This window comes from Microbulbifer maximicatervae (SeqCode) (genome assembly GCF_052467385.1).
Genome location: NZ_CP174311.1, coordinates 610,335 through 725,677 on the forward strand (window position 1 = coordinate 610,335; position 115,343 = coordinate 725,677).

97 protein-coding genes and 1 other RNA gene (1 of these 98 only partly in view) are annotated in these 115,343 nt (G+C 46.9%); 25 read left to right on the forward strand and 73 right to left on the reverse strand.

Annotated features, from left to right (window positions below):
- A protein-coding gene (locus ACJJIR_RS02655; RefSeq protein WP_444907240.1) for a PQQ-dependent sugar dehydrogenase crosses the window boundary here: on the reverse strand, window positions 1–367 show its 5' end (the start). 1,109 nt of this gene lie to the left of the window's left edge; only the first 367 of its 1,476 coding nucleotides appear in the window; it begins with the start codon at window positions 365–367; its stop codon lies off the left edge, out of view.
- A gap of 797 nt (window positions 368–1,164) precedes the next feature.
- Here ACJJIR_RS02655 and ACJJIR_RS02660 point away from each other — a divergent pair.
- The gene (locus ACJJIR_RS02660; protein WP_282931208.1) at window positions 1,165–1,734 is read left to right on the forward strand and encodes an HNH endonuclease; all 570 of its coding nucleotides are present in this window, start codon (window positions 1,165–1,167) and stop codon (window positions 1,732–1,734) included.
- Window positions 1,735–1,787: 53 nt separating this feature from the next.
- Here ACJJIR_RS02660 and ACJJIR_RS02665 read toward each other — a convergent pair whose 3' ends face one another.
- From ACJJIR_RS02665 to ACJJIR_RS02690, 6 genes are all read right to left on the reverse strand, one after another.
- The gene (locus ACJJIR_RS02665) at window positions 1,788–2,798 is read right to left on the reverse strand and encodes a D-alanine--D-alanine ligase (RefSeq protein ID WP_413663360.1); all 1,011 of its coding nucleotides are present in this window, start codon (window positions 2,796–2,798) and stop codon (window positions 1,788–1,790) included.
- 4 nt (window positions 2,799–2,802) lie between these two features.
- On the reverse strand, window positions 2,803–3,744 hold the full coding sequence (gene mepA, locus ACJJIR_RS02670; RefSeq protein WP_444907241.1) for a penicillin-insensitive murein endopeptidase: 942 nt from the start codon (window positions 3,742–3,744) through the stop codon (window positions 2,803–2,805).
- 76 nt (window positions 3,745–3,820) lie between these two features.
- Entirely contained in the window at window positions 3,821–4,894 is a 1,074-nt protein-coding gene (gene hisC / locus ACJJIR_RS02675) for a histidinol-phosphate transaminase (RefSeq protein WP_444896064.1), read from the reverse strand.
- Window positions 4,891–5,931: an FHA domain-containing protein gene (locus tag ACJJIR_RS02680; RefSeq protein WP_444907242.1), complete on the reverse strand. Its 1,041-nt coding sequence runs from the start codon at window positions 5,929–5,931 to the stop codon at window positions 4,891–4,893. Before ACJJIR_RS02680 ends, hisC begins: the two co-directional genes overlap by 4 nt.
- Window positions 5,922–7,220, reverse strand: a complete 1,299-nt coding sequence (locus ACJJIR_RS02685; protein WP_444907243.1) for a S1C family serine protease — start codon at window positions 7,218–7,220, stop codon at window positions 5,922–5,924. The genes ACJJIR_RS02680 and ACJJIR_RS02685 overlap by 10 nt, the downstream gene beginning before the upstream one ends.
- A gap of 110 nt (window positions 7,221–7,330) precedes the next feature.
- Window positions 7,331–9,112, reverse strand: coding sequence for a trans-sulfuration enzyme family protein (locus ACJJIR_RS02690; RefSeq protein ID WP_444907244.1), 1,782 nt, complete (start codon window positions 9,110–9,112; stop codon window positions 7,331–7,333).
- 1,222 nt (window positions 9,113–10,334) lie between these two features.
- On the opposite strand from ACJJIR_RS02690, the gene ACJJIR_RS02695 reads away from it, so the two are divergent.
- Complete coding sequence (locus tag ACJJIR_RS02695) at window positions 10,335–10,847, forward strand: hypothetical protein (RefSeq protein ID WP_444907245.1); 513 nt, start codon at window positions 10,335–10,337, stop codon at window positions 10,845–10,847.
- Here the strand turns inward: ACJJIR_RS02695 and ACJJIR_RS02700 are convergent, their stop codons facing one another.
- The 3 genes from ACJJIR_RS02700 to ACJJIR_RS02710 all read right to left on the reverse strand — a co-directional run bounded on the left by ACJJIR_RS02700 (window position 10,848) and on the right by ACJJIR_RS02710 (window position 17,233).
- Window positions 10,848–13,442: a protein kinase domain-containing protein gene (locus ACJJIR_RS02700; RefSeq protein ID WP_444907246.1), complete on the reverse strand. Its 2,595-nt coding sequence runs from the start codon at window positions 13,440–13,442 to the stop codon at window positions 10,848–10,850.
- A gap of 126 nt (window positions 13,443–13,568) precedes the next feature.
- Complete coding sequence (locus tag ACJJIR_RS02705; protein ID WP_444907247.1) at window positions 13,569–16,151, reverse strand: protein kinase domain-containing protein; 2,583 nt, start codon at window positions 16,149–16,151, stop codon at window positions 13,569–13,571.
- Between the two features lie 107 nt (window positions 16,152–16,258).
- Window positions 16,259–17,233 (reverse strand): FHA domain-containing protein, encoded by a 975-nt coding sequence (locus ACJJIR_RS02710; RefSeq protein WP_444907248.1) that lies wholly within the window; start codon window positions 17,231–17,233, stop codon window positions 16,259–16,261.
- 715 nt (window positions 17,234–17,948) lie between these two features.
- Between ACJJIR_RS02710 and ACJJIR_RS02715 the strand changes: the two genes are divergently transcribed.
- Window positions 17,949–19,343 carry a cytosine permease gene (locus ACJJIR_RS02715; protein ID WP_444907249.1) on the forward strand — a complete coding sequence of 465 codons (1,395 nt, stop codon included), beginning with the start codon at window positions 17,949–17,951 and terminating at the stop codon, window positions 19,341–19,343.
- A gap of 49 nt (window positions 19,344–19,392) precedes the next feature.
- Here the strand turns inward: ACJJIR_RS02715 and ACJJIR_RS02720 are convergent, their stop codons facing one another.
- The 3 genes from ACJJIR_RS02720 to ACJJIR_RS02730 all read right to left on the reverse strand — a co-directional run bounded on the left by ACJJIR_RS02720 (window position 19,393) and on the right by ACJJIR_RS02730 (window position 21,377).
- Complete coding sequence (locus ACJJIR_RS02720) at window positions 19,393–19,956, reverse strand: YceI family protein (RefSeq protein ID WP_108734532.1); 564 nt, start codon at window positions 19,954–19,956, stop codon at window positions 19,393–19,395.
- A 12-nt stretch (window positions 19,957–19,968) separates the two neighbouring features.
- On the reverse strand, window positions 19,969–20,574 hold the full coding sequence (locus tag ACJJIR_RS02725) for a cytochrome b (RefSeq protein WP_444907250.1): 606 nt from the start codon (window positions 20,572–20,574) through the stop codon (window positions 19,969–19,971).
- Window positions 20,575–20,708: 134 nt separating this feature from the next.
- Window positions 20,709–21,377 carry a hypothetical protein gene (locus tag ACJJIR_RS02730; protein ID WP_444907251.1) on the reverse strand — a complete coding sequence of 223 codons (669 nt, stop codon included), beginning with the start codon at window positions 21,375–21,377 and terminating at the stop codon, window positions 20,709–20,711.
- 570 nt (window positions 21,378–21,947) lie between these two features.
- On the opposite strand from ACJJIR_RS02730, the gene yihG reads away from it, so the two are divergent.
- Window positions 21,948–22,850, forward strand: a complete 903-nt coding sequence (gene yihG / locus ACJJIR_RS02735; protein ID WP_444896075.1) for a 1-acylglycerol-3-phosphate O-acyltransferase, YihG family — start codon at window positions 21,948–21,950, stop codon at window positions 22,848–22,850.
- Window positions 22,851–22,902: 52 nt separating this feature from the next.
- Here yihG and ACJJIR_RS02740 read toward each other — a convergent pair whose 3' ends face one another.
- Window positions 22,903–23,340, reverse strand: a complete 438-nt coding sequence (locus tag ACJJIR_RS02740; protein WP_413663346.1) for a host attachment protein — start codon at window positions 23,338–23,340, stop codon at window positions 22,903–22,905.
- Between the two features lie 315 nt (window positions 23,341–23,655).
- Here ACJJIR_RS02740 and ACJJIR_RS02745 point away from each other — a divergent pair, with 315 nt between their 5' ends.
- The 3 genes from ACJJIR_RS02745 (at window position 23,656) to ACJJIR_RS02755 (ending at window position 25,423) form a co-directional block, all read left to right on the forward strand.
- Window positions 23,656–24,084 carry an Hsp20/alpha crystallin family protein gene (locus ACJJIR_RS02745; protein WP_282931225.1) on the forward strand — a complete coding sequence of 143 codons (429 nt, stop codon included), beginning with the start codon at window positions 23,656–23,658 and terminating at the stop codon, window positions 24,082–24,084.
- Between the two features lie 74 nt (window positions 24,085–24,158).
- On the forward strand, window positions 24,159–24,575 hold the full coding sequence (locus ACJJIR_RS02750) for a CBS domain-containing protein (RefSeq protein WP_108734525.1): 417 nt from the start codon (window positions 24,159–24,161) through the stop codon (window positions 24,573–24,575).
- A 272-nt stretch (window positions 24,576–24,847) separates the two neighbouring features.
- On the forward strand, window positions 24,848–25,423 hold the full coding sequence (locus tag ACJJIR_RS02755; RefSeq protein ID WP_282931227.1) for a PhnA domain-containing protein: 576 nt from the start codon (window positions 24,848–24,850) through the stop codon (window positions 25,421–25,423).
- A 145-nt stretch (window positions 25,424–25,568) separates the two neighbouring features.
- Here ACJJIR_RS02755 and ACJJIR_RS02760 read toward each other — a convergent pair whose 3' ends face one another.
- Window positions 25,569–25,811 (reverse strand): DUF6868 family protein, encoded by a 243-nt coding sequence (locus ACJJIR_RS02760; protein WP_444907252.1) that lies wholly within the window; start codon window positions 25,809–25,811, stop codon window positions 25,569–25,571.
- Window positions 25,812–26,044: 233 nt separating this feature from the next.
- Between ACJJIR_RS02760 and ACJJIR_RS02765 the strand changes: the two genes are divergently transcribed.
- The 3 genes from ACJJIR_RS02765 to fghA all read left to right on the forward strand — a co-directional run bounded on the left by ACJJIR_RS02765 (window position 26,045) and on the right by fghA (window position 29,238).
- Window positions 26,045–27,058 carry an AraC family transcriptional regulator gene (locus ACJJIR_RS02765; RefSeq protein ID WP_413663343.1) on the forward strand — a complete coding sequence of 338 codons (1,014 nt, stop codon included), beginning with the start codon at window positions 26,045–26,047 and terminating at the stop codon, window positions 27,056–27,058.
- Window positions 27,059–27,232: 174 nt separating this feature from the next.
- A complete protein-coding gene (locus ACJJIR_RS02770; RefSeq protein ID WP_413663342.1) occupies window positions 27,233–28,366 on the forward strand; it encodes an S-(hydroxymethyl)glutathione dehydrogenase/class III alcohol dehydrogenase in 1,134 nt (377 codons plus the stop codon).
- Between the two features lie 14 nt (window positions 28,367–28,380).
- Complete coding sequence (fghA, locus tag ACJJIR_RS02775) at window positions 28,381–29,238, forward strand: S-formylglutathione hydrolase (RefSeq protein WP_413663341.1); 858 nt, start codon at window positions 28,381–28,383, stop codon at window positions 29,236–29,238.
- 128 nt (window positions 29,239–29,366) lie between these two features.
- Here the strand turns inward: fghA and ACJJIR_RS02780 are convergent, their stop codons facing one another.
- Complete coding sequence (locus ACJJIR_RS02780; RefSeq protein WP_444907253.1) at window positions 29,367–29,819, reverse strand: hypothetical protein; 453 nt, start codon at window positions 29,817–29,819, stop codon at window positions 29,367–29,369.
- A gap of 412 nt (window positions 29,820–30,231) precedes the next feature.
- On the opposite strand from ACJJIR_RS02780, the gene ACJJIR_RS02785 reads away from it, so the two are divergent.
- Complete coding sequence (locus ACJJIR_RS02785) at window positions 30,232–32,439, forward strand: S9 family peptidase (protein WP_444907254.1); 2,208 nt, start codon at window positions 30,232–30,234, stop codon at window positions 32,437–32,439.
- Between the two features lie 71 nt (window positions 32,440–32,510).
- Here ACJJIR_RS02785 and katG read toward each other — a convergent pair whose 3' ends face one another.
- From katG to ACJJIR_RS02840, 11 genes are all read right to left on the reverse strand, one after another.
- Window positions 32,511–34,784 carry a catalase/peroxidase HPI gene (gene katG / locus ACJJIR_RS02790; protein WP_444907255.1) on the reverse strand — a complete coding sequence of 758 codons (2,274 nt, stop codon included), beginning with the start codon at window positions 34,782–34,784 and terminating at the stop codon, window positions 32,511–32,513.
- Between the two features lie 375 nt (window positions 34,785–35,159).
- Window positions 35,160–37,508, reverse strand: coding sequence for a DNRLRE domain-containing protein (locus tag ACJJIR_RS02795; protein ID WP_444907256.1), 2,349 nt, complete (start codon window positions 37,506–37,508; stop codon window positions 35,160–35,162).
- Window positions 37,509–37,595: 87 nt separating this feature from the next.
- Entirely contained in the window at window positions 37,596–38,237 is a 642-nt protein-coding gene (locus ACJJIR_RS02800) for an Lcl C-terminal domain-containing protein (protein ID WP_444907257.1), read from the reverse strand.
- Window positions 38,237–39,820 (reverse strand): ethylbenzene dehydrogenase-related protein, encoded by a 1,584-nt coding sequence (locus ACJJIR_RS02805; protein ID WP_444907258.1) that lies wholly within the window; start codon window positions 39,818–39,820, stop codon window positions 38,237–38,239. The genes ACJJIR_RS02800 and ACJJIR_RS02805 overlap by 1 nt, the downstream gene beginning before the upstream one ends.
- Window positions 39,821–40,112: 292 nt before the next feature.
- Window positions 40,113–40,715, reverse strand: coding sequence for a glutathione S-transferase N-terminal domain-containing protein (locus ACJJIR_RS02810; RefSeq protein ID WP_444907259.1), 603 nt, complete (start codon window positions 40,713–40,715; stop codon window positions 40,113–40,115).
- Between the two features lie 83 nt (window positions 40,716–40,798).
- The gene (locus ACJJIR_RS02815) at window positions 40,799–41,050 is read right to left on the reverse strand and encodes an HP1242/YdcH family protein (protein ID WP_282931240.1); all 252 of its coding nucleotides are present in this window, start codon (window positions 41,048–41,050) and stop codon (window positions 40,799–40,801) included.
- A 314-nt stretch (window positions 41,051–41,364) separates the two neighbouring features.
- Entirely contained in the window at window positions 41,365–42,117 is a 753-nt protein-coding gene (locus ACJJIR_RS02820) for a TetR/AcrR family transcriptional regulator (protein WP_444896086.1), read from the reverse strand.
- A gap of 145 nt (window positions 42,118–42,262) precedes the next feature.
- Window positions 42,263–43,282, reverse strand: a complete 1,020-nt coding sequence (gene cydB, locus ACJJIR_RS02825; RefSeq protein WP_444907260.1) for a cytochrome d ubiquinol oxidase subunit II — start codon at window positions 43,280–43,282, stop codon at window positions 42,263–42,265.
- Entirely contained in the window at window positions 43,279–44,667 is a 1,389-nt protein-coding gene (locus ACJJIR_RS02830; protein WP_444907261.1) for a cytochrome ubiquinol oxidase subunit I, read from the reverse strand. The genes cydB and ACJJIR_RS02830 overlap by 4 nt, the downstream gene beginning before the upstream one ends.
- A 317-nt stretch (window positions 44,668–44,984) precedes the next feature.
- On the reverse strand, window positions 44,985–45,542 hold the full coding sequence (locus ACJJIR_RS02835; protein ID WP_282931244.1) for a GbsR/MarR family transcriptional regulator: 558 nt from the start codon (window positions 45,540–45,542) through the stop codon (window positions 44,985–44,987).
- Window positions 45,543–45,667: 125 nt separating this feature from the next.
- A complete protein-coding gene (locus ACJJIR_RS02840) occupies window positions 45,668–46,621 on the reverse strand; it encodes a DUF1853 family protein (RefSeq protein ID WP_444907262.1) in 954 nt (317 codons plus the stop codon).
- Between the two features lie 263 nt (window positions 46,622–46,884).
- Between ACJJIR_RS02840 and ACJJIR_RS02845 the strand changes: the two genes are divergently transcribed.
- Entirely contained in the window at window positions 46,885–47,787 is a 903-nt protein-coding gene (locus ACJJIR_RS02845; protein ID WP_444907263.1) for a bile acid:sodium symporter family protein, read from the forward strand.
- Between the two features lie 211 nt (window positions 47,788–47,998).
- Complete coding sequence (locus ACJJIR_RS02850; protein WP_444907264.1) at window positions 47,999–48,916, forward strand: glycosyltransferase family A protein; 918 nt, start codon at window positions 47,999–48,001, stop codon at window positions 48,914–48,916.
- 80 nt (window positions 48,917–48,996) lie between these two features.
- On the opposite strand, the gene ACJJIR_RS02855 is transcribed toward ACJJIR_RS02850, so the two are convergent.
- From ACJJIR_RS02855 to ACJJIR_RS02865, 3 genes are all read right to left on the reverse strand, one after another.
- Window positions 48,997–51,357, reverse strand: coding sequence for an autotransporter family protein (locus tag ACJJIR_RS02855; RefSeq protein ID WP_444907265.1), 2,361 nt, complete (start codon window positions 51,355–51,357; stop codon window positions 48,997–48,999).
- Between the two features lie 152 nt (window positions 51,358–51,509).
- Complete coding sequence (locus tag ACJJIR_RS02860) at window positions 51,510–52,274, reverse strand: OmpW/AlkL family protein (RefSeq protein WP_444907266.1); 765 nt, start codon at window positions 52,272–52,274, stop codon at window positions 51,510–51,512.
- 323 nt (window positions 52,275–52,597) lie between these two features.
- The gene (locus ACJJIR_RS02865) at window positions 52,598–53,527 is read right to left on the reverse strand and encodes a LysR family transcriptional regulator (protein WP_444896093.1); all 930 of its coding nucleotides are present in this window, start codon (window positions 53,525–53,527) and stop codon (window positions 52,598–52,600) included.
- 113 nt (window positions 53,528–53,640) lie between these two features.
- Between ACJJIR_RS02865 and ACJJIR_RS02870 the strand changes: the two genes are divergently transcribed.
- Genes ACJJIR_RS02870 through ACJJIR_RS02885 form a run of 4 tightly spaced genes read left to right on the forward strand, consistent with a single transcriptional unit; the run spans window position 53,641 to window position 56,402 of the window.
- Window positions 53,641–53,859 carry a hypothetical protein gene (locus tag ACJJIR_RS02870; protein ID WP_282931251.1) on the forward strand — a complete coding sequence of 73 codons (219 nt, stop codon included), beginning with the start codon at window positions 53,641–53,643 and terminating at the stop codon, window positions 53,857–53,859.
- A 2-nt stretch (window positions 53,860–53,861) separates the two neighbouring features.
- On the forward strand, window positions 53,862–54,791 hold the full coding sequence (locus tag ACJJIR_RS02875) for a sodium-dependent bicarbonate transport family permease (RefSeq protein ID WP_444907267.1): 930 nt from the start codon (window positions 53,862–53,864) through the stop codon (window positions 54,789–54,791).
- A 6-nt stretch (window positions 54,792–54,797) separates the two neighbouring features.
- Entirely contained in the window at window positions 54,798–55,289 is a 492-nt protein-coding gene (gene purE / locus ACJJIR_RS02880; protein ID WP_282931253.1) for a 5-(carboxyamino)imidazole ribonucleotide mutase, read from the forward strand.
- 12 nt (window positions 55,290–55,301) lie between these two features.
- Entirely contained in the window at window positions 55,302–56,402 is a 1,101-nt protein-coding gene (locus tag ACJJIR_RS02885; RefSeq protein ID WP_444896095.1) for a 5-(carboxyamino)imidazole ribonucleotide synthase, read from the forward strand.
- Between the two features lie 3 nt (window positions 56,403–56,405).
- Here the strand turns inward: ACJJIR_RS02885 and mnhG are convergent, their stop codons facing one another.
- The 12 genes from mnhG to ACJJIR_RS02945 all read right to left on the reverse strand — a co-directional run bounded on the left by mnhG (window position 56,406) and on the right by ACJJIR_RS02945 (window position 66,530).
- A complete protein-coding gene (gene mnhG, locus ACJJIR_RS02890) occupies window positions 56,406–56,753 on the reverse strand; it encodes a monovalent cation/H(+) antiporter subunit G (RefSeq protein WP_444896096.1) in 348 nt (115 codons plus the stop codon).
- Window positions 56,740–57,075: a cation:proton antiporter gene (locus tag ACJJIR_RS02895; RefSeq protein WP_413663318.1), complete on the reverse strand. Its 336-nt coding sequence runs from the start codon at window positions 57,073–57,075 to the stop codon at window positions 56,740–56,742. Before ACJJIR_RS02895 ends, mnhG begins: the two co-directional genes overlap by 14 nt.
- Window positions 57,075–57,548, reverse strand: coding sequence for a Na+/H+ antiporter subunit E (locus tag ACJJIR_RS02900; protein WP_413663317.1), 474 nt, complete (start codon window positions 57,546–57,548; stop codon window positions 57,075–57,077). The genes ACJJIR_RS02895 and ACJJIR_RS02900 overlap by 1 nt, the downstream gene beginning before the upstream one ends.
- 21 nt (window positions 57,549–57,569) lie before the next feature.
- The gene (locus ACJJIR_RS02905; RefSeq protein WP_444907268.1) at window positions 57,570–59,075 is read right to left on the reverse strand and encodes a Na+/H+ antiporter subunit D; all 1,506 of its coding nucleotides are present in this window, start codon (window positions 59,073–59,075) and stop codon (window positions 57,570–57,572) included.
- Window positions 59,072–59,446, reverse strand: a complete 375-nt coding sequence (locus ACJJIR_RS02910; RefSeq protein WP_444907269.1) for a Na+/H+ antiporter subunit C — start codon at window positions 59,444–59,446, stop codon at window positions 59,072–59,074. The genes ACJJIR_RS02905 and ACJJIR_RS02910 overlap by 4 nt, the downstream gene beginning before the upstream one ends.
- Window position 59,447: 1 nt before the next feature.
- On the reverse strand, window positions 59,448–59,867 hold the full coding sequence (locus ACJJIR_RS02915) for a Na+/H+ antiporter subunit B (protein ID WP_413663314.1): 420 nt from the start codon (window positions 59,865–59,867) through the stop codon (window positions 59,448–59,450).
- A complete protein-coding gene (gene mbhE / locus ACJJIR_RS02920; protein ID WP_444907270.1) occupies window positions 59,864–62,149 on the reverse strand; it encodes a hydrogen gas-evolving membrane-bound hydrogenase subunit E in 2,286 nt (761 codons plus the stop codon). The genes ACJJIR_RS02915 and mbhE overlap by 4 nt, the downstream gene beginning before the upstream one ends.
- A gap of 219 nt (window positions 62,150–62,368) precedes the next feature.
- A complete protein-coding gene (locus ACJJIR_RS02925; protein WP_444907271.1) occupies window positions 62,369–63,061 on the reverse strand; it encodes a pirin family protein in 693 nt (230 codons plus the stop codon).
- Window positions 63,062–63,170: 109 nt separating this feature from the next.
- On the reverse strand, window positions 63,171–64,073 hold the full coding sequence (locus ACJJIR_RS02930; RefSeq protein WP_444907272.1) for a LysR family transcriptional regulator: 903 nt from the start codon (window positions 64,071–64,073) through the stop codon (window positions 63,171–63,173).
- A 101-nt stretch (window positions 64,074–64,174) separates the two neighbouring features.
- On the reverse strand, window positions 64,175–65,146 hold the full coding sequence (locus ACJJIR_RS02935; protein WP_444907273.1) for a glutathione S-transferase family protein: 972 nt from the start codon (window positions 65,144–65,146) through the stop codon (window positions 64,175–64,177).
- A gap of 39 nt (window positions 65,147–65,185) precedes the next feature.
- Complete coding sequence (locus tag ACJJIR_RS02940; RefSeq protein WP_444907274.1) at window positions 65,186–65,620, reverse strand: DoxX family protein; 435 nt, start codon at window positions 65,618–65,620, stop codon at window positions 65,186–65,188.
- Between the two features lie 172 nt (window positions 65,621–65,792).
- On the reverse strand, window positions 65,793–66,530 hold the full coding sequence (locus ACJJIR_RS02945; RefSeq protein ID WP_444907275.1) for an OmpW/AlkL family protein: 738 nt from the start codon (window positions 66,528–66,530) through the stop codon (window positions 65,793–65,795).
- A 373-nt stretch (window positions 66,531–66,903) separates the two neighbouring features.
- Here ACJJIR_RS02945 and ACJJIR_RS02950 point away from each other — a divergent pair, with 373 nt between their 5' ends.
- Window positions 66,904–67,773 carry an alpha/beta fold hydrolase gene (locus ACJJIR_RS02950; protein ID WP_444907276.1) on the forward strand — a complete coding sequence of 290 codons (870 nt, stop codon included), beginning with the start codon at window positions 66,904–66,906 and terminating at the stop codon, window positions 67,771–67,773.
- A gap of 204 nt (window positions 67,774–67,977) precedes the next feature.
- On the opposite strand, the gene ACJJIR_RS02955 is transcribed toward ACJJIR_RS02950, so the two are convergent.
- From ACJJIR_RS02955 to ACJJIR_RS02975, 5 genes are all read right to left on the reverse strand, one after another.
- Entirely contained in the window at window positions 67,978–71,178 is a 3,201-nt protein-coding gene (locus ACJJIR_RS02955; protein WP_444907277.1) for a DEAD/DEAH box helicase, read from the reverse strand.
- 145 nt (window positions 71,179–71,323) lie between these two features.
- Window positions 71,324–74,341, reverse strand: a complete 3,018-nt coding sequence (locus ACJJIR_RS02960; RefSeq protein WP_444907278.1) for a DUF2339 domain-containing protein — start codon at window positions 74,339–74,341, stop codon at window positions 71,324–71,326.
- Window positions 74,342–74,448: 107 nt separating this feature from the next.
- Complete coding sequence (locus ACJJIR_RS02965; protein ID WP_444907279.1) at window positions 74,449–75,009, reverse strand: DUF4166 domain-containing protein; 561 nt, start codon at window positions 75,007–75,009, stop codon at window positions 74,449–74,451.
- Window positions 75,010–75,035: 26 nt separating this feature from the next.
- Complete coding sequence (locus ACJJIR_RS02970) at window positions 75,036–75,416, reverse strand: DUF5329 family protein (RefSeq protein WP_444907280.1); 381 nt, start codon at window positions 75,414–75,416, stop codon at window positions 75,036–75,038.
- 116 nt (window positions 75,417–75,532) lie between these two features.
- The gene (locus ACJJIR_RS02975; RefSeq protein WP_444907281.1) at window positions 75,533–75,880 is read right to left on the reverse strand and encodes a hypothetical protein; all 348 of its coding nucleotides are present in this window, start codon (window positions 75,878–75,880) and stop codon (window positions 75,533–75,535) included.
- A 408-nt stretch (window positions 75,881–76,288) separates the two neighbouring features.
- On the opposite strand from ACJJIR_RS02975, the gene ACJJIR_RS02980 reads away from it, so the two are divergent.
- A complete protein-coding gene (locus tag ACJJIR_RS02980) occupies window positions 76,289–77,281 on the forward strand; it encodes a hypothetical protein (protein WP_444907282.1) in 993 nt (330 codons plus the stop codon).
- A gap of 386 nt (window positions 77,282–77,667) precedes the next feature.
- Here the strand turns inward: ACJJIR_RS02980 and ACJJIR_RS02985 are convergent, their stop codons facing one another.
- Window positions 77,668–78,792 (reverse strand): alkene reductase, encoded by a 1,125-nt coding sequence (locus ACJJIR_RS02985; RefSeq protein WP_444907283.1) that lies wholly within the window; start codon window positions 78,790–78,792, stop codon window positions 77,668–77,670.
- Window positions 78,793–78,970: 178 nt separating this feature from the next.
- On the opposite strand from ACJJIR_RS02985, the gene ACJJIR_RS02990 reads away from it, so the two are divergent.
- Complete coding sequence (locus ACJJIR_RS02990; RefSeq protein WP_444908399.1) at window positions 78,971–79,873, forward strand: LysR family transcriptional regulator; 903 nt, start codon at window positions 78,971–78,973, stop codon at window positions 79,871–79,873.
- 167 nt (window positions 79,874–80,040) lie between these two features.
- Here the strand turns inward: ACJJIR_RS02990 and ACJJIR_RS02995 are convergent, their stop codons facing one another.
- Entirely contained in the window at window positions 80,041–80,859 is an 819-nt protein-coding gene (locus ACJJIR_RS02995) for a hypothetical protein (protein ID WP_444907284.1), read from the reverse strand.
- A 293-nt stretch (window positions 80,860–81,152) separates the two neighbouring features.
- Window positions 81,153–83,318: a winged helix-turn-helix domain-containing protein gene (locus tag ACJJIR_RS03000; protein WP_444907285.1), complete on the reverse strand. Its 2,166-nt coding sequence runs from the start codon at window positions 83,316–83,318 to the stop codon at window positions 81,153–81,155.
- Between the two features lie 220 nt (window positions 83,319–83,538).
- Here ACJJIR_RS03000 and ACJJIR_RS03005 point away from each other — a divergent pair, with 220 nt between their 5' ends.
- Window positions 83,539–84,390, forward strand: a complete 852-nt coding sequence (locus ACJJIR_RS03005; protein ID WP_444907286.1) for an alpha/beta hydrolase — start codon at window positions 83,539–83,541, stop codon at window positions 84,388–84,390.
- A 57-nt stretch (window positions 84,391–84,447) separates the two neighbouring features.
- A complete protein-coding gene (locus ACJJIR_RS03010) occupies window positions 84,448–85,650 on the forward strand; it encodes a serine hydrolase domain-containing protein (RefSeq protein WP_444907287.1) in 1,203 nt (400 codons plus the stop codon).
- A gap of 167 nt (window positions 85,651–85,817) precedes the next feature.
- On the opposite strand, the gene csrA is transcribed toward ACJJIR_RS03010, so the two are convergent.
- Window positions 85,818–86,027, reverse strand: coding sequence for a carbon storage regulator CsrA (gene csrA, locus ACJJIR_RS03015; protein WP_282931298.1), 210 nt, complete (start codon window positions 86,025–86,027; stop codon window positions 85,818–85,820).
- Window positions 86,028–86,679: 652 nt separating this feature from the next.
- Between csrA and ACJJIR_RS03020 the strand changes: the two genes are divergently transcribed.
- Window positions 86,680–87,144: a hypothetical protein gene (locus ACJJIR_RS03020; protein ID WP_444907288.1), complete on the forward strand. Its 465-nt coding sequence runs from the start codon at window positions 86,680–86,682 to the stop codon at window positions 87,142–87,144.
- A gap of 69 nt (window positions 87,145–87,213) precedes the next feature.
- Here the strand turns inward: ACJJIR_RS03020 and ACJJIR_RS03025 are convergent, their stop codons facing one another.
- The 17 genes from ACJJIR_RS03025 to ACJJIR_RS03105 form a co-directional block, all read right to left on the reverse strand.
- A complete protein-coding gene (locus ACJJIR_RS03025; RefSeq protein WP_444907289.1) occupies window positions 87,214–87,534 on the reverse strand; it encodes a hypothetical protein in 321 nt (106 codons plus the stop codon).
- A 181-nt stretch (window positions 87,535–87,715) separates the two neighbouring features.
- Window positions 87,716–88,009 (reverse strand): hypothetical protein, encoded by a 294-nt coding sequence (locus ACJJIR_RS03030; RefSeq protein WP_444907290.1) that lies wholly within the window; start codon window positions 88,007–88,009, stop codon window positions 87,716–87,718.
- An 18-nt stretch (window positions 88,010–88,027) separates the two neighbouring features.
- The gene (locus ACJJIR_RS03035; protein ID WP_444907291.1) at window positions 88,028–89,017 is read right to left on the reverse strand and encodes a restriction endonuclease; all 990 of its coding nucleotides are present in this window, start codon (window positions 89,015–89,017) and stop codon (window positions 88,028–88,030) included.
- On the reverse strand, window positions 89,007–89,738 hold the full coding sequence (locus tag ACJJIR_RS03040) for a hypothetical protein (protein WP_444907292.1): 732 nt from the start codon (window positions 89,736–89,738) through the stop codon (window positions 89,007–89,009). The genes ACJJIR_RS03035 and ACJJIR_RS03040 overlap by 11 nt, the downstream gene beginning before the upstream one ends.
- A 28-nt stretch (window positions 89,739–89,766) precedes the next feature.
- Window positions 89,767–90,573 (reverse strand): HNH endonuclease family protein, encoded by an 807-nt coding sequence (locus tag ACJJIR_RS03045; protein WP_444907293.1) that lies wholly within the window; start codon window positions 90,571–90,573, stop codon window positions 89,767–89,769.
- On the reverse strand, window positions 90,570–92,003 hold the full coding sequence (locus tag ACJJIR_RS03050; RefSeq protein ID WP_444907294.1) for an AAA family ATPase: 1,434 nt from the start codon (window positions 92,001–92,003) through the stop codon (window positions 90,570–90,572). Before ACJJIR_RS03050 ends, ACJJIR_RS03045 begins: the two co-directional genes overlap by 4 nt.
- Window position 92,004: 1 nt before the next feature.
- Complete coding sequence (locus ACJJIR_RS03055; RefSeq protein WP_444907295.1) at window positions 92,005–93,741, reverse strand: restriction endonuclease subunit S; 1,737 nt, start codon at window positions 93,739–93,741, stop codon at window positions 92,005–92,007.
- Window positions 93,742–93,746: 5 nt separating this feature from the next.
- Window positions 93,747–95,234: an N-6 DNA methylase gene (locus tag ACJJIR_RS03060; protein WP_444907296.1), complete on the reverse strand. Its 1,488-nt coding sequence runs from the start codon at window positions 95,232–95,234 to the stop codon at window positions 93,747–93,749.
- 82 nt (window positions 95,235–95,316) lie between these two features.
- Window positions 95,317–97,755 carry an EcoAI/FtnUII family type I restriction enzme subunit R gene (gene hsdR / locus ACJJIR_RS03065; RefSeq protein WP_444907297.1) on the reverse strand — a complete coding sequence of 813 codons (2,439 nt, stop codon included), beginning with the start codon at window positions 97,753–97,755 and terminating at the stop codon, window positions 95,317–95,319.
- 481 nt (window positions 97,756–98,236) lie between these two features.
- Window positions 98,237–98,542 carry a hypothetical protein gene (locus tag ACJJIR_RS03070; protein WP_444907298.1) on the reverse strand — a complete coding sequence of 102 codons (306 nt, stop codon included), beginning with the start codon at window positions 98,540–98,542 and terminating at the stop codon, window positions 98,237–98,239.
- Window positions 98,539–99,015, reverse strand: coding sequence for a hypothetical protein (locus ACJJIR_RS03075; protein WP_444907299.1), 477 nt, complete (start codon window positions 99,013–99,015; stop codon window positions 98,539–98,541). The genes ACJJIR_RS03070 and ACJJIR_RS03075 overlap by 4 nt, the downstream gene beginning before the upstream one ends.
- A gap of 311 nt (window positions 99,016–99,326) precedes the next feature.
- Entirely contained in the window at window positions 99,327–99,533 is a 207-nt protein-coding gene (locus tag ACJJIR_RS03080; RefSeq protein WP_444907300.1) for a hypothetical protein, read from the reverse strand.
- 26 nt (window positions 99,534–99,559) lie between these two features.
- Window positions 99,560–99,739, reverse strand: coding sequence for a hypothetical protein (locus ACJJIR_RS03085; RefSeq protein ID WP_444907301.1), 180 nt, complete (start codon window positions 99,737–99,739; stop codon window positions 99,560–99,562).
- A gap of 386 nt (window positions 99,740–100,125) precedes the next feature.
- Window positions 100,126–100,971 (reverse strand): pirin family protein, encoded by an 846-nt coding sequence (locus tag ACJJIR_RS03090; protein WP_444907302.1) that lies wholly within the window; start codon window positions 100,969–100,971, stop codon window positions 100,126–100,128.
- A 711-nt stretch (window positions 100,972–101,682) separates the two neighbouring features.
- The gene (locus tag ACJJIR_RS03095) at window positions 101,683–102,906 is read right to left on the reverse strand and encodes an MFS transporter (RefSeq protein ID WP_444907303.1); all 1,224 of its coding nucleotides are present in this window, start codon (window positions 102,904–102,906) and stop codon (window positions 101,683–101,685) included.
- A gap of 56 nt (window positions 102,907–102,962) precedes the next feature.
- Window positions 102,963–104,795: an amidohydrolase gene (locus tag ACJJIR_RS03100; RefSeq protein WP_444907304.1), complete on the reverse strand. Its 1,833-nt coding sequence runs from the start codon at window positions 104,793–104,795 to the stop codon at window positions 102,963–102,965.
- 82 nt (window positions 104,796–104,877) lie between these two features.
- Window positions 104,878–105,852 carry an MBL fold metallo-hydrolase gene (locus ACJJIR_RS03105; protein ID WP_444907305.1) on the reverse strand — a complete coding sequence of 325 codons (975 nt, stop codon included), beginning with the start codon at window positions 105,850–105,852 and terminating at the stop codon, window positions 104,878–104,880.
- A 110-nt stretch (window positions 105,853–105,962) separates the two neighbouring features.
- On the opposite strand from ACJJIR_RS03105, the gene ACJJIR_RS03110 reads away from it, so the two are divergent.
- The gene (locus ACJJIR_RS03110) at window positions 105,963–106,850 is read left to right on the forward strand and encodes a LysR family transcriptional regulator (RefSeq protein WP_444907306.1); all 888 of its coding nucleotides are present in this window, start codon (window positions 105,963–105,965) and stop codon (window positions 106,848–106,850) included.
- Between the two features lie 478 nt (window positions 106,851–107,328).
- On the opposite strand, the gene ACJJIR_RS03115 is transcribed toward ACJJIR_RS03110, so the two are convergent.
- Together ACJJIR_RS03115 and ACJJIR_RS03120 are read right to left on the reverse strand one after the other, a co-directional pair.
- Entirely contained in the window at window positions 107,329–109,665 is a 2,337-nt protein-coding gene (locus ACJJIR_RS03115) for a hypothetical protein (RefSeq protein ID WP_444907307.1), read from the reverse strand.
- A 684-nt stretch (window positions 109,666–110,349) separates the two neighbouring features.
- Window positions 110,350–110,715 (reverse strand): MerR family transcriptional regulator, encoded by a 366-nt coding sequence (locus ACJJIR_RS03120; RefSeq protein WP_444907308.1) that lies wholly within the window; start codon window positions 110,713–110,715, stop codon window positions 110,350–110,352.
- Between the two features lie 79 nt (window positions 110,716–110,794).
- Here ACJJIR_RS03120 and ACJJIR_RS03125 point away from each other — a divergent pair, with 79 nt between their 5' ends.
- The gene (locus tag ACJJIR_RS03125; RefSeq protein ID WP_444907309.1) at window positions 110,795–111,478 is read left to right on the forward strand and encodes an RBBP9/YdeN family alpha/beta hydrolase; all 684 of its coding nucleotides are present in this window, start codon (window positions 110,795–110,797) and stop codon (window positions 111,476–111,478) included.
- 762 nt (window positions 111,479–112,240) lie between these two features.
- Here ACJJIR_RS03125 and ACJJIR_RS03130 read toward each other — a convergent pair.
- The 3 genes from ACJJIR_RS03130 to ACJJIR_RS03140 all read right to left on the reverse strand — a co-directional run bounded on the left by ACJJIR_RS03130 (window position 112,241) and on the right by ACJJIR_RS03140 (window position 115,338).
- Window positions 112,241–112,834 carry a hypothetical protein gene (locus ACJJIR_RS03130; RefSeq protein ID WP_444907310.1) on the reverse strand — a complete coding sequence of 198 codons (594 nt, stop codon included), beginning with the start codon at window positions 112,832–112,834 and terminating at the stop codon, window positions 112,241–112,243.
- Window positions 112,835–113,428: 594 nt separating this feature from the next.
- Window positions 113,429–113,818: a transfer-messenger RNA gene (gene ssrA, locus ACJJIR_RS03135) on the reverse strand.
- Window positions 113,819–113,991: 173 nt separating this feature from the next.
- A complete protein-coding gene (locus ACJJIR_RS03140) occupies window positions 113,992–115,338 on the reverse strand; it encodes a sodium-dependent transporter (RefSeq protein ID WP_444907311.1) in 1,347 nt (448 codons plus the stop codon).
- Window positions 115,339–115,343 lie beyond the last annotated feature (5 nt).

A 115,343-nucleotide genomic window follows, 5' to 3' on the forward strand; every position in this document is an offset into this window, starting at 1 on the left:
ACCAGCCGTCGTGTAGCAATAATCCGTGGGGCCGTTGAAGATTATCAATTAGGGTCTTCTGCCCGTCACTGCGGCCGTCGCCGTCTTTATCTTGTAATAAAAGTGAAACTTTGCCATGTTTGGGCTGAGAGACGATGATGTCTCCATTGCGGGTCACTGTGAGCCAGCGTGCGCCGGGAACATCCCCTGCGAATAACTGGACCGAGTATCCATCTGCTGCGGTCAGCCGGCCTGTCACTTCTTTTTCTGTTGTTTTGACACCACCGACCAGTTGGCGCCAAGGCACACTGACGCTGGATTTAAAGGTGGCTAAGGCGGTAGAAAGCACCGCGCCGAGGGCGATAAAAAATATTAGCGTATATTTCAACGTTTTCTTCATGGTATCGATTGAACTTGAAATAAAGATGTTTATAGTTGCCGCGCTTATCTATTTACCCCTATAGTTAACACGGGATTAATTTCCTGTCTTCCCTCCCTTTTGTAACAGGTAACTCAGTTTGTGAGATATCTCTTACACAAAATTCAGCAGATTTCCCCTACTTTTTTCTCCCTTGATGTCCATAATTAACTTGCAAGGACGCGAAAGGGACTGCACTACTGCGGCAATGGATAAATGGATTGCGCCGCTCGCCCTAGGGATATGGGCACCATCCTGTGAGACGCACCGCCCGGGCCGGATTGCCTGGGCGGTGTTTTACATTCTGCTTTAACCTGCCTGCAACGCTTCCACAATTTACACCTTTCTTCTGTAATTTGCTGTTATTCCATCAGCGGTATGTCGCTGTCTGGAATTTGTAATAGTTATCCGCTTTAATGTTGATAGGCCGGCCAAATTACCCATGGGCCGGCGGAGGGTGGCGCATTCAGTAATCTACCAGCAGAAGTGCCCGTATTACCCAAGGCAAAACTACGCCTGTGGGCATCTGTATTTTCGTTGGTAAAAAAGCTTTCAGACTCCTCCATCTTGTCTGGGAGCAAGCTTTTACTTTCGAAGGTGGCAGTTTTTTCTAATGCTGCGAATTGCGCCAGCCTCTGTCATCGTCATCCAGTCCCTTCGATCTGTCACTCCAAAACTTCTTTTTTCTTCTTTATAAAAACCATTGTGATTACACGGAAACAGTTCCGGGGCTGCCTTGTTCTATTCGACTGTGGGGAGGCGAGGTTATGCACGCGAGAATATTGCGTTTAAATCTGGCGGGACAACCGCTGGAGTGGCTGAGTTGGCAAGAGGCATCCTGTCTGTACGTGCGGGAGCTGGTTACATGGTCGCTGGGAGGTGTTGTCCAGCGGGTGAGAGGAGGCTTTAATCGCAATGGCGATCGTTCCAGCCTCGATCTGGCCGCTATTATCGCCTGTGGCGGTGCACGTATGGCCCGTCCGCGCCGGCGCCCACCTCTAACAAATCGAGCACTGTTTTTTCGCGATTCCCATACTTGTCTTTATTGCGGTAATTTCTTTAAAAGTGTGGATTTGACACGGGACCATGTTATTCCTGTTTCCAAAGGCGGAGTTGATTCCTGGGAAAATGTGGTCGCGGCCTGCAGGCGCTGTAACCAGCATAAGGGCAATCAACTATTGGAAAATATCGACATGGAGCTGTTGGCCTTGCCCTTCTGTCCCAATGCAGCCGAATACCTAGCCTTGATTAACAGTGAGCGGATTCGAGGCGATCAGATGGAGTTTCTGCGCGGTCAGTTTTCACGGCGGCGTCAACAGGGGTGGTTGTTGCACTAGACCGTAGGATCGAAATGAGCAAAAAAGAAAAGGGGCCAACAGGCCCCTTTTAATTATGTCTTGTCGTTAGGTGAAGATACCGCAGAGCGGATCAGGCCGGCCAGGTATTCGGTGAAATTGTGTCCGTGGTTTTCCATCATTTTGGGGAACATGGAGTTAGGTGTCATACCGGGAAAAGTATTGACCTCATTGAGGTAGAGTTCGCCGGTCTCTGTCAGGAAAAAGTCTATGCGGGACAAATCCTTCAGCTTTAGGGCTTTAAAAGTGCGCAGGGATACTTCGGCTATCCATTGAAGCTGTTCTTCGTGAAGATCAGCAGCTTCGATAAAGGTGACCGCGCGGCTGCCCTCGGCATACTTTTCTTTATAAGTGTAAAAAGTATCTGTTGGGGCGCGTACTTCTCCCGGGCGGGTTGCGATGACATCATCGTTGTAGTGGTAAACCGCAACTTCCAGCTCTCTGGCTTTCAATGCTTTTTCTATCAGCACATAAGGGGAGAGCTTAAAGGCGTCCTCGATCGCGGCCTCTAACTCCTCTTTGTCACGGACCTTAAAGCAACCTACGGAAGATCCCTGATTGGAGGCTTTTACAAATACCTCACCCCAGTTCTCCAGGGCATCGTGAGCTTTTTGTAATTCCTCGACTTCAGTGCTGTGCAAAAACTCGTAAGGTGTGTTTTCAATACCCAGGGCACTGAGCCACATCTTGGTTTTAATTTTGTTAAAGCAGATTTTGCTGGGTTCAGGTGCAGAGCCAAAATAGGGGATGCCGAACATATCCAGTTGCGACTGCAAATCGCCGGTTTCTCCCGGGTAGCCGTGAATTGCAGGAATTACGTAGTCCACATCCCAGGAGTTACCTTCTTCATCGCGAATTTTCCGATCGTAAAAGATATGGTAAACCCGGCCCTGGCTGTCGGTAAGGCAGCCACTGCTATCCATTTCCACCCGCAATAGGGCGATGTCCTCTGCCGCTGACAACTTGTCCTCGATAAAATCAGCAGTTCTGAGGGATACGTCGTGCTCGCTGCCGCCACCGCCGCAGATAAGCAAGGTGTTAATCATAAAATTATTCCGTCGTAGTGCCTGCCGAAGGTGCGGTTAATACCTGTTCGCACTGTTGGGGCAAGGTCTTTGGTTTCGGCTTTTTCTGTTTCGGCTGGGGTTTAGTGCCATTGAGAATTGCATAGAAGTCATCGCTAAACCACCAATCCAGGTCACTGCCACAGGCTGCAGTGGTCACTGGTGCCTGGGGCTTACAGTTGGTGCTTCCCTCTGGGCACGCCAGGCGCACATGAAAATGGTAATTGTGCCCCCACCAGGGGCGCACTTTGCGCAGCCACTCGTTATCTTCGCCGGATATTTCGCACAGATGGCGCTTGATGGTCGGGTGTACAAAAATTCGTTCGACCCGCTGGTCCTCTGCGGCCAAGCGCAGGATTTTGGGAACCCGGTTGTCCCAATTTTCAGGGATTAGCCGGTGTTTGCGCTCATCAGCCAAGGCAACAGCAGAGATATTATCACGCTCCCACGGGGTGAGGGGACGCTCTGCGGCCCGCCGATCCTGGGAATACCAGATGTCTACGTCCAGGCCGGTTTGGTGGCTGTTGTGCCCACCACTGCCGAAAGGGCCCCCTCGAGCCATAGACATGTCACCGATCTGGATTCTGCCCAGATCTTTCTGCGCCACGCTCTGGGAAAACTGCTTCAGGAAGTTAATGGTCTGGGGGTGGGCAAAATGTCGATCGCGGCCAGTCCTCACCAACTGATAGCCCTCTCCCCTCAATGGCAGGGTCTCCCCGCCACTCAGGCAGCCATTGGTGTAGGTGCCAATACTCGATGGTGTCTGTGCACTGGGCCCTTCGACCTTACCCCAGTCGTTGGCACTTGCGGCGCCGCTCGCCAGGGCCGAGGCGAGAATCAGGGTGTGGGTTATTTGCCGTAAAAATCCCGCTTTAAAGGGGCTAACGGCCTCGGTAGTGGATACTGAATTTTGAGCTTTCGGGTGCATAGGTCCCTGGATACCAATAAGTCACAGTTGTCGGGCCACCTCAAGTGGCGCCCGACGAGTATAGACAGACAGAGTGCTAGCTCTGTGACGCAAGTATCTCTTTGCAGTTCCGTATCAGCTGCTCCATTTCCTCATCGGTGCCAATAGAGATACGCAAGTACTCACTGATCCGGGGCTTGTTGAAGTAGCGTACGAGAATATTACGCTCCCGCAGTGCCAAGTACAGGGCTTCTGCGCCGGGTTCCGGTGGTTTGGCCAGAAGGAAATTGGCTTGGGAGGGAATCACTTCGAACCCCAGGTCTGTAAGCGCCCGCTCACAGCGCTCGCGGGTGGCGATGACCTTGCCGCAATTGTCGCTGTGCCAAGCGGTATCGCGGATCGCTGCGGTGGCCACACGCTGGGCAATGGCATCAATGGGGTAGGAGTTAAAGGAGTTCTTGGCCCTTAGCAGTCCTTCAATCAGGTGCTTCTGCCCCATGGCAAAGCCGAGGCGAAGCCCTGCGAGGGCATAGGACTTTGACAGTGTGTGTATCACCAACAGGTTGGGGTAGCGATCGATGAGTGTTGCTGCGCTCTGGCCGCCAAAATCGATATAGGCCTCATCAATAACCACCACTCTCTCAGGCTGTGAGCGCAATAGCTGCTCAATCTGCTCTAGCGGCAGGTACCGTCCCGTGGGTGCATTGGGGTTGGGAATAATTACACCGGCTGCAGGAGCGGCATAGTCCTCAAGCTGGATAGAGAAATCACTGTGCAGGGGAACAGTGCGGCTTTTGATATTGAAGAGCTGGCAATAAACCGGGTAGAAACTGTAGGTGATATCCGGAAATAGCAGGGGCTCGCTGCGGCGGAAAAAACTGTAAAAACTCAGAGCCAGCACTTCATCGGAGCCATTGCCCACAAATACTTGCTCAGCAGAGAGATTGTGCTTATCGGCAATAGCGCGGCGCAATTCACAGGACTCCGGGTCGGGATAGCGGCGCAATGCATCGGCAAAGTCGTGTTGCTCCAAGAGCTTTAAAGCTTCGGGAGAGGCAGGGTAGGGGTTCTCATTGGTATTGAGCTTTATCAGGGTTTCACTCTTGGGCTGCTCCCCGGGGGTATAGGGTTCCAGCTGGTCGAGCCCTGGGCTCCAATAAATCTTGCTCATGATTCTACCTCTGCGGTACTACTTTGATTGTCGCTGGAGGAGCCTTCAGCGCCTTCTTTAGTTTCTTTTTTCTTAATGGGGATATCAAACAGGTCGGCCGAATTTCCAATAAATTCCTGCATGGGAACAGGGTTGCGGAACAGCATATTATCGTATTTCAACTCTGTGGATATCGGCGGAACCTCGCTGAATTCGTCCATATTGTTAACGCTTTCAGCTAAGCCCAGGCCGAGGAATGCCAGTGGCAGTGTCAGTGCCACTGTCCAGCGCCAGCCCCTGGCGAGGTTGGTGGCCAGATAGCAGGCGGACCAGAGCATTGCCGGTAATATGATGGCGAGAACCAGGAAGTCCAGGACCTGAATAGTGGTGCCGATGGCAAAATTGAAATTGATCAGCCCCCTCAGCCATTCCCAAAAGGTGTAAGTAAGTGCACCTATGGCGGCGATGGATAGATGGGTGAAAAAGTGCGTTTCATGCCTGACTACTCTGCCGATAAATGCCCAGACTCCGGCGTAAATCACCATGCCAATAATGGCCGTGGCAAGAATGTTGACGGCAATAGTCCATTGATAGTTTCGGGCGTAACCGAGGTAGCTCATCAGTACGCTGGCGAAGCCAAAACACAACAGCAGCAGTATTGCTCCCAGGGGGTGGGACAAGCTGGAAAACAGATTTTCCAGTGAATGGAGAGGGGTAGCTTCAGGTACCGGGTCATCCGTATGGAAAACCCGGAAGCGTGACTTCCCACACTGCAGCAAGTCACCGGAGGAAATCCTGTGTTGAGCGATGGTATCGGGTTTAACGGATTTGTCTTTCAGGTTTCCCAAAAGCTGGCAGCCGTTGATCGAATTGAGGTCGTGTAAGACGTACTGGCCGTCCTCTCCCCGCTTGATTTCGGCATGGTGGGCATCGGAGTGGATGTCCTCCAGAATTGCATCGTTGTCGTAAGCGCGGCCCAGGGTAAATTTATCCCCGTCCATTCGGTAGCGCAGCTGCACCCGGTGGGCGCGATTGAGTTCTTCAATAATCAGGGCCATTGGATCTCGCTCGTAAACTTCTGGGTAAAGGCGTCGGCGGACTCCTGGGTAAAGCCGGACAAGGTAAAGTGGCTGACCAGTGCGCGATTTTTCTGATCCACACTTAGGCTCAGGAAGAAAATATCGTAGAGGTCAGGAAAGTCCTTGTAGCGCCTGACACAGTAGCTGGTGCGCGCGATCAGGGGGTCGCGATTGCGATCCGGCTTCGACACCGAGGTTTCATTGCCGCGCTCCTGAGAGGTAAATCCTTGCTGGCAGCGAAAATTGGTTACATCTTCTTCTCCAGCGCTATTGCCTGGGTAAAAGGAGTCCATCTGCCCTTCGTACTCGGCATAAAAGCGCGCGGGCAGAAGATCCTCGGCCTGCAGCCAGAAAAATTCGTACTCTACCCGCCCGGTGTTGAAGTCGTCGGACAGGAAAATAACATCTTGTCCTGTGCAGCCTTTATCAATTCGCTTGATCGGGTTAGTTTCGCTCTCTTGGGTGTTTCCCCAGCATTTAATGGCTGGAATTATTTCACCGACAACCTGTGCCTCACCGAGGGCGCGACGCTGCCAGTCGGCCCTCAGTATTGAGTCGATAATTTTTTGCTGGTTATCCAAAAGCTGTTGATAAGTTACTTGCTTCAGGTTGAGAGTGCCGCCTTCAGAGCGGTAGTGTTTTAAAAGTGACGACAGCTTATCCACTGGCACGAGGAAGCTAACCTGGTTGCCTGCAGTCGCCACATTAATGCCCACTACCTGCCCTTGGGTATTGATCGCTGGCCCGCCGCTCATTCCCGGATTAATAGATCCGGCAAAGTGAATACGATCGTAGAAGCTACCGCCGGCAATACCGTTATAGGTCCCGGGAATCAAGGTCATGCCCAGGTCCAATGGGTTGCCCAGGGAGACAATGGTTTCCCCTTTTTTGGGAGTGTCTGTCGCCAATTCCAGGTATTCGTCTCCCGGTTTCTCCTGGCGCAGCAGCGCCAGGTCATTGACTACATCAATATCCAGTAGTGTTAATTTTCCCCGGGTGCCATTAACTGCAAGATATTCCAGGGAATATTCGTCCGGCTCGCTAACCGCTTGAGCCACTACGTGGTAATTGGTGGCGATCAATCCATCGGGAGAGATTTGAAAGCCTGACCCCAGGCCGGCTTTTGAATTGGAGGATTTTTCGATAAGTCGAATTTGATAGAGGCTGCCGCGATAATCACTGTAGAGCTTTTCATAGCCTTGCGCCATTGCAACAGTGGATAAGCAGCACAGAATCCAGGCGAAGAGCCACGTGGAAAGTTTCGGCATTTTGAATTGATTAAATTGTGGACAGGAAGCGTGATACTACGGGATATAGGATAGTGCAACAAGCGCCCATCACCGGCGCTATCTACCAGTGATGGGTTTGTTTTGGATGGTTAGAGATAGTCTACAATTTTTGGCTGTGTCTCTATCACTTTCTGGTGCGACTCGAGATAAAAGCGACTGAAGAGTTTGTCGGCTTCTTCCGGGGCGATAAAGCCCTCACTAAAACCAGGGCTAACTGGATCGAGATGCAGGCGCGCGCAGTTGATCACATGGGCGGCCATCTGCGCCATATTTTCATCCCCAACAGAAATTCGGATGGTGGTTGGGAATATACCCGCCGCTTCCATCGCTTCAGGTGATAGCTCTGAGTGAGATGTCAGGGCAGGGCAGAGCACCATGGTATTTGTCTGGCCCAAGCTCACCATCTGCCCGAAAGCGGGCTCCAGCGCGTCAAAGAAACTTTTAAAGGCTTCGGTGGGAATTTGCGCAGCTTCCATGTCGATGCTGAATAATGGTGTGGGGAACTGGTAGCGCATCAGCGATTCTCGCAGCCCGGAATTGGGGTGGGTTTCCACTGCATGGCTGTTGACACGAATCTTGCTATGACTGGCGAAAAAATGGCTGAGGCTCAAAGTATTAATACACTTGGTGAGCATACGCATTTCCAGGGTGCGCATACCGCAATGCACTTCCCAGGCCTTGTCTGCATCCAGGAAAGCCCCCTTGATGTAATAAACATCCCAGAACATGCACTGATCCCAATTAAGGCCTTTTGCGCTGTCGCCTTTAGGGATAAACATGCGGTGGTTTTCGCCGATAACCACACCGGCAGTGGCGGCACCGGTGCCGCCGATATCCTTGGTGTAGGAGTGAACAACAAAATCCGGTCTCTCTTCCCTATCTTTGCGGCGCAGTGGCTGATATAGGAAGGGGGTTGCCAGAGTGGCATCCAGGCTTACCAGGATATTTTCCCGGTGAGCGGTTTTACAAATAGCCGGTACATCCAGCATGATCCCGTGAGGATTGCATGGAGACTCAATATAGACGTGTATTTTTGCTCCGGCACTGATTGCGTCTGCGTATGCTTGCTGGGTATCGGCCAGTAGCTTTTCGAACTCCTCACCGGTAGTGCCATCAAACCAGGCCAGATTGATAGACAGTTTATCTTTGCGGGCGTAGAAATCCTGTAACAGCTGGTGAGTGCCGCCATAGATATTCCTGGAAACAATTAAAATATCCCCGTGGCGCAATTGATTTGACAGGAGTGCATCGATTGCAGCCATACCGGAATTAAAATTCCAGGCCATATACTCACTGGCTTCAGGTCCGCATTCCAAATCCACAATAGCATTGGCCAGGGAAATGGAAGTGGGGTTGAGTAAACGTGAATAAATATCGTGGCTCGGTTCGCGCCCACGGAAAGCATCGTCCACCCACTCGGTGCAGGCATAAATGTAAGTTGCCGTGCGGGCAATTACCGGGGTTGCAGAAAAAATAGCAGGAATATTATCGAACAGGGGGTAACCACCCCGTGTGGTGATATTAAAGTCGTCCCCCTGTAGGCTTTGAAAGCTGGCTCGCAATGGGTTTTGTAAGGTGTCCAATAATTTCGCCAGCTGGAAACTCATAAATCGCTTGGCATTGAAATAGGCAATCTTGTCAGACTTGTCCAAGCGCTGGAGTGTGTCCGTTACCTGGCTCCACAGCTGGCTCAGATTTCCCTGTGCCTGGTAGAGCAGGGTTGCGGTCTGTTCTAACAGTTTTCCATGTTCTGATTCACTATCAATGCAAAAGTGCTGCAATTGCTCTTTTGCCAGCTCATCAATATTTTTTGCCTCGGTGCTGTTGCGGCGGGGAGAGAGAATTTTTACATCTTCTAGGTTCGCTTCCATTGTGTCCTCACTACGTGATGCTTTTTGTTATATGGCGACTCTAACAGTCCTGTGCGGCGCATAAAACACTTGGCGGGCAATTAGTATGTAATTTGCTGTGTTTTGGCGTGATCGATCTGTAATTTGGAAATCTGTACAGTAGCTTCCAGTTGAGGGGGTAGGTGGCTGTGGTAATGGTTGCCGGCCATGGAAAGGCAGCCCCCACAACATTTAAACAGGATTTAATTTCCTCGCAGCCTTAGGTGGTGCGATGAAATAAAGGGATTCAGCGCAAGCTGAACGGTCAAGCTGGAATCGACAGGTGTAGAGTCTTAGTCGATTCTCTTGGATGAGCTTGTCCGGGCATGGATGCCAAATTTTGCTCTTGATAGTGTTGTTGTAACCGTCGATGGTTGGGACCATCATTTCGGGCCGGCAGTTTTGCGACTGCCGGCTTTTTTTTAATTTGGGCTCCATTTTGAGAGCTATTACCCATACAATATTTTCCAGTCTTCAAGCCTGCCGTGTAGACCCCAATAAATTTCCGTGACGCAATTCAAATTGGATTGAATTGGCGAAAGGGATCATCGATTGATTTCAACAAGCTCCAAGAATAGTTTTATATTTATTTTAAAAAATATGGCCTTATTTTGGTCTCGGTGTCGCCATAGTGGAAAAGGAATAATCCTTCCACTCTTGGTTCTGCTTAAATTAAGCGTTTATCAAATGTTATTTTTGGCGTACGGCGACTCCGTGTGTCTATTTTAATTATTTGGTGTGTGATTGCCTGTAATGAGGTGTGATCGACCTGTAGTCCTTAAGTCTGTACATTGAGGTCCAGTTGAGGGAGTACAGGTGACTGTGCGAACAGCTACCTCGTTATGGAAGGGCAGTTCCCACAATAAAATTTCGGATGAATTTAATTCCCCTATCGACCCAGTGTGCGTTAGGGGCTAAAGGGATTCAGCGCGAGCTGAGTGGTCAAGCTGGAATCGGCAGGTGCAGAGCCTTGGTCGATTCAACTGGATATGCTTATCCGGGCACGGATGCCGAATTTTGCTCTTGATAGTGTTGTTGTAACCGTTGATGGTTGGGATCATCAATTCGGGCCGGCAATTTCAGTACCGCCGGCTTTTTTTGGGGGCTGAGCGGGTTATGATGACGCAGTCACGGACGTATTTTACATTAAATAAAACGTTCTTAGATGACGCCAAATAACATATTTTTATAGGGGAATGAAAAGATGGTCAATTGCGCTGATTTACCAAAGCTTGAGTGTGAAGTGCCCAAAGAGGGGCTGACACTCGATTTGGTTTTACGGCCCAAAGAGCAGGTGGGTGGGCAAACTCAGTACTGGCCGTTGTTTAATGCTGATAATCCTGAAGAGCACTTCGGAAACATGCACTTTAAGTTAGATAAAGGTGCGGTTCTTACCTTGAAGGTCTCCCTGGATTTGTCCGATGTGAAGGGTCGGGAGCTGGAATTTGTTCGCTACAGCCAGAATCATAAGTTGGATGGACTTATTGCCCTGAGCCCGGATTTCCGCCACCAATTCCGTGCACGTGCAAAAGAAGTGGACGGCGAATTCACCAAATTGGTGATTAAGATCAAGGACAAGGCCGAGATTCCTGATCGGTTCAACTTCTTGTGGATGTGTGTCGATCAGGAAACCGGTATGCATTTTGTTTCTGGTGACCCGGAAGCAGTTATTGATCCAGGTCAGGGAAGTGGCTCGGGCAGTGGTGGTGGAAAATAATTAAGAGCTGGTGAGTTCTTTAGGACTAGTTCTCCGATTGCATAGTTTTTCTAGTACCACTTGAGAAACCTGGGGCTGATTGCATATTTGCTGAAAGGCGGGCAAGGCAAACCATTCGATGCTCATCTTTTGCTCTAGCAGCTGCTCCAGGTAATAGCTGGCAGATTGCCACTCGCCCGCAAGGGCATAAACTTGGGTAGCAGTATGCTTAACATAGGTATCATCAGGAGATTTCCGCAAAAGCTCCATGATAAGTGCTATCGAATCTGAAGTTTTACCTAAATAGGCAAAAGCTCCAGCTCTGTAGCGCTTCGGTCTAAGTTCAGAACTATCATTTGTAAGGCGGATTATTTGGGTGAAGATCTCTCTTGCTTTGCTTCTATCAGATAGCATCAGATAGGTTTCTGCTATCTGGTTTAGTATTAATAGGTTTTCAGGAGACGTCTCAAGTTCTTTTAGATAAATATCCAGGGACTTACTATATTTACCTTGTAGAAAAAAAATTGTTCCTAGGTTCACTTGTGAGCCCCAGGTTCGCGATTCTTCTGGAATAGATGAAATGGCGATTTCTGCAGCTGAAAGATTTCCTGTCTCTAGTTCAATCACACCGAGTAAAGCATAGGCGACCCAATAACCAGGTGATAACTCAACAATCTTCTTTAAGGTATCTCTAGCATCTACATAGTTTCCAGCTGCCACTTGATTCATAGCAAGAACATAATGAGAGTGGGCTGAAGAAGGATTTAGATCTATTGCTTGTTGCCCATAGATTGCCCCTTGTGTGTAATCGCCCTGAATATATAGAAACCTAGAAAATTGCGTATATAGATTTGCAGAGGGGTATCCTATTGATTGGAGTTCATGGATAGTTTTTTTGAACCCCTCTATATCATTCCCTACTGACTTTATGACAAGTCTAGCCTCTAATATCGCTGTTTTATCTAAACCATTCTCTTCTGCATTTGCAAGAACTCCCAATGCGTAGGTTAGAAATTTTTTATTATTGGTTCCTACCCATCTTGCCAAGGCTACATCAGCATATGAGCGATACAGGTTCGCGTTTTGAGGGTATTTACTAATTAATTCTTCAAGTAAGTCCAGGTCACTGTCGTCAGTGCTCACTTGTATTTCAGGGGTTGCAAGTTTTGAGATAGTGCTGAGATACATAGCATAATCAGCGGGGGCCATTTTAATATCTGAAAACTCTCCCTCTTTGTAGTTGCTTGGAAACAAGTCTATGGCTGAAGTACCAATAGAATACTGGGCTTCTTGTGGCCTGTTGGTAAGGAAAGTGAAGCTTGTTTGGCCTGTTATCCGGCTGTCTTGGGGGTTGATTCTTTGAAGTTCAATATTGCAGCGCTGCTCGATACAGTCAAGTCGAGCAAATAGGACATCGGTGGTTCCTAGAATTTGTAACTCTTTTAGTTGCTTATCGAAATTATCGTTTTCTTCATGGTCAAAGCTAATCAAGGCAGATGATTTAAGCTTTGCTGGTGTACTGACAAGGGCTTGACGCACCAAAGCTTTTATCAGCGCTTTATTATTTTCCCCACCAGGAATATTGCCGTTAATCTCAATTGGGAGAACAGCAATATACTGAGGCGGAAGTTGCATAAGGGTATGCCAAGCCCAGTAAGCCGATAGGCTAAGCGCGGCAAACCCTCCTAAGATTAAGCTTAGGCGCCCACGTTTTTTTCGCGGTTTAATCAGAAGTTGCGTAACAGTTTCAGAATACTGCAGGGTACTATCATCGATACCATGTTTGCGTACCAATTCCAGCGCCTCGAATACTTGCTGGGCATTATCAGGGCGCTGTTCTGGGTGCTTTCCGAGCAGACGATCTAACAGTGCGGATAGCGGTTTAGGGATTTCCGGCCAGGCCTGGTGCGCAGGAATGTGGGGTTTGCTGGTAATATGGTGGGCGAATGCCAGCGCATTCATGTCATCACGTTTGAATGGTTTGGCTCCACACAGTATCTCATAGGCGATACTGCCTAAACTGAACAAGTCACTGCGGGCATCGAGTTTAGTTCCTTGCAATTGCTCTGGAGACATCGCCTGAACACTGCCAGCGATATGATCTTCGCGAGTGAGTTGTTCATCACAATCGAGAGCTTTGGCGATGCCGAAATCTGTGATCTTGGCCACGCCATCAATGGTAACAAGGATATTTTCCGGCTTTAGGTCGCGATGAATTATGCCCAAGCAATGGGCCTTGCCCAGACCCTGGCAAATTTGCATCAAAAGATCTAACTTCTCAACAAGGGTTGGGGAGTTTTCCCGCATCCACTCTTTAAGTGTTACCCCTTCAACCAGTTCCATCACAAGGGCAATACTGTGCTTTTCTTCGAGTACATCGTATAAACGGACAATGTTGGGGTGGTTGAGCCTGGCCAGAAGCTGGGCCTCACTGCGAAAGCGCGCTTCAGCGGAGTTGCCGGTTAAATCAGACCGGAGCTGCTTAATTGCAACTTTACGCCCCAGCTTGATATCTTCAGCGAGGTAAACGACCCCCATGCCGCCGGCACCCAGGGTGCGTTCAACCCTGTAACGGCCTTGATATTCCTCGGTTTTTTCCAACGCAACTACGTCCATTGTATTGAATTCTTCTCGGATGGATGGGGGATTTTACCTGATAGTACAATTTCGTGAAGGCATCTGTCGCCTCTTAAAGGGAAATGGTTCACGTTATTCCATTCTGTTCGACTTGCTTATGACTGTTTAGCTGTCAATCCTGTCAGAACATAGTGTTGGATAATTGGTGCGTAAATCATCAAAATTTGCCAAAGTGCAAATAGGCTGAAAGCCAATGGTTGTGAACCACACTGGAGCCATGCCTAACTCCAAAGTTTTTCGTATATAGGCTTTGGCGGAAAGCATATCGCCGCTGGCCATGTAAACCTGGGCGCGGCTGTAATTGACAAATAGGCCGTCTGGAGCGGTGTTATCCATCTTTAATAGTGTCTCAATAGCTTGCTCACCCTGGCCCAGTTCAGAGTAGGCCCTTGCTCGCAGTAGCAATCCGAGCCAGTCCTCCTGCTCTTGTGCCAAGGTCAGAGCGCGCTGGGCAAACTCTTGTGATTGCAGCTGTCTATTTTCCAGGCGGGCAAGCTCTGCCAACAGCAGATATACATGGGGATCGTTAGGGGCTCGTTCAGCAACATGACTCAGGCAGGTTCTCGTATCCTGCAGCTGCTGTTCGATGTAATAGGACAAGCAAAGGTTGAAGGTATCCCGGTCCCCTAAATGCTTTAAGCCCACCTCACTAAGGAGCCGGATAGACTCTTTGGGGCGGCCTGAATCCAATTCATTGGCTGCAAGCAAGGAGATAGCATCAATATATTGATTGTTGAGACGGATAGCCTGTAAAAGGTAAGGCCTCGCTTTTTCCATTTGCCCCATCAGGGTCAAGGTCAGAGCCTTTTGGCGAAGATAAAGAGGGCTGGTACGAATGTTGAGTGCTTGGTTAATGACTTCCAGCGCACGGTTGTAATTCCCCCCTCGCTGGTGGGCTTTCGCGCGCAGGAAGTAGTAGAGAGCCTGATCAGGTAGTTGCAGCTTTAGTTTTGCAAGTAAGGACTCTGTAAGCTCTGTATCTGCCAGGAAGATGGCAATACGCAACTTAGTGATCAACACCGTTGGGTGGTTGGAAATCTTTGTTGGTATGTTGTTGAGAAGCCCTGTGAGTCGGCCGCGTATTTTGGTATCCCGCGAGTGATATAGGTGGGTGGCTAATAGATCCGCTAACAGTTCATAGTAGGAGGGGAAGTAGGGATTCCTTTTTAGCAGAGCCTCAACTTTGGTAATTGCCCCGGCAACATTAGCTTCATTATTGCGCTGTTCAAATATTTCGAGGTACTGCTGGTAATCTTCAGGGCTAAGGTTGAACTGAGCTCCTAGGCTTCCTGTAGGGTAGTTGGGGAGTAGATAGTGCAGCTGTTGCAAGACGCGTGCGCGGCTCTCCAGCGGTGCATCCAGGTTCAGCATGGCACTACGGTTGGCGACTTCAGCAAACCCCTCGGTTTCTATAAGGGCAAATGAAGCTTCACAGGCGGTGGCTTCACAGTTTAGGGCAAATTGGAGCAGCAGCTGTGCGTTGAGCGCTTGTGCCTGCTCCCGCAAAGGCTTGCCTTTTAGTTGCTGGGATTCCGAATAGGGCACCAGTAGTAGCGCTGGTTGATCGGAAAGCCCCTGTTTGATGGAGCTGAGAAGGTTATTGGCCAGTAGCTTTTCCTCTCGGCTGCGCAGGTTTGATAAGTCTGGCTCAATAATCGCAATGTACTTTGCCGAGGGTTCTTTACTTCCCCATAGAGAAAGTTCAGGAAAAACAGCGGCGGTTAAGCCTAGTAACATCGCACCGGATGCCAGGAGTATGTCGGCTAGAAGTTTGTGTCCTTTGTTTGTACGTCGATGTTGTACATGAAAGTCTTCCGTGGTGATCGTGATGTCATGGTCATCGGCGGTTTCATGATCCGATGTTAATTGGCTCAGTATCACATCCAAATCGGTGGCTACAACGGCAGCACTGACGGGGCGTTTGTCCGGGTTTTTGGCCAGCAGCTTATCTAGTAACTTGCACAGCTCCGTAGGAAGTCCGGGGTTTATGGCCCCTGCGGCTGGGTGCGGGTTGTTGATGATCCGATCGATAATAACGTATGGGCTTCCATGCTTGCCGAAGGGAGGCTGATCACACAGTAGGTGATAGGCGAGCATCCCCAGGGCAAATAAGTCACAGCGGTTATCCAGTTTCTCGCCGAGGGCCTGCTCGGGAGACATTGCGCACCAGCTGCCAGCGATATGCTGCTCGCGGGTAATTTCTTTCGTATCCTGCCAGCTCCGCGCAATTCCAAAATCAGCGATTTTTGCGATGTTATTGCTGTCAATAAGGATGTTGTCAGCTTTCAAGTCGCGGTGAATAATTCCAGCCGCATGGGCACGCGCAAGACCGGTAGTGATTTGCTTGAGTAGCTGGATTTTCTGGCAGAGGCTGGGGTTAAACTCCCGTGCCCAATAGGTTAGTGGGCGGCCATCAACATACTCCATAACCAGGGCTACATCGTTCTGCTCCTCCACAACATCATAAATTTGTACAATATGGTTGTGGTTTAGTTGTGCGAGCAGTAATGCTTCCTGGCGAATTCGCTGTGAGGCAGATTCGTCTTCAGGGTTGTTGAGCAATCGCTTTATAGCGACCTCTCGGTTCAGTCGCTCATCTTTGGCGAGGTACACAACTCCCATTCCCCCGGCACCAAGCTGCCTGATGATCTTGTACCGGCCGATATAAGAGGGTGGTTGCGCTGACATTGTAATTCTTGCCGAGGGATAAGAGATTCAGCTCCGCCACCCTGGCAAGTAATTACTGAATAGGTAATGAAGGGGCTTAGCCTTAAGCCCCCTTTCTGGAGATGAAGCTATACCGCTTCCGGCTCTGTTTTTGCCTCGAGTTGGTTGCCTTTATAAATTTCGAATTGTGGACAACCAATACGGATTTCCCAGGATCGACGCTCTACCAGGCTCGAAGTATCCACTGCATCAGGTAGGGATTCAGAGATTTGTTTGCGGGCGCGGAAAATTTGGGTGTTCAAGTGGTTAACAGTGATACCCAGCTCGTGAGTGGCTACCTGAATAGAAACCCAGCCCTGGGAGTCAGTGTCCATGCCGCTCTGCATATCTTTGTGGCGGGCACGAGCAAGGTACAACAAGAGATAGTTGTGGATTCTTGCTGGTAAGGATTGCTTCATGCCTTCCCGCTGAAGTTGTAACTGCACATGCTCTTCGTGGGAGCTCACAGAGAACTTCAGCTCAAAGTCGACAATAGACAGCTGCTGCAGTGACAACTCTTTCGTTGCCCCTTGGTTGTCCGCCAGGAATAGCTGCCAGCTATGCAGGCCGCAATCGATACGATCGCCATGATTTACCAGGATCTTATCGCCGTCTTCAGCGGATGGGCCTGTGAACTCGTACAACCACTGCCCTGTTAGGGGGCTGTATTGAAGGCTGGCGAGAGGCTCATTTTCGTCGGGCAGCAGGTGGTATTGTTCCAGTGGTTGTGCCTCGCCGGAGTGAATATCGATCAGCAAGTTCTCGGGAGCGTCGAGGTTTTCGACGATCCAGGCTGGGTTATTAGCCCGCCCAAAAGCGATCTTATCACCGGTCTGGAGTGGGTAGCTCTTAGCAGGCACCAGCTGCTGGCCATTTAGCCAAGTGCCATTGCGACTTAGGTCGCGGATATTCCAATGAGTACCGGTCCACTGCACTGCGGCATGGATGCCCGATATCTCAGCACTTGTGATTCTTGTGTCTACTGCACCCTGCCGGCGCCCAATGGTGTGGTGTGCCATTAAGTAAACTGGTTGTTCCCTATCTGGATGCTGTAAGCAAGCCATATTCCTACCCTTCTGCCGTGGCCAACTCAATCTGTGGCCTGATTGCGACAAAGTTCATTCATACTGGTGGATGCCCGCTGTGCTTGTCCTGCGAATACCTCAGCAGTACTGAGTCTTGGCTTACCATCTGCGGCGATTATTTCCCTTGAGCTGAGACACTACGTGTTGTGATGGGCGCTGTTCTGCGCCGCTATCCCACTGCTAGTCTCGGAGAGGACTGCCCCAGTTCTGAATGATTTAGTCACTACGATTTTTGGAAATTGTTCTATTTTTGCGCTCCCTTGATAACTGTCTCTAGAGGGAGTGCAATAATTGTCAGTAATTGCTTCCATTTTCGCTGAAAAGTTGTGCCGCCGTCAAAAATCTTAAAGACCTTTTCGTACTTTTACTTGTGACTTGGTTAATGTTCTCCAAATACACGGCTGCACACTAGTTTAATGGATACTTGCTTGTATCTTTGTCGATCGCATCTTCTTTAATCGATGGCTACACAATATATTTCACAGTTGTGCGCCAGTGCTAGCGGCATTACTGCTAATTTGGTAAATGGATACCACTTTTGCTGTTATTGAAAATAAGTCTCAATTGTAAAAGAGAATATATATTATTAACCGTTAAATTTGGCACTTTCGACGGCTTGTATGTCATTGTTGAAAAGGCTGATTTGAAGTAGCTGCTTTGGCGCGCTATTTATCAGATGCACTTAGGTGACACTTTGCAGCTAAAGAATGAAAATTTAGCGGTGGTGAAGCCCGCAGCTAAACGCTGGGGCACTCTGACGATATTTAACCTTTGGGCCAACGCTGCACAAAGTCTCGCTGGCTATACCCTGGCGGCAACCCTATTCCTCGGCCCTAATACGAATGCTTGGCTGGTTCTCGCTGGGATCGCTATTGCAGCAATTTTAATTATCACCTTGTTAAATTTAATCGGTGAACCGAGTGTTAAATGCGGTATACCGTTTCCCGTATTAGCCAGGGCTAGTATGGGGATCCGAGGTGCTAACGTCCCTGCGCTGCTTCGGGGGAGCGTGGCAATATTTTGGTACGGTGCGCAGACCTGGTTTGCTGCCCATGCCATGTCTTTATTACTGAGAGAATGGTGGCCTCAAGCTGTCGGAGGGCAGTGGCTGGCAATGGACCGGATCGATTGGGCTTCCCTCGTACTTGTCTCATTATTTCAAGCTCTTCTATTTTTCAAAGGTATCAATACGATCCGTTGGTTTATCAACCTGGCTGCACCCTGTGTCTATGGAGTGATGCTAGCGCTGTTGTGGATGCTAGTGGTTCGCAGTGACGGACAGTTTTCATTTGCTGTTGCTACTTTCTTTGATCGGTCTATAGCATCCTGGGGCGATGGCTTGGTCCAGCTCATCAAAGTCACAGGTACTATGTTGGCTCTCTATGCGCCGATAATCCTAAGTTATGGAGATTTTGCTCGCTTCTGTAAGAACGTGTCTGTTATGCGAAGGGGAAATTGGCTGGGAATCACTATAAATATGACTGGCTTTGCGATAATTGTTCTGTTCACCACTATCGCCGCCCAGTCAGTTTTCCACCAGAACCTGGCAAATCCCACTGATATTGTGCAGAAGCTTGGGAATCTGGAACTGTCATTGATCGCCGCGGTTGTTTTTTTTACAGCAACGGCCGGCATCAATGTGGTGGCGAACTTTGTGGCTCCAGTTAACGATATTTCAAATCTTCTGCCAAAGTACCTGGGGTTTCGCAGGGCGGCATTGATAACGCTGTTTCTGGCCTTTCTGATTAGTGCTTTGTGGCCCGCTGTTATCAAACAAATCGGTTTAGTGGCGTTCGTAAACTGGATGGGGGTTTTTCTGGCGCCTGCCTATGGTGTCATATTGTCTCACTACTACTTAGTAGAGAAGCGCCAGATGGATGTAGGGCAGTTGTATTACAGCGAAAGTGATGGGCGTTATTACTATTTCTGTGGCTGGAACCCGCGAGCACTGCTGACTTTATTGGGGACATGTATTGTCATCACAATGCTAGCTTTTTTCTTACCGAGAGGGTTGATGGCAGGCGTCGACTGGCTATTGGCTGCAGCTGCTGCTTGCGTTGTTTATTGGAGTGTTGCGAAGCGCAGTTAGGGGGGAGCCCGGAGGTATTTCCGGGCTCAGGGGGTGTACTTTTTTGTTGTTAGATACGGATACCTTCAATATCCAGGATCATCTCAACTTTCTGTGAGGCTGGGCCTAGGGATTTGATACCGAATTCTTTCAGCTCGAACTCAGTGGTTCCACTGAAGCCCTGGCGGTAGCCGCCCCAAGGGTCTTTACCGCCACCGATATTGGTAACGTCAATTGTGATTGGCTTAGTGATACCGCGCAGGGTCAGTTCGCCATTTAGACGGGCTTTGCCGTCTTCCAGAGGTTCAAAGCTAGTGCTCTTGAAAGTAGCAGTGGGGAATTTTGCGGTATCGAGGAAGTCATCACTGCGCAGGTGCTTGTCTCGCTCAGCGTGATTGCTGTTGAGGCTGGTTACATCGATGTCGACATTGATAGAAGATTTTTCTGGCTGCTTTTCATCGTAAAAGAAGGAGCCGTTGAAGTCATCGAAACGGCCGTACAGCCAGCTGTATCCAAGGTGCTTGATACGAAACTGCACAAAAGCGTGAGCCCCTTTGGTGTCGATTTTGTATTCCGCTGCTTGGGCTACAGTCCCCATCAGAGCTGCAATAAGAAATACAGAGAGCTTCTTCATGTCATTTTTTCCTTATTTGGTGGTTGAGAGTGTTGTTTGTACGTGTGAGTGATCGTCTGTAGAGCCCTTTACACGGATGCCAAGGATTCTGCGCAGTGTGCCGTCACGGTCAATAAAGTGACGCTTGAGGGCTGCCAAGATATGTGCTGTTACGAGTCCAATCAGGCCCCAGGCAAGGATTTCGTGGATAGATCCCGCAATGTCTTCCTGATTGGGAATTCCTTGTAAGGTTGCAGGGATGCTCACTATGCTGAAGACATCGATAGGGCGGCCATCGGCGGTAGAAATCAGATAGCCGGAAACCATGATTGCCAGTAGTAACAGGTAAATCAGTCCATGAGTGGCAGTGGCGGCGAACTTCTGCCAGCTGGGCGTTAGGGGGTTGCTCGCCGGAGATGGGTTGGCAAAGCGCCAAACCAGCCTGAAGAGTAGAAACACAAGCAGGATGATGCCCACCCCTTTGTGAATTTCAGGGGCTCGTTGATACCAGGGATCGTAGTAGGATAGCTGGCGCATCCACCAACCGAGAATAAAAGTCCCTATGATCGCAGGGGCCATTATCCAGTGGAGGGCGATGGCTACCCAGCCGTAGCTGGAGGAGCTGTTTTTGGCCTGCACTTCTCTCTCCTATTGGTAGTACGTCACACTTAGATTTGCTAAGTGCCACTAGGGTACAGCCTTTGGGCTCTACCACCAATGGGGAGTTCCTGAGTATGGGAAAGGAGTCAAAGGTGTTAGCAGGAAATGCCGCGCTATATCGATCGTCCCGGAGAGCTTTCGCGCTCGGCCGCCTGAAGGATGCGCTCACAAGATAGCCGATCCAGTGCGGAAGAGCGCTGTGCCAGTTGGTCTGCCAGCCAGCTGGTGGAGTGCTCTTCATCCCCAAGGGCTAGTTGTTCCAGCTGCCAGATAACATTCAATAGGGTCTCGCGCTCAAACCCCGTCTCAACTGCCTGGCTGGTAAACAGGTGGGGTTCCAGTTGTTCCAAATCGTTGCGCTTGAGCACTAACTCCGCATAGGTAGGGTACCAGCGGCTGCTAAACGGTTCTGGTCGCTGGTGGTAGTCGAAGGTGATTCGCAGCCGGTTTCCGTCGGCATCTTCCAGAAGCGGGGTGTCATGTTCGTAGGCGGGCAGCGCTGGATTGTTCCGCAAAATATCCACGATGGCGTGCCAGTCACTGGGATTTTCGTAACAGAGCCTGACAGGCTCTACCAGTTCACGGGTCCCCTTGTGATCTTCCAAGGACAGTTTTTGGCCTGGACGGTACCAGTACAGGTTAAGAAGCTGCTCATCGGCCAGGTCTGCAAGATGTGCACTGGTTAGTGGCTCTTCAGACAATGCACTCAGGTGGTCAACGGCCTGCTGTACGCTGAGCCATTGCTTGCGGTGGAAGTGTTGCTTATTACCTGTAATTCCCATTCTATTCTCCCGGCGCAATTCTACGACCTGGAGCCTCAAGTTTAGCAGGGTGCAACGCTGCTCCAGTCACTATCGTGCCTTTGCGGCGTGGGAAGATAAAAGTTGCTAATCCATGATTATAGAAAGGGTACAATGGCGCCTTTTCATATCCAGGGCATGCTGAAAAAATGAGGCCGCTCACTGGGCTGCTGTCACTGGTTTTATCCGTGCAGTTTGCGCTGATGTATCGCCGATAGATTCAGACTATTCAGTCAATAAATATGGGGTTGAAATGCGTGTTACTCTCCCAGAGTTGCTGCGGTTTGATATTGCCTCTGGCACGGCTAAAGCCTAGGCGCTCGGCGCATGAATTTATTGCAGTGAAGCAGTTTCCCATGAGCCATAAATATACACAGCCATGTTGATTGCGATAGGCAGCCTGTAGCCCGGATTATGTAAATACACTGATGAGAGCAGAGTCCGCTTAGTTTGTGATAAGTGGATTTCAAGATATTAAAAAAGAAACGGGTAACCTGTGAATATGGCGTGACAGCCTGACCTGTAAGCCCGGAAAATTAAAAGAGCCTTTAGATGTTTAACTTTCTCCCTTCGTTTTTGCTGTTGGTCATATCTTCGGTGTTGCTGGCCGTTAGCACATTGGTTTGTGCAGCCCCCATACTTTTGTTTTCAGTTTTTAGATTTATTCTCCCTTTTGCCTTTCTGCAAAAAATTTTCATGGGTTTTTTTATTTCTTGGGCAGAAATGTGGATAACCCTAAATAAAGGATGGATGAAGCTGACCCAGAGAACCCAGGTGGATGTACAGGGGATAGAGCATCTCGATAAACATGGATGGTATCTGGTCACAGCGAACCATCAAAGCTGGGTTGATATTTTTATTATGCAGTCGATTTTTAATCGAAGAATTCCATTCCTGAAATTTTTTGTGAAGCAAGAGTTGATCAAAGTTCCTGTGATTGGAATGTGCTGGTGGGCACTCGACTTTCCATTTATGAAGCGTTACAGCAAAGAATTTTTGAAAAAACATCCAGAGATGCGCGGTAAGGATCTTGAAGCGACGAAAAAATCTTGTGAAAAATTTAAGCTAATACCCACCAGTATTATGAACTTCCTTGAAGGAACAAGGTTTAGCAAAGAGAAGCATCAAAGACAGCAATCGCCTTTCAAACATCTTCTAAAGCCCAAGTCCGGAGGGATTGCTTTTGCAATGCACTGTATGGGTGAGCAGCTGAACCAGTTACTGAATGTCACCATTGTTTACCCTGATGGTATACCTACTTTTAAAGATTTCCTTTCCGGTAAGTTAAAGAAAGTGATTGTTCGCATTGAGAAAGTCCAGTTGCCGAGCCGGTTTTTTGAGAGAGACTACGCAACCGATCAGGAGTTTCGGGTGGAGTTTAATCAGTGGGTAAATGAGTTATGGACTGAAAAGGATGCCCTGATTGATAAGCTTTTAATGGAAAGCAGGGCTTGAGCGGGGTTCGTAGAGAGGTTCACTCGTGACCCTCTCTACTGGCCGAAAGTCACTATAGCCAAATAGGAAGCTGAGCCCGGATCTCCTCAGGTTCACAAGCCACCAGATTTTTTCCTGTTTCTCCCGCTATTGTTGCGCGGGTTGGAGTTTTCAAGGCATCCCTCAAGCTGCCAACCATGTAGGGTTCTGCAACAATATACAGTTTTTCGTACTGGCCCTCCTGTCTTCCCCTCTCCAGGGTATGTGCAATTTCTCTGGCAAAATTCTCACCTTCACGGCGATGTAATCCTGCAGAATTACCTACTGAGTGCCTTCCTTGACCATAGCTGTCGAAAGTGCGTCCGGGTGCATCACTCTCTTGGTCTCTGCCAGAGAGCCGCGATTCTGGATGGAGAAGTGCCTGGATTTCATTGAGATTTCCCGCGCGTTTGTTGGCTTCAAAAATTCGCGCTTGGGACTGGTTAGCCACAAGGACCCATGCTAAGGCCATGAACATATCCTCGTTTAACTGCCTTATTTAATCCTAGTAAATAGCCATATTGGCCACGAGCCCTGGTTGCTTATTGATGGATATGGAGGTGGAAATTCTCTTTAGGTGCAATTGGAAAGGAAGTTTTTAATATTTATATGTACAAAAGAAATATACGACAGCTCTCATATTCAATTTGTAATGGCTTTTATCGGCACTTAATCCCTTCGTTTGTCGCAGTATTTCCTAGACTGTACTCAAGATGTAACAGGCGCAAGACGGACTCTTGAGTTTTCTGGCGCCTTTTGCGGCTTAGCGTAAAAAGAGGTTGTAGATATGAGTCTGATCCCCAGAGGGTCCCTATTGGACCTTGATAATATGTTTGAACAAATGCTCTCACCGACCCGTGCAATCGGCTCTGAACGCGAGGGATTTTTTTCTCCGCGTATCGATGTGAGTGAGCGCAAGAATATGTATGAAATTAGCGCTGAGCTGCCGGGAGTGGGTAAGGACGATATCAGTGTAACCCTAGAAAATGGGGTTTTGACCCTTGAAGCTGAGGTGCACCGCGAGGTTAAGGAGAAGAAGGATGGCCGCGTGCTTCGTCAGGAGCGGCGTTACGGCAAGTTCTTGCGCAGTTTCAATCTTGGTGAAGATGTTCGCGAAAGTGAGATTGATGCAAATTTCAAAGATGGGATTCTCACGCTCACGGTACCAAAACATGAGGGGCATCCCCCGCAAAGAAAGCGGATTGAAGTGCACTGATCTATAGGGGTTAAGGGTGATGGGTTTTACCCGTCACTCTCTTTGGCATTTGTCTAAAGAGCTTTGAGGTACCTATGAAAGTTAAACACGCAATGCATGAGGGGGCTACCTGGTGCACCCCGGATACTCCATTACAGGAGTTGGCAAAAATTTTACGAGATGAAGATATTGGTGCAGTGCCGATCGGAGAAAATGACAGGCTTGTAGGAATAGTGACTGATAGAGATATTGTATGTCGCGGTGTGGTTCAGGGGGGTAATCTCAGCTCTCTGTCCGCCCGAGATGTTATGACAGAGGGGATTGAATGGTGCTGGGAAGAGGATGATCTGCTGTCTGCTGTCCACAAAATGGAGCAACAGTTGTTACGACGAATGCCGGTACTCAATAGTGAAAAGCGTATGGTCGGTATTCTCAGTTTAGGGGATATTACCAGTGCCATCGCCAGCAAGCAGGGTGGGCAGTTCGCGGCAGCGGTCTCCTCGCACCACTGAGTGTGGGACTTAACGCATAATGCTCTTTACAGTCGTCAATCTATATTGGCGGCTGTTGGAAGTTTTAGTGCTCTAGAGTGTCTTGTCTGAAGCCTGTGAATCCCTCGGCAACCTGATGGCTCCATCTACTACTGGGCTGTTGATAGTCTTATTTACTTCCTGTCTAAGCTTGATCATGTTCACGGTCGACCCCGATGTCCGTTAAATGTGATTATTTGGGAAGCGTGAAGGAAGAATCAGTCGTATAATCCCTACTTTTTTTGAGGTTACTTATGGCTGTGACTCAGGAACAGTTGGCACAACGCAGTGGAAATCAGTGCGAGCTCTGTAAAGCAGAAAATGGCTTGGCGGTTTATGACGTACCCCAGTCAGAGGGCTATCCAGATGCGGCAGTATTATTGTGTCAAACCTGTAGGGACCAGCTGGAAAATCCTGCACAGCTGGAAAGTGCGCACTGGCAGTGTCTGTCGGAGTCTATGTGGAGTACCGAGCCGGCAATTCAAGTGTTGGCATGGCGTATTCTAAAGCGCTTATCTGGCGAGACCTGGGCCCAAGACTTGTTTGACATGTTGTATTTGGATGGCGATTTGCTGGCCTGGGCAGAGGCCGGGGCAATACCAGAGGCTGGTGAGTTGGTGATTCATCGGGATAGTAATGGTGCCCAGTTACAAGCTGGAGATAATGTAGTTATTATCAAAGACTTGGATGTAAAAGGAAGCAGTTTGGTTGCAAAACGGGGAACGGCAGTTCGCGGTATCAGCTTAAGCGATAATCCTGAGCATATCGAAGGACGGGTCGAGGGTCAGAGAATTGTTATTCTGACAAAGTTTGTGAAAAAGAGTGGCTGATAAATATTTCAGAAATAACTTCATTTTCTGAAAAGGGTATCTGCCGGCGGACCCGAAATACTCCCCTATCCGTCTTAATTATGAAAATAAGAAAGGTATAGTTTACCTTTCTTATTTTTTTGCAAAATATTTCCGCTTTTATCAATTAACTGATAATTTTTAGAGCAAAATACGGTGTAATATTGAAGACGATAATAGCAATTTTGTATTGTGCTAGATATTGAAAATATGCACGGCCTAAATCTTGTTCATTAAGCTCAAATATTCGTGCGTGAATCCTGATGATCGACTTCCTCAGGCAGACAAGTCCAAGAGTTGATAGCAGTAGTATCAATATGTTTATAATCGAAGCCCAGCCTAAAAATAGTGTTAGATTTTCAGTTTCCATGTGAAATTTCCTTGCAGTTCTTTCTTGTATAAACCGATAGTTTTATGAGTAGATAGTGGAAAGTGCCACAATAGTCAGGCACTAGCCTTCAAATAAGTTGTGTTTGTGGATAGGGGTAGTCCCAGTTAGTTGAAGAGCTATGTTATATGATATAGCTATTGTCCGATGCTCATTATTCCTAGACACTGTGTGATAGTGCAAATGAGAGGTTGGCAATATGGTAGCTATAAAACATGAAGCCTATCTATGAAATTCGCAGTGGTGCGCTGGCTGGGTTTAATCTATTGGTGCCACAGCTCGGTGGTCAGTCATCAGATTTTTTAGCGCAAGTGGGGCTTCCTGCGGATTGTACACGTCGTCCAAATATCTTGATCCCCATTGCAACGCTGGTGGACCTCCTTAATTTGTGTTCACGGGACTTGTCCTGTAGTGACTTTGGCTTGCGATTGGCGGGGAAGCAAGGGCTGCGTATGCTGGGCGTCCTTGGTAAGCTGATACTGGAAAGTGAGAATCTATCCAGTGCTTTGACAGTAACTCATCGGTATATGGTGTTACACAACCAGGCGGACCACTGGAAAATTTACCAAACCGATGACTGCTTGATTGCAGAGAGAGTTAATCACTTCCCCGACGCAATTCCCGCGCAACAGTATACTGAACTTTCAGTAGGCGCTGCCTATCGCCTGATACAGGAGATGGTTGGCTCTAAAGTATCTCCCCGCTCTGTTTCATTTCGGCATAAGCCCCAATCTCCGCTGAGTAGTTACCAAAATTTTTTTGGCATTGAGGCTAGTTTTGAGCAAGATCGAGATCGCTTGGTTTTTGATGGATCATTGATGAACTATCCCCTCGCTAAACCCAGCAGCGGTCTTATGAGATATTTTGAGGAGTTTTCCAAGTGCTTATTGGCAGAGCACAAGGGTGATATCAGCCGACAGGTTCAAGTCTTAATCCTTCAAACTCTCGGGGCCCAGCAGCACTCCCTGGAGCAAATTTCTCGCTTACTCGGTATGCCAATGAGAACGCTTCAGCGCCGTTTAAATGAAGCGGGAACCTCCTTTAAGCAGTTGGTACAGGGGGCGCGAATGAAGACTGCTCGCTGGCATCTACGGGCCTCAAGTATTGATGTGGGATTACTATCAGCAAGTTTGGGCTACACCGATATCAGTGCTTTCTCAAAAGCATTTCGAGCCATTCATGGAAGCTCCCCACTGCAGTGGAGGAAGCGACAAGCTATTAATTGTTAATCAATTAAAGGAATTATTTTGAATAATTGTTCGGCGCTACCAATTATTACTATAAGGGTGAGCTTTTAGATTTTTCCTGATTTTACTTCAGCAGCGGCGCTTGGCTTTGCACCAATAATCTTAGGGGACTATGCTGGGCGCCACTGGAACGAATGATGAAAGGCAGAATTGAAAATGAGTGCAGAGACAATCCGTTGTAAAGCAGCTGTAGCTTGGGGGCCTGGGGAGCGTTTGGTTATTGAGGATGTCGATGTTATGCCTCCCCAACGGGGTGAAGTTCGCGTGAAATTACACGCCACCGGCGTTTGTCACACAGATGCGTTCACTTTGTCAGGAGATGATCCTGAAGGGGTATTCCCGGCAATCCTCGGTCACGAAGGTGCGGGTGTTGTTGAATCCGTTGGTGAGGGGGTGACCAGTGTCTCTGTCGGGGATCATGTAATTCCTTTGTATACCCCTGAATGTGGCGAATGTAAGTTTTGTCTCTCTGGAAAGACCAATTTGTGCCAAAAAATCAGGGGCACCCAGGGCAAAGGGTTAATGCCTGATGGTTCGACACGCTTTTCGGTGAATGGGAAACCCATTTTCCATTATATGGGATGCTCTACTTTTTCTGAGTACACAGTCCTTCCTGAGATATCTGTGGCCAAAATTAATCCCGAAGCCCCCTCAAATGAGGTTTGTCTGCTGGGCTGTGGTGTTACTACGGGAATGGGAGCCGTTACCAATACCGCCAAGGTTGAGCCGGGCTCCTGTGTGGCAATTTTTGGTTTGGGTGGAATTGGTTTATCCGCAGTGATCGGAGCCAAGATGGCTGGCGCCTCACGAATTATTGGTGTCGATATTAATGAGGACAAATTTGCGCTGGCGAAGAAACTGGGAGCCACTGAGTGTATTAACCCCAAGGCTTACGATAAGCCTATTCAAGAGGTTATCGTAGAGCTTACCGATGGCGGAGTGGATTATTCTTTTGAGTGTGTGGGCAATGTTAACCTGATGAGAGCTGCCTTGGAGTCTTGCCACAAAGGATGGGGGGAATCCATTATTATTGGAGTGGCAGGTGCGGGACAGGAAATCAGCACCCGCCCATTCCAGTTGGTTACAGGGCGGGTTTGGAAGGGATCAGCATTCGGCGGTGTAAAGGGGCGCTCTGAATTGCCTTCTTTCGTAGAGCGTTACCTGGCTGGAGAATTTAAATTGAATGACTTTATTACTCACTCAATGCCCCTTGAGCAAATAAATGATGCCTTCGATTTAATGCATGAAGGTAAAAGTATTCGCAGTGTTATTCATTTCCAGCAGGCTTGATAGGACCACTTAAAATGTCGATTGAATTGGTTAGCAGTACTAAATCTTTTGACGGTTTTCAGCAGCGTTACCGACATAAATCCAGCACGCTCAACTGTTCTATGGTTTTCTCCATTTTTTTACCACAGGATGCAGAGGGGAATACACAGAGGAAATATCCTGTTGTTTATTGGCTTTCGGGCTTGACGTGCACGGATGAAAACTTCAGTCAAAAGGCTGGTGCTCAGAGAGTCGCTGCAGAGTTAGGGATTATCTTAGTGATACCCGATACGAGCCCCAGAGGAGACGATGTGGCGGATGACCCGGGTTATGATCTGGGGCAGGGGGCTGGTTTTTATGTGAACGCGACCCAAGAACCCTGGAAACAGCATTATCAAATGTATGACTACATCGTGGATGAACTTCCAAGCCTGGTAGAACTTCATTTCCCCACCAATGGTCGACGCGGGATTTGCGGGCACTCCATGGGCGGCCATGGTGCCCTGGTAATCGGCCTGCGAAACCCCAAGCGATATCAATCAATTTCTGCTTTTAGTCCAATTTGCAATCCTATTGCTTGCCCTTGGGGAGAAAAGGCGTTGGGAACATACTTGGGAGCTGATCCCAAGAGCTGGGAGCCATATGACGCAACAGTGCTAATGGGGCGCGCTGTAGAGAAAACGCCGATTTTGGTTTCTCAGGGAGAACAGGATGAGTTTCTTGAGGAGCAGCTGAGACCACATTCCCTGCAAACAGCTGCCGAAGCCAGTGATTATCCTCTTCGGATAGAGCACCATGCAGGCTACGATCACAGTTACTATTTCATCGCTTCATTTATTGAGGAGCACTTAAGGTTCCATGCAGACTCATTGTTGAGCAGACATAGGTATTAGGCAGTGTAAATTGCGGACTAGTGAAGTTAGCCCCTCAGTTGAGGGGCTGTTTGGGTAAAGGGTTTCGCGCTTGCTATGTATAAAGCGATACGAGCAGAATACATAGAGCCAAAGTGAGAGGCGTAAGCTTATCGTGCAACCGCCCGACACTCGCCAATAATTTCAGCTCTGTTCTGGTCAAAAGTTTGTTCGATCAGGAACCAGCCATTGGGACAGAAGCCACTTTCAGCTAGCAAGAGTTCCATTCTCTGCCGGGCAACTTTCTTCACATCTCCAGAATTGGCGCCGCCGGGACCGCCACCTCCTGGGCCACCACTACCCTTACCACCGCCGCCGGGACCACCACCACCGGGACCACCGCCACCGGGACCACCGCCACCTGGACCTCCACCACCCGGACCACCACGCTTACCGCCTTGGCCCTTGGGGCCAGCTCCAATGGTTGCCTTGTAGGTAAAGCGACGATGGCCCAGTTCGGTGATGTCAGTGACAAACGATTCAGTGGTGGGGATCTCTGGTGTAGAGCTACAGCCAGCAGCGATCAAAATCACAGCTGCAGATGCAAAGAGATGAACCTTCATTATTGTTACCCCATATTTTGATAAAAGCTTTAGTCCGACATTAGCTAACCACAAATGTTGGTTAAGCAGAGTAAACATTTGTAAAGGGGGGCTATTGCAGCAGGATTGTTTGTGCGCAAACCCAAAACTATAAGGTACTGCATGTCCCGGAAGGTTCCGTTGTAGAATCCTTCACCGGTTTGCTCTATCCACAATATAGCTGCATTTTTTAGAGGGTTTCCGATAAATTTGAGATACTTCTGGTGATCAGAACAAGTCCCAAAGAGAAGCTATGGCTTACCTGGATGTCATTTAGGCCGGCTCCTAAGGAAGCCGGAGATAACATGGAATTAATCAGAATTTTCTAAATAATACCCCTGCTAGCAAAGTGGTACGTGAATTGCCAACAATACTTAATATAAAGAGTTTTCCTATGAAACAAGCACTGCTTGCATTACTTGGATGTACTTTTGCAGGAATATGTTCTGCAGAGTCACTCAGCATTGAACGGTTATTCTCCGACCCGGCTCTGAGTGGTACCGCTCCCCGAGCGCTGGAATATTCACCTGATGGGCAGCGCGTAACTTTCCTCAAAGGTAGAGTTGAAGATTACAACCGTTACGATCTTTGGGAGTACAACCTGAAAGACGGTCAGTCCCGAATTTTGGTCAATTCCGATAGTCTGCACAGCGGTAGTGAAACTCTTTCGGATGAGGAAAAGGCAAGACGGGAGCGCCAGCGAATTTATGGTAGTGGGATAATGGAGTACAGCTGGTCAGAGGATGGTCGGTCTCTGTTGTTCCCTTTGGCCGGCGATATTTACTATTACGATCTCAAGGACCGTTCTTCGCGTCGACTGACTGAAACGGAAACCTTTGAAACCGATGTAAAGGTTTCTCCCGAGGGGCACTTTGTTTCGTTTATTCGCGACCAAAATATCTATATTGTCGATCTGAAAACCGGTAGGGAAAAGCAGCTAACCAGCGACGGCAAAGATCATATTAAAAATGGAATGGCTGAGTTTGTTGCCCAGGAGGAAATGGACCGGATGACCGGTTATTGGTGGTCTCCAGATGATCAGCATATTGCTTTCCTCCAAGTTGATGAGTCGCCAGTTGATCAGGTAACCCGTAGCGAAATCTATGCGGATCGTATCGAAATGATACAGCAACGTTACCCCGCTGCTGGGCGTGCGAACGCAAAAATCCGACTTGGCCTTATAGATATTGATTCGGGGGATATCCGTTGGGTCAACCTGGGAGATAATCAGGATATTTATATTCCCCGAGTAAAATGGGCCCGTGATCACCTGCTAACTTTCCAGTGGCAATCTCGAGACCAGCAAAAGTTAGAGCTTCGTGCTTACAATCTCAATACGGGAAAAACCCGAACGCTCCTTACCGAGTCCAGCGATACCTGGGTTAACCTGAGCCATGATCTCCACTTTTTGGAAGATAGCGATGCTTTTATTTGGTCATCGGAGAGGGATGGCTTCAAACACCTGTATAAATATGATTTTGGCGGCAGATTACAGGCACAATTGACTAAGGGAGATTGGGTGGTTGACGAGTTAGAGGCTGTTGATGAGCAGGCTAACCGTCTGTATTTTACCGCACGAAAAGATACTCCAATCGAGAGGCATCTCTATGCAGTCTCCCTGCAAGGGGAGAGCGACATTAAGAGAATTTCACAGCGTAGTGGTATGCACTCTATCGAATTTTCTGAGGATGCCTCTGGATATATTGATAAATTTTCCAGCGTTACCACGCCGCCTCAAGTGAGCCTGCACAGCAGCTCAGGGGCCAGAATCACCTGGCTTGAGCAGAACGCTGTAAATCGTGTTCACCCTCTCTATCCTTATAAAGATCAATGGATCACTCCGGAATTTGGCAGTATTGAGGCGCCCCATGGCCAGGAGCTTTTCTACCGCTTGTACAAACCTGCTAATTTTGATGCGAAGAAAAGTTACCCGGTAATGGTGTTTGTCTATGGTGGTCCACACGCTCAGGTGGTTACCAATAGCTGGGATAAGCTATTCAACCAGTATATGGCCCAACAGGGTTATATTGTTTTTTCCCTAGATAATCGTGGTTCAGCAAACCGCGGTACCACTTTTGAGAATCCTATCTTTAAGAATATGGGATCTCCTGAAGTGGAAGATCAAATTACCGGCGTTGAATTCCTGCGTACCTTGCCTTACGTTGATAAAAATAAAGTAGGTATCTTCGGTCACAGCTACGGTGGTTACATGGCACTGATGAGTATGTTCAAAGCCGGAGACTACTTTAAGGCGGGGGTATCGGGTGCGCCGGTTACGGACTGGACGCTGTATGATACCCATTACACTGAGCGTTATATGGGCAATCCAACCAAGGATATGGATGCCTATGAGGCATCTTCTGTGTTTCCCTATGCGAAGGGCTTACAAGGTGATCTGCTGATTTATCATGGCATGGCGGATGACAATGTGTTGTTTACCAATACCACTAAACTCATAAAACAGATGCAGGACAACGGCCAACAATTTGAGCTGATGACTTATCCAGGCAAGAAGCATAGCTTGCGCGGTAAACAGACTCGCATCCACCAATACAGCATGATCAAGCGATTTTTTGATCGGCATTTAAAGGGGCAGGATTAATACTTAAATAATCTCCCAGAAGAAAAAACCGAGGCTAGCCTCGGTTTTTTCTTTATTGAGGTATATGATTCTTAAGACTGAGGCTGATCAACCCGATCCAAATTCATTACCTTGGTCCAGGCCTGCACAAAATCATTTACAAACTTGTCAGCGCCATCACTAGAAGCATAAACCTCTGCGACTGCCCTTAATTCAGAGTTTGAACCAAAAATCAGATCTACAGGTGTGGCTGTCCACCTTGCCTGGCCACTTTTGCGATCTTTTCCTTCATAGATACCCTCTGATTTTGCCGACTTGGACCAGACAGTAGACATATCGAGCAGGTTCACAAAGAAATCATTCGTCAGTGTGCCGGGGCGCTGAGTAAGTACACCATTCTGTGAGGAGTCGGTATTTGCGTTAAGTGCGCGCATTCCACCAACCAGAACAGTCATTTCAGGCACACTCAGGGTTAACAGACTGGCTTTATCAACTAATAACTCTGTAGGGGTTCTTCCATAACCATCGCCAAAGTAGTTGCGGAAGCCATCGGCCAGAGGTTGTAGTACTGCAAAAGAATTAATATCTGTTTGTTCCTGGGAAGCATCGGTGCGTCCAGGTTTGAATGGGACCTGAATTTTATGTCCGCCTTGCTCTGCTGCTTTTTCAATGGCTGCTGCGCCTCCAAGTACAATGATATCTGCCATTGAGATTTTTTTGCCCCCGGATTGGGAACTGTTAAATTCCTGCTGGACTTTTTCCAGCGATGCCAGGACTTGTGATAGTTCAGAGGGATCATTTACCGACCAGTCCTTTTGGGGTTCCAGGCGAAGACGGCCACCATTGGCGCCACCGCGAAAATCTGAACCACGGAAGGTAGAAGCAGAGGCCCAGGCAGTCCTCACCAGATCGGGAACGCTAATGCCTGCCGCCAGAATTTTTGCTTTGAGAGAACTTATATCCCGGCTGTCAATCAGAGGGTGATCAACTTTGGGGATAGGGTCTTGCCAAATTAAATCTTCTTCGGGCACCTCCGCTCCCAAATAGCGCGCGCGAGGGCCCATATCCCGATGAGTCAACTTGAACCAGGCTTTGGCAAAGGCGCGTTGAAATTCTTCCGGATTTTCCTGAAACCGCTTGGCAATTTCTTTGTAGCTGGGATCGAACTTAAGGGATAAATCCGTGGTAAACATGATGGGGGCATGGCGCTTGTTCTTGTCGAATGCATCGGGCACCAGATTTGCCGCGCTCTGATCATCGGGAATCCACTGAACGGCACCAGCTGGACTTTTTGTTTTGACCCAATTGAATTTAAACAGGTTGTCCAGATACTGCTGACTCCAATTGATCGGGGCGGCAGACCAGGCCCCTTCCAGGCCGGATGTCATTGTGTCGTCGGCATTTCCTTTCCCACACTTATTTTTCCAGCCAAGTCCCTGCTGCTCAATTGGGGCGGCGGCGGGCTCTGGGCCGAGGCAATCAGCTTTCACTGCACCGTGAGCCTTACCAAAAGTATGGCCTCCGGCAATCAAGGCCACTGTCTCTTCGTCATTCATCGCCATGCGGGCAAAGGTTTCGCGGATATCTGTGGCGGCAGCCACCGGATCGGGATTGCCATTGGGGCCCTCCGGGTTGACATAAATAAGCCCCATTTGCACAGCGCCCAGGGGCTTGTCCAACTCTCGGTTGCCGGTGTAACGCTCATCTGCGAGCATCTTGGTTTCGGGCCCCCAATAAACCAGGTCGGGCTCCCAGTCATCCTGTCGCCCCCCGGCAAATCCGTAAGTGGGGAATCCCATGGACTCCAGGGCTACATTGCCGGTTAGCACCATAAGATCAGCCCAGGACAATTTGCGCCCATATTTTTGTTTGATGGGCCAGAGTAGACGGCGGGCTTTATCCAGGTTGGCATTATCAGGCCAGCTGTTGAGGGGATCGAAACGCTGTTGGCCGCCACGGGCACCACCACGACCATCACCGATCCGGTAGGTGCCAGCGCTGTGCCAGGCCATTCGGATCATAAATGGGCCGTAATGACCGTAGTCTGCGGGCCACCAGTCCTGTGAAGTTTTGAGCTGAGTTTCGATGTCCTGTTTTACCGCTTTAAGGTCCAGGGTTTGGAATTCGGTAGCGTAATCAAAGCTGTCACCCATTGGATTGGATCTTGGAGAGTGCTGCCTGAGGGGACGCAGATCCAGCTGATCAGGCCACCAAAACCGATTGGACTTTGGCTGTCCTTCTACTGCACCCTCAAGAATTACTGGATCAGTGACGACTTCCTCATGGGTATCTGCGACACTAAATGGCGCGACTATAAATATTGAGATTAATAAAGCGACATAACTACGATTATATTTCATTAACATTTACAGTATCTCCGTACGATCGTTGGTACATCCTTTGGCTCATTATTTATTTGATGATGAAATACCTGACTCTATTCCTTACCGCTGATTTCTTTTGCCCTTTGGCTGAAGCGTAGTCTTGGATATGGGGTTAATAGTATATAAATTTTATAGCGTCAGGTTTAAAAGGAATTAATAAGGTAGATTGGTAAACTTAATTACTGGTTCTTTTATTTAAAGGAATTATGGTTTTGGGGTAGGGCGACGTTGATATTTTTATATTTTGAAGAAGTTCGTGCCAAAAAATTTGGATTGTAAATCTAAACCACTGTTGGAGAAATAAGATACACAGAACGGGATAAATAAGGCTCTCCGGACAGAGAGCCCTGAAGGCAATTAATTGCAGAGTGTCTGTAAGGTAAGAAGAGGGCTCTGCCCGCTCTCTTTGGAGCTTAAATCCAGACCGTTAATGCCCCGTTCCGATGCGATGACCAGGCCGTTATTATTATCGTTTAACCAGCTGTCGACGATTCCTGAGGCTCCCAGGTCAATGAGATGTCGGCCGGTATAGGAGGGGATAAAGCTGCCCACTTGAAGTCCGAGAATAGAACTACCTCCGACAGAATCCCAAGTGGCCGACTCTTCCCGCCAACTTTGTGTTGCCATGTAAATGCCGTAGCTATTGCTGGAAGTATTGGTTACATTCAATTCGAGTGTCGCATCAATATACTGGCGACAGCTTAAATCTGATAAGTCAAAGCGAATGAGGCTATAGAGAGTTCCATAGGTTAGATCGCTGCCGTCGGCGAGGAGTCCATCGCTATCACCATCGAAATTATCATCCTCTTTTCTGGATGAAATAAACACATCGTCTGAAGCAACTTGAGATACCTCTTCACTAATAGAATCGCTGCAATCGGCGGTTACCCTGAGGGCTGGGGCAATACCGGTTTCTTGTGAAGAGATATCTACCCCATCACTGCCACTCAGTGAGGCAATGACCAAGCCAGTATTTTCATTGTTCAGCCAACTATCCAGAAGACCTGATGAACTCAAGTTCACCACTTGGGTACCAGTAGACGACGGGGTAAAGCTGGCGAACAACTGTGAAAGCACCGTTGATCCACCGACAGAATCCCAGGTGGCTGATTCCTCACTCCAGTTGGATTCAGCCAAGTAAATACCGTAACTATTACTGGACCGGTTGGTGATATTAAATTCGATTTCAACTGAATTTATCGTCGAGCAGTGAGATAAATTGGAGAGATCAAATTTAATCAGTGAGTAAAGCGTTCCATAGGTGCTATCACTGCCATCTGCGAGAAGTCCATCTGAGTCATTGTCAAAATTACTGGAAGAGTAGCGCGATGAAATAAATGTGTCATCAGTCACTGGTAGTGACAGTTCGCCATTACCAGTGTCGTCCTCAAGCATAACGCTCCTGCCAACGTTATTTTGTGCGAGAACCATAGCTTCACCAATTCGGTTGGCGCTCCACCAATTGATATTTTCCGGTAATACAAGAGGATTATTGGCTCGATCTTCTCGTGTTAGAGTACTTGCGCTGTTATCGAACTGTGCTGTGCGTACAGTGAGTTGGTCAAAGCTGACCTGGATAACTTTGAACTGCTGTATGCTGGCCATATCTATGGTCCAAAACTTGGCATCATTTGCTGAGCGAGCTGGTGCTCCCCAGCTTCCCTCACCAACGTAAACGGTGCCGCCGGTTTCGTTGGTTGAAAAATCGCTATTACTGGGGGCAACGACTTCGGTGACTTTGGTGAGATGGGTATCTGATTCGACCACCATATTCATGGCGTAGTCATAAAAGGGTTGTGCCCACCAATTAAATAATGTGGGGTTGTCAGATTTACCGCTGTAGTGGGGGAACATGGGTTTGTGGTACTGGGCAAAGCGCCAGTGACTGTAGGCGCCAGTCCCTGCTAAATCACTCTCAAGCCAATTGTTCATGGCGGTAGCATAAGATGACCAGCCGCTTTCTTGAAACTGGCTGTTTAGTGTGTAGACACGCAATAGGGGGGAAATTTGTACTGCGCCGTAGGTATCACTGGGGCTACAACTACCATCCGCATTGAAGTCCACACCAAAGACCTGGCAGGTGGTTGAATAGTTGTCATCCTCATGATTTCCATGGGTAGGTATTAGAGGGTAAATACGTTGATAGCTATAGCCATTAATTTCGTCGTTGGAGTAGGTCAGCGTCCAGTCTTGTAAAAAGTCATCCATTTCCGATGCACTGTTGGCGTTGGTAAAATCACCGCCATGCATAACAGCCAGCGGACGGATCTTAGCCAGCAGTGCATTGCCCTCGCGCCGTGTTGTATGCCCCGTGCGGGTATCTCCCCCAGCGACTATGACGAAGGGAGATTCCTCCGCAGGAGCCGTTTTAAACCAGAACCGGTCGCCACAGCCGTCCTGATCACACACACGATAGTAAACTGCTGAATCCGGTGTTAGGTTTTCCAATCTGACAAAGTAGCTATCTAAGCTGCCATCGAAGGTAGATGTAGAATCAACCCCTTGACTGCTCCAGCTATTTTCATTGGTTGAATAGCCAAAATTAATGTAAGGGTTACTACTGTGGCCATCTGGCGAAAAACCGATAACGGCACTGGTGGATGCATCACCATCCCAGGCCAATCTGTGGTGTTTAGTTGCTGAACTGGCATCAATTGCCAAACATAGAGCCGAGATAGCAAAAGCAGTGCTTAAGAACCGTCTCATTGGGGGTTTCCTGTAAGTAGTGGTTATTCTTTTCAGGCGCAGCAGCTTTAGAGATTAGTTGCAAAAGACTTGTGCGGCGCGCCGGAATTATTGTGGATCTTTATTACAGGCCGTTGAATGATTGGAGACTAAACGAACGAAAGCGGCGTTTCGATAGGGAATTGTGATGGTTTTTGCATTCATAAAATTGATTGCGCCAGCACCTGTTCCCAGATATTGGTAGATGCCATATAAAGGCCTGTCAAAATTACGGGTCCAATAATCTCCCCTTTGAGTTTTCGGGAAATATTCAGTCGCAATTAGAGGTCTGCCAGATTTACTTTCCTGCAGGATAATGGATCGTAACTCTGTAATATCGGGGAGCCGCCAGTTTTGCGTTGCACACAATTTCTGTTGATTGGTATTGCGAATCAGATCCTCGGTATCACACCGCTCTTCTTCAAAATAACAATCTCCATTATTTTCTATACCTTCTTCATATTGATACCACGAGTAGGTCCACCTTCCATCGTGAATTCCTTCGTCGTCAGTTTTTACTTCCCAAAGAAGCCCTGTATCGGTGTCGCAGATACAGGACCAGGGGCCTGCCCAAGCCTCGATAGGCTCCCCATTTTTATCAATTTTAACTAAGTGATATTCCCTTGGCAGAGGTTGTGATGGTTGGTGCAGTATGACTGTACAGACCGTGATTGCAGGAAAAATGAATACCCAAAATATGCGCACAAACATTATTGATCTGCCAACTTGATTTTGACGGGGAGGGCGTGGCGAGTGTGGGCGATTTGCGAGTGATCAAAGGCAGAAACCCAGAGGCAAATACCATCTTTTATTGCTACATCTAACGCTGACCCAGTATTTAATTTTCGCACCATCTCCATAGACCATTGGCCTTCCTGCCAAACAGCATAGGCCCTGACATCGGCACGATCTCCCTCAAAGCGATTTGAGGTATAGAGGACTGAAGGCATAATCGTATTGATAGGATAATTGTCATCTTCAGCCGTGTATGGCTGGTAATCAAACCAGGAAATAGACCAATCTCTCTTTGTATCCTCGTTTTGATATGGAGTCAGGCTGGAGGGACTTTTGGGTAGTCGTTTTGGTGTAACGTTTTTTGAGGAGTACCACTTCCAGTTCATTAAGTATGCCCCGGACTCTTTGCCATCCTGGAGATATCCTGCGGTATAGCGGCGAGCTCCTGGCCTTACAATATCAGGCTTGCCAATATAATTGTCATCTGCCAAGTGCATTTTATTGGTTCTTACTGCTTTCCAGTGCCAGAGATCGTGTATTTCATCGGATGAGCTGTAGTGGTAGCCCTTGCCATGCCAATTTGCGGGCAACTGTGCTGATGGTTTGCGACCCAGGTGAGAAGTTCCCGAAGCACCGAAATCACAGGAATTGGAAAGCAGGATGGCAAACTTATCTTCATAGTGACGGGTTTCATTAAAATTTTGAAAACCTTGCTGCTGTATTTCCCAGCCAGAATCTACTTTTTTCAGTGGTAGGTGTTTCAGGCTTTCAGTGGGATCTTCCCAAGTGATATGAAAAAATATTTCCTGTTGGTTATGCAAGGCTCTCAAGTTGACGGTTGAGCTACCATCAATAAAGTTAGCACCTCCGTCAGTATGGATTTTAAGTGATATGGCTGAGGACCATGCGGATTCTTGGGGTATTCCATCTATGTTTATAAAGGTTTCCGGACTTATTTTCTCAACTGTAAGATCGTGGTAACTGTTATTTGTAACAATAACCCAAAGTAATAAAGTGACACAGCCGACAGATAAGTAGGTAAAAATTGAAGTTCGATAGCCCGATCGAGTATTGGGAAGTAAGTAACTCAAAGTCTTCAGGCCATAGGTTGTTAGATAAACGCCAGCATGAAGAAATATATAAAGTAAGATCGCAAAAGCACTATAAAAGTGTGCCTGACGAAAGATAGAAGGATTGCCGGAACCAATAAATAAAATCCAGCCACTTAAGATCATGAGTGTTAAAAAAAATGAGCCAATGCGTGTTACTACTCTATGGTAGCTAATTGATGTTTTATTAGGTTCACTGGATGAGTTTGTACTTTTTAATTTAATTGTTACTTTATAGAATAAGTAACAGAGAAGGATGGCTGAAGTAACAATTGCGACAAAGAAGTGAATATCATGAATCTGTCCCTGGGGTAAAAGTTCTTCGATATTTCCAATACTTGGCTTAGTCAAGGTGGAGATACGGAGCCCCGTTAGCAGACTACATAAAACTGCAACAATGGCCACGCTGTGCAGAATTATCCAAAGAGTACTCTTCGGTTGTTTGGCCATGGGAGTATTCCAAAAGGGTTTAGGCTAGTAAAAAAGTGTGGCATTTATATTAATTAAAATAGACTACATTCTGTGGATGGAGTCACAGCGCCTAAAAAATGAGGAATGCGCTGCGCTGTAGTAACGCATAAAGAATGAATGCCGATTCCGAGCTTACCGAGATATAATCACAGCGAGTCTCAGTTGTAGAGTCTCCTTTCCGCCTGACCCAATAGTGTACTACTCAGTATTTTGACCTGTTCAGAACAAATAGCGGGATAACTTATTCTTGTTGGTATTCGGCATTCTGTAACTACTCATGCAGCTGACACTTACTCAGGCTTTCACTTTTCTCCAAATCTTCCGATATGGCCATAAGTTTCGGGTGGTCACTTCTCCAGTCAAAATCTTCATGGCGAAAATCAAGATAGGATAGTGCTGAGCACAAGTTAATATGTGGCAAGCTAAGACTGGCGGGTAATCGATCCAGGTGCTTTTCCAGGTAATCTAGAGATCTCTCAATAGCACTGAAGTAGCGCTGCCACCAAAAATCAGACCTAAGTTCTTCCCGTGCGCGCAGCTTTTCCATTTGCAGATGCACTGCTGCGTCCATTAATCCAGAGCTGACACTGTGAAAAGTATACAGATCCCAATTGTTGTCTAGTGGTGTAGATAAGTGACCATCCCCTAAGCTTTTATCAAGAAATGCACAGATGACTTCGCTGTCAATGATCGAGGAGCCATTATCCAGGGTTAGGCAGGGGACTTTTCCCAAGGGGTTGCTGGAAATAAGTTCGTCGTCATTGTGAAAGGGGTGAGAGAAATGCTCTGTTACCACAGAGTGCAGACGCTGTTCTTGCACAACAATGCGCGCCTTGCGCGCAAAGGGGGAGGAAAAGGTCAGGTACAGTTGCATAGGCCAAGCTCTTTTTAGCTGCGTGCCCTTTCAGCAACTGCAGTGACCGCCAGTGCTGCTACGAGCAACTGTTAACGCGTACTTTAGTGATGGGTAATCACTGAAGTAATGCGGTTATAGAGGTGCTGTTTTAAGTAGGCTCTCTGTTTTTTGAGGCTGGAATAGTGATCGTCGTCGGTGCCAATACCACTATCCTGAAGGCCTCTTATTTGTTTATCCAGTTTGCTGTAGATGTCGTTTTCAAGTTTGAATTGAATATCGTCTTCGATGAGCTGCTTGATTGTGTCTGCATATTCTGGGAAATCCACCGAGAGCTCGTGTGAAGCAATGGGCATAAGGGACCTCCACAATCGATATTAGTTAATGAAGTGTAGGTTCAGTCTTGCCAGTCACAAAAATGCAATTCTAGCGCTGCTTCCCTTAATCAACATAGTTATAAAGTGAAGTTAATATAAGTCTGTATATAGCCATTTGATATATATAAAAGTTGAAGCTATTTTATTAGCAAATATTTTTTACCCTCTTTTTTTTGATTATCGGTAATTGTTAGTCAGGTGAGGCTTAAACAGAGGGCTGGGTGGAAGTGACGGGCACAAAAAAGCCCGACAATTACTTGTCGGGCTTTTTTGTTGCGGTTCTGCTACTGGGCTTAGGCCGAAGCCTCCAGTGGTGCAAAGCGCAATTGGCGCCTCTGCAAAAGCTCACCGAGATAGAGCTTTAAGTAGGCTGCAGCGGCCCGTTTCCCCTCTGCTGCAGAGTCTTCTGTTATTTTCCCAAAGCGGGAATAAGACTGGGAGCAGAAAGAGTCGTTAATGTTGATGGCACACATAAACCGGTCTCGCCAATCCTGAGAGGGCGGTAACTCAAACTCCCGAGACAGGTTTTTGATCAGAGTATCTGCCAGGCGCCAATTGTTTTCCATTTGTAGTTGGCGTAATGCCCAACTGGACTGAGGTCCAAAATGTACTTTTAGTGCCGCGAGATTCTCTTCATAGTAGCCGCGCACAAGGTCGCACAGCTGATTAAGCATATCCTGCCAGCTTTCTGACGGAGAAAAATCCGAATGGCCCAATACTACGTCACCGAAAGACTTATAGTGACGCTCGGCCAGGGCGGTTAAGCTGGCATCTACACTTGGGAAGAAATGATAAACAGACGCTGCTGGAACACCTGCAACCTGACTAAGGTTTGCGAGGCTAATATCCGTAGAGTCTTGTTCAGTAATTAATACTTCAAGGGCGTCAAGAAGCTTTTCATACTTCTCCCGACCATTTTTGCGTTGTGGTTTGCGCGGACTGGCGGTGTCGCGCCGGCTGATTGCTCGTCGATCGATTTGGTTCAAACTACCTCCCCCTTTAGACAAGCGGTACTGGCCATGGGCTAGCATACGCTTTACTTCCATGTAAAAAATTGTCTTTTGGAATTGATTATTATAATCGTACCAAATTCGGGCGAGCAAGAAGAACTTGTTTGATTTGTGGGGTAGTTCCACCTTAATTAATTAAATTCGGCTAGCAGGTATTTCTGCCAGCCGAATGGAAATGCAGCTAGTGATAATGTAGCTCTGTCGCCTTTCCTCGGAAGACGTAATAAGAGAAAACGGTATAGGCGAGGATGACGGGAACTACTATTACCGCACCCACAAGAATAAATTTTAATGAGGCGGTGGCACTGGCTGCCTGCCAAATATTTAGTTGGCCGGGAACAATATCAGGGAAAAAGCTGAAGGCCAGGCCGACAAAGCACATCAGAAAAATAACAACGACGGTAAAAAAAGGAACCGCTTTATGTCTGTCCGCAGGCTTAGGCATTCTCGCCAGCAGAACATCATTGGAGACAAAGGCGATAAAGCACAGGGTGGGGACGAGTAGTACAAACATAACCAGAGGGTAGGTAAACCATCGGTCGAATACGGTTGGGTTTACCAGTGGATTGATGGCCGATACTGCAATCACCCCAAGCAGGGTGGCCCGCCCTGCGTAACGGGTCCACGTAGTCGCTCGTTTTTGCAGCTCCGACTCGGTTTTAAGAACCAGCCAGGCGCCGCCAATATAGGCATATGCGGCGGTAACTCCCAGAGCGCTGAGCGCTGAAAAAAGCTGTGCAGACCAGTCGGGCTTAAAGCCAATCACGTACTGCCCCAGCATGTACCCCTGCGCAAGGCTGGTAATAATAGACCCCGCTTTAAAGGTTCGATCCCAGGTTAGCTTTTTGTCGATGGCAGCCTTGGCACGAAAGTCGAATGCCACTCCTCGCATGATTAGCCCGACTAGCATAATCGCAGCTGGTATATATAGATGCATTAACACCAGGTTGTGTGCGATTGGGAATGCAATCAGGAGCAAACCGATTGCCAGCACCAGCCAGGTTTCGTTGGCATCCCAAAAGGGGCCAATGGATGCGATCATGGTATCCCGCTGCGATTCCTCCTCTTCTCCCATGGGGAGCAAAATGCCCACACCAAGATCGTAGCCATCCAGAATTGCGTAGACTATTACCGCCAGGCCCATAAGGGCGACAAAGGCGACAGGCAGCCAATAGGCCGCTGCAGAAGCGCTACCGGTCATTTGCCCTCTCCCTTGTCATTTTTCTCGGTATCTTTTGGACGGTTGGTTAAGCTAGTGCCGGCGAATAGTTCCTGAGTTTCAAGCTCCTCGACTTTTACAGACTTCAGGGCCATCACTTTCAGGGTTCTTATGTACGCATAGAGCAATATCACATAGACAACCAGATAAAGGGTTAGGGAAAAACCGACATGAGAAGGTGGTACTGGAGTAACAGCGTCGGCGGTTTTCAGTACTCCTGTTACGAGCCAGGGTTGGCGTCCAATTTCTGTGACATACCAACCGGCCAAAGTGGCTATCCAGCCGGAGAATGTCATCGCGACCAGGGTTTTGAGCATCCAGCGAGGCAGCTCACCTTTACGCAATAGATAGACCCCTCCCCAAGCGGTTAGCAGCATCAATATTCCTATGCCGACCATAATGCGGAAGGCGAAAAATACGGGGGCTACCGGTGGGTGATTATCGGGGAATTCATTTATTCCCTTGATCTCACCATCCCACTCATGGGTTAGGATAAGGCTGGCCATCTTGGGAATGCCGATCGCCAAATGGTTGGTTTTTTCTTCTCCATCGGGTATCGCAAATAACAGCAGGGGCGCACCGCGCTCTGTTTCCCAGATTCCCTCCATTGCGGCGACTTTTTGCGGTTGGTGCTCAAAAGTGTTGAGTCCGTGTAAGTCACCCACATAGATTTGAATCGGAATAAAGATGGCAGCGAGAATCAGTCCTGTTTTAAGGGCGAGCCGGGGCGCGCGTTTGGGGTCTCCTTTAAGAATCCGATAAGCGGAAATCCCCGCAACAAAGAAAGATGCCGTCAAACCCGAAGCCAGCAGCATATGTGTAAGTCGGTAGGGGAAAGAGGCGTTAAAGATAATTTCCATCCAGCTTGCCGGGTAGGCGACTCCATCCCGTAAATCGAATCCGGCAGGTGTTTGCATCCAGGAGTTGAGAGCAATAATCCAAAAAGCGGATAGAGTGGTTCCTGTTGCCACAATAAAGGCAGATAAAGTATGTATTTTGCTTGGCACCTTATTAATGCCAAACAACATAATGCCGAGAAAGGTTGCTTCGAGAAAGAATGCAGTAAGTACTTCGTATCCGAGAAGCGGGCCGGCGATATTGCCGACCTGGGCCATAAAGCCGGGCCAGTTTGTTCCGAACTGGAATGACATGGTGATGCCACTCACTACGCCGAGAGCAAATGTCAGGGCAAAGACTTTTACCCAAAAACGATATGCGCGCATCCAGACCGGATTATTAGTTTGGTCGTAGCGTAATTTAAAAAAGAAAACGATCCACGCGAGTGCGATGGTGATTGTTGGAAATAGAATATGAAAGCTGATATTTGCGGCAAACTGTATCCTGGAAAGGATCAGGGTATCTAGCATGAGAGCCTCTGCTGGTCTGAGATCTTTGAACCAGTGAGCCGATTAGCACCTCCTGTGCTAATCGGCACTGCAAGAAAATATAGAGGCAGGTGTGTGTTCCCGCGTATACAATCCTGCAGGAGCCGACTTTGGATCGGCAGCGGCACGGCCTTGTGCCGTTTTTAATCCAACACTATGGGCTGCCGGATTAAAAATATGCCGGGGCTTTTAGCCATGGATTTGGCCCTATGGGTTTCTCCCCGGAATAAGTGCTTCAGATGAAGGTGTTATTTCGCTTTGAGTGCAGCGGTATATTCCTCGTACTAGCGTTTTTTTCGCTAGTTTGAGGTGTTCTGTCCACCTGTCATCTTACTTTTGAGTTCCAGTAGCTTGACGATACCGGAGCCTAGCTTCATCAATTTAAGCAGGTCCTGGTGTTCTAGCTTGCTGAGTGTGTTGGCAAATTCTTCGAGCAGCTCCAGCAAGCTGTAAACTTCCTGGATTTTTTCCTGTGCCTGGGCATCCAGCTCATCTTGGGGTTCATTGAGCAGCAGCTGGCGAAGCAGACTTAATGTAGGGTCGAGCTCTCGCTTGCGGCGCTCCTCGAAGACAGTGCGAGCGAGGTCCCAGATTGACCCAGCTGCAGTGAAATAATCTTTGCGATCGCCCGGTTGATGATGCAGCTCAACCAAGCGCCAGGCCTGTAGCTCTTTGAGCCCCATACTGACATTGCCACGACTGATCTTCAGGGCCTGGGCCAATTGCTCGGCATTGAGTGGCGTGGGATGAATGGTGAGTAGGGCAAACATTTGCCCGACCGTGCGATTGAATCCCCAGCGGCTACCCATTTCACCAAAGTGCAGTACGAATGCCTGGGCTTGACTCGATAGTTTCATTTACTTCTTAAGTTTCAGAAATTTCTGAAAATTGTAAATGTAAATTGATCTATGTCAATCACCAATTTAGAAAATAATGTGAGGCCAGCGAAAGGCTCCCTGATTCTGATCTGGGGAGAGGCTGGTTATATGCTTAAGCTACTTTTGGCTCTTTGGTACCAGTTGTCGGGCACGATAAAGCCTCTGCAGGCTTCGCCATTTTTATCGACGGCGGCGATGCACAGGGGGTGGGTAAAACTTTCGGGCAGCAGTGCCTCTAGCAATTGATCGGCAGTCATGCCGGTGGTGCTGCTCTGAGGCGCCAGCCAGGCTTGCTTGGGGAGTGCCAGCCACTCGAGAGCACTGCGGTTTGCCTGGCTCAAGGAGAATGACCGAAACTCAGATAACGATACCCACCAAAGATCATGACTGGAGGGCCGGTGAAGTGTATCCAGCGGTTTGAATAGTCTCCCGGGCATTAGCGCCCACTGGCGATCTATCTCTAGGCCGTGCTCTTTCAGCATTGATTGAACTGCCGGCATTTCAATCAGTGGCAGTTGATGATCTGCCATTCTTGCCAGTTTGATATCCAGTCGGTCCTTGATTCCAGGCCCCACCCAATGGATATCGGTAACCTGGAGATAAATTTTTACGGCAATTTCCCAGTGTTCACACTGGTTGCTGGGCAGGTGTTGCACGACGAAGTCGAGTTCCCCCAGTGTCTTGCCCCCGGACCTTAGAGGGAGGTTTTGGTAGAGCAGCTGGTAGTCGGGATGTTTGTCAAAGGCAAATGACCAGAGCCTTTCAAAGTAAGTGCCCAAGCGGTTGTTGGGTTTGTTGAGGTTGAGTTCGTGCAGGTAATTATCCAGTTCAGGGGAAAGTGCATTTTTTACTTTCGGGCAGGAAAAGTATTCCAATAGGGACTTTCGTCGCGTGGGTAGAAGCCAGGGGAGTTGGTTAGCTGCACTAAAAGCTGTAACGGAGCCCTCGCTAGTGGGAATATCCGAACTTCCCACGGACCACATTAAGTTGTCCCAATTATCTACCTGTCCGCTTTTCAGGGAGGAAATCATGGCCTTCTGTATCGTTTCCTGAATCATTAAACTTCTGTATATTGCTAAAATACAAGACAGATTGGTGAAATCATCTATGATTGCTTTACCATCTGAACTAAAAATAATAATTACACTTATAAGAATCGATCCGAGCACCAAAAAAATCAGCGAATTACCGATGTCGAAATAAGTCCCCTGGCAGTGAAGTTTCTGCCTTGATTTCGTTATCCATCTCCAGTGCCAGCTTTATTCTGGGAGTTGATTTTGGTCGGGTATTTTTCTTACAGTGACTGATACTGGAGAAAATCATGGAATCAGGTCCCCTTATTTCGATCGGCTTGCCTATCTCGCTGTTTATCATCATGGTGGGAATAGGGATGACCCTAACTGCCAGGGATTTCCATCAGGTAACGGTAAAGCCCATTGGCCTTATTATCGGAACTTTTACCCAAATTCTCCTGATGCCAGCTATAGCAATTGGCCTCTGCTGGGGCTTAAATCTACCACCGGCCATTGCTGTTGGCCTAGTCATTATTGCCGCCTGTCCGGGAGGCACAACATCGAACCTGTTTACCTTGATGGCTCGCGGCAATGTGGCGCTTTCTATTGTATTAACAGTTTCTGCCAGCCTGATTACTATTGCCAGTTTACCGCTTTTCGCAAATTATGCGCTTCGAACTTATTTCGGTGCTGACCAGACTGTAACTCTGCCATTCGCCAGTACAGTGGTGATGTTATCCAGTATTGTCCTCTTGCCTGTTGTGATAGGGATGCTATTTCGCGCCTGGAGACCGCACCTGGCTCGCCGCGCAGAGGGAATAGTCAGTATTTTTGGCGGGGTTGTATTGCTTGCACTGGTAGCAGGCCTTATCTGGGGAATTCGCGATCGCCTTGCAGACTTGATGGTTCAAGCTGGACCCTCGGTCATTCTATTGAATCTCTGTGGTGTGCTATTGGGGCTTCTTATCAGCCGGGTTGCTGGCCTGCCAAAGCGGGAAGGGGTTGCGGTTGCAACGGAACTCGGTATTAAGAACAGTACCATCGGAATGATGGTAACCCTCACGCTCTTACACTCGAGTGACATGTCCGTGCCCTCAGCAGTTTACGGTGTATTGATGTTCCCATCTGGCGTTCTTTTGGCGTTATATGGTCGCCGTGGTGCAACGAAAAAACTGGCTTCTGAGACGGAAGGAGCAGGTGAAGTAGGGTAGTAAATGTTGCATTTACCGAAAACTAGACCATACCTTTACTATTGAGGGTGTGGTCGATCTTGGAAAATTGAGCTCGCCTATACCAATTTCTGTTACTGCACTATGAATTTCAATAATTCTAATGTGCGGCCACGGATTACTGAATATCTTTTTTAGGTATATGTCTAAAACCAGGCATTGAGTTGTCTCAACCCCAGATTGTAAAGTCAATATGTTCAAGGGTTTTACGGCGAAGCGCAGCAAGAAAAATACAATCAACAACAACCTAAAATTAGATGCTCTGGTCTGGAAGAGAATATTGGAGCAGTCGACCCTCAGTGGTAATGATTCTGGGGTAGGTAATGCGGCTAAACACAGTATTGTTATTTCTCTGACTAGCTATGGAAAGCGAATCCATGATATCCATTTGTGTATCGAGAGTTTATTTCAGCAGTCGCTAAAGGCGGATTTAATTGTACTTTGGCTGTCGACCAAAGAATTTCCAGATTATATGTTGCCCAATATTTTAATGAGGCAGGTGGATCGTGGGTTGAGAATTGAATTTGTTGATGAAGATCTAGGACCTTACACAAAGTATTATTACGCGCTTCAAAAATTTCCTGATAGCCTGATAGTCACGGTGGATGACGATATCCTCTACCCGATGGATACCATCGATATGCTGTATCAGTCATATTTAAAGTTCCCGTCACATATTTTCTGTCATCGAGCTCACAGGATAGGTGTTGATAAAAAAGGCAATATATTGCCTTACAATAAATGGAGGACAACGCGGGAAACTTGGAAGTGCAATATGAATATCAAACCTTCTTATCGCGTTTTTCCTACTGGAGTTGGGGGTGTTTTATATTATCCCGGCTCTTTACATCCCGATGTTCTGAATAAAGATAAGTTTTTGGAGTTATGCCCTAATGCGGATGATATCTGGCTTAAAGCCATGAGTATGAGGCAAGGAGTCCGTTGTGCAAGAGTGCCAGATGTTCGTTTCTGGAGGGATAGGTTTTTAACAATCCCTGGGTGTCAGGCTAGCGGCTTGAAGAAACAAAATTTAAAGGGAAAGTGTGGTAACGATAAGAAAATACGCAGAGTATTCTCTGAATATAATTTATCTCAGTTACTGTTAGAGTGAATAGGCGCTGCTTAATCTAGAGGTAATGTAGTTGTCGCACTCTAAGGTTAATATTTGGCTTTCAGTTTAATCTCAAATTGCTACCACTTATAACGAAATCCTAATTCCAAGCCTCCGGAAAAACTATTCCCCAGGTTTTCCAAACTGCTACTGTAATAAATTTCTGAATAGATAGAACAGTGATCACCGCACTCATCGTAGCTCGCGCCCAAGCGCAATTCACCGTACCAGGTATCAGGTTTTTGACTGAGTCGGGTTTCCGATACGAGTAAATTGGTCCTCTGGTCGATATTGTAAATAAGGCTCGGAGTTGCGAATAGAGAGAACCTTTCCAGGGGAATTGAGCCATACATATTGCGACTACTCTTACGTTGACTCTTGCGCTTTTCAAAGATGGTTCCCAAGCGTAAGAGGAAGCCATTGTTATTGATATCTGTAGCTTGTACGGCATAGATATCCTGCAAGTTATTGGCTTCCTCCGAGGTGTAAATCAATTGCGCATGGGGTGTCCAGGAATAGTAATCATGCAGTTTAAAACTCTTTCCGCCCTCGATAGACAAGGCGTAACCAAATGCTTCATCGCTATTATTGAGTTCGCGTAGTGACCTGGCATCCATTTCAAAGTCAAACCAATTTAGCTTAAGTTGACTATCAATAAAAATGCCATCCAATCCATACCAGGTGACAAATGCGCTGACGCCGTAGTTACTCGCATCGATTGAGCCATCACCAAAAAATGAACTCACATCGTTATTTGAATCGCCGTAGTGCAAAGCGGCGCTGCCAATAAGTTGGCTTCCAAACACGGAGACTTGTATTGGTAAATCAAAGCCCACTTGTACTTGATAGTAAGTCTGTTTCCAGTTTGCACGGGTACTGGACTCATTAGGGTCAAGGGTAATATGCCGGGCAGAGTTCCTGATCCAAAGTCCACGATTATCAATTGCCTGCTCTTGGGCATCGCTATACTCGCTACTGGCCAAGTCCAAATAGCTTGTACCTACCCAATAGCGATTGCCCAGGCGGCTGCGCAGTGAAGCGGGAATATTGAGTGTTCTGAGAATTTGCGGGAGGGCTTCGTAGAGTACTGCAGTAGGTTGCCAGCGGATCATTCCGCCTTCAGGAAATACTGAAGAGTTATCCACAGTTGAACGCAAATACCAGCTGCCATCATCACTTCCTCCTGCGCCGTTCTGGTGCAATGTGTAAGCATAGGCTCCACCTATCACTGCCTGCTGATCATCTTTACTGACAAAGTCCCCTGCCAGAGTGAATTGTGCATTTGATTCGCCTTTGACGGAAACCACCTTAATACCATTGCCCTCTGTCCGCTTTCCTTTACCTGAGCGGTTAAAGACAGAGATAGTGGTGGTGCCAGAGCTGTCTCCTTCCACAATTAGTTGATCGCTCTGTGAAAAATCATCTTCAAGGACGGCGTCTACCCATAGGCGCCCATTATTAGAGCGGTATTGCCCATAATTTCCATTATCGTCTTTGGCTATGGTGAGGGTGTTGAACCTATTGTTGGATAGATCAATGGTTCCACTATTGGAGACATCTCCTGAAATTACATAATTGTCGCTATCAAAAAATGCCTGCCCACCCCAGCGAATATCCAGGCCGAGGGAATTTCCTTCCGAATCGAGACCTCCTCCGACAGCTAAACTCCCAGTGAATGTCATTTTGGAGCTACCCCAGATAACGACTCTTTCCCAGTTGTTTAGAAGAGTCCCATCAACGGAGTAATCCAATTTAAATATTAAATTGTCGACTTCACCATCATCTGCACTGAGATCATCACCACCATCCAGTATGACATCTCCATCGAAAGAGTGTGAATCTATCAGTAGGGTGTCTGATCCGGAGCCGCCTCGAATTTCGTTACTGATACCCTCATCCCAATAGATATAGTCATCGCCGTTTCCGCCATCCAGGTAGTTAAAAATGAACCCTCCATCCAAGGTGATGGTATCGTTTCCTTCTCCTCCCCAGACGTGAAAGGACAGCCCATCGAGTAGAATCAGGGTGTCATCTCCATCGCCTCCATGAATGCCTCCTCCCCCGAGATAATTCCCTACATCACTGGATCGCTCGTCGAGAGTTATCGTATCGTTGCCAGCGCCACCGTCGGCAAATAAGGTAACAATTCCTCCCGTGATAGTAATTTCGTCATCTCCCTCTCCCGCAAGTACATTTTCCGCCGTTCCACCGTTAAGAATGATGGTATCGTTGCCGGCATAAGTTTCTATGTCCGCACCATCGGGGTCATTGTCTTCGTCACAGGTGATTTCATCTGCGGCAGTGGTGCCACTATTGCCGGGGGTACATTGTGCTAGAGAGTGGCGGCTAAAAATAAGCAGTGCAGAAACCGTCATAATGAGTAGGAATATTTTTACGAATCCTACAGGAGAAAGCTGGAAACCAGTTTTTTGGGGAGACACAGTTATTCCTTTATATTGTGCCAGATAGTTGCAATACCGATTAGGTTTTTAGCGGCAAAGTTATAGTTGGGGACAACGCAGCTCGTGTGTGAAATAACTTCAAATTTTAAGCGTATTCGCTGTCGCCCAACTGTATGAAATCGCTCCGATAACTAAAATTTAATACCCACCCCGAAATTTATGATCCAGGGGTTGTAGTCAAAATGGGCATAGAGGCGATCCCTTCCCAATTCAGTGGGGAAGTTGATAGTGGCATCGGTGTCTGCCAGGTAATAAATCGCGGATGCGTTAAGTAGTAGAGGATATCTCCAGTCGCGGAAATCAAAGATATAATCCAGGCCGGCCTGCAGCCCCCAATCCCACGAGTGCCCCATATTAAATGATCCCGGTGCGACCGAGAGCTCTGAATCTATCAGGTATTCGTTAAACTGGCGGCTGATTTCAACGGTGTGGAAATTGGTGTAATTGATTCCTGCACCGATATAGGGGCGAGCGCGATAGGATGGGTCTAAGAAATACCAGTTGCCGAAGACCATTGTCGTTGTAGTGCTAAAGTCGCCGAGCTGGATTTGGTTTCGCCCAGGGTTGCCGGTGAAATTATCCAGTTTTGTACCATAGCTGGCGCCATTAATATGCATTAATTCTATGCCCCAGCGATCGCTGGGCCGCCACACTCCCGATATTTGCCATGCATGGGTCGAGTCGATTTGCCAACTGCTGTTGTATAAATCCCATTGCTGTAAAACTCTGTATTTAAGCGCTGTGCCCTCATCGTTTGGCTGGACATAAGTCAGGCCAAAACGAACAATAAATTCACCCCATTCGATATCACGCCAATCATCCTGGGCATGGGTCGATAGTGCTGAGAGAGTGAAAAGTAGAGTAATAATTCCTTTATTAATTCCTTTTGCGGTCATCTCGATATCCATCTCTGAAAATCCGGACACAGGCAAAACAGCTTATCTGCCATAGGTGGCTTTGGTTGATAATTATTGGCAGTGCATGGGCCAAGTACCCCAAAAAGTAGCAGGACTGAAAAAGGCCGCAGGGAATTTTTCAAAATTTGAGGCCTAAATTATCTAGCCCGGTTTACAGGGAGAAGGGAATTTATAAGGAGAGAAAGAATAATGCGCTTGGTGCCTTTGGGGGTATAGGTGTCTATTCGGGTTTACAGGGAAATTTCCACTGTGAGTCTTGGGTGCAGTGTATTCTTTCCCTCTTTTCCAATGATAAGGCTGGGCTACGGGAGATTACCCAGGGGCACTTTTTCCAGATTGCGGGCGTACTCCAGGAACTTCTGTGCTGCTGGTGATAGTGGGCGTGATTTGCGTCGAGCCAAATACCAGTGGGTGACAATAGGAAGCTCTTCGACATCGAGAATTGACAAGCCTGCCCGTCCGCCAAACGCCAGGGTATGCTCCGACAATATAGAGACCCCCAGACCGGACATAACTGCATGCTTAATGGCTTCATTGCTCTCTATGGTCATACGGAGCTTGAGGTCTACATTGCGTTTGCGCAGGAACTGTTCAATGGCATGGCGTGTACCGGAGCCCTCTTCCCGATGCAGGAACTGACAGCCTGCAAATTCTTGCAGGGAGATTTTCTTGCGGGAGGCCAGTGGGTGCTTCTCAGGCGCTATCGCCAGTAAGCGGTTGGGTAGAAACTCCACCAGCTCCAGGTCCTGGCTCTTTGGAGGATGGCTGAATACGTAGAAGTCATCTTCATCCTCACCGGTGTAATCAATGATCTGTTGGCGGTTGCCCACCCTGAAGTGGATATCCAGTCGCGGATGCTGCTGATAAAACTCCCCGATCAGGTGGGGGATAAAGTATTTGGCGGTGGTCACTACTGCCAGTTGTAAGCTGCCGGTATCCAACCCTCGCAATTGGGCCAGTTTCAGGTCCAGGTACTCGTAACTCTTCAGGATTTCCCGGGCACTTTCTACCAGGGTTTGCCCGGCCTCCGTAAATTGCAGTTGCCTGCCCACCGAGTAATACAGAGGTAAACCCACCGCATCGGAGAGTTTGGCCAGCTGCATCGATACGCTCGGCTGGGTTAGGTGCAGCTTTCTGGCTGCGGCGCTGATATTGCCCAACTCATAGACACAAAGCAGGATCTCCAGTTGTCGAACGGTTCCAATGCGGGCATGGGCACGAGTTAAGGGCACAAAATCACCTATATAGGTTTTGGTTTATAGTTTACATAATAAATATCTATTTTTATCTATCAATAGCAATTCCGATAATGCGTCAATTTCAATAACCAGTGGGGGCATTATCAATGCAGAGATCACAACTCTTCTTTGGCGTGGTTGTCGGCTTGTTAGTTTTAAGCACAGGCTTATCAGTAAATCTTGCCGGTATGAACGGGGTTCCCTTGATGGCTGTAGGCCTAGTGGTGGTTCTGGCCAATGCTGCTTACTGGCTGATGGCGCAGCAAACCCCAAAACGCATACGGATCTCCAATAATCGCTCCAGACAGCGCCGGGGACAGCGATAGAGATGCAGTTGGATATTGTTGTTGGTTTCTTTCTGCTGGGCGCCTTTGCCCAGCTGGTTCGCAGTGACCTGCGTTTACCCAAAGGTCTTTACCAGAGCTGCGTTATCTTCCTGCTAATCGCCATCGGCCTAAAAGGTGGTGCTGCTTTAAGTGCGTATTCCGCTGCCACCCTGGTTCCCCAGTCCCTGGCGGTGGTGGCTTTTGGTGCCCTGTTACCCCTGGTGGCTTTCCCTATCTTGCGCTGGATTGGCAAGTGGTCACGTGTGGATGCGGCGGCAACCGCGGCGCACTATGGGTCTGTCAGTGTTGCCACCTACGCGGTGGCTGTGGCCCTGCTACAGTCACAGAATATTGAATACGAAGCGTATTTCCCTCTGTTTGTAGCACTTCTTGAAGTCCCGGCAATCATTGTCGGCATGCTGTTGGCGCGGCAATCGATGGGCAGTTCGAGCAAGCGCCGGGTATTTCACGAGGTCACCTGCAACCAGGGAGTACTGTTGCTCCTGGGGGGAATCGTTATCGGAGCATGGGCTGGAGAGCGCACCGCTTCAGTAATGCCTTTGTTTGGGGCCCTGTTTCATGGCATATTGGCGCTCTTTCTGCTGGAAATGGGGCGTGTCGCTGCGGCGCGGTTGGCTGATGTAAGAGGGCAGGGGGCTTTCCTGCTCAGCTTCGGTATTTTTATGCCGCTGATTGGCGGTGCCGCTGGCGGTATCTTGGGGAGTTTGTTGGGTTTGTCGCCTGGTGGTATCTTTCTGCTCGCGGTGCTCGGTAGCAGTGCCTCTTATATCGCTGTGCCTGCGGCTATGTCCGTTGCCCTGCCGCAGGCCAATGCTAGTGTGTCCATCACTTTGTCCCTGGCAGTTACCTTTCCTTTCAATGTGCTGGTGGCGATTCCCGTCTATCTGGCGCTCGTTCAATATTGGAGTTAATCGCAAGTGAAGCCGATTCCCTTTGAAAAAGTCACTATCGTAATGGGTTCCCGCTCAGATTGGGCCACCATGAGCAACGCGACTAAGCCTCTGGAAGAGCTCGAAGTTCCCTTTGCTACTGCTGTGGTTTCGGCCCACAGAACTCCCCAGCGTATGGTTGAATTTGCCAGCCGTGCCCACGAATCCGGTACCGAAGTGATTATTGCTGGCGCCGGCGGCTCCGCCCACCTGCCGGGTATGATCGCTGCTTTGACTCCCCTGCCTGTGATCGCAGTGCCGGTTGAGAGCCGCTTTATGACGGGTATGGACAGCTTGTTATCCATTGTGCAGATGCCTCGCGGTGTGGCGGTAGCAACCCAGGCGGTCGGTGCTTCCGGTGCCTACAATGCAGGTTTAATGGCTGCGCAGATGTTGTCTTTGGCTGATGCGGAATTGCAGAAGCGCCTGATCGCCTGGCGTGAGCGCCAGACCGAGCAAGTCCCGATCACGGTTGAGTGATAGGAGATCGTTGTGAGTAAGAGACGAGTTGCCATTATTGGCTGTGGGCAGTTGGCACAGATGATGGCTCAAGAGGGGCAGCCCCTCGGAGTGGAGTTCAGTTTCCTGGCTGAGACCGGTGAAAATACCGACTGTGTGAAGGGACTGGGGACTATCGTGGAGATGGAACCGGGACAGGACCCTGAGGCCTTGTATCAGGCATTGGGACGCCCGGAAGTGATCACCAGTGAGAGAGAGCAAGTGAGTGTGGACTTGCTGCGCTCATTTCAGCCCTTCTGTCCGGTATATCCGGACCCGCATATTACAGAGAAGGCCCAGCACCGCTTGCGTGAGAAGCGAGCACTCACAGACGCTGGACTGCCTGTTGCACCTTTCGCAGCAGCACAGGGTGAAAAAGAGCTGCGGGAAGCGGTCGACCAACTGGGATATCCGGCGTTTATTAAGAGCTGTGAAAATGGCTACGACGGCAAGAACCAATGGTGTGTGAAGAGTGCTGCAGACTTGGATGCTGCCATTCCCCAAGCTGGTGATCAGGAGTGTGTGGTTGAGGCTGGGGTGAATTTCGCCTGTGAAGTCTCCATTATCGGTGCTCGTTCGGCATCCGGTGAAATCAAAGCTTATCCGCTGACGGAAAACCGCCACCGCAACGGCACCTTACTGCTGTCCACCGCTCCCTACGACAACCCGGAGCTGCTCAAGGCCGCAGAGGGTTACCTGGCGACCCTGCTGAAGGACTGGGACTATGTGGGTGTATTGGCCGTTGAGTGTTTTGTCAGTGAGAGCGGCCTGATTGTCAACGAAGTGGCACCGCGAGTTCACAACAGCGGTCATTGGACCTTTGTCGGCCCTGAGGCCAGCCAATTTGCCAATCATATCCGCGCGATACTGGATATGCCCCTGGGCGATACTGCCTGCCCGGTGCCGGTTGCGATGGTCAATATGTTGGGGGTTGATGTAGCTCCGAAGCAGGATAACGATGGTGTTTGGCTGTACGGCAAAGCACTTCGCCCTGGGCGCAAAATGGGTCATGTCATTTTACAGGACCCGGATATGGAGCACCTGCGTCAGCGCAGCGAAAGTATGATTGAAGAACTTTACGGCGAAAAGATTTAGTGCTTACTGAATATTGCGCATCGGGTTCTTGAACTTGAGTTTGTAGCCGGTACCCCGCCACATGGGAGTGCCGGCTCGATAAGCCGCCCGGGCAATCATATGGACACCAATTGGCACTGTAAGTAATAAGAATAAAATAGCGGCTATGGCCCTGGCTGTTACCTGAGCGTCGCTAAAAAGAATTGCTACGCCCGCCAGCAATAATCCGCAACACACCGTAGCCCCTTTTCCCGATGTACTCATTCGAGTGTAAAAGTCCGGCATTCGCAGCAAGCCCAAAGCGGCGCTGAACCCAAAAAAACTGCCCACCAGAATTATCAAAGCGATAAAAATTTCATCAAATGTCATCATGATCCCTATGGCTGTGGGTGACTGTGCGCGAGCCGCTTTTTTCAATAAAACGGGCAAAGGCCACACTCACTAAAAATGCGACCAGGGCCAGGGCGATGGCAGCGTCCAGATACACGGGTTGTCCCGAGGCGATTGCCAGTAGTGCACAGTAGGCTACCGCCAAAATATTGAGAACATCCAGGGCGACAACCCTGTCTGCTAAGGTGGGGCCCAAAGCGATACGCAGGAAGCACATCACCAGGGCGAGTAACAATAGAAAGGAAGCAATATTGATTGCTACTGTGACCAGTGGCGAATGAATATCGATAATTGTGAGAAACATCAGGAAACAGCCTCCTTAACCCGTTTCTCAAATCCCTCCCTAATCTCCTCGCGAAAGGTTTCTGGATCACTGACAAACATAGTATGTACGATTAAGGCATCATTGTTGGGGGTGACATCCAATACCATCGTACCCGGTGTCAGCGAAATTAAGTTAGTGAGAATAAAAATCTGGTTTCTATCGAGCCTCTCCATGGGTAGTCGTACTACCAGCGGCCGGCTTTGCAAGCGGGGCGAAAAAACTTCGTAGGCGGCACGCAGGCTGGATAAAACAAGCTCCTCGATAAAGAAAAAGAATAAATGAGCCAAACGGGGCAAGCGGGTAAAGTAAGTCTGTGCCCCGGGTAATATAGGTGAGACTCGAAGTGCCAGAAATCCGATCAGAAAACCAAAGAAAAAATTTGCCATGGAAGCATTGCCGGTCAGGGCCGACCAACTGATCGCGAGCAATAAATTTAATAGAAAAATACGCATTTCTATTTATCCATTCCAAAGTTAATGAGTGGTACCTGGTAACACGGCATTCAGGTAATCATCAGGCTCCAATAACTCTCCGGCAGCCCCCAGGGAGTATTCGATAAAAGGCTCGGGAACCAATCCCAAAGCCAAAGTGATTAATGCCAATAACGCGACTGGCAACAGTCGCTGGAAGCGCTCTGCGCCGCTGAGGCTATATAAATTTTTGCAGTGCTCCTGGGGGTGTGGCTTCCAGAATGCCTCTGCCCATATTTTACTCATTGAAAACAGGGTGAGCGCCCCGGTAATCAGTGCGACGGCAGCGACGATATAGGCGGCCTGATCGAGGCTTGCTTTGACTAATAGCAATTTTGCCCAGAACCCAGATAATGGTGGGAACCCCGCCAAGCTAAATGCGGCGATAAAAAAGAAAGTAGAGAGAAGTGGGCTGGCGCGATATAAACCACCAATTTCATTGAGCTCATAACTGCCAGTAAGGCGCTGGGCAGTACCGCTAATCAGGAATAAATTTGTCTTTGCCACAATATTGTGAACCATGTAGAACACAGATCCGGCCAATGCTAAAGGACTGTTCAGTGCTAATCCCAATACCAGGAATCCAATCTGGCTGATGATATGGAATGCGAGTATTTTGCGGAATTCGTACTGTGCTGCTGCGCCCAAAACACCCGTCAGCATGGTGAGTAATGCAGCTCCCAATAAAATATCCCGGGTGAATTCCAAATCATTGGGAAATATTAAAGTAAAGGTGCGAATTAGCGCATAGACGCCGACTTTGGTCAGAAGACCGGCAAATACAGCGGTTACAGCGACCGGTGGAACATGGTATGAAGCGGGCAACCAGAAAAAGAGTGGAAATATTGCCGCCTTAATTCCAAAAGCGCAGATAAAAATAACTGCCAATGTTGAAATCGCGACGGGATTTTGTACCTCGGCCAAAGAAATATGCAGCTGCGCCATATTAAGGGTGCCGGTGAGTCCATAAAGCAACCCGATAGAGGTCAGCATCAACAGCGTGGATACAAGGTTTAATGCTACATACTTGATGCCACCGTCCAGCTGTATTTTTTCACCCCCCAGTACCAGTAGCGCGAAAGAGGCAATCAGCATCACCTCAAACCACACATACAAATTAAATAAGTCACCGGTGATAAAGCTACCGCTAACACCGGCCAATAACAGTTGAAAGAAACTGTGAAACCCAAGTTTTACCCGTTTCTCACTGATATCTGAAATGGCAAATAGAGAGACACATAAACCCACGATGGCACTGATCAACAGCATTACCGCGCTGAGCCGATCGGCGATCAATGTGATTCCGAAGGGAGCCTGCCAGTCTCCCATTTGCCCAGCCTGAGGGCCGTGGCTTTCTACCAGGACAAGGATATAAAGGTTAATGCAAAGGGCGGTAAGACATCCCAATATCGAAATACCAGAGCAAAGGTATCTACGGCCTCGAGCGGGAAATGTGATTAACGCCGTGGCGATAGGGATTAGGAATGGCAGGGCCAATAACCAACTCAAGTGGTCTTCTTCCTCTTGGGTTTCACAGGCTCGGCAATACGCATGCTATCCACATCTAATGTACCCAGCTCACGGTAAGCCTGGGCGATCAGAGCTAGGGCAAAGGCCAGCAGGCCAAAGCCAATTACGATCGCAGTTAGGATCAGGGCCTGGGGTAGGGGGTTGGCAACGATAATTTGTGGGGCTTCCTGGCCCTCGGGTACCAGGGGTGGTGAGGCGCGAGTCAACCGCCCGGCGATAAAAATTGCCAGGTTGGCGGCATTGCTAATTAGTACCAAGCCAAATAGATAGTGCAACAGGTGGCGGGCAAGCATCAAATATACGCCGGTAGCAATCAGAATACCGACGACAACGGCGAGGGGAGACTCCATATCAACTGGCCTCTTCCAAGGCAAAAATGAGTGTGAGAACGGCTCCGAGTACCGTCAGATAGACCCCAATATCAAAAAATAAAAGATTGCTGATAATGATTCCGCCATTTTCTTTGCTACCTACAATGGCAAACCACTGTCCAGAAAAGGGGCCGTCTCCCCAAAATAGAGCCATCAATCCAGATAACCCGGCGATGACAACTCCCCAGGCAGCGAGGGTCCCTGGAGGTATGCGCAGAGCACTTTGTGCCGCCTCCATACCCCAAGCCATGGCAAATAAGGCAAAAGCAGAAGCGGCAATTAATCCAGCAATAAATCCGCCTCCGGGATAATTGTGTCCACGCAACAGCATATAAATGGAGAAGACCAAGATCAGGGCTACCAACACACGGGTCGCTGTCTGTAGGATAATAGAATTCACTGCTTGCCCCGTCTTAAATGATGACCGAGTAAGGTCACCGCAGCGACAGCCGCGGTAAACACCACAATAATCTCCCCGAAAGTATCCAGGGCCCGGAAGTCCACCAGAATGACATTGACGATATTGCGCCCATGAGCCTCGGGTACAGCAGCTTCCTTGTAAAATTCACTCACTGGGCTCTCGAATGGGGTTTGCAGAACCACCAGAATGCTAATGGTAAACAAAAGGCCAACTGTGGCACCGAGCAATGCATCCCTGGGACGAAAGCCTTCCTTCTTGCCGGGAGTAAATACGGGCAGGCGTGGAAGAATCGCAGCAATTAATACCAAGTAGAGTGTTTCCACCAGAATCTGTGTAATGGCCACATCCGGTGCACCAAAGAAGAGATAAATTAGAGCGATACCCACACCGAGAGCGCCGAGAGCGCAAATGGCAGTCAGAGGTTTACGCGCAAAACCCGCAGTAAACGTACCTCCTACCGTCAGCAGTATGGCTGCCCACTCTTTTAAATTAAGTCGTGGCGCAGTGTATTCCAGTGAGAAGTGGCCGGTATGAACAAAGGCATAAAAAAGGGCCATCGAGAGCGTAACAAAAATGACTGTGAGATAACGACGCATAATTCCATTTTGCAATATGCGTGTTTGCAGTGCGGCAAAAGCTTTTAATAGTTCTAAGGATTTATCCCACAGTAGATCGGCGCTAGTTGGCGCATGGGTAAAGTCCCAGTTTAACCAAGCTCGCATACGTTTGAGATTGACATACATAATCACCCCGAGCACAAAAGTAAGAATGCTCATCAGGAGAGGAATGTTAATACCGTGCCAGAGTTTCAGGTCGATGGTTTCCGGAAGGCCAAGTATTGCTGTCAGTGCCGGTTCCACCAGTCCGCCACCGACTAAGTCCGGGGCCAAACCAAATGTGAGGCCGAAGGCGCTTAAAACCAGTGGGCTTATCCACAAACCAGGAGGTGCCCAGCGAATACGACTGGCATCTTTGGGGGGAGGGCCAAAGAAAGGTTTGATGGCCACCATGCCGGCTACTGTCACCGTTACCGCATTGGCAAAAATTGCTGCTGTGCCCACCAGTGCGGGCTCTGAAGCTACCGCCAACGCACCTTCATATTTTAGTTCTTTACCAATAAACCCAAGGAACGGCGGGAATCCGGCCATGGATAGGGCTGAAGCCAGTGCAGCTATAAAAGCAAAGGGCAATAATTTTGCCAGACCGTGCAGCCTGGTTAAATCCCGGGTACCTGTCTGCCGATCGATAATGCCCACCACCATAAACAGTGCGGCTTTATAAAAAGAGTGAACCAGCAAGAAAGTAATTGCAGCGGCGACGGCAGCTGAAGCATCAGAACCCAGAAACATGGTGATAGTGCCGAGGGCAATAACGGTGGTATAAGCGAGGGCCAGTTTCAGGTCTGTTTGACGCAGGGCGGCCAATGCCGCTACTGCGGCAGTGGCAATACCGGTGCAGGTTAAAATCCACTCCCAGTATTCAGTGTGAGCCAGTACCGGATGTAGGCGCGCAAGAAGGTAAATACCGGCTTTGACCATAGTGGCGGAATGTAGATATGCGCTCACCGGTGTTGGCGCCGCCATGGCATTGGGCAACCAAAAATGGAAGGGCAGCTGTGCCGACTTTGAGAATGCTCCGATAAGTACCAGTATCAAGATAGGAAGATACAGTGAACTGGATTTAATCTGTTCCCCTTTAATTAACAATTCTTCAAGATCATAGCTATCGATAATCTCTCCCATTAATAGGAAAGCAGTTAGTAAGCAAAGTCCCCCTAAGGCAGTTACCAGTAAGGCTTGCAAAGCTGAGCGTCGTGCAACAGCACTGGAGTGGTTAAAGCCAATCAGGAGGTAGCTTGCGACTGTCGTCACTTCCCAAAACACAAATAAAGTAATGAGATCGGATGCCAATACCAACCCCAGCATTCCGACCATAAAGAGATAGAGATAGAGAAAGAAGCGCCGCAATAGTGGATTGCCGCGTAAATACTCAGCGGCGTAAATGGTGATAAAAAAGCCGATACCGCTGATTAATAAGGCAAATAAAAAGCTGAGGCCATCGATATAGAAGCGTAGGGATACGCCCAGTTCTGGAACCCAGCTAATGCCAAAAGAAAACTCTCTACCAGCGGAAATATCGGGCAGATGAAAAAGCAATGACAAGGCGATAATGGCCGGAGGAATCGGAGAAAGCAGGGAGATCCATCTTCCCGGCGTTTTTTTATCGCCATTGCGACTTTCCATGTCGCCTTCTGATCCCATTATTTTATCCCTGGTGACTCGATGCCTGTATACAGCAGTGATTCATTGCCAAGTTAATAGTTTAGGTGTAAACCAGAGATTGTCGCTTTTAGGGTGAGTAGTCTTGTGCTTGTGAATATGAACATGCCGGTTAGATAGAGTTTAATGCCTATTACGAGAAACGGTATCTTAGAGCAGGTTTACAGCCCAAAAAGAATTAGTCTGTTGATAGATCACCTATTATCGAGGCAAGTCGAACCATAGTGCGATAAGATCATTTTCTGAAGCGGTTAATTCTATTTTTTCCCGATAAACTCCCAAGCCATCTCCCGCCACTAGCAGGTGGCTGCCATTGAGTTCGGCATTACCAGTGATGATATGCAGATACCCTGGTCGCTTTAGAGTATCCAATTTTAAACGTTCACCAGCGCGTAATTGGAGACGAAATAAGCTGGCATTCTGATGAATAGTTAGTGAATTATCGCGTCCATTGGGCGTTACCAATGGAGTTAATGCCCCAGTTTGAGTGATTGCCTTTTGTTCATAGATGGGCTGAATATTTTTCCGGTTAGGTTGAATCCAGATTTGTAGGAATTTAAGGTTTTTAGTCTTTGAGTGGTTATATTCTGAATGAGTAATACCTTTACCCGCACTCATTCTTTGAATTTCGCCAGCGGGAACGACAAAGTGATTACCTTCACTATCCCGATGCTCGATAGCACCTTCCAAAATATAGGAAATAATTTCCATATCCCGATGTCCATGGGCGTCAAACCCGGATCCTGCTTTTACTGTGTCATCGTTGATAACGCGCAGTGCAGAAAAACCCATGTGTTTTGGGTCGTAATAGTGTCCGAATGAAAAGGTATGTTTGCTGTCCAGCCAGCCAAAGCGGGCTTGACCGCGTTCATGTGATGGTCTGAAGTAATACATAGCAAGCCCCTATTAGTGCAGTAAGTAGAATGTTAGGGCTATGATAGTCTTCTGCGATATAAAGGAATATTGGATAAAAAGAAGCTTATTATTCGTATCAATAGAATACTCAGCCTTCCTCAGAGGTGGGCATATCTAAAGTAAGTAATCGAAGCTCGCCAATAAACTCCCTCGCCACGGGGCCTAATTTATCCTGGTCTTTAAAGTTCAGGTAAAAACTGCTGGAGCGCACTCCGCCATTTTTCAAGGGGAGTCGATTTAGAGTGCCATTCTCGAGTAGCTTTGAGACCATTGGCAGTGGCAGCCAGGCGAACCCCAGCCCCTGTACAATTAAATCCACGGATGCCCGTAAACTGCCCACTTTCCAGCGTTGCTCTGCCCCCAGCCAGCCGGAATCCCTATTGGTCTGTAGTGCGGAGTCCCGCACAATAATCTGGCGATAGGACTTCAAGTCTTCATAGCTCAGCTCGTATCCCAGCTGATGCAGTGGATGGTTCTTATGGGCTACAGCCACAAATTCGATGCGACAAATCTCATCGTTGAGGGCATTCTTCATGCGGAAGGCGGAAAGTCCCAGATCTACCAGCCCCTCCTGGATCAACTCATTAGTGCCGGATAGTACGGTATCAACGATATCAATATTCACTTGTGGATAAATTGCGGAAACTCTCTCCAGAGCCTGAAAAACGACACTTTGGGGAAAGGCGCCATCTACGGCAATGCGCAGCTCGGATTCCACTCCCCGGTTAAGGGAGCCGGCAACATCCTCAATACGTGAGACTTCATCCAGCAGGTATTGGCCCCGGCGTAGCATTAAATTACCGGCTTCAGTAATTACTACTTTTCTACCCGAGACTTCAAACAATTTCACGCCGAGAGCAGCTTCCAGATTGCTAACTGCATTGTGAATACTGGACTGGCTTTTGTGAACGTGGGAAGAGGCCTGATTAAAGCCGCCGGCATCTGCGACAGCTTTAAACATTCGCCACTGTTCCAGAGTGGTTTTTTGCATCTGGGTACTCTTTGAAGGCTGCGAAGGGCTGTTCCAAGATTTAAGGAGCCTGGGGCAGCCCTGAATATCCTGACTGGCCCAGGCTGGATAGGCAAGGGTTTTTAGCTGCGGTTGTGAGAGCTGTTGTAATCGATTTCCGGCCCTACAGGTACAACCTGGGTTGGGTTGATCGATGTATGGCTAAAGTAGTAATGACGTTTAATATGGTGGAAATTTACTGTTTCAGCAACTTTCGGCCACTGGTATAGCTCGCGTACATAGTTACGCAGATTAGGAAAGTCCTCCAGTCGCTGGCGGTTGCATTTGAAGTGTCCATGATAGACAGCATCAAAGCGAATAAGGGTAGTGAACAGTCGCCAATCTGCCTCGGTAATTTCTGTTCCGACCAGAAAGCGCTGTTCCCCTAAAATTTTCTCAACCTGGTCTAAAGCAGAGAATAAATTATAGTAAGCACTCTCGTAGGCTTCTTGGGTTGTGGCAAAGCCGCAGCGATAAACTCCGTTGTTTATGTTCTCATAGACCAGTTGATTAATGGTATCTATATCCTGCTGCTTCTCTTCGGGAAAAAAGTCCTGTGTATCGCCGGTAATGGTATTAAACGCGCTGTTGAACATGCGGATAATTTCAGAGGACTCATTGCTAACGATACAGTTTTTTTGTTTATCCCAGAGTACTGGTACCGTCACCCGGCCCGAGTAGTCAGACTTGTTACGAGTGTATACTTGGTGCATAAACTGATAGCTAAACAGAGTGTCCCCGCTGCTACCTTCGTCGACGTTAAAGCTCCATCCCTGATCGAGCATATCGGGGCTTACTACCGAAACATCGATATGCTCTTCCAGTTTCTTCAGCTTGCGGAAAATAAGGGTGCGATGGGCCCAAGGGCAAGCCAGTGAAACATATAGGTGATAGCGGCCGGACTCCGCCTTAAAGCCGCTGTCACCACTGGGACCTGAACTGCCATCAGCAGTTACCCAATTGCGCAGTTGCGCCGCTTCACGCTTGAAGCTCCCACCGGATTTCTCGGTGTCGTACCACTGGTCGTGCCACTGGCCATTGACTAACAGTCCCATTTTCTACTCCACAATCGGTATTTTCTGGTCCAGAGGAATTTATTGCTTGGTGCTTTTGCGGTGATCCAAGCTGAAACGCCCGGCGCCATGGGCTGCCACTACCAAAAAGCCGCCGGCAATCGCCAGGTTTTTGAAGAACATCAAAAACTGCATCTGATCGCCCAGATTGTTATGGAACAAGACAGCAGTAACTAAGCTAAAGCCAGCAAACGCCAAGGCGGTCAGGCGAACCTGGAAGCCAGCGACTAGTGCGAGCGCACCACCTATTTCAAATAGAATAACAAGGGGCAGCAGAAATTCTGGCAGACCGCCATAGGCTAGGTACTGTGCACTGCCTTCATAATTTTGGATCTTGTTCATTCCCGCCAACAGGAAGATCGCCGCCAAGCTGATACGGCCAGCCAAGTCAGCACTTGCGGAAAACAGGGAGCTGCCGTCGATATTGGCGCTTGTGGATAAAGTGGATGTGCTCATGGTATCGCTCCTAAAACTGTGAATTTTGCGCTACTCAGTAGTCGCTGCTGTGAGTAAGAGGCAGTTTACAGAGGATCGATAGAATGAAAATTGGTTAAATTCGACCAAAACATTCGAAAAAATAGAATGGTTGTTGAGCCTATCTTATCATTAGGTGCAATAGGGCCTTAGTTCAGAAATGGTAACCGATGCCCACTGAGTAAACCCAAGGGTCGATATCCACATCGACATTGATGCGGTCGTAGTCGTTATCTTCTGTACGGAAGCGAATTTTGGCCTTGGTATCGATGCTCAAGTACCAGATGGCCGCATTAAACAGCCAGTTACCCTCTCGTCCAAAGGCAATATCTATGCCCACTTCCCCTGCCAGGCCCCAGGAATTGCTCAGGTTCAGGGATGCTCTTGAGTCTGCACCCAGGGCTGTATCGAAGTAGTTTTGTGCCGTGCGGCTGATATCTTCATCGAAGAAATGGGTGTAGTTAATTCCCACACCAATATAAGGCTGTACCCAGGACTCGGTGCATACCGGATACCACTGTAAGCTGAGGGTTGGTGGAAGGTGCTTGATGTCACCCAGGGATACCCGCCCCAGTGGATCACCGGTATCCGGGTCCGGTAAACCGCGAACATCAAGATCGTGTCGGAAAGGTACAGCTGCCAGTAATTCCAGCCCCCAATGGTTTGCAAATAACCAGGTACCAGTGATGCTAGCGGAGTAGCCTGTATCCACGTAGACCCGGGTGTAGTCCAAGGGGGTGCCATTTAGGCGGAGTCTGCCAGAGTCGTCGTTTGGATCGACCGCAGCAGCGCCAACGCGAACGATAAAATCTCCCTTTTGATAGTCCGCCACGGAATGGCCGTTGAGCAATAGTGCCATGCAAAAAACTATTGTCAGATTGATTCCTTTCATGTCCAACTTTCCAGAGATTCGATGGAATATAAGTAGGAGAACTGATAGGGGTAGGAGAACCCTAATCTACTGCCAGATTATTAGTGTAGATGTCTTGGGGGACTGGGCATGTAGATAACAAAAGCGGTGGCGCAGTATTTTATTGATATAACTCTAAAGATCTATTCTGGGAAAAACTTCCTATTTCGTTAGGAAAATATTTCAGAAGAAGAGTAATCATCGAATCGGTTAATCTGTTGGATGAAATTGCCCTGTATTATTGAATGTTTTTAGGTTGAAATCTCATCAGAGACCATTGATCAGTGTAATTTTCCTATTGCGTATTAAACACCATCAATGATCATATAAAACGGGATATCAGAGATTTAATAATATGCTTAAGATAATACAGGGAATAATGCAACTCACAGGGCGACTATCCCCCAAATTATCAGCAAATATAGCGATGTATATAGCCTCCCGGCCCAGGCGCTATCCAGATTCGGAACGCGAGAAAGCGCAGTTAGCCCAAGCCAGGAAGATTACCTACCGGGGTGCTTTAGGTACAGAAAATACGGCCTGGTCCTGGGGTGAGGGCCCGGTAGTGATTCTTTGCCACGGCTGGGAGGCCAAAGCCGCAAAAATGGCCACTATGGCGATGGCAATTGCCGAGCAAGGCTTCCAAGCGGTGGCCATAGATGCTACTGCTCATGGTCACTCCGAGGGAAAGGTTTGTAATTTCGATATTATGGCGAAAGATATTTATTCTCTGGCCAGTCAGTTTTCGGAAATATTTGCCGTCGTCGGCCACTCGATGGGTGGAATGATGACAATGAGAGCACGGGAATTTGGGCTTAAAGCTCAATGTTATGCTGTACTCGGCTCACCGAGTGCACCTCTGCCGATTCTTGAAATTATGACAAATTTGTTGAAGGTAAGCTCTGAAACTACAGAGATATGCCAAGACAAGATTGCCGACCAGATAGGATACTCTTGGCAGGAATTGTTACAGTGTAAAATGTATACCCCGGAAGAGACTCCGCTTCTGATGATTTACGATACTGAAGATGATGAAGTGCCGATCTTTCACGGAGAGAGAATTCACAAAACCTGGCCAGCAGCGGAGATGATCAAAATTAGTGGTGTGGGACACCGGAAAATAGTCTGGGATACCTCGGTAGTAGAGTCTGTGACGGATTTTTTGGACTACGAGAAGAGTAAAGAAAGCACAAAAGAAGCTGGTTTAGCCAAACTTGTAAGCTAGCGAATTTACTGTAAATTAGTAGGCATAGCGGAATTAGGTTGCCCTAATTCCGCTTGAATATTTTTTTCAAAGCTGCTGTAGGCTACCCTATTGTGAGGGCTGGTTATAAATAAGCTTATGGAAGCCGACAATAAAACCGAAATTATATGACTGATGGGGTTCTATCTACGACATACCTTGCCACTCATTTTTTTATCGCGTAAATCAGCCCTCAAACAATGATAACCATTGCTCTGAATCCATAGTTATATCTTTCCCATCTTTACTGTAAATCGCATCAGCCAGGGCTTGCTTGTGCGCCTGCATATCGACTATTTTTTCTTCTACGGTATTCTCACAGATAAATTTATATACAAAGACTGGCTTGTCTTGGCCGATTCGGTATGCGCGGTCGGTAGCCTGGTTTTCTACTGCAGGGTTCCACCAGGGATCGTAGTGAATGACCGTATCGGCAGCGGTAAGGTTTAGGCCTACACCGCCGGCTTTTAGGCTAATCAGGAATACAGGAACATCGCCATTCTGGAAAGCGTCAATCGCTTCCTGACGTTTGCGCGTGCGCCCGGTCAGTTTTACATAGGGTATTGCCTGTTCTTCAAGGGCGGTTTCAATCTTGCCCAGCATTTCGGTAAATTGGGAGAATAAAAGTATCTTGCGGCCTTCCTCCACCATCTCCGGGAGCATATCCATCAGCGCTTCCAGCTTGGCCGATTGTTTAACCTTTTTTGCCTTGTCCAGTTTGACCAGTGCGGGGTCGCAGCAGATTTGTCGCAGCTTTAATAGGGCATCCAAGATTTCAATATGAGAGCGATTTAGACCTTTCTTCTTCATCAGGTCCCTAACCCGCTTCTCCATCACTGAACGCACTGTCTCGTAAAGCGCGGCTTGGGCGGTATCGAAAGTCACCCGTTGGATAATTTCTGTTTTTGGGGGAAGTTCTGTGGCTACTTCCTGTTTAGTGCGGCGTAAAATAAATGGTGAGATCCTCTGGTTCAGAACTTCCTGCTTGTACTCATTAGTCTGCTTCTCAATGGGGTTCCGATAAAGGCTATTGAACCTTTTCTGGCTGTGTAGAAAACCGGGCATCAGGTAGTCAAACAGTGCCCACAACTCGCCCAAGTGGTTTTCAAGTGGTGTACCTGTCATGCACATTTTGTGCTTTGCACTTAGGGTACGGAGTAATTGTGCCGCTTTCGATTTGGGGTTTTTTATAACCTGAGCTTCATCAAGGATCAATAAATGAAAGTCATGTTCTTTTAATATTTCGCTATCCCGCACAATAAGGGGGTAGGTGGTTATAACCAGATCTGATTCGGGAATTAGGGGGAAATCCTCATGCCGGTTACTGCCGTGAAGTAGTAGTGGCTTTAAGGTTGGGGCAAAGCGATGGGCCTCGTTAAGCCAGTTACCTACCAAGCTGGTGGGTACAACCACCAGGGCAGGCTTGGCCAGGCGCCGGCTCTCTTTCTCTTTGAGGATATGGGCCAGTCCCTGCAAAGTTTTTCCCAGGCCCATGTCATCGGCCAGGATGCCATTCATATTGAGTTTACGCAGGTATTGCAGCCACTCAAAACCCGTTTGTTGATAGGGGCGTAATTGTGCCTTTAGGGCCCTGGGTGGTTTTACGCTTTGCGGGCCTTTTTGCAGGTTTTTAGCCAGCGATTTTAAGTCTTTATTGCCCTGCCAGGCTGAAGTTGCATTAGGCAGTTCCGGAACAGCAAACCTGGGCACTTTGAGGCTTTGGGACTCGCTGTCATACCACTCCTCTAAAACTGCGAATAAGTTGTGAAATAGTGCACTGGGTAGACGGATATACTGGTCTGAGCCGAGGGGAACCAATATGTCTTCTTCGTCTGTAGCCACATACCCCGATTCCAAATATTGCAATAATAATGGTGCTAAATGAATAGACTGCCCTTCAATATCTACAGTTGCACTAAGGGAAAACCAGTCGTTGGAAGATTGCTCTGTTTGCCATTCCCAATCTTCAATCTCGTGTACTTTTAAAGAAAAGTTATCCTCGAATTCAACTATCCAGCCAGATTCCTCAAGTCTTGGGATACCCTCATTGAGGAATTCATGCCAGCGCTCAATAGGAGTTTGGCCTGGCCCACTATCGGAGAAGAATAAAACGGGTTCACCAGTTTCGTCCGCCCCCAAGCTAAATTGCCACTGCAAGAGATCCTTCAGTACGGCGGCTTCATGTTTGAAGTCTCGCTCTACTTTATATAGTTTATCTTTTTGGGGGTAGATATTAGTCTCAGGACGATTCTCTGTAAGAATTTCTTCCGCGCGGATTACTACCGGACCATATTTAATAAGAAAACTTGCTGTATGGAGACTTTCAGCCCCTTCTCGAATAGAAATTGAGTTAAGGGTTAATACCGGCCGTAACAAATCATCTACAGGTATGATGGGCACCGACTTTGGCGTGGGTAATTGTTCACTGCCATATTGTTTATTGAGGAAAGTAATAGCATTGCCTATTTCATCTTTAGAAATGGCGGGCATGGTTGTAAAGTCATTGAGCGCTTCCCCATCCACCGGGCTGATGATGGGACCAATGATGTCTTCCTGTGGTGAATAATAGCAAGGTGGTTCGGTAGGTATGAGCTTCCAATCATCGGGGAGGTCAGGTACATCTAATTGCAACTGTGCACTACTCTTACTTTCCTTCCAACTTAGTTCCAATTTAACTGCCTCTCCCCAATGAATCGGGGTTAGGGAATCGATATCGTTGAAGAAACGTTGACTAGCGAGTAGGTTTCTCAACAGCATTGCTCCTTCTTCTCCTGAAATGCTCTTTTTGAACGAGGACTGGGAAAGCAGTTGTTGGAGGCCGAATATTTTTTGGTCGACTTTTGAAGTGGCGAGGCTACTGTTGATATGGAAGTATTCGCGCTGAGGCGCTCCATAGCCGCCTTTCTTGAGGCGTCGAGCTGAATATACGCTAATTCGGGCATGAGCTGGGGTATATTGATCACTCCAGTCCAAGGTGTATAGCAGGTCGCGATTAGATGATGTGTCCTGCTCGGAGTCACGATATTTTTCTTTTACACCTTGTTGCCAGTTGTCCCAAGTACGACTGACTGATGGTTCCCCTAATGGACGTTTATGCTCAGCAATTACCGCTATTAGCACTGCAGCTACATGTTTACAGTTGTACCCTACTGGACAGGAGCATTCTCCATCAATTTCAAAGGTTCCCGAAATTGGATTTTCAGTTAGCGATATATACTGATGGTAGTGACTAGAGTAGGAGCCTTTCACTTTCCCGGTGATCGTTTTACCATCCTGAGAAATATTGAATCTTTCGACAAAACCATTCCGGAAGTAATTTTTCCCTCTAGACAGGCTATTAGTGGGAAGTTGATTGGAAATACTACTGAAATCGATAGGGTTGTTCATTTTTGGGTTGTGTAATGACTACTGGCTGGCGGTTGAGGTTTGAAGAATATTCTTTGCTCTAATAATACCCTCTTTTAAGGAGCTTAATTCACTAATAGCTAAGGGATTTCTGAATAAATTTATGTCGATAAGGAAAAAAGGCTGCCTATTGAGGCAGCCTTTTATTTGGTAGGAATCTCTGGTATTGATAGGCCGCCCCCAGCATACACAGCCCCACTAACATACAAACGACTATTTTTTGTATTAGTGAGAAGTCCTGCATATCCCAGAGCACAATCTTCAGTGCAGCTATACCATAGATAATTAGTGACAACTTAAGTAACTTCTGGGTTTCGGGCTTTAATGTTTGGAACAATAGTAGGGTTGCATGGACAACGAGAGCGAAAGAAACTGCCGGTAGCCACATGGCATCAAATAGCTGTGCTAATAGAGTTACGTAAACAATAATCGCGGAAACATGCACCAGCCACATATTTGCCATTCGGTGACCAGACCATACGGCTCTCGTAGGCAGGGTTTTGTGGTAAACCAGCAGGACAGCGATGCAAAGAGAGACTAGGTTATAGGCTCCAATCCACTCTGCATTGTGCGATTTCACAATGACAGCTCCGACTTGAATCAGTGTGATTAATTCAAAAATACCCAGTGTCAGCATGTAGAAGGGCGTAAGCTGGTTGCGTACTGGTGCCAGCTTGGGTTGGCTGAAAAAGAGGCTTCCAAAATAGAGCTGGGTGAGTAGTAATGACAGGACAAAGTCATGAGTTAAAGTGTAACTGACAGCTATCAGCACTGCCGCAAAATAGTAGAAAGCCAGCGGGAATACAGGCTTCAGCGCCCAGTGAATAGCATGCTGCCACTCCCTACCTGCGGGATATCGTTTTAAGCCCTGGCCAAGCCATATGAGCCCTATGAAGCTGGCGACTCCCAGTAATAGCCCCTCCATCGCCTTGCCCTGCCAGCCGACAAACTCTTGTAGGAGACAACCGCCGATAGTGATAAGACTTGCAGCAGAAATCAAAATGCGAACTTCTTGTTTTAGATGTTCCATCCGCAGCCATGTGTAGAGGAATAGGGCAATACCACACGAGAACCACATAGCAACAGTGAAGTAGTCACTGGCCTTATACAGTATGGTAGGTAAGGCAATAATGGGCAGTAAAGCGTAAAATAGTTTACGCAGTGCCAATGCCAGCTTCTGCCCTGGTGATTGTATATTCAGCTGGTGATAAAGCTCCGCAAGCAACCAAAGTCCCAGGAAAGCTTCAATACTGGCGATTTTGCCGTAGGGGATTTGATCGTAGAAATGAAGGTTGCCTACAACCGATGCACTGGCTAACAGTGGGACAAACAACAGAAGGTAATGCCAGAGACCGAGCCACTCGCTAAATGCTGAATTCATGCGCTGGCTACGCCAGATCAGGAAAGTCATTGGCAGTGGTGCCAGCAACCACATCCCTTGCGGCCAGATAATACCCACCGATAGCAGGAAGCTCGCAGATAAAAGCAGTCCGAAAGCATTATCTGCGATATAAGTGAAACGTTGTTCTGCGGGAGTGATTTTACCGGTACTACGGCATAATAGCTGGGTGAGCGCAAAGGCCCCAGCACTGAGGGTCAGCCAGTTAGTCCAGCCTGCACTCACCTCTAAGGATAATAGTAGTGGAGCAGGAACCAAGCTCTCAGCCACCCATATGAGAGCTTGCAAGAATAAGGTTACGCCGGCGAGGGCTAGAGCGATATAGCCTTCAGTTCGCACGCTGACAAAACCAAAATGTATTCCAAGGTAAATCAGCAGGAGGCCTTCCAGGCACCACACAATGCCCAAAAATTCAGGGCTGCAAAGTGCCAGAATTGCCAGGCCTGTTAACAAGCCCCCATGGAGTAAAGCTATTGCGAGGATACTGCGGGCTGAGGCACTATTAACATCGTAGCCGAACAGGTGGCGTGAGTAGATGGCGAGCGCGGCCCAGGGTATTAGATTGAGTAACCAAACCACACCTAGTGCATTAGCAGTGGGTGCTAGAGACCAGCTAATATGAATAAATAGCACCAGGTTTGCTACCAGCAAACCGAGGCGCCTCCTATCCATTTCCTTGCCACTAAGCCCACCCAGTATGTAATGGGCAAACCCATAGAAGAAACCATGCAGTATCAGTAACAGGCCCCAGTTTGAGCTAGACTCGCCCAGGTTTGCGACTGAAAACTCGAACATCCCTGCGCTGAGTGCCATGGTGACCACTGCCAGCTGAGGCCATTGAATCAACTTGGACAAACGCAGCATTGCGAGCGCGAGTACCAACAAGTAACTGAGATAAATAACTGCGGATGGATCAAAATGATTGGCCACCAAGGGCATCGTGGCTCCACCCAGCAGAGTCACCATGGAAACAACCCGGGTCTCGAATAGTAGGGCGAGTAAATAAGCAACTCCGGTAGTTACTACAAGCAGCCCCACGCCGATGGGAATCGGAACCAACTGATAGTAAGGCCCAGCAAAGTAACCACATAAGTAAAGCAGTATGACCCCGAGAGCGATCAGTCCTGAGCCGTAATCCGCCATGTTGGGCATGCGCCGCCTGAACATTACTCCACCAGTAGTAGTCGCCGCTGCTACCAGGAAGCCTAAAGTCACTTTACCTACAGGCCCCAAATAGGCATTGAAGGAAAACTGCAACAGGTAAGCAAAGCCAAACACCAGCGCCAGGATGCCGGCAGCGGTCATAAAGAAGACAGGAGCCTTCCCTTGGCTTTGGTAGTGCTGGTAGAAACTCATCAGGGAGCACCATACTCGGCTAATGGGTTCCAGAGCAGGTTCCAATAGACTCGGTAGCTCTTCAGATAGCCATTTGGCCTGTCTACTAGGCTTTCTGGCTATATTAGGAGCAGTGGTGATAGTGCTTACCGGCTGGGTTGGAGTTTCAGGAAGAGGGGGAGTAGCCTGCTCTGTCGACGGGGATCTGGAGGGATGAGTACCCATTAATTGGGATAGCTCATCTTCAGGCTCATCCACTGTCGGGAGCTGACTTGCCAACTGATCCCTAGTATCTTGCTGTATCTGCGCTTCTAGAGCCGATAACCGCTGTTCGAATATCTCAATGCGACGGCGATTGTCCCGCTCCAGCAGGGCTAATTCTGCGCGAAGTGATTGCAGTTCACTTTCCATATATCTTTCACTATTGTTTTTAGTGAGATTATCTCTCGTTACGCTCGGCTACAAGTATATGTAATCAAGGTTTTTGAAAGACCTTTTGCCAGAGGTTAATCGCACAGCTATCTAGTTTCAGGGAGTTGTTCACGCAATATGCCCGAATAGCCAAATGAGAACCCTATAATGGGTAACGAAATCGATACCTCAAAGTGATATTGATTGTTAATGATTGATTTGCCCGCGGTGATCCTGGGTCTCAAGGCAGAGGGAATTGGGATATGAAGAATAGAAACTGACTGTGGGGCCCAAAACCAGTTTCCTTCCTCTATGGAAACGCCAAGTCGGATATTAATTATCCCTGTTTTTTCAATCCAATAACCAGCTTTTCCTCTTGTCCCTATAGGTACAAATTCTGAGGTCATCGAATGGCTATTTGAGAAAGTACGAGACCAGATTAATTTATGCTGTGTGTGCTGAATATTTACTGAAAAAGGAGATTCCTTTGTATTTTGTGGGACACCCAGCTTTCCAGCAATTCGTTTGCCTATAATTCCAGCTAGTCCAGAGCCGAACTGAACTTTAACCTCCCCGGAGAGCTTTGCCCCTGTTGTATGTAGGCGTTGTAGTAGCGGGTTTAGCTTGTTGAAGTCGGAGCCAAACCAACTGGTGACAGCATTTACCATGCTATTTTGATTGCATTGCTAGTTTCTCAATTAGCATTGGATCTTAGCTGTGTCGTTTCACGGTAGCGTGCTAATTCGTTCAGAAGCCACCTTTGGGATTCTTCTTTAGGCTTTTCGGCACACTTAATATGGTAGGGCTTGCCACTAAAGGTGCTCTTGGTTGCACTTAGCCTAATAAAATCCTCCGCGCTATCAATTTTGTTGGAGAAATACTTATATTTCTTCTCCATATGCTCCACTGCTTCCTGGCTGGTGTGCTCACTATCGTTGCGGATAAAGGTACACTCTGAAGCAGAGACAAACTCCATTAGGTGGTTTATTTCGTTGATAGGAGTATCTGCCTGAGCCAGGATGGAGGACATACTTAGCGAGATAATAGTAAGTAAAGTTGAGAGACTTTTAATCATTCTCCCATTACTTGGCTGTGGAGTATCAGGGGAGTTCATTAGCGGGCCAAGAACTGGCATAGGGTCAAGAGGGGCTCTATGCCAGAACTATATATCAAGGCCAGCAGCTCGGCGCTTTAAGCGTTCTTAGTGACTACCACTTTTGCAGCGCACTGTACGCTCTTGCTATCTTCCTCTCCAATAACTTCAGAAGATTCAGTCAAAATTTGTGAGACGGTAAGTTCAGAGGCAGAAATCACCTCCATCATTTCCTTCTTGCAGTTGGTGATGTTGATTGCATTAGAGGCAGTCGGGTCGTAGCTGATTTTGTGAGAAAAGTCTCTCTCTTCTTCACCATTACGGCTTCTCTTGATGCTTTGGAACGCCTCTTTACCCGCATCTACAGTGTCCCCGATAACGTTGCCGGGCTGAACCTCGAGTTTCATACAAGAAGTGGTAGCAAGGGCTAGTGTAATAATGCTCAAGAGATTCTTCATTTCTTTTTGGGCTCTGGAAATTGTAGTTTTCTTTAAAACAGTACAGTGTACTTGGTTAAGGTATTTTACATGAGGAATAACAACGAGTCCTACAAGTGGCCTTTATAACAATAAGAGTAAGTGGTTGCCTGCCTGTTTAATGGTCTTTTTGGTTGAAAAACAGTCTATCAATTGAATTATTGCCGCTGAAAATACCTCTCTGATTGAGGTTGATAGTTTTCAAAAGTGTTAACTGCAGGATATCAGCTACTTTTTCCATACGCTGGATTTTGAATAATAATACAGGTTAAGTTATATCGTGTTGATATATGGGCTAATATTTTGAACTATTTGTTTTTATTAGTATCTGATGATCTCTGAAATATAAATATACTAAAAATAAATGGCACTATTGTTATGTTTCGACTTTTATTCTTAGCTTTAGTAATTTCCGCTCTGTCTTGTTCTGTTCTTGCTGAGATGCCAGTTGTCAATGGAGTGAAAAATTGGCATTCGGTTAAATTTAAAAATGAGCTGTTACTAAATTTACACCTCTATTTATATGAATTAGCTAGAGATAAAGATTTACATAATGATTTAAAAGAGGGGCGAACTCTTTCTGTTGAGGAGCAAGAGATTTTTGACCTTGTAATTGGCGAGTATAGGAAATATGGCGCTGGCAAAAACATACATATCATCAGGTCTAATTCTGAGATTTCAGATTTAACTGCGCTCTTGTTATCACATCACGCCGTTAAGCAAGGTTCTGTGGAAAATATTCTATATACACATTTAAATAACCTCACAACTATTTATAAAGCCAAGTTGTGGCCGGTTCATGAAGCGAGAAATCTTAATTGGTACCAGAATTTGAAAAGTAAACTTGATGTTTATGGAGATAGGGTTTCTAGTAGCTTGGAAAAGCTATTTGATGAAAAGCTGGTTCTTGATGAGCATACGGTAAATATTGTTTACAAACCTGGAATGCGCCAGGGCGCTACCACTTCTGGGAGAAGTTTTCAAACGATTATTAATAGTACCTATTCAGAATATACTGACTGGTATGCGTTTGAGATGTTTTTCCATGAAATTTCTCATGCTAATGGAGTAGGTCGAAATAGTAAGTTGCAGCGAGTCATTAATAAAGAATTTAGTCGGTTGGGGCTGGACAATCATAAAGGAATTTGGCATCCGATACAGTTCTATACCGTTGGAGAAATAGTTAAGAAAGCGATATTCGAGGATGACTCTGAGTATGTACCTTATGCTGAAATACGTGGCCTGTATAGCGGGCATTGTGACTACAAAGTACTTCTTGATAAGTATTGGAAGCCTTACTTGGATGGAAAAGTTTCTATGGAGGTTGCGATAAGTAATATTGCGGTAGCTTTATCAAAGAAGGCTGCTTGATCTTATACTAATATAACTAATTAGTAATATTGATGCATTTGCGGTGCCTCAAGATACTTGTAAACTTGAGGCTTATTAAATTCTCAGGTTTCACCTTTTACCTAAGGATAGTTCGGTCTACTCATCATCCTGATGATATAAGCCTATTTTTTTCCAGGGTAATTAGTGTTTGCATAAGATAAAGGTATAGCTTTAAGGCTTAAAAATATTATCTCTTATGAGTAGTCTGGAAAAAGAACCCCAGAGAATAGAGTTCTCTGAGGTTACCTATTCCTAATCAATAAGCGCTTATGTCTTTTGAGTAGTGCTGATAGACTTTAGAAATATTTATAGAAATACCACTTACAGCTAGCAATTCATAATGAACGAGCCCAATCTACAACAGATCACGGCTGGTAGAGGGGGTAGTCCGTATATCCTACTTCGGTGCCGCCATACATAGTTTCCGGGTCAACCTGATTGAGTGGCCATTCATTGCGAATACGTGTGGGAAGATCCGGGTTGGCAATAAAAGGTCGGCCAAAGCCAAAGATATCTCCATTACCTGCGTCAAGTACACGCATAGCTTTTTCGGGGGAATACTTTCCTGCATACATGATACGTCCGCTAAAGATTTCACGTACTTCTCGATAGAAGTTCTCAGGCAAATCCGGTGCATTATCCCAATCCGCCTCAGCCAGTGACAGATAGGCAATTCCAGCTTCATTTAGCAGCTTAATAGCTTCGATATAGGTCTTATGGGGATCACTCTCTACCAGACCAAGGTAGACTCTGTCCTCATCGGTACTTTCGAAAAGCGGTGCAAATCGAACACCGAGCCGTTCGCCGCCAACTTCTTTTGATACCGCTGCAACAATTTCTTTAAGGAAACGCAGACGATTTTCTAAACTACCACCATACTCATCATCGCGATGATTGGTATGTTCTGAAATAAACTGGTTCACAAGGTAACCGTTGGCACAGTGTAGCTCAACACCATCAAAACCAGCTTCCATCGCATTGCGCGCGGCTTGGGCATAGAGTTGAACCAGTTCTTTAACTTCCTCTGTTGTCAGCGCACGAGGCTCACTGGGTTCAGCCAGGGCGCCTTGTCCTGGACCTGTCTCGATAAATACCTTAACTGCGTCTGCACGGATAGCAGATGGCGCAACGGGCGCTGCATCGCCAGGCTGTAGTGAAGTGTGGGATACACGCCCAACATGCCAGAGCTGGGCAAAGATGATACCGCCTTGATCGTGCACGGCTTTGGTCACTTTTTTCCAGCCTTCGATCTGTTCCTTTGAATAGATCCCGGGTGTCCAAGCGTAGCCCTGGCCTCTCGGTTCTATTTGCGTGCCCTCTGTCACCATAAACCCAGCACCAGCACGCTGTGAGTAATAGTTAGCCATCAAGTCATTGGCAATATTACCTGGCTGGCTACTGCGTGACCGGGTCAGCGGCGGCAGAACAATGCGGTTTTTCAGGGTGTAAGGGCCCAGGTTGATCTCACTGAATAGTGACTCGTTTTTCATAATGACCTTCCTGTTAAAAACTGACTGCAGCGAGTGTTTGAAAAGACACAGGTAAAAAGCAGCGGTGATAAGGGCAACTGAATAGCCCCAGCGAGTTTTGGCTGTGCCTTGTATGGTGGGAATACTAGAGGTGCAAGGATACAATTTGAAACAACTACTCTTTGTCTTGGTTACAATTATGAATGGTATAAGTCGGCTGGATCTGAAACAGCTCCGCATATTGGAAGCGCTGCTACAAGAGAGGAACCTATCGCGGGTGGCTGAGAAGATGGGGCTGACTCAGCAAGCGATCAGTGAACAGCTGCGGAAGTTAAGGGAAGTATTTGATGATCGGCTGTTTATTCGCCAAGGTAACGGCATGGTACCTACCCCGCTTACTGAGCAGCTGGAAAGCCGGATCAGCAGCATATTGAAGGAGGTAGAGTCTTTACTAACGCCTATCACCTTTGATCCGGCAACCCATAAAGGGGTTTTTAGTATCAGCGCGACGGATTATGCCATTCAATCGGTATTACCCCAGCTGCTAGAAGTCGTGCGTAAATCGGCACCGGAACTTAAGGTGATTGTCAGGGATTTTGAAACAGATAACCTGAATCAGCTAATGGTGGCTGGTGAGATCGACTTAGCGCTCACATTTCCTGATTTCATTCCGGATGATCTGCCATACAAACTGTTATTTGAGGAGCAACATGTCTGTATAGCGGGAAAAAAGTCTCCGCTGAAGGGTAAGTCATTAACATTGGCTGATGTAGCCGAGCTTCCGCAACTGATCATTTCACCATCACGGGCAAACCTCAAAGGATCACACGATGAATGGTTTGCGATGCAGGGGCTAAAACGCAATATTGTTATGTCGATACCCAGCTTTTCCGCCGCCCCAGATATTATTGCCGCGACAGACACCATTGCATTCTACCCTTCAAGATTACTGCCCAACAAAAAAGTTGTCCCCCTTAAGTTGGACACGCAAACACCAAAATTTGAAGTTATTGCAGCATGGCATAGCCGATCTAACCATAGCCAGCTTCATATGTGGATGGTTGAACAGCTGATGAGATTATTTAAGAGTGAAACCTTTTAATAAGTGGTGATATTCTGGAATCTTCGACTCCAGAAAAAGGTGTCGATTTCTCGGCCCAGTGAGCAGCCCTACGGGGTGGAGAGCTGCTCACTGTGATAGTAGACAAAGCCCTGACTCTCAGTTGGCTCCAGCAGGTCTTCTACAGCTATGCGTAGGACTAGCTACTCTCAAACAGAATTATCTGATTCCTTAAGCTCTGTCTGACTCTTTTGGGTCTTCTTTTTTTGGCCAATCAAGCTGCGGCGTTTGAACCAGAAAATTATTGCACCTAATGGGAATCCTGCGGTAAGAATTAGTGGAGCATGCTCACTTGCAGATACCGCTCCGCCACCAAAAAGCTGAAAGCTGAAGAGCTTTATATGGTAAGCCCCAGTAGTCCAGTTAAGCTTGATAGCTCCGACACTAAATAGAATGAATAGTATCCATAACCATTTTCGCTTCTGAACCGGTGTTCTAATGCAGGTAACCAGGGTTACAAGGATAAAAACTGGGAAAATGATAGCCATCGTTAGTACTAAATAATGACCAAGCGGTTTATTCGATAACGAGAAACGATTTAGTTCTTTTTGTGAGTCAGGTGTGTTGTAAACACTGAATCCGGCAATAGAAATTTTTCCTTCGGTGCGTATCATGTATGCACTGGCCAGAGCCCAACCATCTTCAAAGTGATATTCGAAGGTGAAGCTCCCCTCCCAATTATCATTGATAACCTTCACCTGTGAACCGATAAGTTCAGTGGAGAGTAGCTTGCCAGAGGGAAGATAACCGTGCATCTCCTCAAGTTTTTCTGGGGAAATAGTACCAGCAACTTCAGTATCTATAAGGCTCATTACATAGTCAAAATCTCTCTGCATAAACCGGTCCAGATAATTCTGGGCAAAATTTGCCTCTTTTTGAGGCGCCAGGCTATTTTCTGAAATGTCAGCGTTAGCTGCGGTGGTAAAAATTAGAGCTGTGAAAGCTAATAAGTTGAAAAGTAGTTTCAAATCTAAATCCAGTCTATTTTCTAGTATCTAGTGCATATTATTTTGTAAATAAAAGCAATGACTTTAAGGTTTTGTGTTGGGTTGTAATTGTACTGTCAGTGCCCTAATTTATCTATGTAGTAATGTTAGAAGCTTTATATCTGTATTTCAATGTGCTCAAAATTAATAAAAGTTAAGGTTAAGAAGGCCCATTAAATTTACTGAATTGAAACGATTCAATCGGTAATAAATCACTTGAGTATGCTAAAAGAGGCTGCTTTTATCTATATATCAAGAGCGTATAAGTAATAGAGCTATTCTCTTAAAAAAAGCTCAGCAACTTCTTTTTTAGCGGCAACAACATAGGTAATCATTAGGTTTTCCTGATTAATATCAGTTATATAATCGATATCTCTATGCACTGCTCTCAAAATAGAAAAGTTACCGGTGTCGAGGTCGTAGGACCATAACTGATCATCTCGATTGATTGAGTAAATCACATTCCCTTTGATTACAAACCTTTTCTCACTGCCTTGATGAACCAGCTCTTCGATTAGCTGATCTTCTGCAGGGCCGGGCTGCCAGAAGCGGTTCATGTGATCCATATAGATCAGCTGGCCATCTTCGCTTCGTTGGGCCCAGTTAACTTGGGTATCGTTGATAATGCTTACTTCAAGATTATCCAAGTTTACTTCCGCAAACTTTGTAACGCCTTTAACCGTTAAAGTTAACAGCGCGAGGTTACTCACACTATCCCACTGGAATAGTCGGTCAACTGGATGCGCTAGTGAGAAGTCTCCTCTGCTACCGCCCAGGGAGATTTTAGTAAGTATCTGATTGGCACTCGCTAGTATGCTTTGGCCGTCGGTAGACCAGCTAATGCCGTAGATATTGGTATCCATTGGAAACTGGCTGACTTGCCGTAAATCGCTGCCATCAGTTATCCACACCTGATCTTCACCAGAGCGCCTGGATGTAAATGCAATCAAGTTGCCATTGGGTTGGAAAATGCCATCATCTTCTCCCAAAATCGACCGTGTTGTGCTTGGGTAGAGTTCGCTGACATCTTCGTCCGAAGGTGTATCGATTGACTCAGGTTGGTTAAGCGGTATTGATGCAATGTCACTATCGTATCGGCCCTTAATCAGAAGTGCCCTCTGCCCATTTGGGTGGAATTCCGGCGAGCTGGCAGACTGATCCAGGGGTAAATCAAGCTTACTGACCTTTCCATCATAAGTGAGAGAGAAGAGTCGCCGCCCTGTGCTAAAGATTAACTCATCTGTAAGCGGTGAAAAGTTAGGGGATATGGTCCTGCGCTGGGGGATTTCATCCGGATAGTCTATCGGGTGGCTGGATAAAAGCGCCCCCTTGGAATCCAGTATATCTATATAAAGCTGGCCATCTTGATGATGGCTGGTTACGGCTATTAACCCTTCACTTATTGAGTAATCAAAATAGGCCAGGTTTCCATTCTCCAGGTCATAAAGAACCCGACTGGCATTATCCCTGACTGAATAGTTGATCAACCGCCAACGGTCAGTCTCTTTGTGCAAAATAGCGAGATCATTATTATTTAGCCATACCGGGTTCTTAATCGCGGAATTTCTACAGCGCATTAATACATTTGGCTGCTGTGGGCTGGCTAATGCCTTTTGAAAATCCAGGCTTACCAGGTTGTAACAAGTATTTTGGGTTAGCGGTATGGTGCAGTCTTCTTCAGAAATAAATACCAGTTTCTTGCCATCCGGTGATAGTGTATGGCGGCCATAAGTACCCCATTCTGGAGTTAATTCCGTCTCCTTCTGGGTATGTATATTCCTGGCCCAGATTTTATTAACGCAGAGCTTATCTAAGTAACGATTAAATATAATATATTCACCGTCAGGCGAATAAGAGGGGCTAAACTCTTTACGGTCAGTTGCAGTTACCGCCTGTAATCGATCAAATACAAGCTGAGAGCTTTGCTCGGGCGGAGAGTGTTTAAATATAACAAATACTAATAATACCAACCCGACAAGTGCAAAGATTGGAAATCGATTTGGTTTGATCGTCTGGGTTTGGTGGTTTGGATTAACCGGTGTTATATCTATTTCATGCTCAGGGGGAGTAGGGGAGGGAGCTTCCTCTTCCGGTGCTGTCTTACCCTGTGGAATAGAATCACCATCTTGCCAAAAAATATCGCATTCCAGGCTATAACCCTGTTTCGCATGGGTCCTAATATAAGACTGCTGCTTCCGATCTTCCCCAAAGGCTTTTCTAAGTTGCGCAATACTTCTTTGCAGCGTATTGGGTGTGACTATTGTATCCGGCCAGACCTCAGACAGTAGCTCATCCTGGCTCACGACTTTTCGCTGATGTCTTGCTAAGTGGGTTAAGACAGCAAGGGCTTTAGGGGGGACAGTTTGCGAGTGCTCATGTCGGGTGATCTGGTTTCTGGATAAATCAACAAAGAAGTCACCCACCCAATATTGTGAAGCCATTGATGTATCTACCTGAACAAAATATGAGCTAAATTTTGGCAATGGATACTAGCATAAACCCTGATTACAGCTAAAGCAGACTTTGTAAGCTTTTGATAAATAAGCACTTTATAGTAACAGAACAAAGTCATTCAAAAGTCAGGAGCACTTCAGGTGTTTCATAGGCTCCTTGTTTAGATTGAACGCTTCTTCGATCACATGTAACGGTATAAATACTGATATGAAAAAGCGTTTACTAGTCGCCTTTCTCCTGTTGCTACCTATCGCTGCCCTTGAAGCAGGTGAGCATAAAGCCCTGGAGTTATCCACAATCCAAGTGATACCCATTCAGGACTCCGGCAATAACAGGGAATACGAGCTGTATATCAAGCTGCCTGAGAAATATGAGGAGAGTGACACCAAAAAGCATCCGGTCATTTATTATACAGATGCTTTGTGGGCGGTTGAAATACTATCGGCCACCACAGAGTATGCACTGGAAGATGCAATTTTGGTGGGCATTGGCTGGCGGAAAGGTATGCCAGCTGATGAAAATGAATGGTCGAGTCGATATCGGGACTTTAAACCAGCACTACCCTTAGATGATAAAGCTAACGATAAAGAATCCTTTAAAGGAGAGGCCCATCAGCATCTCGCCTTTATCAGAAATGACGTTATAAAGTATATCGAAAGCAATTACCGCGCGAATCCAGATAATCGGACATATTTCGGTTACTCATTTGGTGGTCTCTTTGGAGTCTATGCCTTAATAAGTCAACCGGATACTTTTCAGAACTACATTATCGGTAGTCCATCAAGATTGATAGGCACTTATATGGATTCTCGTCTTGAATTAGAGCCTAACAAACCATTGATAGAACTACCAAAACAAACCAATGTATTTATTGCCTACGGCGCTTTAGAAAAGGAGCTGGGTGCGACGGTAGAAAGGTTTGTTAGTGAGTTAAAGAGCCAAAAGCTGGCTAACTTATCCATAGAGCCGGTGGTTATTGAATCGGCTAATCACACAACGGCGTTTCCAAAGACTTCAGTGCGCAGTATTTATTGGCTTGCGGATAAAGTGAAACACTAATCAATAGTATATCGATCCATATTAATAAACCGTTAAAAATTAAATATAGGATATAAAATGCTTATCAAGAAGCTAATCACAATCGGGCTAACGTACGGGATATTTACTACTGTAAGCGCAGGAGACCTACAGGCACCAGAAGTCAATATGGCCGACTATAGTAGCGACCTCACAGGCCTGGAGAGATCAATACCCAAGCTTAAAAAAGCATTTATTGATACAGCCCCAGCGGATAGAAAAGACGGTATTCCTGTTGGTGAAATCGATACCATCAAAGAGAGCTTGGAAAAACTGGCACGGGAAATAGCAGACAACCAACATACACCCTACGATAGCCTACTAATTGCTCAAAACAACAAACTGGTTTTTGAATCCTACTACTCCCTTGGTCGTGTTAATTTTCCGCACCCACAAGCCTCTGCCAGCAAGGCCTATACAGCCCTGGCGATTGGGCGGGCGATACAGTTGGGCTATTTAACCATGGAAGACTTAGACAAGCCTGTCACTTCCCTCCTGAAAGGGCTGGATAGGACAAAGCTTGTTAAAGGCGCAGACCTTGTGACATTGAACCATGCCATGAGTATGCAATCTGGAATTCGTATTGATGAAGAAAAACGGGATGCCTTACTGGAAAATCCAGAGCATTTGACAGGAAAAAAGCTGGCCCAAATCTATTTAAGCCATAGCAAACCGATAACCTCAGAATCGCAAACCTACTTATACCAAGGCTCAGACCCAATGATTGCAATGTTGGTACTGGACGCCGTTGTCCCCGGTTCCGCAAGCGACTTTATTAAAGAAGAGCTACTGGAGAAGATGGGAATCGACAACTACCACTGGAAGGAAGCCGTCAGCGGCGTGCCCCAGGCAGGGTCAAGGGCCATGATGACATCTCGCAGTATGGTTAAGTGGGGCACCTTGGTACTTAATAAGGGAAAATGGAACGGCCACCAGTTAATACCAGAGGCGTATATTGCTAAGGCTACTGATAAAGTGGCTGTTCCCACAGATGATGAGTTTGACTATACCAATTTTGCATACGGCTACTTCTTTTGGCGAACGCCTCTGAAGGTTGGCAACAAAAAATATATCGCGAAGTTTGGCTGGGGCGGTGGTGGCCAGTATGTGATCTCCATTGAAGATCTTGATTTGGTGATTGCGATCACCGGCCACAGAGATGATGACAAAACCCTGGACTTGATAGAACAACGTATTTTACCGGCTTTTGTATCTTCTGCATTAAGTGGTACAACTGGCTAAATTGTTACATTAATTGACCTTGCCTAGGCACTGTTAAAGGTTTCTGTCCAGCATTTAGAGTCTTTTGAATAAGGAAGCGCTAAATGCTGGACAGAATTTTCGATTATACAAGGGCTGCGGTAGTTATAGTTTTTGGAGTAGTAGGGCCAAAGCAAGATTGTTAGGGCTCACTCTACTGGGAAAATTTGCTTTTTATCCCCATTGTCTTGCCTCTGTTGTCTTTTGATTCTCCTATAAATCTCTTCGCGGTGAACCGCCAAGGTCTTGGGGGCGATTATGCCTACCCGTACCTGATTACCTTTAACTTCCAGTATTGTGATTGAGACGTTTTCCCCAATCCTGAGGTTCTCGCCTGTACGGCGGTTTAAAATCAACATATTGGTTTCCTAATGAGACGCAAAGCATTGGCAAACCTCCCGTAACGGGAAGGCCAAGAAAGTAAGAACGGTTGCAGGTATTAGGAGGGGCGCGAGAACGGTAGGCGTAAAAGAAGAAAAGGCGGGCGCTAGATTCCCAGAGCTTGGGGAATCGCCTCAGGTTACTGAATTTGCAACCTTTTATTGAAGACGAGTGGGTTTCTAGCGTACCATTCATGGAGCCACTTTGATAATTAGCCTATCAATTTGGTTAGCTGGCCCCGGGTGTTGCCGCACCTTGGGTCAGCGCCTTTTACTGTCTCTTACGTCACGCTACCGTTCTCCTTTGGGAATGGGGCTTTTAGAAAATTCTCGGTGTTCTTGTTTTATCTTGGGCTACTGGCTTGTAGAAGCCGGTTTGATCACTGCCCAGAATCTTGATAAATATCTTTCGATTCTACGCAGCTTTGACGCTGAAGAAAACTTAATAAAATCCAATAAGATTATTTGGGCGCCTATATTTTATTGGTTGTCTGGTTCTATATCTCACAGGTGATTGGTATATTGGTCTGTAGATTTTTTTCTAGTTGATGTAATTTGTATTTTTAACTTGCTAGAATTTCTTGCGTCTTTGATGAGGTGGGACGGTTTTATCAAAAGAGCTGAAAGGTGGATGATGAAAAGTGGAATTTTAATGTTGCTGCTAGCCTCTTTTTCTATGATTGCGCAGGCAGGAATTCCTGACGTATTAAAAGCGGATAAAGCAGATTTTATGTATTCTCTACCGGAAACATTTGGTGATACGAAAGTGTCTTTCCATGTGTCCAGCAACCAGCTTGCAGGTTTGACTGTTGCTTACAAGGACCATAATGTGCGTGCCCAAAAAGAGTTACTTAAGGGTATATCTTCGCCTTCATGGGACTCTCTTACTGTGGCTTATGAAGATGTAGACGGTGATGAGGTTATTCAACACTTTTCCTTCTGTTTTTATGAAGAGTCAAAGTTAGGCACTGGTAAGCAGCCGAGATTTATTGTCTATTATGTCTATGAAGAAAAAATAGATAGAAGAGTTATTGATGATTTTAGTTCACTGATGGCAGGAAACTGTTGGCCAGTTTTATTGAGTCGCCGAGAATAATAGCGCTAGAGAAACGGATAGATGAAATGCCGGTAATAGCTGGCATTGGACTCGATGGTGAAAAAAACTTTAAGTGCTGTTAATCCTATTGGATTCTTCAATCCATTGTTGGTTAAAGCCTACTTTTTTGGTATAGCCGATGAAAATATTCATTAGCTTTTCCATGCAGGCCTCAATATCGACATCAATATCTGGTTGACCGTCGTTTTGATAATCTTCAGCTGCCTGATCTGCCATTTGCCAGAAAAACTGAGTCAGTAGTTTAGTTTCTTCAGTTGAAGTGATATCTCTCTTGCCCAGTAGAATGTCTTCGGCCAGTTGGTTTTTTAGCTTGTGGGAGTAGTGAATTGCTATATCTTTGATGTTGAGTTCATGTTCGTTAAATTTCATCACTGTGTGTAAGCCTCAATATATATTCTACTTTTTAAAGAGTTTTCGAGGTGTAGAGGAAGTTGAGAATTTTCGCCAGGCATTATGTCAGAAGGCTTAGGTAGGGTGCTGCTAGTATTTTCAGGGACCATAAAAGTTTTAAAAGCAGCTTTTCATTATTATATGGTTCTGAAGTTGAAGTTCAGGCATTATCAATTTCATCATCCCACTGCTGCTCATAACCTTTTTCGAAAAGGTATCCGCCAAAGCTGTTGTACAGCTTTTCTAGCCAGTATTCAGAGCTGGCCTCGCAAGGTAGCTCTGGCTCTTGAGCGGATTTATCAACCATGGCCCAGAAGAACTTACTGAGATGAGTGGCTTCTTCTGAAGTGGTTACATATCCACGTTCTAAAATATCCATTGCCACTGTATCTTGCAGTAATTCAGCAAAAAACAGGGCAACGGTTTTCTCTTCTGGATAGCGATATTCGATCACGGTACTAGCCCGCCTGTCTTAATCCACCGGCCAGTAAATACGCACCAGAGGCATTAGTGCCCTGCCTTCCAAATCGAAGCTTTCATAGTGGCTGACGATAAGATCGGCCAGATCATCGAGATCCACCAGGGTGAGGGGGAAGGTGGAGCGGTCGGCTTCGTAGCGGGCTTCGCGGGTGAAGCCGCCGGTGCTGACGAATAGGCCGGAATCCCCTTCCCGCAGGGCGCCGATAAAGCCGCGTATGGCGGGGGCACCTATGGAGCCATCGCGATGTTTCACTTCGGCTTTAATGCGCGGCTGGGTAAGGCCCAGGCCGTCCGGAGAGGCGATCACATCCACACCGCGATCCGGGCCCTTGGGGGATACCTTGGCCTTAAAGCCCATCGCGCGCAGTATCGCAGCAACCAGCTCTTCCATTTCCTCGGGCAACAGTGCGGCGATCTTGTCTTTGATTAGTTCGTGGCTCTGGGCTACGGTTTCGTCTTTGAGCTGTGCGCTATCAGTTTCTGCGGCTTCGTCTTCCTGCGGCGTTATCGTACGGCCTTCAAATATGGTTAAGAAGGCCTCTATGGTTTCCTGGCTTAGGGAGAAGAGGGTGAGGGTGGAGCCGAGGGAGTTCTTAGCTTTCTGGGGCAGCTGGTCACGGCTGACTTTGCCGAGCCATTCCACCTCACGAAGGTTGGCGTAGTCCCCGATAATATCAGGCTGATAGAGGTATTCCCCTTTATCGACGCCCAGTAGGTAATTTCGGGTCTCCGGGTTGTAGCTCACAATATAATCGCCAGCGGCAATCTGATCGCGAAACTTCAGGATCATGGCTAGGGCGTTGGCTGTGGCCGAGGGCTTGTCATTGCCGTAAATCTTGATGTATTCGTCCCGCAAGCGCTCGGTGCTTGAATACTGGCTAAGGTCTCCCAGCTGCGACCAACCCACTGCGGCAAAGCCTTTCTCGAAGTCTTCACTGTAAATACCACCGCGCCCGGCGCGGATCATCCAGCTATTGGGCATTATCTACTTCCTTGTTTTGGAAGATCTGATTGATAAACTCCGACACCATTTCGAAGGTGGTTAGCACATCTTTATATAGGCAATTGGAGCCATGAGCGTATTCATTGCGTACTCGATTAATGGTATTCACAAGAATATCAATGTAATCATGATTCGGGTCAGGCTTTAACTTTTCTATATTTATATCTGCTAGGGAGATCTGATCTTGGCCCGTACGCCCCAGCTTTGAGATTGCCCAGTCTGCCTGTGCAGTTTTAGCCTGATTATATGATTTCATGGTAGCTTGTCGCTGCCAAGCGCTAAAATCTTGGTTGCGGATTAACTGTTTATCTCGGCAGTATTCTATTAAGCCTTTAAGGCCGTTAGAGATACTTAATTTTTTTCCCTCTCTTTCCCAGTATTTCTGTTTGCGAATTTTACAATAATTTCTAAAGTCAGAGTCAGATACACGCTGCTTGATTGCAAGTTCAAGCACTGTTAGTGCTTTAAATTCTGCGATGTTATAAAAGTTATATTCGAACCAGGCATAGAGGTATAGGTTTCTAGCTGTTTCATATTGATCCGTTACTTTTTGGGGCACGTAAGTATCGAGACTATAAGGTTGTATGTCTGCGTAATGATTTTCTAGAGTGCAATCGTGTTGCTCGCTAGTTTTCGGGTTTATGCGAGTAAAGAATGTGTTTCTAATATCAACTATGGTGAGTTCGTTAATACTTTTCACTAATTATTATCTTTAATTCCAAATTAAATCAGGGTTCAAAAATCAAGTCTTCAATCCATATTCTATCTCTAAATCCACGCAAATAGCATTTTGCCGCTGAGCTATATGGTGCGCTTGGAGATATTTTTGAGCGAATTTCACCTTTTACGAGGTTTAGATCAAGTCCATTATCTCCTCTGATAACCCATTTTTTAATTTCATTATATATTTCTTCTCGTCCACTGTTGAAAGTTGGGTAATCAAGGTTTAATCGAAGCTTGCTGACTTCCACTCTCATTTTAGATGTCTCTTCATTTTGACAATGGACTGCTAGTGTGGGCCTGCCGTCTGGTAAAAACTGAACTAATTTAGTATCGGATTCAACGCACGGGTCTAGTAAAACAGGTTCTTCGCTGCTGATGCCATCTATGTCACTCGCGCGAGGGCTACCAGGTAAGAGTTCAAAATGATTTCCTTTTCCTCCAGTTTTCCCTGTCTCTGGGTTCTTTTTAAGTGAGTTTGCTATCCTACAGCTCAACCTATAGTTTTTAAGTTCGAAGGCTAGAAACCAGTACCAATAGATTAGAGTGTCCCCATTAAATACTGCGGACTTAGGACGAAAGTGATCAATATCATATAGTGATCCGTCATTTTTTGATTCTGTATACCAGCACTTTCTGTGTGAGGCACTTTCTAAGTAATCTTTAATTTTCCCCCAGTGGGCGCCGCCTGAATCTATAATAGCCTTCCTTTCTTCGGCATTTTTTGTTGTTAGGCTGTTATTTAGATTGTGTAATTTTTCTATTTCATTATCTGGAATTGATGCTATAACATCTTCTATATTTATATACTTCATGCCTGCATATTACTACCGTATTTTTTTTCTAGGAATTTTATGTAGTCACTATCTCTTTCTGAAATTCCTAGCCCTAGAATTTCTAGTTCTTCATTGATTGATTTTAGTTGGGTTCTTTCAGAATCAGTTAGTCGAGTAGTCTTAAAGGATAGTTCAAGCCTGCGATCCATAAGCTTTTGAGTGTCAATGTCAAGGCTTGATGGTAAGCCAAAAAATTCGCTGGTTAATATATTTGCGATGCCTTGTCCCTTGGGGTCTCTAAGTGGCTGAGCGAAAGAAATTCCGCCACTTCCATTTTTATGGGAAATAATCACTTGCTCTTTTGATAATCCAGAAATCAGAATTGGATCATGAGTTGCAAGTAGAATAGAAGATGATTCTGACTGGTTTCCTGTTAATGCTTGGCGTAATAAGGGGCAATATTTCCAGGTCCACTCAGGGTTTAAGTGCGTGTCGGGTTCATCTAGCAGGAGGATGCTTTCATTCTGATCGGTCAGCGTTGCCCCACCTATAACAGCTAGAATTTGTTTTTCACCTTCACTTAAAAAGTCAAAAGAAAATTGGTTTCCCTGAGACTCAATTTCGAATGAGACTTTTTTTAATATTTTATTTGCGCTTAGTGCCAGAATTATACTGTAGAGGTTGGTTTCTCTACGTGTTAAGTGTGATCCGAGCGAATATAGATCCTCTGCTTCAATATAGTAGGTTCTGCTAGTTGTTATCTCGCCATCATTAATTGGTTTACGTGTATCGTTGCTTTCTCTAGAGTATCTATCCAGGGCCAGTAGAAAATCTCTAATAGCGCCAGAAGATGACCAGCAAGTCGGGTCGTGGACTTCTGGGTCGTAGTCTTTTGGAGGTGTTAATATAAATTTAATAGTGTCTCTGCTAGCAAGTGAAATCTCGGGTAGTATTTGGTTTTTTTGGTGGCATAGGAGGGCTAGAAAAATCCACTCTGCATGGATGATGGTTGTGAATACAAACTGTCTGTTTAGGTCATGATCCTGCTGTCTTAGTTTGGCTGAATAGCTTTTTTCATATCTATTAAGCTGCTTTTCTAGACGTTTGCAAGATCCAGAGTAGTATGAAAAAACTAATGATGGAAAAGGTGCATCAAGAGACCTTCTGATCTTCGATTTAAATTTATTTTGGCTCCATTTTATATTATCTACAAATATCTCAACCCCTGTGTTGTTATTGTTTTTGATGAATACTTGTTGGTTGTTGGCTAAATATTCTATTTGATAATCAAACTCTTGATTATCCCCATAGTAAAGTCCCATAAATATATGGGTTAGTGCTTCGATGATATTTGATTTTCCTGTGCCATTATTGCCTATCAATGCGATAGGTAATTGGTTTTTGGAAAACTGTAGCTCTGCGTTTGAAAGGTTTTTGTAGTTGTTGACCCAAAGCTTTATTAGCTTCATATCAGAGTGCTCTTTCTATGACTGAATCAGAAAGTTGGAGTTTGGAGGATTGTGCGTTGTCCAAGTAAATTTTGAGCTTATGACAAAGCTTGATAAGGTCATTTACTTGGCTAATTATTCTCCGTTGTTCCTCAAGAGGGGGTATGCAAACTATTGTTTCCCATATTTTATCTGAAGCAAGTTTACAAGTTCCATGTGAAGAATGATCGACTTGACTCAATATGTATGGCTTTAGAGCTTTCATCGTCAGCAGAAGGAAGTTTTCATCAATATGCGTAAAAACTAAAGCCTTAATATCCTGATTAATGACTAGTGGGGTTTTGGTAATGGCAACAGGAAATGAGTGAGATAATATCATTCCGCGTACGACCATTAATAAGCTTCCAATAGGAATTTCTTTTGCGGTTGTTTCTTTTAATGCTAATTCAGAAACTGAATCTTGAGCTTTATATATATAGTCAAGCTTCATATCTTTAGGAGATACCCATGGGATGCTACCATTCCAGTATTCTTTGTTTGACTTCGATGGAGTACCACCACCTAGATCATATCCAAGGTTTCCTAATCTGCATAAACTCCAGCCCGTTGGTAGCTCAAATTGCTGATCCTTATCGCTAATCCCCGGCAAAGGCTTTTGCTTCTTAATCTTTTTTTCTTTAACCAGCTGTTCCTTCTCTGCTGCAATCCGCTCTAGCAACGCACTCGCCGGTTCGTCGTTAGGATCTTGGGGTACCAGTTTGCCCATAACGGCCAGTTGCAGGATGGTTTGCTTGAGTTGTTCTACGGCGTAGTCGGTGGTGATTAGGCTGTCGAAGTGTTCGCTTAGGCGGGCCCAGTTTTGCTTGAGTTCTTCGGCGTCTTGGGCGCTGGTTAGGGTTGCCAGCAGGGTATCCACCAGCTGTTGATGGGCGTCCAGACTGGCTTCGGTTTGCTGTTCCAGTTGGTCGCAGAGGGCCATTAGTTCGTCGACTTTAACCACGATCCGATTTTGCTCAGAGAGTGGAGGAAAGCCGAGTATTGCGTTATTTAAAGTGCCTTTTGTGACATGTTTCAGACCGACAGCACCCTGAGCCATGTCAATAAAATGATTCATGCAACCATTTACTGCAAGTTTCATGTATTGCAAATTGGTTTCATTGGAATGAAAAATACAATTATTTATGTGTTGATTTAGAGCTGCTTCATCGCCTTCCCAGATGAATGCGCCAAATGATGTGCCTGGAGTGCCAGACCAGCTAATTAAAAATGAGCCATTTTTAATTCTATGTTGAGGTGCAAGTTCGCCATTAAAATAATTGAATTCGGCTTGTTTATTATTCAAGTTTTGAATTCTAACGATTGGCAGTCCTGATGAATCCCATTCCGATGATTTAAAGGCTCTACCATTATACATTTCTACGAGTTCACCGAGTTTAACCCACTGCCAGCCTTGGGGTAGAAAGAAGGGTTCCTCCTCTTTGTTCATTTCTGGTAAGGGGTTTTGTTTCTTGATCGTTTTGCTTTTTATTAGTTTCGATTTCTCAGTAGCAATCCGCTCCAATAGCACACTAGCCGGCTCATCATTTGGATCTTGCAGCACCAACTTACCGCGTACGGCTAGCTCCAGAATCAGCTCGCGCAGTTTCTTAATACCGTACAGCTCTCTTTTGCTGTTGCTGCCTCGGCCCTGGGTTTTCTTGGCTTTAACGGCTGAGGTCCAGAGTTCCAGATTCTCAGTAATTAATTGTTCCGCACTCATTGCTGTTAACCCTCGCTCTTGCCGGTAAGGGCTTCGGATAAGATGCCTTTCAGTTGATCGCGCAACTTCTGGATCTCTGCCTGCTGCTTGCTGTACTGGGCCAGTAGGGCATCGGGGTCGTGGCTGATTGCCTCTTCCTGATGCGGGTTTTTAATATCCAGGTTGTAATTGCGCTCGATAATCTCATCGATACTCACCTGCCAGGCGCGCTCGTTGGACTGGCGGTTTTTGCGCTTGAGCTTGGTTTTCTGTCGTTTGCCTTCGCCCCACCAGTCGGCACACTCATCGAAATGAGCCAGCTGCATGGGTTTGGTTTTATTAAAGGCTTTTACCCCTTCGGGCAGGGGTACTTCGTAATACCAAATATCTTTGGTGGGTGTGCCTTTCTCAAAAAACAGGATATTGGTCTTGATACTGGTGTAGGGGGCAAATACCGATTTGGGCAGGCGCACAATGGTGTGCAGGTTGCACTCTTCCAGCAGCATTTTTTTGATTTTGGTTTTTACGCCCTCGCCAAACAGGGTACCGTCTGGCAATACTACGGCGGCACGGCCCTTGTTTTTCAATACCTCGACAATCAGCTGCAAAAACAGGTCGGCGGTTTCACGGGTCTGCATTTCGGCGGGAAAGTTTTTCTCGATACCATCTTCCTCGGTACCGCCGAAGGGTGGGTTGGAGACCACCACATCGATATCTTCCTCCCAGCTGGACAGGGGCTTGCTGAGGGTATTGCCGTGCTTGATTTGCACCGGCACTTCTATGCCGTGCAGCAACATATTAGTGGTACACAGCAGGTGCGGTAGCTGCTTTTTCTCTACGCCCCGGATTTGCTCTTGCAGGGCCAGCTGGTCTTCGGCGGTTTTTACGTAGTTGCTTTCTACGTGGTCGACGGAGCAGGCGAGGAAGCCGCCGGTGCCACAGGCGGGGTCGAAAATGGTTTCCCCCAGTTGTGGGTCGATCATCTGCACAATAAAGCGGGTCACGGCGCGGGGGGTGTAGAACTCTCCGGCGTTGCCGGCGCTCTGCAAGTCTTTCAGGATCTGCTCGTAGATATCGCCAAACAGGTGGCGTTCGCTGGAGTCGGTAAAGTCGATTTCGTTGAGCTTGTTGATCACTTGGCGCAGCAGGGTGCCGTTCTTCATATAGTTGAAGGCGTCATTGAACGCCTCCTTGACGACAAAGCCCCGGGGGTTACTGCTGATCGGCGCCGATAGGCCCTTGAGCTTGGGGAATAACTGTTCGTTGACGAACTCCAGCAGTTCATCGCCGGTAATCCCCTGGCTGTCGGCAGCCCAGCTGCGCCACAGGTATTTTTTGGGGATAGGGGCCCGGTAGTCTTCCTCCTGTTCAAACTCTAGTTGCACTTCCTGGGCATCAAAGATTTTCAGGAACAGCAGCCAGGACATCTGCCCGAGGCGCTGGGCGTCACCATCGACGCCGGCGTCTTTGCGCATGATATCTTGGATGGATTTGATGACAGAACTGACGGACATAGTACTTCTCAATCGTAAAAGGCTGCGCTCGTTGGCTGAGCGCAGCTGGGGTATTTGGGTGTTTGCTGGTCGGCCTTAGTGGCTAGGCGCTGAGGTCGTCGTCGCAGTAGAGCTGGTCTTCCAGCTCATGCAGCGCCTGGTGGTATTCGCTTTTGCCGCCGAACTCTTTTTGGACAATGGTCATAGGATTACCCAGGGGTTTAATCTGCGGCACCTTGAGTTCGGCAAAGCCCGATTGTTCCAGCTGTTTGATACCGGCATCGGCATATTGCTCGATCAACATATCGAGCACTTTTTGCGCAACGTCTGAGTATTTACTGAAGTAGTTGCGCTTCTTGACGTTCTCGGCCCGTTCGCGCCGGGTCAGTGGCGGCTGATCGTATACGATGTGGCAGATAAGGTCGAACGGGTCCATATCCCGGCCTACTTCTTCCTCCAGTACTTCCCAGATCACGCCCTCTGTGGCGAGTTGGTCAATCACGGCTTGTTTGCGCTCGCTGTCTTTCCACTTGCGGGTGAAGTCGTCCAGGGAGGCAAAGCATTTGCTGACGGCTTTGCGGGTGTAGTCCTTAAAGGACTCGGTAACCAGTTTGCCGTCGGTATCGTAGTACTGCACGCGCTCGGCGATCTTTTTTACCGCGACACCGTTGACCCGGTATTTGATAAAGGGCTCGTCTTCCTCCTGCAAATTCGGGTATTGGATGGAGCTAGTGGAGACACCGCCGATGGTTGTGTTTTCTTCGCACTCCGTATTGGATTCGTCCGCTTGTGGCTGGTCTTCGATTTGGTTGAGTTCGTTATCGAAGGTGGGGTTGTCTTGGTCGATAATCTCCGCTGGGTTAGCGGCTAAGACCTTTTCCGGGATGCCGTCGAAGCGCTCGTCCGCAAATAGTTCGGTGGCTTTCTTGAAATCGAGGATGGTAAACCAGAGCTTGTTGAATTTTTCATCGATACGGGTGCCGCGCCCGATAATCTGTTTGAACTTGGTCATGGACTGGATGTTTTGATCCAGCACCACCAGCTTGCAGGTTTTGGCATTGATGCCGGTGGTCAACAGTTCGGAGGTGGTGGCGATTACCGGGTAGGGTTTTTTGGCATTGGTAAAGTTATCCAGCTGTTCTTTACCGATTTTGTCGTCACCGGTGATTTTCATCACGTACTTATCATTCTTGGCGACCTGATCTTTGTTCAGGTTCACCAGGGCACGGCGCATGCGCTCGGCGTGGTCTATGTCGTTGCAGAAGACAATGGTCTTGGCCATGGGGTCGGTGCGCTTTAAATAGGCGGTGATCGTCTCTGCCACCAGTTGAGTGCGCTCGTCGATCACCATCACACGGTCGAAGTCTTTTTGGTTGTAGATGCGGTCTTTAATCACTTCGCCATTCTGGTCCAGCTGGCCTTTGGTGGGGCGCCAGCCTTGCAGGTCTACATCCAGGTCTACCCGCACCACTTTGTAAGGGGCGAGGAAGCCGTCTTCAATGCCCTCTTTGAGGGAGTAGCTGTAAATGGGAGCGTTGAAGTAATCGATATTCGAAACTTCGTCAGTTTCTTTGGGTGTGGCGGTTAAGCCGATTTGTGTGGAGGAGCTGAAGTATTCGAGAATCTCGCGCCAAGCGCTGTCCTCGGCGGCGCTGCCACGGTGGCATTCGTCGATCACGATTAGATCGAAGAAGTCGGGGTCTACCTGCTTATAGGCTTTCTGGTGCTCCTCTGGCCCGGTGAGGGCTTGGTAGAGGGCCAGGTGGATCTCATAGGCTGGATCGACAGTGCGCTTGCTGACTTTGGTCATGGCCGTGTCGAACGGCTGGAAGTCATCGTTATAGGTTTGATCCACTAGAGCATTGCGATCGGCCAGAAATAAGATGCGTTTTTTCTTCTTCGCCTTCCACAGCCGCCAGATAATCTGAAATGCGGTATAGGTTTTGCCGGTGCCGGTGGCCATCACCAGCAGTATGCGATCTTGCCCAGCTGCAATAGCTTCTACGGTTTTGTTGATGGCCTGCAACTGGTAGTAGCGCGGCGTTTTGCCGCTGCCATCATCGTAGTAATCCTGGGTGATAACCGGCAGTTGCTCATCGGTATAGCCCTTCCAGTCACGGTATTTCTGCCATAGGGTCTCGGGGCGGGGGAAGTCTTGCAGGGGGATTTGCCGCTCAAGTGGGCCGCCATTGTCTAGCGCGGTCTTATCATGAAACACAAAGCCATCGCCATTACTGGCAAATACAAAGGGCACATCCAGTAATTTGGCGTAGTCGAGGGCCTGTTGCATGCCTTTGCCGACTTCGTGCTTATTGGCTTTGGCCTCAATTACGGCCAGCGGTATACCGGGTTTGAGGTAGAGGACGATATCGGCGGATTTAACGGTTTTACGCGCACCGACTTGCCCGCGCACAATCACCTTGCCATCTCGCAGCTTGACCTCTTGGCGCAGCTGGTTGTGCCGGTCCCAGCCGGCTTGCTCAATGGCGGGGAGGATACATTTAGTGATGATATCCGCTTCAGAAAACTGCTTCTTGTCCATGTGATGCAGGCCTACAGCTGGGCCATGGGGGCCCATTACGATTTTTGAATGATTATTACGACTAAATCTATCACAGGATGGGCTTTAGGGGGATGTGGTGGGGGAGTTAGTTTGGGGGATGGTTGTTTAGCAGAATCATTTACACCCTCCAGCCGGGTTTGTCCTACTCATTTGAGACGATATTCATAGCCTTTACCCGATACCATACAGGACCCCTCTTCGTACACTCTGACAGGTGCAGTGGCCTCTAATGAGATTTGAGCACTGCGAGGAAGAGGCATTGGCTATCTTTCAGCGGACCGGCTACTTATATAGCATTTGATTCGGTATCAATATGGGTGGCGCTTTAATCTACTACTTTTGTGAGTGTTCAGAATTTTTGGGATGAAAGCTTATGATGGTAGCAATAGTAGTCAGCTCAACTCTAAGCCGATTTGTAAAGCTACCATTTAAATTCTTGAATAATTAGTATGGGCACTACTTAAGCCTGTTCACTCACTCTACGCCATACGTCATAGAAGCCTACTGATCGCATATAACCTGATATTTCATATTCGAGATCAGGTAACATTTCAAGATTGCTTGTGCTGCCCATTACTTCTATTTCGTTTTCCTGATCATCATGAATAGAATCAACAACCTGCCAAATAAAGAGAGAAAACTCTTCTGCTTTACCAGCGCTACTTACCCCTTCTTCTAGAATTTTAATTATTGAATCATCTTTGTATGATTTTGCATAGTGAAGTAGCAAGTCTTCAATATGAGGATATCTTTTAAATTCAATCATAAATAAGCGCCCCCTTCTTTAATAACTGATAGGCGGTCTGAAATCCATTTAAGGTTGAAGACTAAATCTTCAATCCTAATTCTCTTAGTAACTGTTAGGAAATAATGTCCATCCCGTTCTTTATCTTTTTCAAATTTCATATGCTTTGGGAGGTCTGCTTCAGAAAGTACCCAGAAAATGTCTACCGGTTTTTTCTTTCTCGAGGCCATCTTATGAGAAAACTGTAAATTTTCCCATGTTCCAGAAAAGGAAAGCCCCATTTGGTCGTCTGCTAATACCCATTTTTCATCGGCTGAGAATTTATAGTCACAAATTCTTACACCCATAACCGTTCTATACCTACCCTCAGATCTTTCAGGATATATTATGGGGTCACTCCCACGGGGTGTCGGGCGTATTCTTACAGATTCTACTGATTCAATAATATCCTTCAAATCTGTTAAACATTTGTACTGCTTAACCTCGTTAATCATATTTATTCCAATAATACTTGATGTTTAAACAGTTGTCATTCAGGGCGCTATTATTGTTACTCTGCCTAATGATGTAAACTCGTAAGTTATTCACTATTTCCTCGTTGAAACTATTTAGGTGCAAGAAAATAGAGTCATAGTGCCAACTTTAAATCCAATCAGCTGATAGCTATCGTGGCTTAGTGGCAAATATCGCGGATATCTTAGGCCTAGATTCCCACAATGACCGACACACTTGGCGATAGCTAAGGGCGCCAGCTGGATAAGTACCGAGTGCAGCTGCAATTATCCAAATGTCTTTGGATTTGATGCTAGTAAGGACTAAATTTTTTACTGAATAGTTCTGCCAAGTTTTCTTCAATGCCCTTTAGGTTCTCTGCATCGTTGAGTAAATCAGCCAGTCTGTCTTCATCAATTGAATTTTTATCAAGGGTTTCAATGTGATTTAGGTAGTGACGTATAGAGTCGAGAATTAGGGTTATGTCGGAATAGGGGAGTTTTAGGTTTAGGGTTCCCATAATTGTTTTCGTTTGTTGTTATTTATTTAGGGGTGTTGCTTTATAGCTCTTGGGATTTCCAAATCATCTACGATACCTTCTTTCAGGTTGTCTGGTTCATCAGGGCTGTTCTGGGTTGATTCGTTGTGACGCTTTTCTATATCAGGCAATAGCTCATCCAGTCGTTTTTCAGCATCCTTAAGCGCTTTTGTTATCCGGTCGTTCATAAATTTACCTTAATTTAAAAGCACAGTAATCCTGCAAGGAAGGTTTGTGCGTAGTACTGATATATTGGTACCTCTGTACTTCGTAGTGGGTGCGATTTTTCTTGAGGTGGGCCTTATGTTCTGATTTCGTCAGCTCCTAATATAGTGGCATGTACTTGTGCTATTTTACGGCCTATAAAAATATTGCATGAAATTCTCGAATGCTGGGTTCCGAACTCTATCGATAGCTTTAAATGTTGTACTCAAATCTAACAGAACACCTCTAGTGATATCTTGGTCAGCTTTGGAGAATCAACTTCAGATTTTTCAGACCTCTAAAAAGTACCCTTTTTATTGTTATATATCTAGGGTATTACCCCCTTTACCAGCAAAACTAATTGATAATTCTAAAATTTGTTATTATTAAAATCATAAAATGCTTGAAAAAGCTCTTCCTTTGTATTCATTACGAAAGGGCCGCCCCTAACTACCGGCTCATTTAGAGGTTTCCCCGCAACCAGTATGAAGCGGCTACCTTTACCACCGGCTTCGATTAAAACTTGGCTTCCTTTTGTTAAAGTGCCTAGTTGACGCTCAACCAACTTTGACTTCTTTGATCCCGTATTTAGAGAACCTTCAATTACATAAATAAATGCATTATGTGTTTCTTCAAGATTCTGTACAAATTTATGGTCTTGCGCCAAGGTTACATCAATATAGGTGGGGTAAACGTATCTATTTTCCACAACACCTTCTGTGCCTAAATTAGTTGTCCCAGCAATGACTTTGATGTTTTGGCCTTTTGTAGTTGCTTCAGACGAAATTTGACTTTCTTCAAACTCCTGGTAGTCAGGATCAATCATTTTCTTATCTTTAGGCAAATTAACCCACAGTTGAAGGCCCCTTAACAATCCATCTTTTTGCTCAGGCATTTCCGAATGTATGACACCTTTACCTGCAGTCATCCATTGCACGCCATTTGGCTCTATAACACCTTCATTTCCCATATTGTCTTTATGTCTAATTTTTCCATTTATCATGTAAGTTACAGTTTCAAAACCTCTATGCGGATGGTTGGGAAAGCCTCCAATATATTCATTGGGGTTGTCGCTTTCAAATGAATCCAATAGAAGAAAGGGGTCCAGCATTTCCAGGTTTTGTGTCCCAATCAAGCGAGTTAGCTTTACTCCGGCTCCATCAGAACCCTGTTCACCAGATGTTGAGAACTTTAATTCTCTAATACCGTTTGACATAGTAAATTCCTTGAATTAATCGGCTTCGTTGTTGATGGGTAGGATCAAAGGCTTCATCAGATTGATTGTGTCTATTCATGCTCCACTTTTAAATTTCAAAGGAAGACTATTGACGAACATAGTTCAGATAAAGACCCATGTGGGGAAGTTTAAAGCCATATCGACAGTGGTAAAATATGAATATATAGATGTATTCGTTCGATTTATCAGAATAATCAGAGGAAGCTGGCTGGGTTAAGTGGATTACAGTCATTGTTAGATATGTTGATATAAAAATAATAGAGTGGAACATTATATTTTGAGGTGATGTTAAAATGAGGTGCCGGTTTACAGTGTCTTATCTGTTTTATTGTTCCAGTAAATGGGCTTATATTAGTTTTTAGTTGTCTTTCCGGGAAGTCTAGATCAGATAATAGGTACAAAGCTAATATGTATTAGACTCAACTATTCTTACAATAAATACTATAGTGAGTTGCTTGTCTTTAGGTTCTTTGGCGGTTGTGGATTAGAGTTTTATGGTATTTATGAGTATTTTGTCTTAATCGGGATTAAAAGCTTGTATCCCTTCCATGGGTGCTTTCTGTGCCTTTGAGAATAGCTATTATGGGTTTACTTTTTTCAAGCTTAATGATAGTTGATTTTTCAAGGCTATAGTGGGAGCTCCTTATTGGTATCATAAGTTATTAAAATAAGAGTTTTAGGTCTACTCTGCTAGGGGATATTCAAGGCCTCCTGGTCTGCAGGGCCTACAAGCTGATTTCTTACAAATACTGTTGCGACAAGCAAAAAACATGAAGCAATTAGCAGCGTATTTGATATTCCTGCGTAGGAAGCTATTTTTCCCCAGAGCATACCTCCTATAGCCATAGCGCCCATATATGTTGCCATAAAAAATGACATTCCTCTTGCCCTTATCCAATTTGGCAGCATTTCCTGAGTGGCCAGAATAAGCGGAGATAAAAAGAGTAACCAGCAAAATCCCGCAGTGAACATTGCTACTGATACATGGATATAGCTGGTTAGAAATGACAGTAATAACATGGATGTAGCATAGCCAATAGATGCGATACACAGTAAATTATCTACTTTAAAGATTGTGCGGAGCTTATTGGTGAAAAACACAGCACTTACCGCACCGAGCCCTAAAAAAGACATTAATAAACTGTATGCTTTTGGATCGTCTGTATATAATTGAGATGAAAAGGTGGGAAGTGACGCCCATAGAGCACTAGCAAAAATAAAAAACGACAACGCTCGAACCAGTGCGTGTTGAAGTTTTGATTCTCGCTTTATGTATTTCAGGCTATTTTTTATTGCTGATACGAAATTCTCACTATGTTGATTTGTTGCGCCATTTCTATTCGGTGTCCAATAGCTAAGAGCCATTATGACACATAAGAAAGAAATGGCGTTTAAAGCGAAAAGTACCTCCAGGTTAAAATAGATCAAAAGCACTCCGCCGAGTATTGGACCAATCACTCTTGCCAGATTAATTCCCATGCTATTTAGGGCTATGGATTGGGGTAAGTCTGCTTTGGTTACTATTAGTGGTGTTATAGAAGACCAGACTGGCACCATTAATGCGGTTCCGATACCAATTAAAAAAGTTAATATGAGTAACGATAAAATAGATGTCGATCCGATTGCTGTAAGAAGGCATAATATGGAGGTAAGCAGGAACATCCATATTTGTAATATTATTAAATATCTTTTCTTGTCGACAATATCTGCGAAGGCACCAGCTGGAATCGCAAGAAATAGTGTAGGTAAGGATGCTGCAGATTGAACCATAGCGATCCAAAATGGTGATGAGGTTAGTGAAATCATTAGCCAATTTGCACCAATCTCATGAATCCATGTTCCTGTATTTGAGATTAATGTTGCAGTCCAAATGATCAAAAACAGTTTATTTTTGAATGGGGCAAGGGAAGTCAAGGCTTAACTCTCTTTATAAAGGCCACTAGTTAAAGTGGCCTTTCTGTGGAAGCTATTTATGGCCAGTAGCTGCCATAGAATTTTACAGGTGACCAACTAGGCAGAAGGGGCTCTAGTTCTGGTGATAAAGACTGATAATCCTCATCTCCATATACAACCTCTCCATTTACAACAGTTAGTACAGATCGGATTGACTTGATTTCTTTCAGGGGGACTTCCATGTAATCTTTCGATAAAATTGCAAAATCTGCTAATTGACCTTTAGACAACCTTCCTTTGATATGCTCTTCTCCTGAGAACCAGGCACTGCCAACTGTATAAAGTCTGAGTGCCTCTTCTCGCGTTAAAAGATTTGATGAGTCATAGAGCTTGCGGCCACTGACGGTTTCACCGGTGACTAAATAGTGTAGGCCTACCCAAGGGTTAAAGGTTGAGCCCCGTGTGGCATCAGTACCCATACCAATAGGGATACCTTTATCGACAAGCATTCTCAATGGAGGTGTAGCTTTTGTCTTTTCAGCTCCATACCGTTCAGAAAAGTCATCACCAAGGAATACCATACGACTTTGAATGGCAACGCCGCCACCAAGTGACTTTATACGCTCTATATTATTCAGGCCTATCGTTTCGGCATGTTCAATCGACCATCGAAGTCCGCGTAGCGGTTTATAGCTATTTACGTCTTCAATAACGTCTAAAATCCTGGTAATTGATTCATCATAGGTTGCATGAATCCTAAATGGCCATCTACGCTCTACCAGTAACTCAATAATTGGTGTTAGATCTTTTTCCATACCGGCATCCAACACTGGTCTGTCGGATCTAAAATTTTCAAAGTCTCCAGCTTTCCATAGTAGATACTCACCTCCTCCATCAATTTCAAAGCCGTGCTCTTTAGTACTGTCAGTGTTTGTCCCCGCTTTATTTCCCCTTGTCCAATTGTGGTAGTCTTCCAGCTCTTTCCCTGGATTCTGTGCAAATAAATAGAAGGATGTTCTCAGTGGTAGTTTTCCTTCTGTGGCCAGTTTTTCTGCGACACTATATCCATCGGGATAACCGAACCCGCCACCTCCAGCGTCAATAACAGACGTTAAACCAAATTTTGCCAGTTCGTGAAATAAGTGAATTGTTGAATTTACTTTTACTTCTTCTGAAGTGTCTGGCAGAGCTGCGATCTTGCCGTAAAAAATTCCAGGATGTGGCTGTGCTAGCATTAACCCTGTGGGTGTTCCATGTGAGTCACGTACAAATTTTCCGCCCTTTGGATCTTCCGTATTACTGTTGATTCCAAGTTTATCCATGCCCATTTGGTTAAGCATTCCAACACTATAGAAGTATTGGATATATACTGGGGTGTCGGGAGCTGCCTTATTAATTTCAGCAATAGTTGGCAACCGTTTTTCCTTGAATTGCCATGGAGACCAGCCACCTATAATTCTTACCCATTCACCTTTTGGTGTTCTACTTGCTTGCTCCGATAACATGTTTAATGCTGTCTTTAGATCGGGCACACCGTCCCAACGTAACTCCCTCGTATAAGCTAATCCGCTACGCAAGAAGTGTGAATGAGAGTCGATCAAGCCCGGTATAACTCGTCTATTCTTCGCATCAATAACTTCAGTCGTTTCACCTCTGTACTGATGTATTATTTCATCGGTGTCTACATCCAGAATCTTTCCGTCTCTAACCGCTATGGCCTGGGCAACTGGCTTGTTCTTATCTTGGGTCGTTACCTTTGCATTTATAATGATCATATCCGCATAAACGGCGCTGTCGAAATTTTCTATCACCCCCTCATTTGCGATGGTTGCGTTTTTACATGCAGCCAAAACCGTGGCGGCACCCATTAAGATTAGGCGTTTTCGCCATACATATTTTGAATATGACATACTAGATTTCTTAGATTTGAAAGCGCTTACCTACCTACTCAGGAGGTATAGTAAGCGCTTATGGAGGAATGAGATCAGAGGGTTATTTAACTTTAGAAGAGGAAAGCTCTTTATATGCTGCGGGGACATTCAATCCAGAGTGAACCCACCCGTGAAGGGCATACCCTTGGTATTTTGGCAGTTGAACTTTCTCAACCGTCTCCTCAAGGGATAGTCCTCTTGCAATTGCCTTTTCCACTTTATTTTTAAGTGCAGTCAAGTAATCAATATGCCATTTTATTGCTGAACGGTTTGTAATTGGGCCATGACCAGGGATAACTAATGTAGATTCATTTATTGCTCCATATACATATTTCATGGTCGCTAATGTTTCTAATAGATGGCCATCAAGCAGCCAAGGTAAGGCAGGCTTGGTAGAGACTACGGGGTTACCTGTCCAAAGTACGTTCTCTCCTTTAACGGAGACGAATAGATCGCCGCCAGTTTGAGCAAAACCAAAATCATCTACGTCTACAGTTTTGCCTCCTAAATCAATAGAAATACTTCCATTTTTGGGGACTAAGATGTCGCCGGTTTTGGGTATTACATCCTCAATTCCCCTGCCTTCACCGAAGTTACTAATCATGAATGCAGTATCTTGCTCGAAATAGTTATCTACATAATCTTTTGCACTTTCATGCTGGATAATAGATACACTGCTTGGAAAAACATAGTTTCCATATGAGTGATCACCGTGATAACTTGTATTAACTAAATACTTGATGGGTTTATCTGTTTCAGCCTTGACCAACGATATCATTTGTTCGGCAAGGCGCTCATTTATCATTGACTCTATCACCAGAACAGATTTTTCGCCGATAACAAATCCGCCACTTGTTGCAATAGGATAGCCACTGCCAGCTTTTTCAGAGGCGTCTGAAGGTATTACAGCATATATGCCATCTGAAACCTTTTGAGATTCAAGGATGACTGTATTGCCATCCCACACGGGCTCTTGGGCAATCGCATTCACAGTAAAAGCTACACCAGCCAGCAGTGTAGTAATGGATTTAAGCATTGTAGACATTTCCGGTAATTATTAAAACGCGAGAAATCCTACATCATGTTTGCTTAGTAGTTACGGCAAAGATAATATGGATCGAATCTATCGATATATGGTGTACTTCCGTGAAAACCACGCTCGAACAGTTAGAAGCTTTGGATGCTTTAAGGAAGGAAGGCTCAGTATCAAAAGCTGCTGATCAACTTGGCAAGAGTCAATCCACAATTAGTTATACGCTACAAGAACTTCAAGATACCCTAGGTTTAATTCTGGTTGAAAAAGATGGAAGGAAAACCAAATTAAATCATGCCGGTTTGCTTTTGAGTGAGCAAGTTGAGGTGTTACTGAGACAACATTATGACATTGAGAATCTAGCTGGCCAGCTAAAACAGGGGGCGGCAGCTACGTTGAGTATTGCAGTAGATACTTCATTTCCAAAGAGTATTCTCGATGCTACTTTGAAATTGTTTCACAGCCAGCAAAAAAATGTCCGCTTGTCTATCAAGGAGCAAGCGATGTCTGGAACTAATGCGTTACTTCTTAATAATGCGGTGGATTTATGTATCGGTATGACTCCGCCCCCCGGTTTCTTAAGCGATAAATTACTAGATGTTGAATTTATCTTAGTGTGTAGCCCAGAACATAGCTTATCTAACCAAAAAAATGTTTCTTATTATGAACTGAAGAGAGAGACTCAAGTTCTAGTAGCAGACTCCGGCTCGATGGATGTTTCTTTCGGTTGGCTTTCACCAAATGTGAAATGCTCCGTTTCCAACTTGAACGATGCATATCGCCTTGTAAAGGGAGGACTAGGTTATGGCAGGTTGCCGGTGCACATGGTTGCCGAGGATGTTCAGTCAAATGAGCTATGTAAAATTGATATGATTCATGGATTTTCCTATACAGTGTCTCTTTATTTAACTGTAGGTAATAAAGCACAGAATAATTCAGTCAAGCTATTTTCAAAAATTTTGTTCGATATGGTAAAAAAATATCAAATTAAAAGTTGCTGATTTTAATTCGATCTTATAGTCGACCAGAAGTCCTTTAGCAGTTCGCATATAAATGTAAAAGCATTATCAATTATTTACCATCCTTAAATTTAGAATGATTAATAAAGAAGCTATAGATAAATGTGGATTGCTTTCGCAATGTCACTGAGGATAGCGATGATCAAAAACTTTATTATGCGGGGGAGCCTAATCAGTTATCCGGTAGAAAGTGGTAAATTATTGTGTAAATTTAGGCTGATACTCCAACCTGAATAGATAGCTGCTACTGATACGAGTAAACCTTCCTCTTGAGAATGTCTAGGGAGCCTCTGAATAACTCTGCAAGCTCCGAAGGGCTGGCCTTGAAGACTCGCAGAGGCATTACGGAGTTATTCAGAGGCTCCCTAGCAGTCGAGTGCCACCAAATACCAGCCTAGCGGTCGCCAGGTATCGCATGGGTTGCCCGGGCGTGCAATGGCCACCCGAGCAACCGCGCGATTTACTCCGGTACTGCGATAATTAGGAACGACACGTGCGATTCGCTGTTTTCTTGAGTGTGCTTGCTGTTTCCCGAGTCGCCGTCACCGATGAGTGCGTGTGGATTGTGCAGTATGACCTGCGAGCCTGATGTGGAGTAGGTTTCCGAACCTCCGCCGACTTGCCGGATGTCGTGGTCACTGCTGTCGTAGTGGACGCGATAGCCAGACAGAAATACTGCCGCGTCGCTTATGGGTTGGCCCATCTCGACATACACGTCATCACTCGTGTTTTGGAGGTTTGTGACGTACTTTGCGATCAGAGGGGGGCTCTTGCTCAGCTCAATGAGATTGCCATCAATCGATGCGATGGCATTGTTGCCCGAGTCATCATGCATCTGTGCAGTCGATTGGATACCCACTTCGTAGTTGTTCGGAACTGCGGTGGTTACATCGAGCTCAATGGTGCGAACGTGGTGTGACTTTGGGGGTTCGCTCGGATCGTTGTCCTTGTGATACTCGCACGCCCAGCCTCCAAGGGCAGCATAAGCCTCTGGCTCATCGAGGGGGATGTATGGGCTGGTTGATTCATTGGGGATATCGGTGATGGTTCTCGGTAGGATCACACCGTCTTTGGGGCCGTCGACCACTGCGATGCAAGACAATGTCAATTGGGAGTCTGAGGGGCTTAAACCTTTCTTCTGGCCGAACAAGGTGGCGTCAGGAGTGACGGTGAGGACGGCATTCTTGTTGTGGACCTGGGTGAGCGACAGGCCCAGCGTTTGCGTCTGGTGGTCCGTACCTCCTTCGTACTTGAAGAACCAGTAGGTGGCGGCAACGATGAAGCTCGTCACTTCTGAGCCGTATTTGCTGAAGTCAAACCGGAACCTTCCGCCGTTTTCATCCAGCTGCTGATTGATGTGCATCATCTGAATATTCGGAGGCGCGATTGGGGTGGAATGAAGCTTGATTGGCATATAGGCCCAGTCACCGCCAACCTGGAGATAAGCGGGCGAATTCGTGTTCTTGACCTGGAAGCCGGGAATCGCGATGTCGACACTCCCTTTCTTCGAACTCAGAATCGAGATGATCAGTTGAAGGACCCAGCCAAGCGGTACGAACGCCCACCAGAAAGGGAGCTTCGCTTTTGTTTTCACCTGAATGTTGAGCACATCGTCGTAGGCGTTGAAGCTTATCGTCGCAGAGAGCTTTAGGGTCTGGTAGACCCACAGGGTCATGGCCCCACGCTTCACTCTGATGTCGGCACTGATAACAAGATCGCCGTCGTTGTTGAACGCCGCTTGGAGGTTATTCTCTTTGATTTTGATATGCGCACCCTCAATCACATCCTCGACGTCGGTGTTGAGGTACATTTTTTCGGGGTAGGTATCGGTCACCGTCAGCTGTGAAGAGGTCAGTGGCGTTGCTTCAGCAATCGCTGCGGCCACCGAAGTCAAAATGATGTCGTTGGATACGATGAGTGCGGATGTACAGTTGCTAGGGATAGTCTGTGGTAGAAGCGCGTCTATTGGCTGGCGATTCCCACGGCATATCCCAAGTCCGAACAGGTTTGAGTCGGAGCCGCCATCAAAGGCTGTATACATCACCCCGATGTCCAGGTTCCCGGCGGGCAGGGGGGTGTGTTGAGCAACCGTGTACTTGATGGGCCAATCAAAACTTGAGATGAGTTGGTCGACTGCTCCTTTCATCGCGTCGGTAATGTCGAGGCCCTTGATCGACTTTGAAAGTTGAATATCGCTGAGGTCAAGTTCCATCATGTCCCAGTTGGGCTTTTTGATGGTTACGGTGACTTGCCCATAGTGGTTGATGCTGGCGCTGGCTTGCATTTTGTCGAGGTCAAGAACGAGCCGGGCGTGACCGGGGCTTTGGCCCTGTGCATCTTCGATGTTGCTTGTGATACCTGGGAATTTGATGAACCCTGTGATGGGCAGGTCGAGCGTCGCCTTTTGGTCTTCGGGAGCGATGAAGGCGGGACAATCAAATGCGAACTCGTAGCGAACCTTGGCGGGGCCCTTGCCGACACTTCCGCTGAAGGACCATTGGCCGGAGTCGCCTTCGAAGAGCTCGCTAATCCAATTGTTGACCGCTCCTTGGGTCGAGGCACTGATCAAATCCCAGCCTTGCGAAAGGTCTGGATCTGGCGAGGATTCAACTTCTTGAAGACCTTGCTGCTCTTCAATTTCTTCTTCAATTAAGTCGCTTGGCTCTTCTCGGTCAAATAGGCCGCGCAGCTCCTCGACCAGCTCGGGGCTTGGGTCGCATACCCGCTGAAAGGTCGAAATTGGGTCGAGCGCGAATTGGCGTGCATTGCCCTCAGATTCACCGAGCCACTCGAGCATGCGAGCTTCATATTGCAATAGGTTGCTCAGGGTGGGATCGCGTCGCAGTGGGTCTGTTTGAGGTGTTGGCGTGAATTCGAAAGAGAGAGGTCGAACTATCTAATTGTGTGGCTTGCTTGCCTAGCAGGCGCTGCAGGTCGTCAGGAGAAAGTGTGAGGGACGCGCTTTGCTTTTTAAGTCGGCGCTGCAGGCTGTCGGGAGAGAGTGTGAGAGTCTCTTCCATGATGATGCTCCGTAATCTTCATTAGTTTGATTTTTTGAAAAGGCGAGTGGCCGGGTAATACCACGAGCCTTCTTTGATGCGGCAATCGAACATCAGGCCTACAAGAAAATTGCCACCCGCCCTAAGTTACTCTTCAAAAGGGCACCAGCCAACAAGGTCGAAGGCATTATCAGGGAAAATGTTGATGTCTTTTGTTTAATAGTATTTTTTGCGCCGTTATTGGGATGTTCTAAATGGAGCCTTTCGGTGAAAAGTTACGAGACTATTAAGCTGGGAAGGGCTTTAGCGATAGCATTCGTAGTGATTACTGGGCACATAAAAAGGGCGCGCAAAAGATCTGTTATCAAATCTCGGAGAAGTGGAGCCGATAGGGGTTTTGAATGGGAGAAAGATGCAATGTGCGACTATAATCCTGATGGGAAGCCGGGCACATCCGTGATCTAAATGATAAAAGAAAAAATCTAATCCCTGTCTGGTAGAAGATCGCCAACATATAGAGCTAATGCATTTCGACTCTGCGTTAGCTGGGTTATCTTTTCATCAAGCTTTTCTAACTCACACTGTAGCGAGGCTTTAACTGCGGGGCACCCATAAAATCTAGGAACTGAATGTTCATCTTCTATGCAAGGTAATAATTCTTTTATTGTTTTTAATTTAATTCCATTTTCGTTTAATGTTTTTATATTTTGTATCAGCCTTATATCTTCCTTTGAGTATTCACGATACCCGGCTTGAGATCGGGTTGGAATGATAAGTTCTTCAGCTTCGTAAAATCTCAGCATTCTCTGACTTACACCAGTGAGTTTTGATAGTTCGCCAATACGCATTTTTTCTCTTTAGATAGTTGACTCTGACAGTGCTGTCAAGGTTTATAGTGTAACTTAAACCTTGACAGAGGAAAATAAAATGAGATCTAAATATTTTAAAAGTATTTCAGTGTTCTTATTTGCTCGGATCGTAATTGCCACAATATTCATCTCAGCATCCACTAATGCGCAATCGGGCCCAATCACCGAGGACTTAAATATTGCTGTTGTTCATGGTTACATGAGTTCACCAGATGATCATTGGTTTCCCTGGCTTAAAAATGAGCTTCAAGATCGTGGTATCTCTACTAAAGTTTTGTCTCTACCAAATCCATCGTTTCCGGACCCCGAGGAGTGGCAGGAGGCCCTTTCAGTCAAATTAGGTGAGATCGATAGTAATAGTATCGTTGTCGCCCATAGCCTTGGCTGTATTGCGACACTGAACTACCTTAACTCTCTTAAAAAAGAGAAGCAAATTGCTGGGCTTATACTCGTGTCAGGTTTTGTTTCTGATATTCCAAACCTACCGCAACTTGGAGATTTTACTCAAACGAATTTAGATTTCAGTAAATTAAGATTGATGGTAGATAAGATAATCGTTCTTGGTTCTCCACAAGATTCCATAGTCCCGTTTTATTTAACAGAAGAGTTGGCTAATAAGCTTCAGACAACAATTGTATCGATTCCTAATTCAGGACATTTCTTAGCGTCAGACGGATATAAAAGATTTCCGCAGGTGCTGACAGCCATTGATGAGGTTCTAGGGACTAGGGGAGTGAACTAATCGAAAAGTGTAATTATGGGTTTGAGATGCATATTACTTAGCTTGTTTTGCCTTTAATTCTGCTAAAACCCATCTGTAAAGGTCAACTGGTAAGCTAAAGCCATTCTTTAAGACGCCAGATCTACTCTTGGGGAGTTGCCCATGTAGCCCCGACAAAAGGTTCCAGCTTAGGACTCACTATTAAGTTGCAACTGCAAATTGGGTAAAGAAGGTTTGGTGTGGCTTGGTCTAAAGGGCGGGGGTATCTGAATATGGGCCGAACGAGAAACAAAAAAGGCCAACTTTGCAGTTGGCCTTTTTCGATTTGGTGGAGATGGCGGGAGTTAAATAGTTGGCTGTAGCTACCGTGTTTACTCGGTTTCTATTTGGCTTAATCAAAAAAACACAGATAACCCCACTGCTAGAGCAAAGTAACCCCCAATGTGGAGCGTGATTTATCTAGCTCAATCGTGCCCTAGGCTCTCTCTGTGCGTCATGGCTCAGCAGGCATTCCGGGGCTCTTACTGATGTGAAAAAAACCTTTATCTCGTGAGTATTGCAAGGAGTGCATCACATGATCGATGGATAAGGCTTTGTTCTTTTTGAATTGAGTGGCTAAGTAGGTTCTTTAAGGTATTTTTTAAGCAGGTTAATGGGTAGAAATATGGGTATTCCTAACACAATATTGATCTGCCCCGCTTATTTAGAAGATTCTGACAGGCATTGAGCCTGTCAGATGAAAAACGTCCAGCGCCTAGCGAGCTGCCAAAAGGGAAATCGAGATTATCTATTGCTATTCACTCTTTTAGAGCCGACGTACATTGCAAATAAACGAAGGCCGATGGAAATTAAGACAAGCATACTTGGCGCTGTATGAGCGGGTATTGCCTTTAATTGCGTGATTTCTCTTTGAAGGGTCATCGTTTGGTGTGTATTGGTCTGGTGCTTTGGAACTTTGATGACGTTTTTTTTAAGTAATTTATCGAACGACTCGATTTCTCCCGCAAGCATATCCAGGAGTTCCAATTCGGTCTTGCCTTCCCATGGTAGCTGTGTCCTATATGCGTCAACTGCTTTACCAAGCTTTTTCCACTCTTCTGCGAGGAAGGCTTCAAGTGATGAAAGGGTTCTCAGCTTTGAGTTCATGGATTGATTGACTCGGTAGGCGTTTTGTCCATGAGCGCCGCTCGCCATCATTCCACCAAAGTGCTGTACGTTATGTTTGGCGGTATTCAGGTTCCGGCTGATTAAGTTGAGTTGATCCAGAGTGCGAACCAGAGTCTGATCAAATCTCGGATCTTTATCCTTAATCGCTGTCAGAGCGGTGTTAACCAGTCGACTCACCTGTATCTTGGTTGCATGTTCGTTGATGGACATATCCCTTTATCCTCGTAAATCCATTGAAGAATGTGTTTCATCTCTCTGATTTGAGATGAATGTGCCACATTCAGGTTTTTGCTTGATGAAAACGCGAATTCTAAATTAAATCTGCCGAGTGTCGCGGTCTAATAGAGTACGGGCCATTGCACGGAAGCCGTGGGCGGTCATGGTTTCATTGTCATAGCCCAGTGACCAGGGCTAGAGCCTGCTCAGCAAGAGGGGGAATGTGTGACTGGCCCATTTTCATTTTTTCGTTGGGCAGTTTTATGTGCTTGGCATTCCAATTGATTTCTGTCCACTCAAGTTTTTGCAATTCTCTAGCGGGCAGAGTAGGAGAGGGGGTAGTTTTAGGGCTGCTCTTACTATTGGGGTCGTCTATGGCAGTTAGTAGGCGCCCGATTTCAGTAGGGTCTGCAATTGCTGCCAAGTGCTTTTTCTTGGTGGGGCAGTGGCGCAAACCTGCTCACCCCCGCAATTAACCCCACTAAAAATGGCTGGATTTGGATTAGATTAATTGGGATGGCCCAGATAACAAAAGCCCCGGAAACACTAGGTTTGCGGGGCTTTCGTGGGCTGTCTGAGACAGCAATTTGGTGGAGATGGCGGGAGTCGAACCCGCGTCCGTCAGCACTCTGCCAGAGGCTCTACATGCTTAGCTCCGTCTATTGATTTAACCCATTACAGCCCGGCGGTCAGGACGTATAGGGCGATCCCGTAAGTTGTTTAACCGCTTACCCACGAGTATGGCTTGCGGCGATCCAGTTCTGTATAACAGTCTACAGCGCGATACTGGAACCTTGCTGAAGACTGCTAAGGGACGAACCCTTAGTTAGCGCTTCACAAGCTGCTTACGCAGCGAGTTGGGCACCGTAGTTGTCGTCGTTGGCAACTAATAAAATACAGCTTTGGATTAACGAGATTCGCTGCCATCTCGGCATGCACCCAAGGTTTCGTAACCGGCGTCGAATCCAAGTCATCCCCGATAAGAAACACTCATGTGTGTCACCTAAGTATACCTCAAAATTTACGTTAGCAATAAATTTTATGTAAATGGCATTTGAGCGATCAGAGTCGCTTTAGTCAGGCGCTTTGAGGGAGGGCTTAGGTGGGAAGGGGGTTCCCGGCGGTGAGGTACCGCCGGGAGGGAGATCAGCTTAGCGAATGGACTGCACGAAAGCGGTCAGGATTAGCAGTGGGCAGACGATGCGCACGTACCAGGGCCAGATCTTCCAGAACAGGGTGTGTTCAATATCTTCATGGCCTTTCTTGAGCTCACTCAGCAGCTGGTCGCGGCGCCAGATCCAGCCGGCAAAGATACAAAGTGCAATACCGAGCAGGGGCTGGCCGTATTCAGTACTGATACTGACTGCCAGTCCGAAGAGGGCGTCGAAGTTGTAGATGATGCCGCAGCTCACGCCGAAGATGATCAGGCCAACGATCGGGGTGGCGATGCGGCGGGGGATATTCAGGTTCTCGATAGAGAATGCCACCGGCACTTCCAGCATGGAAATGGAGGAGGTGAGGGAGGCGATAACCATCAGTGCGAAGAAGGCGATGGCGACGAATATCCCGGCTTCCCCCATGGTGTCGAACAGCGCGGGCAGCACTTGCAGAATCAAGCTCGGGCCGGCGATCAGGGAACCGTCGGCAGAGAAGATCTGGGTACCGGCCTCCTGGGCTACGTACATGGCGGGCAGGATTAGCAAGCCCGCGGTGAAGGCGATGCCCACATCAATCAGGGTTACCAGGGCGCCGAGGCGCGGCAGGCTTTCCTGCTGGCTCAGGTAGGAACCGTAAATCAGCATGGTGCCTACACCCAGGGATAGAGAGAAGAAGGCCTGGCCCATGGCGGAGATCAGCAGATCCGGGGTGAAGTGGTTGAAGTTGGGCATCAGGTACACTTCCAGGCCGGTCAGGGCGCCGGGCTGGGTGAGTACGTAGCAGATCAACAGCAATAACAGGATGATCAGCGATGGCATCAACAGGGTGGACCAGCGCTCGATCCCTTTCTCAACACCACTGGCGATAATCAGCATGGTGAGGCCACTGAAAATGGCGGTCATGATCATATTGCGATCGGTGCTGTTACCGGCCAACCACTGGGCCGCTTCCTGGGCGCCGAACAGGCTGGCGAAAGGTTGGGCCAGGTGGGCCACCATCCAGCCCGCCACAATGGCGTAGAAGCTCAGGATTAGGGAGGCCACCAGGATACCGCCGAAGCCGGTCAGGCCCCCGAAAAAGCGGCTGATGGGCCCGTTGGAAATGGAGCGCAGCGCCTGCACCATATTGCGGCGCGCGTGGCGGCCGATGGTGAGTTCGGCCATCAGGGCCGGATAGGCGAGCGCAAAGGCTAGAAATAAGTAGGCGACTACAAAGGCGGCGCCGCCGTTGCTGGCGGCCTTGGTTGGAAAGCCCCAAATATTGCCGAGACCAACGGCGGAACCCGCCGCGGCCATCAAAAAGCCAATATTCGAGCTGAACTGTCCTCGCGGTGCACTCATGGTAA

Excerpts from the sequence above, each read along its gene's own strand:
- ACJJIR_RS03060 (WP_444907296.1), bottom strand. The coding sequence starts at position 95,234 with ATGTCCGTCAGTTCTGTCATCAAATCCATCCAAGATATCATGCGCAAA.
- ACJJIR_RS02770 (WP_413663342.1), top strand. The coding sequence starts at position 27,233 with ATGAGTGCAGAGACAATCCGTTGTAAAGCAGCTGTAGCTTGGGGGCCT.
- ACJJIR_RS03080 (WP_444907300.1), bottom strand. The coding sequence starts at position 99,533 with ATGGGAACCCTAAACCTAAAACTCCCCTATTCCGACATAACCCTAATT.
- ACJJIR_RS02935 (WP_444907273.1), bottom strand. The coding sequence starts at position 65,146 with ATGGGACTGTTAGTCAATGGCCAGTGGCACGACCAGTGGTACGACACC.
- ACJJIR_RS02925 (WP_444907271.1), bottom strand. The coding sequence starts at position 63,061 with ATGTATTACTTCAGACCATCACATGAACGCGGTCAAGCCCGCTTTGGC.
- ACJJIR_RS03075 (WP_444907299.1), bottom strand. The coding sequence starts at position 99,015 with ATGATTAACGAGGTTAAGCAGTACAAATGTTTAACAGATTTGAAGGAT.
- ACJJIR_RS02835 (WP_282931244.1), bottom strand. The coding sequence starts at position 45,542 with ATGAAACTATCGAGTCAAGCCCAGGCATTCGTACTGCACTTTGGTGAA.
- ACJJIR_RS02695 (WP_444907245.1), top strand. The coding sequence starts at position 10,335 with ATGGTCAATTGCGCTGATTTACCAAAGCTTGAGTGTGAAGTGCCCAAA.
- ACJJIR_RS03005 (WP_444907286.1), top strand. The coding sequence starts at position 83,539 with ATGAAAAAGCGTTTACTAGTCGCCTTTCTCCTGTTGCTACCTATCGCT.
- ACJJIR_RS02795 (WP_444907256.1), bottom strand. The coding sequence starts at position 37,508 with ATGAGACGGTTCTTAAGCACTGCTTTTGCTATCTCGGCTCTATGTTTG.
- ACJJIR_RS03120 (WP_444907308.1), bottom strand. The coding sequence starts at position 110,715 with ATGCGTATTGGCGAACTATCAAAACTCACTGGTGTAAGTCAGAGAATG.
- ACJJIR_RS02895 (WP_413663318.1), bottom strand. The coding sequence starts at position 57,075 with ATGTTTCTCACAATTATCGATATTCATTCGCCACTGGTCACAGTAGCA.
- ACJJIR_RS02680 (WP_444907242.1), bottom strand. The coding sequence starts at position 5,931 with ATGGCCCTGATTATTGAAGAACTCAATCGCGCCCACCGGGTGCAGCTG.
- ACJJIR_RS02945 (WP_444907275.1), bottom strand. The coding sequence starts at position 66,530 with ATGAAAGGAATCAATCTGACAATAGTTTTTTGCATGGCACTATTGCTC.
- mnhG (WP_444896096.1), bottom strand. The coding sequence starts at position 56,753 with ATGATGACATTTGATGAAATTTTTATCGCTTTGATAATTCTGGTGGGC.
- ACJJIR_RS02860 (WP_444907266.1), bottom strand. The coding sequence starts at position 52,274 with ATGACCGCAAAAGGAATTAATAAAGGAATTATTACTCTACTTTTCACT.
- ACJJIR_RS02840 (WP_444907262.1), bottom strand. The coding sequence starts at position 46,621 with ATGATTCAGGAAACGATACAGAAGGCCATGATTTCCTCCCTGAAAAGC.
- ACJJIR_RS03010 (WP_444907287.1), top strand. The coding sequence starts at position 84,448 with ATGCTTATCAAGAAGCTAATCACAATCGGGCTAACGTACGGGATATTT.
- ACJJIR_RS02870 (WP_282931251.1), top strand. The coding sequence starts at position 53,641 with ATGCAGAGATCACAACTCTTCTTTGGCGTGGTTGTCGGCTTGTTAGTT.
- ACJJIR_RS02955 (WP_444907277.1), bottom strand. The coding sequence starts at position 71,178 with ATGAACAACCCTATCGATTTCAGTAGTATTTCCAATCAACTTCCCACT.
- ACJJIR_RS03090 (WP_444907302.1), bottom strand. The coding sequence starts at position 100,971 with ATGTCAAACGGTATTAGAGAATTAAAGTTCTCAACATCTGGTGAACAG.
- ACJJIR_RS03000 (WP_444907285.1), bottom strand. The coding sequence starts at position 83,318 with ATGGCTTCACAATATTGGGTGGGTGACTTCTTTGTTGATTTATCCAGA.
- ACJJIR_RS02780 (WP_444907253.1), bottom strand. The coding sequence starts at position 29,819 with ATGAAGGTTCATCTCTTTGCATCTGCAGCTGTGATTTTGATCGCTGCT.
- ACJJIR_RS02845 (WP_444907263.1), top strand. The coding sequence starts at position 46,885 with ATGGAATCAGGTCCCCTTATTTCGATCGGCTTGCCTATCTCGCTGTTT.
- ACJJIR_RS03020 (WP_444907288.1), top strand. The coding sequence starts at position 86,680 with ATGATGAAAAGTGGAATTTTAATGTTGCTGCTAGCCTCTTTTTCTATG.
- ACJJIR_RS02985 (WP_444907283.1), bottom strand. The coding sequence starts at position 78,792 with ATGAAAAACGAGTCACTATTCAGTGAGATCAACCTGGGCCCTTACACC.
- ACJJIR_RS02785 (WP_444907254.1), top strand. The coding sequence starts at position 30,232 with ATGAAACAAGCACTGCTTGCATTACTTGGATGTACTTTTGCAGGAATA.
- cydB (WP_444907260.1), bottom strand. The coding sequence starts at position 43,282 with ATGACCGGTAGCGCTTCTGCAGCGGCCTATTGGCTGCCTGTCGCCTTT.
- ACJJIR_RS03035 (WP_444907291.1), bottom strand. The coding sequence starts at position 89,017 with ATGCCCAATAGCTGGATGATCCGCGCCGGGCGCGGTGGTATTTACAGT.
- hsdR (WP_444907297.1), bottom strand. The coding sequence starts at position 97,755 with ATGGACAAGAAGCAGTTTTCTGAAGCGGATATCATCACTAAATGTATC.
- ACJJIR_RS02730 (WP_444907251.1), bottom strand. The coding sequence starts at position 21,377 with ATGGGAATTACAGGTAATAAGCAACACTTCCACCGCAAGCAATGGCTC.
- ACJJIR_RS02875 (WP_444907267.1), top strand. The coding sequence starts at position 53,862 with ATGCAGTTGGATATTGTTGTTGGTTTCTTTCTGCTGGGCGCCTTTGCC.
- ACJJIR_RS03140 (WP_444907311.1), bottom strand. The coding sequence starts at position 115,338 with ATGAGTGCACCGCGAGGACAGTTCAGCTCGAATATTGGCTTTTTGATG.
- csrA (WP_282931298.1), bottom strand. The coding sequence starts at position 86,027 with ATGTTGATTTTAAACCGCCGTACAGGCGAGAACCTCAGGATTGGGGAA.
- ACJJIR_RS02820 (WP_444896086.1), bottom strand. The coding sequence starts at position 42,117 with ATGGAAGTAAAGCGTATGCTAGCCCATGGCCAGTACCGCTTGTCTAAA.
- ACJJIR_RS02750 (WP_108734525.1), top strand. The coding sequence starts at position 24,159 with ATGAAAGTTAAACACGCAATGCATGAGGGGGCTACCTGGTGCACCCCG.
- fghA (WP_413663341.1), top strand. The coding sequence starts at position 28,381 with ATGTCGATTGAATTGGTTAGCAGTACTAAATCTTTTGACGGTTTTCAG.
- ACJJIR_RS02990 (WP_444908399.1), top strand. The coding sequence starts at position 78,971 with ATGAATGGTATAAGTCGGCTGGATCTGAAACAGCTCCGCATATTGGAA.
- ACJJIR_RS02960 (WP_444907278.1), bottom strand. The coding sequence starts at position 74,341 with ATGGAAAGTGAACTGCAATCACTTCGCGCAGAATTAGCCCTGCTGGAG.
- ACJJIR_RS02760 (WP_444907252.1), bottom strand. The coding sequence starts at position 25,811 with ATGGAAACTGAAAATCTAACACTATTTTTAGGCTGGGCTTCGATTATA.
- ACJJIR_RS02800 (WP_444907257.1), bottom strand. The coding sequence starts at position 38,237 with ATGTTTGTGCGCATATTTTGGGTATTCATTTTTCCTGCAATCACGGTC.
- ACJJIR_RS02810 (WP_444907259.1), bottom strand. The coding sequence starts at position 40,715 with ATGCAACTGTACCTGACCTTTTCCTCCCCCTTTGCGCGCAAGGCGCGC.
- ACJJIR_RS02900 (WP_413663317.1), bottom strand. The coding sequence starts at position 57,548 with ATGCGTATTTTTCTATTAAATTTATTGCTCGCGATCAGTTGGTCGGCC.
- ACJJIR_RS02700 (WP_444907246.1), bottom strand. The coding sequence starts at position 13,442 with ATGGACGTAGTTGCGTTGGAAAAAACCGAGGAATATCAAGGCCGTTAC.
- ACJJIR_RS02970 (WP_444907280.1), bottom strand. The coding sequence starts at position 75,416 with ATGATTAAAAGTCTCTCAACTTTACTTACTATTATCTCGCTAAGTATG.
- ACJJIR_RS02940 (WP_444907274.1), bottom strand. The coding sequence starts at position 65,620 with ATGAGCACATCCACTTTATCCACAAGCGCCAATATCGACGGCAGCTCC.
- ACJJIR_RS02930 (WP_444907272.1), bottom strand. The coding sequence starts at position 64,073 with ATGCAAAAAACCACTCTGGAACAGTGGCGAATGTTTAAAGCTGTCGCA.
- ACJJIR_RS02745 (WP_282931225.1), top strand. The coding sequence starts at position 23,656 with ATGAGTCTGATCCCCAGAGGGTCCCTATTGGACCTTGATAATATGTTT.
- ACJJIR_RS02720 (WP_108734532.1), bottom strand. The coding sequence starts at position 19,956 with ATGAAGAAGCTCTCTGTATTTCTTATTGCAGCTCTGATGGGGACTGTA.
- mepA (WP_444907241.1), bottom strand. The coding sequence starts at position 3,744 with ATGCACCCGAAAGCTCAAAATTCAGTATCCACTACCGAGGCCGTTAGC.
- ACJJIR_RS03125 (WP_444907309.1), top strand. The coding sequence starts at position 110,795 with ATGAGATCTAAATATTTTAAAAGTATTTCAGTGTTCTTATTTGCTCGG.
- ACJJIR_RS02710 (WP_444907248.1), bottom strand. The coding sequence starts at position 17,233 with ATGGCTTGCTTACAGCATCCAGATAGGGAACAACCAGTTTACTTAATG.
- ACJJIR_RS02980 (WP_444907282.1), top strand. The coding sequence starts at position 76,289 with ATGTTTCGACTTTTATTCTTAGCTTTAGTAATTTCCGCTCTGTCTTGT.
- ACJJIR_RS02815 (WP_282931240.1), bottom strand. The coding sequence starts at position 41,050 with ATGCCCATTGCTTCACACGAGCTCTCGGTGGATTTCCCAGAATATGCA.
- ACJJIR_RS02830 (WP_444907261.1), bottom strand. The coding sequence starts at position 44,667 with ATGCTAGATACCCTGATCCTTTCCAGGATACAGTTTGCCGCAAATATC.
- ACJJIR_RS02705 (WP_444907247.1), bottom strand. The coding sequence starts at position 16,151 with ATGTCAGCGCAACCACCCTCTTATATCGGCCGGTACAAGATCATCAGG.
- ACJJIR_RS02765 (WP_413663343.1), top strand. The coding sequence starts at position 26,045 with ATGAAGCCTATCTATGAAATTCGCAGTGGTGCGCTGGCTGGGTTTAAT.
- katG (WP_444907255.1), bottom strand. The coding sequence starts at position 34,784 with ATGTTAATGAAATATAATCGTAGTTATGTCGCTTTATTAATCTCAATA.
- ACJJIR_RS02685 (WP_444907243.1), bottom strand. The coding sequence starts at position 7,220 with ATGCCGAAACTTTCCACGTGGCTCTTCGCCTGGATTCTGTGCTGCTTA.
- ACJJIR_RS02850 (WP_444907264.1), top strand. The coding sequence starts at position 47,999 with ATGTTCAAGGGTTTTACGGCGAAGCGCAGCAAGAAAAATACAATCAAC.
- hisC (WP_444896064.1), bottom strand. The coding sequence starts at position 4,894 with ATGAGCAAGATTTATTGGAGCCCAGGGCTCGACCAGCTGGAACCCTAT.
- ACJJIR_RS02665 (WP_413663360.1), bottom strand. The coding sequence starts at position 2,798 with ATGATTAACACCTTGCTTATCTGCGGCGGTGGCGGCAGCGAGCACGAC.
- ACJJIR_RS03050 (WP_444907294.1), bottom strand. The coding sequence starts at position 92,003 with ATGAAGCTAATAAAGCTTTGGGTCAACAACTACAAAAACCTTTCAAAC.
- ACJJIR_RS02690 (WP_444907244.1), bottom strand. The coding sequence starts at position 9,112 with ATGGAAGCGAACCTAGAAGATGTAAAAATTCTCTCTCCCCGCCGCAAC.
- ACJJIR_RS02805 (WP_444907258.1), bottom strand. The coding sequence starts at position 39,820 with ATGGCCAAACAACCGAAGAGTACTCTTTGGATAATTCTGCACAGCGTG.
- ACJJIR_RS02965 (WP_444907279.1), bottom strand. The coding sequence starts at position 75,009 with ATGGTAAATGCTGTCACCAGTTGGTTTGGCTCCGACTTCAACAAGCTA.
- ACJJIR_RS02950 (WP_444907276.1), top strand. The coding sequence starts at position 66,904 with ATGCTTAAGATAATACAGGGAATAATGCAACTCACAGGGCGACTATCC.
- ACJJIR_RS03025 (WP_444907289.1), bottom strand. The coding sequence starts at position 87,534 with ATGAAATTTAACGAACATGAACTCAACATCAAAGATATAGCAATTCAC.
- ACJJIR_RS02660 (WP_282931208.1), top strand. The coding sequence starts at position 1,165 with ATGCACGCGAGAATATTGCGTTTAAATCTGGCGGGACAACCGCTGGAG.
- ACJJIR_RS03085 (WP_444907301.1), bottom strand. The coding sequence starts at position 99,739 with ATGAACGACCGGATAACAAAAGCGCTTAAGGATGCTGAAAAACGACTG.
- ACJJIR_RS03045 (WP_444907293.1), bottom strand. The coding sequence starts at position 90,573 with ATGAAGTATATAAATATAGAAGATGTTATAGCATCAATTCCAGATAAT.
- yihG (WP_444896075.1), top strand. The coding sequence starts at position 21,948 with ATGTTTAACTTTCTCCCTTCGTTTTTGCTGTTGGTCATATCTTCGGTG.
- ACJJIR_RS03115 (WP_444907307.1), bottom strand. The coding sequence starts at position 109,665 with ATGCTCGAGTGGCTCGGTGAATCTGAGGGCAATGCACGCCAATTCGCG.
- ACJJIR_RS02740 (WP_413663346.1), bottom strand. The coding sequence starts at position 23,340 with ATGGCCTTAGCATGGGTCCTTGTGGCTAACCAGTCCCAAGCGCGAATT.
- ACJJIR_RS03070 (WP_444907298.1), bottom strand. The coding sequence starts at position 98,542 with ATGATTGAATTTAAAAGATATCCTCATATTGAAGACTTGCTACTTCAC.
- ACJJIR_RS03105 (WP_444907305.1), bottom strand. The coding sequence starts at position 105,852 with ATGCTTAAATCCATTACTACACTGCTGGCTGGTGTAGCTTTTACTGTG.
- ACJJIR_RS03055 (WP_444907295.1), bottom strand. The coding sequence starts at position 93,741 with ATGAGTGCGGAACAATTAATTACTGAGAATCTGGAACTCTGGACCTCA.
- mbhE (WP_444907270.1), bottom strand. The coding sequence starts at position 62,149 with ATGGGATCAGAAGGCGACATGGAAAGTCGCAATGGCGATAAAAAAACG.
- ACJJIR_RS02910 (WP_444907269.1), bottom strand. The coding sequence starts at position 59,446 with ATGGAGTCTCCCCTCGCCGTTGTCGTCGGTATTCTGATTGCTACCGGC.
- ACJJIR_RS03130 (WP_444907310.1), bottom strand. The coding sequence starts at position 112,834 with ATGTCCATCAACGAACATGCAACCAAGATACAGGTGAGTCGACTGGTT.
- ACJJIR_RS02755 (WP_282931227.1), top strand. The coding sequence starts at position 24,848 with ATGGCTGTGACTCAGGAACAGTTGGCACAACGCAGTGGAAATCAGTGC.
- ACJJIR_RS03100 (WP_444907304.1), bottom strand. The coding sequence starts at position 104,795 with ATGTCATATTCAAAATATGTATGGCGAAAACGCCTAATCTTAATGGGT.